Raw genomic sequence first — 115,343 nt, forward strand, 5'->3', positions numbered from 1 at the left:
GCGCCGCTCGTGCCGCTGGTCCCTCTCGTGCTGGCGCTCGCCGCCTGTACCGTCGGCCCGAATTATTCCTTGCCGAAAGCCGCCGTCGTCAACGCGCCGTTCGCCGACGCGCCGTTGCCGGACGTCGACGGCCATCACGTATCGCAGCAACCGGTGCCGCCCGACTGGTGGCATCTCTATGACGACCCGGTGCTCGAGAAACTGGTGGGCGAGGCCCTGAAATCGAACACCGACCTGCGCGTCGCCGCGGCGAATCTCGCGCGCTCGCAGGAAGCGCTCGGCGTTGCCGAAGCGCAAGGCGGATTCTCCGGCGGCGCGGACGCGGCATTCGCGCGGGCCCAGGAGTCCGGGCAGCAATACCTGATCTTCGGCAAGATTCCGGTGTCGAACGAGGGCGATGCGGGCATCCACGTCTCGTATGAATTCGATCTGTTCGGCAAGCTGCGCCGCGGCGTGGAAGCCGCGAACGCAGAGAGCGAAGCGACCCAGGCGGCCGGCGATCTCGCGCGCATCACCGTGGTGGCCGACGTCGTGCGCGCCTACATCGAGAACTGCTCGGCGGCGGAAGAACTGAAGATTGCGCAGCAGTCCCTCGCGCTGCAGAAGGAGCGCGTGGACGTATCGCGCCGCTTGCGCGATGCCGGGCGTGGCAATACGCCGGATGTGACAAGCGGCCAGACCCAGGTCGAATCGTTGACGGCCGACATCCCGCGCTATACAGCGCGACGCAAGATCGCCCAGTACCAGTTGGCTATGCTGCTGGCGCGCGCGCCGTCGGATCTGCCGCCTGCGGTGCTCTCCTGCAATACGGTGCCGCAGATCAAGCAAGCGCTGCCGGTCGGCGACGGCGCCGCCATGCTCAAACGCCGGCCCGACGTGCGCGAAGCCGAGCGCCAGCTCGCGGCGTCGACCGCGCGGATCGGCGTGGCCACCGGCGCGCTCTATCCCACCGTCAGTTTCGGCGCCTCGGCGGGGACAGTCGGCCTTGCCGAAGATCTCGGCAACGCGCAAACCAATTATTGGAGATTCGGACCCCTGATCAGTTGGACCTTCCCGGCCAACGGGGCACGCGGTCGCGTGCGCGAGGCACAGGATGCGAGCACGGCGGCGCTCGCGCACTTCGACGGCGTGGTCCTCAACGCGCTGCGCGAAACCGAGACGAGTCTCGCCACCTACGTGGCCGATTACACGCGTGCCGATGCCTTGCGTGCCGCGCTCAAATCGGCCACCGAGTCGGCCAGCGAAACGCATCGGCTCTACGTGGGCGGACGCGAGTCGTTCATCGCGGATCTGGATGCGACGCGCACGCTGACTTCGATCCGCTCGCAGGTGGCGGCGGCCGAGGGCCAGGTCGCGATCGATCAGGCGAATCTGTTCCTCGCGCTCGGCGGCGGCTGGGAAAGCAAGCCTCAGTAATTGATGAACGCCCGGGCGTGGCCGAACGTGTCTTGCACGCCCGGCCACGTGGCCTGGTTATCCTTCGTTTGCTTCGCGCTCAGCGCAGATTGGTCTTCGCCAGTTCGACGATTTCGTCGCCGCGCCCGCTCAGAATCGCACGCATCATGTAGAGGCTGAAGCCCTTGGCCTGCGCCAGTTCGATAGTGGGCGGCATGGCCAGTTCATGCCTGGACGTAACCACATCCACCAGCGCCGGCCCAGGATGCGCAAAGGCCTGCCGCAGCGCTGCCTCCACGCCCTCCGATTCCTCCACCCGGATGCTGTAGATGCCGGCGCCCTGCGCGATCGCGGCAAAGTCGGTCTTGCTGAGATCGACGTTGGTATCGAGGTAGCCGCCCGCCTTCAACTCCATCGAAACAAAGCCCAGCAGACTATTGTTAAACACCACGACCTTGATCGGCAGATCGAGTTGACGCGCGGTGAGCAGGTCGCCGAGCAGCATCGACAGGCCACCGTCGCCCGACAGCGACACCACCTGCCGCTGCGGATGGCCGGCCTGCGCGCCGAGCGCCTGCGGCATGGCGTTCGCCATCGAGCCATGATTGAACGAGCCGTGCAGTTGCCGCTTGCCGTTCATCGTCAGATAGCGCGCGGCCCAGAGCGTCGGCGTGCCGACGTCGGCGGTGAAGATCGCATCCTCGCTCGCCACCTGATCGATCATGCGGGCCAGATACTGCGGATGAATCGGCCGGCCCGGACCGGCAGGCGTGGCGAGATCGTCGAGACCCTTGCGTGCCGCAGCGTAGTGCTTGCGGGCGTTGTCGACGAAGCGGCGCTCGCTCTTGCGCGTGAGCTTCGGCAACAGCGCCGCAACCGTCTCCTTGACCGTACCCACGAGACCGAGCGCCAGCGGCGCACGCTTGCCCAACTGCGAACCCTTGTGATCGATCTGCACGATCTTCGCTTCGGGCGGATAGAACGGCCGATACGGGAAATCGCAGCCGAGCAGAAGCAGCGTCTCGCACGACATCATCGCGTGATAGCCCGAGCTGAAACCGATCAGCCCGGTCATGCCCACGTCATACGGATTGTCGTATTCGATAAACGGCTTGCCGCGCAGCGCATGCACGATCGGCGCACCCAGCGTGTCCGCGAGCGCGACCACCTCGTCGTGCGCCCCCGCTACGCCGCTGCCGCACATGATGGTCACCGCGTCGCAACCGTTCAGCATCGCGGCGAGGCGTGTCAGATCGGCGTCGGCCGGCACGATGGTATGCGGCGAGCTATGGGTCCATTGCGCGGCTTCACTCGGCCCGTCGCTCAATGCGATGTCGCCCGGCAGCACGATTACGGCCACGCCGCGCTCCTCGATGGCCGTGCGCATGGCGCGTTGCAGCACCCGTGGGAACTGCGACGCATTGGACACCAGTTCGACGAAGTGACTGCACTCCTTGAACAGTTCCTGAGGATGCGTCTCCTGAAAGTAGCCGAGGCCGATTTCCGTAGACGGAATATGCGCGGCGATCGCGAGCACCGGCTGCTGGTTGCGGTGGCAATCGTAGAGACCGTTGATCAGATGCAGGTTGCCTGGGCCGCAACTGCCGGCGCACACAGCGAGCTTGCCGGTGGAGGCCGCATCGGCGCCCGCGGCAAAGGCCGCGACCTCTTCGTGACGGGTATGCATCCAGCGTATCGAGCCGAGCTGGTCGAGACTGTAGGCCAGTCCGTTCAGACTGTCGCCGGTGACGCCCCAGATGCGCTCGACACCTGCGGCAGCGAGGGTTTTTGCCAGAAAGTCCGCGATGGTATGCCGGGCCATACATTGCTCCTTGACGACAGCGTCGACCGAACCCTGCGCATAAGCGCGCAGTTCTGGGTTCGGTGAACTTGTTAGGAAAAGGTAAATGGCGGCGCACGCTTGCGCCTAAGAACGTGGCGGCCAGGATCAGGTTCCGGCCTGGGCCGGATGTCGCCGCACGCTTGAGCTTAGTTGATGGAGATGAAACTTAAAAGCGCTGAAACGAAGTGAGCGCCTGGCAAGCGCTGCGGCATGGGTCGCCGCAGCGTCTTGAAGCGGCTTCGCAGGACGGCACGTCTTCGAGCGCTTTTTATCGTTTTAGTTCTGGCTCTGACTTTGGCTCTGGCCCTGCACCTGCGACACGCTGATCTCGACCGTCAGCGTCTCCGCGCCCTGCCCCGTGCGCACGCCGGAGATGGGCATTGCATCGCGGTAGTCGAGGCCCATCGCCGTGCGCACATAGCGGTCGTCCGGGCAGTTGTCGTTGGCCGCATCGAAGCCGACCCAACCGAGCCCGTCGACATGCGCCTCGGCCCAGGCGTGGCTCGCGCCCTGTTGTTCGACGTCGTCCATCAGCAGATAGCCCGAGATATAGCGGGCGGGTACGCCGAGCCGGCGCGCCGCGGCGATGAACGCATGAGTGTGGTCCTGGCAAACGCCGGAACCGTCGCGCAAGGCGGTCTCGGCGTCGGTGCCGACACCGGTGCTGCCGGGCTTGTAGGCGATCAGGCTGTGCACTTCGTTCATCAACCGGTGCAGCGAGTCCAGTTGGCCGCTGCCGGCGCGCACGCTCTCCGCGAGCGCCAGCACACGCTCGCCCGGCTGCGTGAGCAGGGTCTCGCGCTCGTAGATCCACGGCGGCGTCAAATCGTTGGTGAAGCCGTAGACGCCGGCCATATCCACGGTCTCCACCGTGCCGGCCGCGACGATCACGATCTCGCGCTTGTTTTTCTCATGACGCACGAGGTCGGCGCGATTGCCGAAGCCGTCGGTCCAGCTGACGTTCGGCTCGACCCCGTCGACCGTCACGCGCCAGTCGAGCACGTTCTGCCCGGGACCGGACTGGGGACGCAAGCGCAGGCGCTGCAAGGCATAAGGTACCGGTTGCTCGTACTCATAGCGGGACGTGTGGCGAATGGCGATACGCATGGCCGTACTCAATCGAAGTTGTAGGTCTCGGCGATTTCAAAACCAAGCCGGTTGTTCTGCGCGATGAAGCCGGTGAGAAACTCGTGCAGGCCATGGGAAAAAATCTGCTTGACCGTATTGTCTCTCAGCGTGGCGAGCGTCGTGTCCGCGGTCTTCTGGCAATCGTGCATCACGCCGTAATCCTGCGCCAGATAGCGCAGATTCTCGACGATGTTCAGATAGCAGAAGTGCAGCGAGCGCGGCATGCGGCCGTTGAGGATCAGGTAGTCGGCGATATTGACCGGTTTGTACTGGACGTCGTAGACCCAGCGGTAAGAACGGTGCGCGTCGACCGAACGCAGGATCGACTCCCACTGATAGTTGTCGAGCGTCGTGCCGACGTACGACAGCGCCGGCAGCAGCAGATGATATTTGACGTCGAGAATGCGCGCGGTATTGTCGGCCCGCTCGATGAAGGTACCGATGCGCGAAAAATTGAAGATCTCGTTTCTGAGCATGGTGCCGTGAAACGCGCCGCGAATCTGCGCCGCTTCGCGTTTGATCCGATCGAGCACGGCCGGCAGTTCGCTGGCCGGCACGGGGACGGCCAGCACTCGCCTGATCACCATCCACGCTTCGTTCACGCTCTCCCAGGTCTCGCGCGTGAGCGCGGTGCGCACCATGCGCGCGTTCGAGCGCGCCGCCTCGATGCTGGAGAGCACGCTCGATGGATTGTCGGTGTCGCGCAGCAGATAGTCGGAGACCGTGTCGGCCGTGCAGGCGTCGTGCTTCTGCCTGAAGCCTTCTTCCGTGCCCGAGGTCACCACCACCGACGACCATGTGGCCGGTGCGTCGCTGCTTCGTGTCAGCGCCATGCGCAGTCCCGCATCGACCACCCGGGCGATGTTTTCCGCGCGCTCGATATAGCGGTGCATCCAGTAGAGCCCGCTTGCTGTGCGTCCAAGAAGCATGTGCTGTCCTAATCCAGTTTCTGTTTTGCCCGCTTTTTTGCTGCTCTTTCGCTGCTCTTTCGTTAGTGCCGGCTGGCCGGTTGCCTCAGTCGGCCAGCACCCACGTGTCCTTGGTGCCGCCGCCCTGGCTCGAATTGACCACCAGCGAGCCTTCCTTCAGCGCCACCCGCGTCAGGCCGCCTGGCGTAATGCGAATCTGGTCCGAGACCAGCACGAAGGGCCGCAGATCCACGTGCCGCGGCGCGAGTCCCTGCTCGGTCAGGATCGGCGTGGTCGAGAGCGCGAGCGTCGGCTGCGCGATGTAGTTGTTCGGACGCGCACGCAACTTGAGCGCGAAGTCCTCGCGTTCCTGCTTCGAGGCCGCCGGTCCGACCAGCATGCCGTAGCCGCCCGAACCGTGCACTTCCTTCACCACCAGTTCCTCGAGATGGTCCAGCACGTACTTCAGGCTGCCCGGCTCGGAACAGCGCCATGTGGGCACGTTTTCCAGAATCGACTTGCGGCCCGTATAGAACTCGACGATTTCCGGCATGTACGAATAGATCGCCTTGTCGTCGGCAATCCCGGTGCCGGGCGCATTGGCGATGGTGATGTTGCCCGCGCGGTAGACGTCCATGATGCCGGGCACGCCCAGCACGGAATCGGGGCGGAACGTCAGCGGATCGAGGTAGGCGTCATCGAGACGGCGGTACAGCACGTCGATGGCGCGGAAGCCTTCGGTGGTGCGCATCGCCACGTGGCCGTCCACCACCTGCAGATCGCTGCCTTCCACCAGATGCACGCCCATCTGGTCGGCCAGAAACGCATGCTCGTAGTAGGCGGAATTGTGAATGCCGGGCGTCAGCACCGCGATGGTCGGATTGTCGTGGTTGCCGCCCGGCGGGCAGACGGCCGCGAGCGACTGGCGCAGCAACTCGGGATACGCTTCGACCGGCCGCACCTTGACCTGCTGAAACAGCTCGGGGAACAGCTTCATCATGGTCTCGCGGTTCTCCAGCATGTAGGAGACGCCGGAGGGGGTGCGCGCATTGTCTTCGAGCACGTAGAACTGGTTTTCTGCAGTCCGTACGATATCGACGCCGATGATATGCGTATAGACATTGCCCGGCGGCCGGAAGCCGATCATCTCGGGCAAAAAGGCCTCGTTCTGCGCGATCAGTTGCTTCGGGATGCGGCCCGCGCGCACGATCTCCTGACGGTGATAGATATCGTCGAGAAAGGCATTGAGCGCCATCACGCGCTGCTCGATGCCTTGCGAGAGGCGCATCCATTCCGGCCCGGAGATGATGCGCGGAATGATGTCGAAAGGAATCAGGCGCTCGGCCGCCTCCTGCTCGCCGTACACGGCGAAGGTAATGCCGGTCTTGCGGAACACGCTCTCCGCGTCCTGGGCCTTTTGCGCAAGGTTCGCAGGATGCTGGGTATCGAGCCATTGCTTGAGCTGTTCATACGGCGCGCGCACTCCATTGGCGGAGAGCATCTCATCGAATGGCGTCACTTCAGTTCTCCGTCGTCGTCACAGGTATTGCAGGTCTTGCTGTCATGGTTGTTGCCGGCTGCCCCGTGGCCCGTTGCATCCTCCCGCCACCCTCACGGGTTGTCCTCCAGCACGCTCTGCGTGAGCGCGACCGACGGGATGGTCGGCTTCATCAGCGTCTGCGCCCGGCGGCGCACGCCGTACCAGCCGGCCACCAGCAACAGGACCACCACCGGGATCGATGCAACCGTCCACGTGCCATTAGGATAGTCGAAAGCCATCAACACGAGCACGCCGATCAAAAATACCAGCGTCAGCCAGGACGTGACCGGCGCACCGGGCATCCTGAAGCTCACCTCCTCTGCCTCGCCGCGCGCCACCGCCTGGCGGAACTTCATCTGGCAGACCACGATGAAGCCCCAGGTGCTCAGAATACCGAGCGACGCCACGTTGAGAACGATTTCGAACACGCTCGACGGCACGAAATAGTTCAGCACCACGCCCACGATGTAGATCGCCACGGTCACCAGAATGCCCGCATACGGCACCGACTGCGAGCTCATGCGCGACAGGAAGTGCGGCGCGGAGCCGCCCATCGACAGCGCGCGCAGCACGCGCCCCGTCGAATACAGGCCGGAGTTCAGGCTCGACAGCGCGGCGGACAGCACCACGATATTCATCACCGATCCTACGCCCGGCACGCCGAGCGCGCCGAAGAAAGTGACGAACGGGCTCTGCCCGGCCTTGTAGGCGCTCCACGGCAGCAGGCAGACCAGCAGCACCACCGCGCCCACATAAAACAGGGCGATACGCCAGATCACGCTATTGATGGCCCGCGGCAAGACCTTGCGCGCGTCCTTGCACTCGCCGGCGGCCGTGCCCACCAGCTCGACGCCGGCAAACGCGAACACCACCCCCTGCACCAGCACCAGCGCCGGCAGCAGGCCATGCGGAAAGAAGCCGCCGTTCTCGCTGATCAGATGCACGCCGGTGGCATTGCCGGCCACGTGCACGCCGGTGCCGAGGATGATCGAGCCGATCACGAGGAACAGCGAAATCGCCGCCACCTTGATGAGGGCAAACCAGAACTCCATCTCGGCGAACCACTTCACGCCGATCAGGTTCATCGCCGCCACGATGCAGAGCGCGATCAGCGCGAACACCCACTGCGGCACCGACGTAAAGGCGCCCCAGTAATGCATGTATAGCGCGACGGCCGTAATGTCGACGATGCCGGTCATCGCCCAGTTCAGGAAATACATCCAGCCGGCGACGAACGACGCTTTCTCGCCGAGGAATTCGCGCGCATACGACACGAAGCTGCCGCTGCTCGGGCGATGCATCACCAGCTCGCCCAGCGCACGCAGGATCAGGAACGAGAACACGCCGCACACCAGATAGACGATCGCGAGCGACGGACCGGCAATCTGCAGGCGCGCCCCCGCGCCGAGAAACAGGCCCGTGCCGATGGCGCCGCCAATCGCAATCATCTGAACCTGACGATTGCCCAACGTCTTGTGATATCCCGCCTCATGCGATTCGAGCCAGCTTTGCTTATCCAGTGCGCCGGAACTCGGGGTATGCGCTTGCTTATCCAGTGTGGACATAATCGGCTCCAATTGTTAAAGCGGGTTTCCGCGCAAACTAACGCGCAGGTCAACGGTATGTAGCCCAATTTATGCCGGCAAACCTCATGCATATTTCGACTAACACCCATCGAAAAAAAACATCGGTATGCTGGGAGCGTGAGACGGTAGGCTAGAGTCGCCGGTATCCGAACCCAAGGATGGCGGTTATCGATTGACCCAATACAAGTGATAAATATGGAAGCAAAGTGGTTGGAAGACTTTCTTTCTCTCTCGGATACGAAGAGTTTCTCCCGTTCGGCACGCAGCCGGAATCTCACCCAATCGGCTTTCAGTAGAAGAATCGTGGCGCTCGAAACGTGGATGGGCACGCGCCTCGTCGACCGCAGCGTCAATCCCATCACACTCACGCCGGCGGGCCGGATGTTCCGCAGCCTCGCGGCCGACATCCTGCGCAGCATGCATGCGGCGCGCAATCTGGTGGGCGGCTACGAGCAGTTCGCCGAAAACGATCATGTGGTGCACTTCGCGGTGGCCCACACGCTGGTGTTTACCCTGTTTCCCGACTGGCTCAAGCGGCTGACCAACGAGTTCGGCAACATCATGGCGCGCGTGCAGGCGGTCAATGTGCCGGAGGGCGTGCAGCATCTGGTGGCGGGCGACTGCGACCTGCTGATCGGCTACCACCATCCGCAATTGCCGATCGCGCTCGACCCCAATCACTTCCCGTTCCTGACGCTCGGCGTGGAGCGGATCGTGCCGGTCTCGGCGGCCGGCCCGGACGGCCAGCCGCTCTTCGAGCTGCCGGGCAAGACCGGCCGGCCGCTGCCCTTGCTCGCCTATTCGTCGGGCGCCTTCCTCGGCAACGTGGTCGAGATGCTTCTGATGAACGCGACCGAGCCGTACTCGCTGTACCGCTGCTTCGAGACGCACATGTCGGAGGCCCTGAAGGGCATGGTGGTGGCCGGTCATGGCATCGGCTGGCTGCCCGAGAGCTGCATCGCCAAGGAGCTGCACGAAGGCACGCTGGTTCGCGCCGGCTCGAACGCATGGGCGACCGAGCTCGAGATCCGCCTGTACCGGCCCGTCAAGCAACGCGGCCAGGCCGCGGAGCAGCTTTGGGCCTACATCAGCAACCAGTCGGTCGAACCGGCAATCGAGGAAATGCCGGAGGTGCTGGCGCCAGGCTAGGCTGTATCATTCCGTTGCGCTAACCATCGATGCCCGCCTGCGAGTATCGATGCGGCCTGCGTAAAAGGAAAGGAAGCCCATGGTACAGAAGACACGCCGGCGCGTGCTCATGGCCGGCGTACTCGCGGCGTCGGGCCTCGCCGTTTCGAAGATTGCCGAGGCCATCCCGAATGGCAAACTGACGATCGCCCTCGTGCTGAAGTCGCTCGCCGATCCGTTCACGCTCGCCCTGTCGAGCGCCGCCGAAAACTATCAGAAGCACTTCGCCTCGCAGTTCGACCTGAACGTCGTCGGCACCTCGACCGAGCTCGACACGCCCAGCCAGATTCGTATCGTCGACGACCTGATCGCCGCGCGCACGAACGCCATCGTGCTCGCGCCGGCCGATTCCAAAGCGCTCGTGCCGGCCGTGATCCGCGCGATCAACGCGGGCGTGATCGTGGTCGCCATCGACAACCCGCTCGACGAAGCCGACCTCGCCGCCGCCCATCTCACGGTGCCGTTCGTGGGCCCGGACAATCGCAAGGGCGCGCTGATGGTGGCCAACTACCTCGCCAGCAAGCTCAGGCGCGGCGACGAAGTGGGCATCGTGGAAGGCGTCACGCGCGACCGCAATGCGCAGCAGCGCACCGAGGGATTCAGGAGCGCGATGGATGCAGCCGGCATGAAGGTCGTCGCCGTCGCGCCGGGCGACTATGCCTACGCCCAGGGCAAGGCCGCCGCCGCGACGATACTGGCGCAGCATCCGCGGCTGCGCGCCCTGCTGTGCGGCAACGACAATATGGCGACCGGCGCGGTGGATGCGGTGCGCAACGCGCATCGCACGGGCAGCGTGTACATCACCGGCTATAACAACAACCCGGCCATCAAGCCGCTGCTCGATACCGGCCGGATCCTCGCCACGGTGGATCAGTTCGCGGCGCGGCAAGCGGTGTTCGGCGTCGACGTGGCGCTCAAGGCGCTCACGGAAATGACGCGGCAAGAGGACATCTCCCCCTTCATCGAAACGCCGTTGCAACTGGTCAAGAGCGGCGATCGTTGAGGTTGGCGGGCTCCTCCACCAGCAGACGGCGCAACTGCGCGATCTGATTGACGGCATCGGCTTCGGCCAGCGACAGGTGTCCACGCGCAAACGCGGCGTAGTTCGCGTCGAGCGTCGTGCCGCGCAGATGCGCGTCGATCTCGCGGTTCACCGCGGCGATCCAGTCGATCAGCGCGCCGTCGGCTCGCGCCTGGTTCGTCGCGAAGCGCATGCGCGTCGCCGTCCCGGCCACGCGGCGCAGCAGTGCGAGCGCGGTGATCGCGGCGCGATCGGCCAGCGAGCTCTCGAGCCGCTCGAGGCGCAGGCGGTTGAAGGCCTCCTCCGCGTTGTTGCTCGCAAGGCCGGCGGCGCGGCGCAGCCGTTCCACTTCGATGTCCTCGCCGCCGGCATGCTCGAGCGCGCCCACCAGGTAGTTCAGGTTGGCCGCTACGGCATCGGCGAGCCGGGTACGAAAATCGATCGGCTCGCGGCTCGGCCACAGCACGAAGGTGGCGAGCAAGGCAATCGAACAGCCCAGCACGTTATTGCCCAGCCGGGTCAGCGCATAGATCAGCTCGCTTGCGCCCGGCGTGGCAAAGTCCGCCACCAGCACGAAGGTCGGCGTCAGAAACAGCACGAACAGGCTGTAGCTCACCGGCCGCAGCGCCATGGTCGCGCAGACCAGCGGGAACACGATCAGCGAAATGCCGATCGGCGAATGAATCGCGAAGCCAATCGCGGCCGCCAGCAGGCCACCGGCGATGCTGCCCGCCGCCCGCTCGATGCTGCGCGGCCAGGTGGCGGCGATCGACGGTTGCAGGATCAGCAGGATCGCCATGGTCGCCCAATAGCCGAACGGCAGATGCAGCGCCCGCACGATGATGAACCCCGCCGTCACCGCCACGCCGACGCGCGCCGCATGGCGCAGACCGATTGACTGAAGCGTCGCGTTGGCCTTGAGGGTCATGAAGGCGCGCGCGAGGTTGTCGGCGGCGGCCTGCCACCAGACTGCTTCGCGGCGCGGCGCCGGCTCGAATTCGAGCGCGCCCGTCGCGCGCAACTTGAGCGCGAGCGGCTCGCCGAGCGCCGTTTCCAGCGCGCCGGCCAGTTTTTGCAGACGGCGTTGCAAGGCGGCCCGCGTGGTCGCTGGATCGTCGACGACCGGCTTGTCGTTCGGCTCGCTGACGGCGCGGCCGATCCGCAGCATGACCTCGGCCAGCGCCGACAGGATGCGCGCGGCCCGGCGCGGCTCATGCAGCGTGTGATGGCCGCGCTCGCAGGCATCGGTGACGGCGATCAGGTAAGCGAACAGCCGCTCGGTATCCGCCAGCGCGAGCAGCAGGTTCTCATAGGTCTCGCGCTTGCCTGAGCGGGCGTATGGGACTTTCGCCAGCGCCTTGCGAGCGGTCTCGAGCGCCGCGCGGGCCTGGCCGCGATAGGTCGCGGCATGCCGCGCCCAATGGCCGAAGTCGGCCGTCTCCTGGCGCAGCAGACGGGCGCTGTCGAGCGCAATGTCGGCGAGACGCCCATAGACCGCGCGCAGGGCGTTGCGGCTCGGACCGAACGGGTGGATGCGCCACACGGTCAGGCTCAGCACCACCGCAAACAGACAGCCGAACAGGTAGATGGCGAGGAACGCCAGAGCCTCGCGCGCGTCGTGCAGAGGCTTGTCGACCATCACGACGCAGGCGGTGGCCGCGAGAATCCCCACCTGCGAGGCCGCCGCACCCCAGACCCGGGCGAGCGCACCCGCCGTCGAAAACAGCAGGATCGCGACGGTCGCGGCCAGCGCGCCGGCGCCGGAGGCAAACGCGGTGATGCCGCCGCACAGCGTGGACAGCAACGCGAAGCTCAGCATCGAAGCAAAGCGCATGCGATTGGACCCGGCCGCATCGGCGAGGCAGGTCCAGAACGCGCCGATCGCAGCCCACGCGAACAAGGGGTTGTGCAGCAGGTAACCCAGCAACAGCATCGCCGTGGAGGCGCACGCGGCCCGCAGCCCTTCCGACAGATTGGTCTCGTCCATCGCAAACGACACCATCCACACCGGGCGGCGGCGCGACACGTAGTCGGCCAGCGCGTGCAAGGTGTTCAGCCGGCGGTTCGCCGCGTGTTTTGCCCTGCGATGGAAATGACCGAACATTGAGCCTTGGGAATGGGAAAGCTGGGTTAAAACGCGCATCAAAGCGCGTCGGTGGTATCGATTTCTCGCGCCATCGTTACTGAATTCAAGATAATACGGGTAAACCCTAGTGAATAAACATGAGTTCGGTGCATGAGGAGGATGCCTTTTTCCCATTGGCCAATCAATCCGAATCCCGCAGCGCCATGCGCTTCAGCCGCCTCGGCTCGCACCGCCCGCTGGAATGGATTATTGACGGCGGAGTCGTGGCAAGATGGAACCGGTTCCATCTATAATCGGGCGCAAAATCCCCACGTCGGCCCCGAGTCGGCCCTGACGGCGGCCCCACATCGAAAACAAGAGAGAGGAATTGCCAATTGAACCGAGATGACTCGCACGACGCTCGTGCTGCGAGCGAAGCGCCGCCCATGGCGCCGGTGGTGTCCCCACGGCGCCGCCAATGGCTGCAGGGCGCGCTCGCACTGAGCGTGGCCGGCCTTGCCGGCTCGCTGACCTTGAGAGCGCTGGCCGACAACGGCGCGGCCCCGCCGCTCGATGCCTTCATGACGCTGTCGCAGGCGCTGACGGCCAGGTCCGGGCTCGACCGCGACGTCGGCGCACGGCTCCTCGCGGCGCTCGAAAAGTCCGCGCCCGATCTCGCACCGCGCCTGCCGCAACTGGCCGGGGCGCTGGCCGCCGGCTCGTCGAGCGCGCGCGACCAGGCGCTCGCGCTGCGCATCATGGAAGGCTGGTATCTGGGCACCGTCGATAACGTCGTGGTGACCTACGAAGAAGCGCTGATGTACCGCGTCGTCTCCGACACGCTGATCATCCGCTCGTACTGCCCCAACAAGCCCGGCTTCTGGGCCGCCAAACCTGTCGAACAACAATCCTGACATGGCCGATACCCAAACTCAAACCGGGCACGCCGACGTCGTCGTCGTAGGCTCGGGCGTGGCCGGCGCGATCGTCGCGCATCAACTGGCCCTCGCCGGCAAATCCGTGATCCTGCTCGAAGCCGGTCCGCGCATGCCGCGCTGGCAGATCGTCGAGCGCTTTCGCAACCAGCCCGACAAGTCCGATAACTCGGCGCCCTACCCGTCGAGCGCCTGGGCGCCGCATCCCGAGTACGGTCCGCCCAACAACTATCTGATCCTGAAGGGCGAGCACAAATTCAACTCGCAATACATTCGCGCGGTGGGCGGCACGACGTGGCACTGGGCCGCGTCGGCGTGGCGCTTCATGCCGAACGACTTCAAGCTGCAAAGCGTCTATGGCGTGGGCCGCGACTGGCCGATCCAGTACGACGATCTTGAGCACTACTATCAACGCGCCGAGGAAGAACTGGGCGTGTGGGGCCCGTCCGATGAAGAGCTCGGCTCGCCGCGCAGCCAGCCTTATCCGATGCAGCCGCTGCCGCTCTCGTACAACGAGCAGACCATCAAGAGCGCGCTCAACGGCTACGATCCGAAGTTCCATGTGGTGACCGAGCCGGTGGCGCGCAACAGCCGCCCTTACGACGGCCGTCCCACCTGTTGCGGCAACAACAACTGCATGCCGATCTGCCCGATCGGCGCCATGTACAACGGCATTGTGCACGTCGAGAAGGCGGAACAGGCCGGCGCGAAGCTGATCGACAACGCAGTGGTCTACAAGCTGGAAGTGGGCCCGCAGAAGAAGATCACGGCGGCCTTGTACAAGGATCCGCAAGGCAACGAGCATCGTGTCGAAGGCAAGTACTTCGTGCTCGCGGCGAACGGCATCGAAACGCCGAAGATCATGCTGATGTCGACCAGCCAAGACTTCCCGAACGGCGTGGGCAACAGCTCGGACATGGTCGGGCGCAACCTGATGGATCACCCCGGCACCGGCGTCACGTTCTACGCGAACGAGAAGCTCTGGCCGGGCCGCGGCCCGCAGGAAATGACCTCGCTGATCGGCTTTCGCGACGGTGCGTTCCGCGCCAATGAAGCGGCCAAGAAGATCCACCTGTCGAACCTGTCGCGCGTCGATCAGGAAACGCAGAAGATTTTCGCGGAAGGCAAAGTGTTGAAGCCCGCTGAGCTCGATGCGCGGATTCGCGACCAGTCGGCGCGCTTTGTCGAGTTCGACTGCTTCCACGAAATCCTGCCGGCGCCGGAAAACCGCATCGTGCCGAGCAAGACCGAGACCGACGCGATCGGCATTCCGCGCCCCGAGATCACCTACCGGATCGACGACTACGTGAAGCGCGGCGCCGCGCACACGCGCGAGGTCTATGCGACGGCGGCGAAGGTGCTGGGCGGCACGGACGTGCAGTTCCAGGACGAGTTCGCGCCGAACAATCACATCACCGGTGCGACCATCATGGGCAGCGACCCGCGCAACTCGGTGGTCGATAAGGACTGCCGGACATTCGACCATCCGAACCTGTTCATCTCCAGCAGCGCGACCATGCCGACCGTCGGCACGGTCAACGTGACGCTGACCATCGCGGCGCTCGCGCTGCGCATGTCCGATCAGTTGAAGAAGGAAGTCTGACGTGCTGAAAAAAACCTTTTTCACTTTGCTCGCCGCCGCGCTGGCCTTGCCCGCGCTCGCCCGTGCCGATGCAACCGACGCAGCCAACCAGGCCGCCCTGATCAAGCAAGGCGAGTACCTCGCTGTAGCCGGCGACTGCATGGCCTGTCACAGCACCGTCAAGGGCAAGCCGTTTGCGGGCGGCCTGCCGCTGAAGGTGCCGATGCTCGGGACGATCTATTCGAGCAACATCACGCCGGATGCGCAAACGGGCATCGGCACGTGGACCCTCGCCGATTTCGACCGGGCGGTGCGCAAGGGCGTGGCGAAGGACGGCCACAACCTGTATCCCGCGATGCCGTATGTGTCGTACGCGAAGATCGACGATGACGACGTGAAGGCGCTCTACGCGTACTTCAGGTACGGCGTGGCGCCCGTCAATCAGGCGCAGCGTCCCAGCGACATTCCGTGGCCGCTCAACATGCGCTGGCCGCTCACGGTGTGGAACTGGGTGTTCCTGAAGTCGGGCCCATACCAGAACAAGTCTGGTCAGAGCGTCGCGTGGAATCGCGGCGCGTACCTGGTGCAAGGGCTCGCGCACTGCAGCACCTGTCATACGCCGCGTGGTTTCGGCATGCAGGAGAAGGCGCTCGATGAAACCGGCAGCGGTTTCCTCGGCGGCTCGGTGCTGGCCGGCTGGGATGGCTACAACATCACGTCGGATCCGAACAGCGGCATCGGCTCGTGGACTCAGGCGCAACTGGTGCAGTATCTGCAGACCGGCAGCGTGCCCGGCCTCGCGCAAGCCGCCGGTCCGATGGGCGAAGCCGTGCAGCACAGCTTCTCGCATATGACCGACGCGGACATTGCCGCGATTGCGACGTATATCCGCACCGTGCCTGCGGTCAACGACGGCGCCTCGCACTCGCGCGCCTCATGGGGCACGCCCGCAACGGATGTGACACGGCTGCGTGGCATGGCGCTCAGCGAAGAACTGGATCCGGCGCGACTGTATCTGGGCAATTGCGCGACCTGTCACCAGGCGCACGGCCAGGGCACGCCGGATGGCTACTATCCGCCGCTGTTCCATAACTCGACGGTCGGCGCGTCCAACCCCGGCAATCTCGTGCAGGTGATTCTGCACGGCGTGCATCGCAAGGCGGGGGATAACGATGTCGGCATGCCGGCGTTCGCCACGGAGTTGTCGGATGCGCAGATCGCCGCTTTGACGAACTATGTAACGAAGCAGTTCGGCAATCCTGCGGCGACCGTCAACGCGAGCGACGTGGCGAAATTGCGCTAGTGGCAATGGCGGCGAACCGGTGGGTTCGTCGCCGTGATTGATGAGGGGCGAGCGGCGGGTTGCACGGCGCGGCCGCCTGTCGCGCTGCTCCGGTGTGACTGTCTATGCGCGGCGCCATTGCGCGAGCAAGGCCGGCAACTGCGCCATGTCCTCGAACACCCGCGCGGCGCCGACTTCGCGCAAGCCATCCGGGGTGCTGTGGCTCAGGCTGGCGGGTGCGTAGCCGAACACCGTCGCCCCCGCCGCCACGCCGGCGGTCGCCCCGGTGACCGTATCTTCCACGACCGCGCAACGCGTCGGATCCACGCCCAAGGCCTCTGCTGCCGCCAGGTACACATCGGGATGCGGCTTGCTGCGCGGCATTTCATGTCCGCTAAAGATACGGCCTTCGAAGTACTCGAGCAGGCCGGTCTTCTTCAACTGCATCTCGACCTTGTGCCGATCCGCACCCGACGCGACGGCAATGCGGCCATCCAGCGCTTCGTAGAGTGCGCGCACGGCGGCGAGCGCGCCGTCGATCCCGACGAGCTCGCGCTCCAGCGCTGCGTTGCGGCGCTCCCTGAACTGCGTCAGCCATTCGTCCGTGATGGCCACACCCGTGTTTGCCTCGATACGTGCCGCCTCGTCCCGCACCGCCTTGCCGATAAACACCCGCATCGTTTCTTCCACGCTAATCGCCCAGCCCAGTTCGCCCAGCATCTGGGAGAGCACGCGGTTGGTGATGAGTTCGGAGTCGACGAGCACGCCGTCGCAATCGAAAATGACGGCGTCGAAGGGTAAGGAAGGTTTTGTGGCGGGCGTTGTAGCAGGCATTCTGGCAATAGGCGGGAGGGTCTCGAAGGGCTTAAGGATACTGTAGGTTGCGATTGCGCGTGTGCCGGCCCGACGCCGGCACACCTGCGCATGCTTCCGCTTTAGTCTTCTTTTGCCAGGTCGATCGACAGGATGTCACGGTAGCTGCCATGCATGGACAGCAGGATCAGCGCGCTGATCAGCGGCGTCAACACCAGACCGCGCACGAGCATCGGCACGGCCTGCGCGAGCAGCGCATCGGCCGCCAGCAGCGTTGCGTACACAAGCGCAACCGGGCCGTTGTGGAACACGGCGCGCAGGCTCACGGTCATCGCATCGAGCGGCGACACCCTCCGCAAAACGATCAGCGCCGGCGCGAACCACACCGCCCCAATCGCAATGGCGTAAATGATCGCGTGCAGAACGGGTTCCAGAGAACTCACCCCGCCGTTGGGCTCACCGAAGATGATCGAAAAGCTGTGCGCGCCGCTTGGCATCATCGACGCCGCCAGTTTGACGTGCAGCAGTGCGAACGATAGCAACCGTCCCACGCCAATCAACGCGGCGCACGTCAGCACGACAATCAACAGCGCGTCGCGGTGACGGAAGATGACGCTAAATGTCCCGCTCGCATTCCATTGCCGCGCTTCGCCGCTGCCCACCGGCGCGAGTATCGCGGCACCCGCCAGCACGGACAGAAGCAGTGTCGCAAAGAGCCGGTAAGGGGACACCAGTTCGAGCGCCGTCGCGAGATCGGCACTGGCCAGAATCGCGGCGAGCCACAAACCAGGCTGCGCGCGGGCAATGCTCAAGCCCTCGACAAGCCACGCCTGGATGCGCAGGACACTCACGCTGCGGATCTCGCGATGCGCGAAGCGCTGCCCACCGCGGGCCGGTCCCACTTCCACGTCAATGCACAGGTCTTGCCGATCCATGGCCGTTTCCTTTTTCTTGCGTCAGAGCGAGGGGATGCTCGATGTGGACATCATGCAAGACAAAGAGGAAAATAAAAACGGACGAACTCAATAATTTAATTTCCTCTTTTATGCGCCTCATCGACCAGTTCCACAAGATTCATGCTTTGCTGGAAAAGCAGACGACACAGCCCGGCTTGCCGGCGCTGGCGGAGGCGCTGAATTGCAGCGAGCGTAACGCGCGGCTCCTGCTGCGCAAGATGGAGGAAAAAGGCTGGCTGCGCTGGGAGGCGACGCGCGGCCGCGGTCACTTCTCCCGCTTGACCCTGCTGGCTACGCCGCAGCAAGTGGCTCTGGATCGTCTCTCGGGCCTGCTTGCCGAGGGCGAACTGGAACAGGCGTTTGCCAGCCTTGACGGCGACCAGCGCAAGCTGCTCGCGGCCCGGCTGCCGGACTTCGTACAGGTGCCGCAGGCGGACGGTTCGCGCGACCGGCTCCGCATCCCGTTACGGCGCGCGGTAACGGAGCTTGATCCGCAAGAGATTCTGTTTGGTCTGGAAGCGCATCTGATCAACCAGATCTTCTCGCGGCTAGTCGAGTTCGATCAGACCACCCGGCAGTTGGTCCCGGCATTGGCCCATTATTGGGAATCCGAGGACAACGGCAAAGTCTGGCATTTCTGGCTCAGACCCGGCCTCACTTTCCACGATGGAAGCGAACTGGAAACGGCAGACGTGCAGCACACCTTGCTGCGGTTGCGCGATACGCCGGGTTGCTACCAATACCTGTATGCGCATCTGGACGCGGTGGAAATTGGCGGTTGCCGCAGAGTGACGTGCCGTCTGAAGACCACGGACTATCTGTGGCCGCGCTACCTCGCCGCGGTCGAAGCGTCGATCATCCCGAGAAAGCGCAACAGCGATTTTGCGCTCATGCCGATCGGCAGCGGCCCGTTCAAACTGACGCGCCGTAGCGAGTACCGTCTGACCTTGTCGGCGTTCGAGGATTACTACCGGGAACGCGCGCTGCTCGACGAAATCGACCTGTGGGTCATCGCCGCAGCCGAGGAAACCTCGGAATTCGACCTGCATTTCGGCTACTGCTGCGACCTCTCCGCCACACAGAGCAGCATTGCGCAGACGCTGCCGGGGTGCACGCATCTTATCTGCAATCCTAACCGGCCTTTCTTCGCCAATACGTCTCAACGCCTGGCGTTGGCCGACTGGCTCGCGCCAAGCGGCTTGATCGGCAAGCGGGATGCGTCGCGCCGGCCCGCTTCCGGCCTATTGCCGACATGGGACCATCGTGTCGCCGCGCCCCGTGTGCGCCGGCCGTCCGTCCCCAGGCAGAAGGAATTGAAGATGGTGACGATACTGAGCCCGGAATGCACATCGATCGCCCATTTGATCAAGCACAGGCTCGAAGCAGCGCAGATTGAGGTCACCCTTGAGGTGATGCCATACGAAGAATATCGTCGCTTCGAATGGCTGGACTCTGCCGATCTCGTGCTGACCGCCGGCTTCATGGACCCGGACGAAGACCTGGGCTGCTATGAATTTTTTGCAGGGGATAGCCCGGTGCGCCGCTGGCTGCCGGAAGCCCGTCTCTTACCCATCGACAAGAAACTGCGGGCCATCCGCGCGACGGCCGACGGCGAGACGCGCATGAACGCCTATGCGGAGATCGGCAAGAAGTTTGTCCAGGAAGGCTGGCTGATCCCGATCTCGCATGAGATCCGCCATGTCCGCGTCGAAGCGCACGTGGGCGGAGTCAAAGACCTCTCGTTCGGGCTCGTGCCGTTTGCCGATCTCTGGCTGCGTTAGTCGCCACGGGGACTTGAGGCCGAAGCCTCAACGATCCCCGTCGCGCACCGACGACGCATGGCGGCATAGCGCCCGCACTTCAAGTTGCATATACGGAAACAGCGGCAACTGGCTCAGCACATCGTGCAGGTGCGACGGGCTTTCGACGTCGAAGATGCTGATATTCGCGTAGCGGCCCGCGATACGCCATAGATGCCGCCATACGCCCTCCTCCTGCAGTTTCTGCGACATCGCCTTCTCATCGGCCTTCAGCCGCGCGGCGCGCTCGGCGTCCATGTCCAGCGGCAGGTTGACCGTCATCTCTACGTGAAACAGCATTGTGTACTCCTTGTTGTGCCTGAAGCCCCGGCTGCGCGGCAAAGCGCGCAGCGAGGCCGCTAACAGTGAACGGAATGGGCAGGCGCTTCAGGCCTCGGCGCGCACACGCTCGACTTCGGCGCCCGGCAGGTTGTCGCGCTCCTTGAACAGCGTGAAGTCGAAATCGATCAGCGCGAAATTGCCGTCGACGTTATAAGGCTTGCCTTCCGCGCCCTCGGCCTGCCTGACGGCCGGCACCAGGCCATCGCGCGTGGCGAAGGCGAAGTCGTCCCACAGATACGGATCGCCGTCGATGTTGATCTGCGTGGTCAGCTTGCGAAAACCGGGCGCCGAGATGAAGAAGTGGATATGCGCCGGACGATGTCCATGACGGCCCAGTTGATCGAGCAAGCGTTGCGTCTGACCTTGCGGCGGCACGCTATAGCCGACCGGTACGACGCTGCGGAAGCTGTAATGACCGTCGGCGTCCGTACGAATCGAGCGGCGCAGATTGAAGGCCGGTTGCGATTTGTCGAAGTACGAATAGTTGCCGAGATGGTTCGCGTGCCACACTTCGACCAGCGCATGCGCCAGCGGCTTGCCGTCTTCGCCGAGCACGCGCCCGCGCATCACCAGGGTCTGGCCGGGATCCGTGCCGTCGTCGAGGCGCGCATGGCCGTCGGACAGCGGTGCGCCGGCCACATACAGCGGGCCTTCGATCGTGCGCGGCGTGCCGCCTTCGATACCGGCCTTCGCTTCCGCTTCGTCGAGACGCAGATCGAGAAAATGCTCGAAGCCGAGGCCCGCGGCCAGCAGGCCCAACTCGCCGCTTTTGCCCGCTTCGGCGAGATAGTTCAGCGCCGTCCAGAATTCGTCCGGCTGCACGTCGAGGTCTTCGATCGTATAGAACAGATCGCGCACGACCCGGTTGACGATCTGCTTTGTACGCGGGTTGCCTTCATTGATGGCGCTGTCGTTGATCTTCTGCAGCAGCGCGTCGATGGTTTGCCTGTTCATGATGGGGTATCTCCTTCGTTAATATAGTATGGATAGCTAATGGTTAAATGGGGTTATCGGTTAGCGCGTGACGATGCTTGCGCCCTGGTGCGAATCGCGCCGCAGACGCTCGATCTTGCTCCAGTCCAGCGTGATGCCAAGACCCGGGCCCTGCGGAAGCTGCAAGGCAAAATTCTCGTAGCGCAGCGGTTCGGTGAGAATCTCTTCGGTCAGCAGCAACGGGCCGAACAGTTCCGTGCCCCACTTCAGTTCGCCGAAGGTGCTGAAGAGTTGCGCCGAAGCAATCGTACCCACCGCGCCTTCGAGCATCGTGCCGCCGTACAGGTCGAGGTTCGCCGCCGAAGCGATCGCCGCCACCTGCGCGGCGCCGGCAAGGCCACCCGACTGGGCGATCTTCACCGCGAACACATCGGCCGCCCGCGCACTGGCGAGAGCAAAGGCGTCGGCCGGACCATGCAGCGCCTCGTCGGCCATGATCGGCACCAGAGCCAGGTCCGTCAGGCGCTTCAGTCCCGCGCGATTCTCCGCTGCAATCGGCTGTTCGATCAGCGTGACGCCTGCATCGGCGAAGCGCCGCGCGGCCCAGATCGCTTCCGCTTCGCTCCAGGCCTGATTCACGTCAACCCGCACTTCGCCGCGACCTTCCAGCGCCCGCTGGATTGCGACGACGTGCGCGACATCGTCGGCAACAGCGCGCGAGCCGATCTTCAGCTTGAACACGCGATGACGTTTCGCTTCGAATACGCGCTCGGCCTCGTCGATATCGCGCTGCGTGTCGCCGCTCGCGAGGGTCCACGCCACATCCACGGAATCGCGCACGCGGCCGCCAAACAACTCGGACAGCGGCACGCCGAGACGCTGCGCCTGAGCGTCGAACAAGGCCGTTTCGACGGCGGATTTGGCGAAACGGTTGCCCTGAAACAGCGACCGCAGCATCGCCATGGCGACGCCCGGGCGGGTCGCGTCGAGCCCTTCGAGCAAGGGCGCGAAGTAGGTGTCGATGTTGACCTTGATACTTTCCGGGCTTTCTTCGCCGTACGCGAGGCCGCCAATGGTGGTGCCCTCGCCCACGCCGGTCACGCCGTCGGCGCAGCGAATGCGCACCAGCACGAGCGTCTGGCAATGCATGGTGGCGACCGAAAGCCGATGCGGACGGATCGTCGGTACGTCGACCAGGATCGTCTCCACACGCTCGATCTTCACGGGTGTTGCTATCATTCGTTGCGCTCCTCAACTGCTTTTCCGAGGCCTCCATCTTAGGAACAAAGCCGCGAAGCAGTCCAACACCCATTCCGACTACTTCCATACCTTAGAGGTATGCATGGAACTTCGCCAACTCCGCTACTTCATCGCCGTCGCGGAAGAGATGAACATCACGCGCGCCGCCGATCGCCTGCATATGACCCAGCCGCCGCTCAGCCGGCAGATCCAGCAGATCGAGGAACGCGTCGGGCTCGCGCTGTTCGAGCGCGGCTCGCGGCCGTTGCGGCTGACCGAAGCGGGCCGCATCTTCTACACGCAGGCGAAGCGCCTGATCGGCGAGGCCGACGAACTCGCGCCACTCACGCGGCGCTTGGCGCAACTGGCCGAGCGGATTGTGATCGGCTTCGTGCCGTCGACGCTGTATGGCGCGCTGCCCGCCGTCATTCGCGCATTTCGCGAAGCAGCGCCGCAGATCGAACTGTCGCTGATCGAAATGTTCACCATCGAACAGTTAGGGGCGCTTAAAGGCGGACGTATCGATGTGGGCTTCGGGCGTCTGCGTTTCGATGACGCGCAACTGGCGCGTGAGGTGCTCGTCGAAGAAAAGATGATTGCCGCGCTGCCGCAAGATCATCCGTTAGCGCGGCAGAAGAAGCCGCTGACGCTGGCTGCGCTCGCGCAGGAAACCTTGATCATTTATCCAAGCACGCCGCGGCCGAGCTATGCCGACCAGCAACTCTCGGCAATGCACGATCATGCGCTGGAGCCGAAGGCGATTCATGAAGTGCGGGAATTGCAGACCGCGTTGGGGCTCGTCGCGGCGCAAGTGGGAGTGTGTCTGGTGCCGGAGAGTGTGGAGGGGCTGCGGGCGCATGGGGTGGTGTATCGGGCGATTCCGGCGGCGAATGCGGTGTCGCCCATTATCATGAGCCGGCGCTTGCAGGACGAGTCGCCGGCTACGACGTTGATGTGTTCGTTGGCGCGCGAACTGTTCCGGGGTGGCTGAAGCCACTGCGGCGGCATGGCATCGCTGACTGCGTCGCCGTCAGCGATGCCATGAACCCCCGGCGCGCCCGCGCTCGCTTACGGGCCTAGAAGCGCTTGCGGATACCAATGCGCAGCGCCACCTGATTCGGCGAACTCGAGGGTTCGAGCACCGGCGCGAGATCGGCGACAGCACCGCCTGCGGCGTGCATGTAGGTTGCGGATGCATAGACGTCGGTGGTCTTGGAAAGCAGGTAGTCGGCGCTTGCATCGACCTCGTGGTACCGCGGTTCCTGCCCGGTCGCCGAGACACTCCCTTCGGTATAGCTGTACGCGGCGCCCAGTTGCAGCGCCGGCGTCACCATGTAACTGGCCACGACCTCGCCGATATTGAACGTCACGTGTCCGTCGATCTTCGCGCCCAGCGTAGGGTCGAGTCCGCCGAACTGCGTATGCGTCCAGTCGGCGCTGATCTTTGCCGCACCGAACGTGTACGCCGCGGCGAGACCCAGCACCTTGTAGCTGCTGGCAGCGAGACCATAGTTGCCGTCGACGGTATTGGTGGACGTCCACACGCCTTCCGTGACGGCGGTAGCCGGATGGTCGATCGAGGTATAGGCGCCCACCAGTTGCAGGCTGCCGTTCACGTATTGAAGCGCAAAGGATTTCGCGCTGTCCTGAGCAAACTCACCCGCCACGCCACCGAAGCTATAAGTGGCGACTCCCGTCAGGCCCGCGATGGTCGGGGACACGTACTTGACCGCGTTGTTGAGGTGAAAGTCGATGCCGTTGTTGTCCAGGTCGCCGGGGTGCGGAAACAGGATGCCGCCAGGCAAGACGCCATTCGCCGATAGCGCGCCGATATAGTCGCCCACTTCTTCGCCCTGCCGCCCCAGGGTGACCGTGCCATAGCGGTTGTTGGACAGGCCCACATAGGCCAGCCGGCCGAACTCCCGGCCGCCCTGGCTGAACGCACCCGTATTGACGTTGAAGCCGTTTTCGAGGCGGAAGATCGTCGTCGTACCGCCGCCAAGATCCTCCACGCCCTTCAGCCCCCAGCGATTGCCCTGCGAAATGCTGCTTTGCATCTGCAACGCACTTTTGCCGCCCTGATTGCTGGACCAGGTCAACCCATCGTCGATGATGCCGTAGATCGTCACGCTGCTCTGAGCCCGGGCCCCAGCGCTAAAGAACGAGATTCCAACCAAAGCGACGAGCAGCTTCTTCACAATGTTTCCTTATGGGGAGATTTATCCGGATTTAATTTGTATAACGAATCAATCTGCAACGGGACGACACGTCGGCATGGCGAAGCCCTGCCCCGTGAAGCGAAATTTAAGTGGGCAGATTCACGGCATCAAATCAGCCAAAAACAGCGTGTCAAATAAGCGTGGCTTATTCGTGGCGCTGTTCGCCAGGTGCCGGGGCACCGACATGAAGCCCGTTCATAGCGTTCATTTTTGTCCTGAATTTGACCGGCCTTTTCGCCGCGCCTATCGTTCGACCATGTTTTCCCGACGTGTCTTCTCTCCCTGCCGACCCCGGTCTCCGGCAAGCAGGAACTCCAACTTCGTGTGTGCCCAAAGCCATGAACCCCGACGCGACAGTGACGCTTGCTTCCCCCTCTCAGGCTCGTCCCATCAGTGCCGTACGTCGTGCCGTCACGACTGCCGTGCTGGGCCAGGTGCTCGAATGGTATGACTTCTTTTTGTACGGCACGGCCGCGGCGCTGGTGTTTGGCCACCTGTTCTTCCCGGTCGGAAACGATCCATTGACGGGCACGATTGCGGCATTCGGCGGCTTTACGGTGGGCTTCATCGCCCGTCCGATCGGCGGCGTGCTGTGCGGCCACATCGGCGACCGCTACGGACGCAAGACGGTCATGATGCTGACCTTGCTGACCATGGGAACGGCGACGGTCGGCATGGGCCTGCTGCCCACCTACCAGCAGATCGGTATTGCGGCTCCGGTGCTGCTCGTCCTGCTGCGCATCCTTCAGGGTCTCGCGGCAGGCGGCGAATGGAGCGGCAGCATCCTGCTGATTCACGAGAGCGCACCGGCGTCGAAGCGCGGTGCACTCGCCGCCTGGAGCCCTGGCGGCGCAGCGTTTGGTTTCGTCCTGTCGACGCTCGCGTTCCTGCTCGCCAAGCACTTGTCTCCCGACGACTTTCAGAGCTGGGGCTGGCGCGTGCCGTTTCTGTGCAGCGCGGTGCTCGTCGCACTCGGACTGTGGATGCGCCGCTCCGTCGAGGAAAGCGCCGAGTTCGCCGAAGTCAAGGCAGCCGGTCGACCCAGCCGTCTTCCGATTGTGGAGGTCCTGCGCCGTTGTCCGCGCCAGGTGCTGACGGTGTTCGGCCTGCGCTTCGGCGAGGGCGCGGCGTCGTATCTCTTCTTCGCCTTCTCGATTGTCTACGGCCAGTTCATCGGCCTCAAATCGTCGTGGCTCCTCGGCGGACTGACGGTCTCCATGCTGCTGATGATTCCGGTCGCACTATTCACAGGACACCTGACCGACAAGGTCGGCCGCAAGCCCGTTTATCTGGTTGGTTCCATTGCGATCGTCCTGGTCGCTTACCCCTACTTCGTGTTGCTGAGCTCAGGCGATTTCGTGAAGGTGATGGCCGCGCTCATTCTCGCCAATAGCGTCACGCTCGGCATACTCGAAGGCGCTCAACCGGCCTTTATCAGCGAACTGTTGCCGGTTCATCTGCGCTTCTCCGGACTCGGCATTGGACGCGAGATTTCATCGGTGCTCGGCGGCGGCCTGTCGCCGATGATCGCCACCGCCCTGCTCGCGCATTACCGCAGTGCGACGCCCATCGCCCTCTACCTCGGCGTGCTGGGCCTGATTACGGTTCTGGCCACCTGCCTCGCACCTGAGACGTTCCCCAAAGCGCTCAGGCTGCAAGCCCGGCAAAGTGCCCAGAACACCGGTCAATGACTTCGCGCCGGCCATCAGCAGCGCTTCAATCGTTTCGTCAATCCATCAAGGTATCGAGTATGCAAAGCCTCCAAAGCGCAAGCGCTTCAACCTATGCCTACCAGGCTCAGCCGGACGGTCCGGGCAGCGACTATCCCGAGTACTCCGGTCCGATCAGCCTGGAGATCCTGCTCGAGGAGATCGAGCGCCGCCGGGACGAATTCGATCAGTTGTCCCACATTCCGCGCGACATGGTCGCAAAGATGAAACGTGCGGGCATCTTCCGCGCGAGTACGCCGCGCCGCTTCGGCGGCGACGCGCTGCCCCCGCCGCGTTTTCTGGAAATGCTGGAACGCATTGCGATCGCCGACGGATCGACTGCATGGGTAGCGGCGTTCGGTTCGGCCAATACCTACCTCGCCTCGCTGCCGCTCGAGACGCAGGCGCACATCTATGCGGCTGGGCCGGACCAGGTCTTCGCCGGCGGCCTCTATCCGCTTCAGAAGGCCGCCCAGGTTGCGGACGGCTTCATGGTTAGCGGGCAATGGCGTTTCGCCAGCGGCTGCAAGGGCGCGGACTGGATCGGGGTGGGCATCGGCGGCGTGCCGGCCAATCCGGGCGAAGCGGGTGCCGGAAAACCGTTCACGGCGGTCTTCCCGGCAAGCGAGGTGGAGATTGTCGAAAACTGGAACGTGGTCGGCATGCAAGGCACCGGTAGCCACGATCTGCGTCTGCAGAACAAATTCGTCGACGCGCAATGGACCTTCGTGCGCGGCGGCGCGGCACTGGTCGACGAGCCGCTCTATCGCTACCCCGCCGTTGCGTATCAGGCTCAGGTGCACGCTGCGGTCAACGTCGGACTGGCACGCGCCGCGCTCGATCTGCTCGCGCAGATGTCCGGCGTCACCCATACCACCACCGGCGCGCCGCGTCTCGCGGACCGTGCGTATTACCGCTCGGGTCTCGCGAAGGCAGAAGCAAACTGGCGCAGCGCGCGGGCGTTCTTCTTCGAGTCCGCGGAAGCCGCATGGGACACGATCCTGGCCGGCGATCCCGTGACGCCGGCCCAGGCGAACATCTTGCGGCTCAGCGCGACGCATGCGGCGCAGGTTGGCGCGGATGTTGTGATGCAGGCTTATCAGATGGCCGGTGTGGCGGCGATCTACCGCGAGAACCGTCTGCAACGGCTGGTGCGCGATTCGATCGTGGTGACCCAGCACGCGTTTCTCGGCGAAGGTACTTACGATGCATCCGGCGCCCTGTTCGTCGGCATCCCGCCCGTCACGCCCTATCCGTGATGCCAACCCTAAGTACGACTGAGGAGGACGCTATGACGAACGACGACACCCGGCGGCAGTTCCGCGAGGCGATGGCGTATCTGCCGGCAGCCGTCAACATCGTCACGACGGACGGCCCACATGGACGCTGCGGGATCACGGCCAGCGCGGTCTGTTCGGTGACCGACTCGCCGCCGACCATGCTGGTGTGCATCAACCAGACCAGTTACGTGCACGATCTGCTGCATCAAAACCGCAGTGTCTGCATCAACGTGCTGGCCGCGGAATGCCAGGATCTTGCGCGCACGTTTGCCGGCATGACGGGCTGCTCGATGGACGAACGCTTCGATCATTGCGGATGGGCGACCGGTTCGTCGTCCGTGCCCGTGCTGTCGGATGCGATCGCGAGGCTCGAAGGGCTCGTTGTCGACAGCAAGACCGTGGGCTCGCACTCGGTTCTGTTCGTACGCATCGAGCACATTTCGCTGCGCGCGGACGGCGATGGTCTGATCTACTTTGGACGGCAGTTCCACCGGCTTGAGCGACCCGCTACGGCGACGCCTTCGGTCAGTGCCGGCGCGGCGAGATAAGCATGGACGTATGTCTCTTTCTGATGGGCAACGCCTGCGACGCGCCTCATACCATCCCCCCGTTCGATGCCGCGTCCCTGCATGCGGCGTCCCTGGCGGTGGAAGGTCTGCGGCGCCTCGTGATTCATTGCCCGGTACAAGCCGCGCACGGCGATCCTCTGCTGAGCGCGCCCGCACAGTATCCGCACTGCGTCCTCCAATGGTATTTCGACGACCTGGGCCAACTCGAAGCGGCGCTCGAACGCGACGGCCGCATCCAGGCCGCGCTCGACATCTCAGGCGCGGCGGGCTGCGATCAGCACCTGTTTGCCCAGCAGGTGATGGCGGTGCGAAAATTCGCTACGCCGGATGCCGGCGTCTCACAAGCAGCCATCGAGCGATGCACCTATCTCGTCAGCTACGAAGGCGAAGCCGCCGACCTCAACGCCTGGCTCACGCATTACCTCACGCACCATCCGCCGCTCATGGCCGAGCTTCCGGGCATACGCGAGCTGGAAATCTACACGCGGGTCGATTACCGCACGGGCCTCGCCTTGCCACGCGCCACCGCGATGCAGCGAAACAAGGTGGTGTTCGACGATCCGCTCGCGCTGTCGGCCGCCCTGGCCTCACCGGTTCGCGCCCGGATGAGAGGCGATTTCGAGCGCTTTCCGCCGTATAGCGGCAGTACCCCGCATTACCCGATGCGCAGCATTTACGGTAATCTGCGCAAGGAGCCAAGCGATCGAAGGTCATGACCAAGTCAACCCCGGGCGTTACCGATCTGAATCTGCTGCGTGTGTTCATGGCCATCTGGGATCTGCGCAGTTTGACCGCTGCGGGAGACCGTCTGGACCTGACGCAATCGGCGGTCAGCCATGCGCTGCGCAGACTGCGCACGCTGTTCGACGATCCGTTGTTCGTACGAACGCCCGCGGGCATGGTCCCGACCGACGCGGCAGTCCGCCTGTATCCGCCGCTCACCCAGGCGTTCGGCATCATCAACGTCGCGGTGCAGCAACTCGCCCGGTTCGACCCCGCGACGGCCGAGCGGGTCTTTCGCGTGTCGATGTCCGACATGTCCGAGTTTTATTTCCTGCCGCCGATCCTCGCCATGCTCGAGAACACGGCGCGTGGCATCCGCATCGAAGTCACCAACTTCCCGGTCGAATCGGTGACCGCTGCGATGCGCAGCGGCAAGGTCGATCTGGCGCTAGGTTATGTCCCGGGTCTCGATCCCGGCTGCGTCAGCAAGACGCTGTTCGTCGACGAGCATGTCTGCGTCGTACGGGCCGGCCACCCTCTGCGAACCCTGAAACCCACCAAAGAAGAGCTCGCCGGCCTGCGTTACGTGTACGCCAGTACCAACGCGACCGGGCACAGAATGGTGGAGCAATGGTTGGAGGAATTGAATCTCAAGCGTGACGTGGTGCTGCGCTTGCCGCATTTCGTGGTGGCGCCCGAAATTGTCCGCAACACCGATCTCGCAGTGATTTTCCCGCGCAGCATCGCGCAACGCTTCAACCAGAACGAGGCGTTCCGGATTCTGCCCTTGCCGTTCTCGCTGCCGCCCATCGAGATTCAGGTGCACTCGCATGCGCAGTTCTCCGCCGATCCGGGCATCGCATGGCTGCGCGACGCCATCTACGAGATGTTTCACCAGCCCGGTTTCTAGAAATCATTTGTGGCACTGATAGGCCGCTCCATTTTCGGCGAATTTGACGCAGCGAAACGGCGCGTCGACACTGCTTGCCATGCGGAGCCCTCTCGTCGAGGTCGCGCCGCCCGACTATTTCCTCACGAGCGAACATGGCATCCGTGCAACCATCGACCACCGCCATCGAGACTCCGGCGTTCAATAACAAAGCCCTCATCCGGATTGTCGTCGCATCCGTCGCGGGCAACGCTATGGAGTGGTACGACTTCTTCGTCTACGGAACGGCTGCGGCTCTCGTATTCGGTCAACTGTTCTTTCCCGCTCATGCCGATCCGTTGATTGGCACGCTAGGCGCGTTCGCCGCCTTTGCCATCGGCTTTGTGGCCCGACCGCTCGGCGGCGTTGTGTTCGGCCACATTGGCGACCGCTACGGCCGCAAGGCTTCGCTCGTCTGGACCCTGCTCATCATGGGCGTGGCGACCTTCGGGATCGGGCTCTTGCCGACCTATGGCCAGGCCGGACTCTGGTCGCCCGCGGCGCTCGTCGCACTGCGCCTGCTGCAAGGCGTGGCGTCCGGCGGCGAATGGGGTGGCGGCGTGCTGATGATCAGCGAGAACGCCCCGCCCGAAAAACGCGGCTATTACGCTGCGTGGAGTCAATTGGGCGTGGGCGGCGGCTTCGTTTTATCTTCCGGCGCCTTTCTCGCCGCGCAGGCGTTACCCCACGCGGCATTCCTCGCCTGGGGCTGGCGCTTGCCGTTCCTCGCAAGCGTCCTGATCTTCGCGCTCGGCGTCTACATCCGCTACAACCTGCCGGAAAGCCGTGATTTCGAAAACGCCGAACATGCGGGCAAGACATCCCACATGCCGGTGCTTGAAGCAATCAAAAGGCATCCTAAGGAGATCCTGGTGGCGATGGGTCTGCGCGTGGCGGAAAACGGCGGCGCGTACATTTTCCTCGCGTTTTCGCTGGTGTACGGCAAGTTCGCCGGCATCGCCAGTTCGACCATGCTCACGGCCGTCATGCTGGCCATGGTCGTCGAAATGGCCGCGATGCTGGCATGGGGCAGGCTCTCAGATAAGCTCGGGCGCAAACCCGTGTATATGATCGGCGCCGTGTCGCTCATGGTGATGGCGTTCCCATTTTTCTGGCTGCTGAACACGCATTCGACACCGCTGATCTACCTCGCTCTCGTACTCGGCACAGCGGTGTGCCATGGTGCGATGATCGGCACGCTCCCCGCCCTCGTCGGCGAACTGTTCAGCACGGAAGTGCGCTATTCCGGCGTTGCACTAGGGCATGAGGTGGCCTCGATATTTGCGGGCGGCATGTCGCCGCTGATTGCCGTGGCGCTGCTTTCGCATTACCACGCGTACTGGCCCATCTCGCTCTTCCTCATGCTGCTCGGCCTGGTGACGGTCGTCACGCTGCGGTTCACGCACGAGACACGCACCCCGTCTTCATCGTAACCCGTGGCGCCGCGGTTCGCTGTTTGCTTTTCGTCACACCCTATCGATCGTCAACATGGAAATCACCCGACTTAAGGTTCGCGTCGACGCGCTGCGCGACGAAGCGCAAGGCATCCGCTCATTCAGCATCTCGCGCCTCGACGGCCAGCCCTTCGACGCCTATGAGCCCGGCGCGCATATCGACGTCACGAGCCCGGCCGGCATCACGCGTCAATACTCGCTGTGCGGCGACCCCGAACGTCTCGACACGCACATCTTCGCGGTAAAAAAGGAACCGGCTTCGCGCGGCGGCTCGCGGTCACTGCACGACGAAGTAGTGGCCGGCATGGAATTGTCGGTGAGCGCGCCGCGCAATCTGTTTCAACTGGAGAGCGGCGCCAGCGAGCATATTCTGATCGCCGCGGGCATCGGCATTACGCCGCTGCTGTCCATGGCCTATCGGCTTCTCAGGCAGCACGCGCGTTTCAGGCTGCACTATTTCGCCCGCATGCCCGAGCAGGCCGCCTTTCTCGCGCAACTCCGCGCGCCGCCGTTTGCAGAGCATGTCGAAGTCCATCTGCACGTGCCGCGCGAGACGCTCGACCAGACCTTGCACGCATGCATCGCAAAGGCCGCGGACGGCGCCCATCTCTATACCTGCGGGCCCGCTCCGTTCATGGAGCGGGTGGTCCATGTGGCGGGCGACTACTTGCGTGACGAGGCGATTCACCTCGAACGGTTCGGCGCGCAACACGACGCGACTGACAGCGAAGCCGCAAACGCTGCGCTCGATCAGTTCGAAGTCCGGCTTGCAAAAACAGGGACGAGCGTCGAGGTCAAAGGCGGACAAAGCATCGTCGACGCGTTGGCCCAGATCGGTATCGAGGTGGATACCTCATGCGGCGAAGGCGTGTGCGGGACGTGCATGGTGCCTGTCGTGGAAGGTGAGCCCGAGCATCGCGACCATTGCCTGAGCAAGGCGGAACGCGCAAGCAATGCGGTCATATGCTGCTGCGTCTCGCGCTCCCGCTCGCCCGTGCTCGTTCTCGATCTGTAGCGCCCGCACGCCTTTCGTTCTCCACGTTTCACAACTGATCGAATTTGCGCACCGAATCGAGCAACAGGTTTCTCATCCACACGATGCCATCCTCGTCATGAAAATGCTCGTGCCAATGCATCGTCACCGATGCAGCCGGCAAGCGGACCGGTAAATCGTAAATCTGAAACGCCTTCGCCTTGTTCAGGATCTGCGCGAGACGCTTGGGAAGCGTTGCGTACAGATCCGTCACCATCAGGATGTTCGGCAACGCCACGAAGTGCGGTAGTTCAAGCGCGATATTGCGGCCGACACCCTGCGCCCGCAACGCGTCGTCCAGCGCATGGTGACTGTGCTCGAGAGAGCGTACCTGGATGTGCGAGGCGCCGAGAAAGTGCTCGAGGCTCAGCTTCTTGCCCGTCGGCAAGCCACGGCGCCGCCGCGTCATACAGACGTAGTCCTCTTCGAACAGCAACTGATGGCGCGTGCGCGCCATCAGGTCGGGAAGATTGCCGATCGCGAAGTCGAGCTTGCTCGAACGCAACGCGTCCTCGATGTCCTCCACGGGCATCGGCTGCACGATGAGCCGGGTACGCGGCGCCTGTTCGTGCAAGGCCTTGCAGATGACGGGCAAATAGGCCATTTCGCCCGCATCGGACAGCGACAATCGAAACGTGCGCGTGCTGAGCGCCGGATCGAACGACTCGGCGTAGCGCAGCGCCTCGCGCACGGTATCCAACGCACGGCCCACGATCGTCGCAAGTTCCAGTGCGATGGGCGTGGGTTGCATGCCTGAGCGGGTGCGGATGAACAACTGATCGTCGAACAGCGTGCGCAGACGGCCGAGCGCATAGCTCACGGCCGGTTGCGATAACGCAAGGCGTTCGCCCGCCTTGGTCAGACTGCGCTCTTCCACGATGGCCTGGAAAACCCGCAGGAGGTTGAGATCGATATGGTCAAGCGAAGTCATGGGGCAACCTATTATTTGCGTCACTTATTCGGCAACTCATTTTAGATCGATTTGACCGATATTGGCTACACGCCGACACTAGTAAAACGGTAGCGCGAACCCCACAGCGCCCAGCCTCAATGCGATTTTCAAAGCGACTCGACCGTGACAACCCAGAGACACCGATGAGCGACACCCTTTATCAAACTATCGACACCGGCGCACTGCATCGTCGCGCCCAACCCGACCGTATCGCGCCGTCCATGTACTACGACCCCGCGCTCTTCGAGGCGGAACTCGAACGCATTTTCTACAAGACGTGGATCTGGGTCGCGCACGAGAGCGAGCTGCCGAACCCTGGCGATTTCCGCACGACCACAATTGGACGTCAACCTGTGATCGTCGTGCGCGACAAGAGCGGTGCGGTTCACGTTCTGCAAAACCGCTGCCGCCATCGCGGCGCAACGGTCTGCGAAGAACATAAGGGCAACGCCAAAGGCTTCACGTGTCCCTATCACAGCTGGTCCTACGCGCTCGACGGCACGCTGCGCGCACTGCCCTATGGCGACGGCTACGAAGGCGTCTGCGAGAAAAACGATCTGCCGCTCAAAGCACTGCGCGTGGGCATTTATCAAGGGCTGATCTTCGCCAGCTTCAACGAAGACATCGAACCGCTGGAAGACTTTCTCGGCGGAGCCAAGCCGTGGATCGACCTGTTCATGAAGCAGGGCGCCGGCTACCCGATCAAGGCGAATGGCGAACATAAGTTCCGCTTCAAGGGCAACTGGAAAATCCAGTTGGAAAACACCACGGACCTGTATCACTTCCCGGTTGTGCACAAGTCCTGGATGAAATCGATCGACGACGAAACGGCCGCTGCAATCACCAGTTTCATGACGAGCGACGATGCTTTTTGCCGCTCGCTCGGCAATGGCCATAGCCTTGCGGTGCTGGTGCCGGAGCTGGTGGATCTGGACCATGACGACGGCGCTCCCTTGCCCGAGCGCTTCAACGATCTCGCCGCGAAACTGGCCGGGCGTCACTCGCCCGCAGAAGTCCGACGCATCGTGCGCTCGCTGATGGGCGTCGGCTTCAACCTGAACCTGTTTCCGAACCTGGCGCTATCGATGGCGTTCTTCCGGGTGCTGCGGCCCCTGTCGTCCGAGGAAACGGAGATCCGTCACGTCGCGCTCGCCATGGACGGCGGCCCCGACGAAGCGAACCGCGTACGCCTGCGCATTCATGAGCACTTCCAGGGTCCCTTCGGCTTTGGCAGTCCTGACGATGCGGAGGCATGGGAGCGCGTTCAGCGCGGTTCGCACGCCGGCCCCGACGTGCCGATCCTCGTGAACCGCGGACTCAACCGCGAGACCACCGCCGCCAACGGCGAAAAGACCGCGCACGCCACCGACGAGACCGGCATGCGCGAAGCGTACCGGCAATGGCGCGCCATGATGGAGCAGGCATGATGGATGATCGCAACGCACTCTTCTCACAGCAAAGCTTCGCGCGAGCTGTCGAATTCATCTGGCGCGAAGCCGAGATGCTGGACCGCCGCGACTACCGCGCGTGGCTCGACCTGTGGGATCCCACCGGCTTCTACGTCGTGCCGATCGATCCCGCCACGACCGACTACGCGGCGTCGCTGAACTACGCCTACGACGATCAGGACATGCGCGAGAAACGCGTGCAGCGGATGACGTCGGGGTACTCCGCGTCTGCCTCCGATGCGGCGCGAACCGTGCGCACCGTGTCGCGCTTCACGCTGGAGAGCGATGCGCCGGACGTGGTCGAAGTCCGGTCGGCGCAAGTGATCGTCGCCTATAAGCGCAGCGCCACCACGATCTTCGCAGCGGATCTTTCGCACACGATCAGCTTTGCGGGCGGCACGCCGCGCCTCGTCGAAAAGGTCATTCGTCTGATCGATTCAACCGAAGCGCTCAGTGCAATCGGCTTCCTGCTTTGATTCCATGCTGAAGGCGCCTCGGCCGCCCGCGGCAGCCGAGGCCCACAACCGGTCTTTCTTTCATGCCTACACTCGAAGTTTATCTGGCAGCGGGTCATAGCGAGGCCAGCAAAGCAACGTTGATTGCAGAGCTGACGCAAGCGACAGTCGATGCAATCGATGCGCCCGCCGAAGCCGTCCGCGTTCTGCTCAGCGAGTTGCCGGCCACGCATTTCGGCATCGGCGGCAAGAGCGCGGCGAACGGTGCGGCGCCGTCACTGCCGGTCATCGTCGCGATCCTGATCACCGGACGGACCGACGCGCAGAAGCAAGCGCTGATCGCCGGGCTTTCGGCGACGGGCGCCGCGGTACTGGATGCGCCAATCGCGGCGACGCGCGTCATCATCAAGGACATTCCGAACACCGATTTCGGCATTGGCGGCCAGACGGCACGCGCGCTGGGGCGTTGAGGATACATTCAATGATCGATACTTCCTCGTTACCGCTGCGCGTGCTGTTTTGTTGCGGCGTCACGCAGAATTTCTTTGATCTGCCGCGCGACAGGATCGGCGAAGTCTGGCAAGCCTATGGCCAGATGCTCGCCGCAGTCGAAGCCATGGAGAACGTGCGCATACTCGGCATCATGGACGACGACCGCCTCTGTGTCGGCCAGTCGGACGCCGCCCCCTGGACGTTCTACATCATGGCCGACGTGGCCGACCTGGATACGGCGGTCGCTGTGTGCAATCTGTTTCGCAGCACGCCCGTCGGCGACTACAACCTGTGGCGATACGGCAAGATCGAAGCACGGGTCGGCCGGGCGCTTGTCGTGCCGCCCGCGGCGAATGCGAAGGAGTGAGCCTGTATGACTCAGGACGATAACCTTGGGCACAGCGCAATGCTGGAAGCACTTCAGGCGCGCATTGTGGCGCTCGAAGCCGAACGCGCGGTGCGCAAAACGATTACTCGCTATATGGCGCTATGCGATGTGCCGTCAGCCGCCTGCGACGGTGAGTCACTCGCGGCACTGTTCGCGGATGACGCGATCTGGGAAGGTATCGGGTCGCAATACGCGCAAAAATTCGGCCGCTTGCAAGGGCGCGCAGAAATCGTTGCGATGCTGCAGCGCTATCTTCCGCCCACCCCGCACTTCACCACCAACGTGCACTTCCTGACGGCAGAAACTATCGAAGTGACAGGCGCGTCGGCCAAGGGACGCTGGGTGATGCTGCAGGCTTCCGCCTATGTCGACGCTCAGCCGCAACTGATCTCCGCGCGCCTCGAAGCGGATTTCTCGCCCGCGCGCGATGGTGGCGAGTGGCTCATCCAGCACTTTCGCACCGAGCGTCTGTTCGATGCCCCTTGGCACGTCAACCCTCGAAACGGCACGACACCATGACAGCTATTATCCGTCAGCTATCCTTATGTTCTAACGACACCAACGGCGCGCCGACCATGGCGATCAAGGATACGATCGACATAGCCGGTTATCCCACCACCGCGGCAAGCCGGGCGCTCGCCGATGCGCCACCTGCGGCACGCCATGCCGAGGTGGTGCAACACGCGCTCGATGCGGGCTGGCATATCGTCGGCAAGGCGAATATGCATGAACTCGCGTTCGGCATGACAGGTATCAACGATTTCACCGGCACGCCGCCCAATCCGCAAGACGTGACACGCATTCCAGGCGGCTCATCTAGCGGCTCGGCGTCGGCGGTGGGCCTCCATCTCGTGGACGCAGCACTCGGCACCGATACCGGAGGATCGATCCGCGGACCGGCCGCCTGTTGCGGAGTGATCGGGCTCAAGCCGACGTTCGGGCGGGTGTCGCGGACCGGCGTCGCGCCTCGCGAATCGTCGCTCGATTGCGTCGGCCCCTTTGCACGCGACATGCGGACGCTTATCGCGGCGATGGCAGGGATCGAGCCCATGTTCGATACCGATGCAGCAGGCGAATGGCGCACGCCGATCAAGGTCGCATGCGTATCGATCGAAGCCGAATCCGGCATACGCGCGGCGGTGCAGCATGCAATCAATCTGGCGGATGTCGGCGCGCGGTCCATCGAACTTGCACTTCTCTACGACGCGTTCGAAGCGGGACTCGCGGTGATCAACGCGGAAACCTCGCGTGCATTCGGGCACCTGGTGGCAACGGGTCAGCTCGGCGCCGATCTCGAAGCCCGTTTGCGCCTCGCCGCCGCGACGACGTCCGCGCAACTGGAGGCGGCCGAGCAGGTACGCCGTCGTTTCACGGCGGCAGTCGAGCACGCCCTCGCCGACGTCGACGTGCTCGTCATGCCCACTCTGCCTGCCCTGCCCATCACTGTCGAGGCGGCGCGCAACGGGACATCGGTCATCGCGATGTCGTCGCTGATTCGCCCATTCAATCTGAGCGGTCATCCGGCGCTCAGCTTGCCGATACCGGTTGCCGGTTCATCGCTGAAAGCCGGCTTGCAGATCGTCGGACGCAAAGGTGCCGACGAACGGGTGTGCGCGATCGCAGCGCGCTTCGAAGCTGCGCTCGGCACATAATTCATCTAATCTCATGCGCCGCGGGCGAGCGCATGCTTGCGCAGAGAGCGTTTGCACATGTCCACAAGAGTCGTACTCGTTACCGGAGCAGCGCGCGGGCTCGGCGCGGCTATTGCGGCGCGTTTTCATGACGCGGGCTACCGCGTCGCGCTTGCCGATCTTGCGATCGATGCAGCGGAAGCATTGTCTGCACAACTCAGCGCCGATGGCAGCAGCGCGTGCGCATTGAACCTCGATGTCACATCGAAAGCCGCTTTCGAGGCGGCGTGTGATGCGCTGGTCACGCGCTGGGGCCATGTCGACGTTCTGGTGAACAACGCAGGCGCATCTGAGGTCGTGCCCGTGATGGAGATCACTGCGGAGCAGTTCGATCGGGCCATCGACGTCAACCTGCGCAGCGTGCTGTTCGGCTGCCAGGTTTTCGGGGAATATTTCGCCGGGCGCGGCGTGGGACGTATCGTCAACTAGCATCGCTCGCGGGACAGAACGGTGGTTCGGCCACCGGCGCTCACTATGCGGCGGCGAAGGGCGGCGTCATCACGTTGACCAAGGTCTTCGCTCGCGAGTTGGCGGCCCGCGGCGTGACCGTGAATGCGATCGCGCCCGGTCCGCTAGACCTGCCTGTCGTGCATGAGAGTGTGCCTGCGCGCAAGCTCAGCGAGATCATCGAGAACATTCCCGTTGGACGTTTGGGCTCGGCTGCGTTTGTCGCCGAAGCCGCGTTGCTGCTGGCGGCGCCCGATGCCTACTTTGCCAACGGAGCGTGTTGGGATTTGAATGGTGGGTTATATATGCGCTGAACGACGTGGCCTGATGGGAATGACCGAAACCATTGGCCGGTTCAAACCGGCCTTTTTATTCGTGAGCAGGATGATCGCGCAGCCAGCGGACGGTACAAGGACTACGACTCCTGACCCGAGCGGCGTGCTTCCAGATAATAAACGGTCACAGCCGCCAGCAACGAAAGCAGACACGCGAGCAACATCATTCCAAACGGGGAATACGCGGCGTTGTGGTCGGTCACAACAAATCCCGTTGCAGACGAAAACAGGAAACCGCCCGCTATCGTCATGCACCCTGCCAGACCAGAAGCGCTTCCAACCAATCGAGGATGAACCGAAACCGCTCCGGCATTGGCACATGGACCCGACAATCCATTGCCGACGCCTACCAGCACACAAGGCGCGAGAATCCAGAAGGCTTGCGAGGCGCCAAAAAACCAGAACCCCAAACTGGTCAGTGGTCCGATGCATGCCAGAAACCGGCCGAGGACAATCGTTCTCGGAAGCGACAGTCGGCGCGAGTAACGTCCGGACAAGAAGCTCCCCACCATGAATCCCAGGGTGATGGTACCGATGTATCCGCCAAGCGCCGCCGGCGACAGATTCAGCAATACTTTTGCGGTCAGCGGAACACCAACAAGGAACGCGTAAAACGCGCCGGTTGAACATGCGAGGCAGGCAGCGTAACTCCAAAAACGCGCAGAACGCAAAAGTATTGGATACGCACTGAACTGATCTTTTGCCGACCTGGAAATGTCTACGTTCGTCTCTTCCAGATTGATCCAGCAATACACAAACAACATCGCGCCAGCCGACGTCAGCACCCAAAAAATTGCCCGCCAGCCGAACATCCCGTCGAGGGAGCCTCCCACAGCAGGACCCAACATGGGCGCAAGCGCGGCAGCCATCGACGCATAACCGATTTTGCTTGCCGCCGTTTCCTTCCCAAAAGCGTCGCGGACCGCTGCTATCGAGACCGGGTAGCTGGACGTCACGGCAGCCTGGACCAACCGGAACGCAAGGAACGACCAGATGCTGCTCGACAACGCGCAGCCAATTGAGCCGATAGTGAACAACGCGAGGCTCAGCAAAATGATCGGGCGGCGACCGTAGCGGTCGGATAGCGGCCCCATCAACAACTCGAGAATCGCCGATAGTCCAGCGTACCCTGCAAGTGAAAGGCTCATCACCCCGTAATCCACATGCAGGTCGCTACTGATGCCCGGCAACGACGGTAGAAATATGCTTAACGGAAGAACAGATAACGCGCAAAGAAGAGAGACCGTGACCACGCTCGGAGATGACGTTGACTTTGCAATCTGCATTTTTTCAGTCTTTTAATCGCTTTCAATAAAGCTCGGCCAATGAACGTGGAAGGTCGCCGCTGCCCGTTAGCGAAGCCCGCTTTCACAAAATATTCAATATGAATCGCGATCGCTTCTACCCAACTGTGATGACGCTCCGGGCCGACAAGTCGGATCTCAAGCGGATCGCGTCTTGAACATGTGCGCTGCTTGACCCTACAGCTATACATCCGTAGGATAAACCATTCCACCATCAGTGATGGTCCTTTACAAGGCGAACTTAACAAGCTTCGCCAAAGCACTGGACGCGCCGCTTGAACCCGAGCCACAAGCCCGGCAGAGAGCACCCGATCAATTTTTTGCCGAAAATTCGAAAGGTGAATGATGAATATGCCCAGCGCGGAATTCTCCACGTCGGATACGACTTCCCATCGCGAAACTGACTCTATCGGCGCCACCGTGCTCATACGCGCATTGGCAGATGAAAATGTCGCGTGCATATGGGGCTATCCGGGAGGAACGGTCCTCTACATTTATGACGAGCTCTACAAGCAGAGCGAGATAGAGCACATTCTTGTGCGCCACGAACAAGGTGCGGTTCATGCCGCGGATGCCTATGCGCGCTCAACGGGTAAGGTCGGCGTGTGTCTTGTGACCTCCGGCCCCGGTGTCACCAATGCGATAACCGGTATCGCAACAGCCTATATGGACTCTATTCCGCTAGTCATCATTAGCGGACAGGTATCTATCGCGGCAATCGGACAGGACGCATTTCAAGAGTGCGACGCCATTGGCATTACGCGTCCCTGCGTAAAGCACAACTTCCTCGTGAAAGACGTGCGCGATCTCGCCGCTACCGTCAAGAAGGCCTTCCACATCGCGCGTACTGGCCGGCCTGGTCCGGTGCTGATCGACATTCCGCGTGATGTGTCGAAGACGTCTTGCCAGTACGAGCCGTTGAAGAGCGTTTCGCTGCGTTCGTACAACCCGGTCACGAAGGGTCATTCCGGCCAGATCCGCAAGGCAGTCGATCTCATCTTGTCGGCCAGGCGTCCGTATATCTACACCGGCGGCGGCATCATCCTCGCGGATGCGGCGCGCGAGCTGAACCAGTTCGCCGATCTGCTCGGCTACCCCGTCACGAATACGCTGATGGGGCTGGGCGGCTATCGCGCGAGCGACAGGAAATTCCTCGGCATGCTCGGCATGCACGGTACGTACGAAGCCAACATGGCCATGCAGCACTGCGACGTGCTGATCGCCATCGGTGCGCGTTTTGACGACCGCGTGATCGGCGACCCGGCGCATTTCTCGTCGGTGCCGCGCAAGATCATCCACATCGACATCGATCCTTCCTCCATTTCCAAGCGCGTCAAGGTCGACATTCCGATCGTCGGCGACGTCAAGGAAGTGCTGAAGGAGCTGATCGAGCAGTTGCAGACGGCCGAGCATGGCCCGGACACCGCGGCGCTCGCCGACTGGTGGAAGGACATCGAAGCCTGGCGCGCCAAAGACTGCCTGAAGTTCGACCGCAAGAGCGACATCATCAAGCCGCAGTACGTGGTGGAAAAGGCGTACGAACTGACCGACGGCAATGCCTTCGTGTGTTCGGACGTCGGCCAGCACCAGATGTGGGCGGCGCAGTTCTATCGCTTCAACAAGCCGCGCCGCTGGATCAACTCCGGCGGTCTCGGCACGATGGGTTTCGGCCTGCCGGCGGCGATGGGCGTGAAGATGGCGCACCCGGACGACGACGTGCTCTGCATCACGGGCGAAGGCTCGATCCAGATGTGCATCCAGGAGCTCTCGACCTGCAAGCAGTACGAAACGCCGATCAAGATCATTTCGCTGAACAACCGCTATCTGGGCATGGTGCGCCAGTGGCAGCAGATCGAATACAGCAAGCGCTATTCGCATTCGTACATGGATGCGCTGCCGGATTTCGTGAAGCTCGCCGAGGCTTACGGCCACGTCGGCATGCGCATCGAGAAGACGGCGGATGTCGAGCCGGCGCTGAAAGAAGCGCTGCGCCTGAAGGATCGCACGGTGTTTCTCGACTTTCAGACCGATCCGACCGAAAACGTCTGGCCGATGGTTCAGGCCGGCAAGGGCATCACGGAGATGCTGCTCGGTTCGGAAGATCTGTAACGACGGTTTTGCGTTGGCTTCGTCATGCGCGCTTTCAAAAAAAGCGTAGGCGGACGAAGCGGCGCCAGCCGGCTCGCATACATCACACATCTGGAAGAAGCGAAACATGAGACACATTATTTCCGTCCTGCTGGAAAACGAACCGGGCGCGCTCTCGCGTGTGGTCGGTCTGTTCTCCGCTCGCGGGTACAACATTGAAACCTTGACGGTGGCCCCGACCGAAGAGGATGCGACGCTATCCGATATGACGATCACATCAATCGGCTCGGATGAAATCATCGATCAGATCACCAAGCAACTAAACCGCCTGATCGACGTCGTTCGGGTTACAACTGTTCAGGAGAGGATGCCTGGATAGACCGGATCGAGCACTTCGCAAGTGTCGTTCCGCTAACCGGGCAGATTTCCGATAACGCCACCAGTGAGGCGAACAGCACTTCTTCGCCTCACTCCCCCGCCCTTCACTCCAGAACGGACAGCTCGCCGATATCGCGCCGACAGTAGAGTCCGTTGTACTGAACTTTGCCTATGTTGCGATAGACTCGCGTCCGTGCCTCTGCGAATGAGCGACCTCGCCCTACTATCGTCAACACTCGGCCGGAGGCCACGGTCGGAAGCGGGTTAGCACCGATATTTTCGGCTAGAGGCCAAACCTCGCTTTCCACGGAACCTAGTCCAAAGATTGTTTCCCCGACCCCCTCATCGGAGAAAGGGTAACCGGGTGCGGTTGTCGTGACCGCCACGCTATAGGGCTCGTCATGCTCCCACTCCAAAACCAGCTCGCTTAATTTTTGATCGAGTACGGCTGACACCAGAACCAGCGCGTTGGATTTCAATAACGCCAGCAACGTCGGGAACTCCGGATTTCCGGGTCGTACGTTGTACTCAAGCGCCACCGGCCCAGCATCGGTCACCATGACGCCGATGTAAAGAATGTATCGGTAGTCGATTCCCTCTTGCCGGAAACCTCGCATTGTCGGCTCGATAATTCTCGACTTGATTTGATCGAGTAACGTGCTGTCCCACTCTTTCGCAACAGCCACCGACCCAATCCCCGCAGTGTTCGGCCCACGATCGCCCTTAAATATTCGCTTGTAGTCTCTCACCATCGGCAACGCCTGATAGCTTGCCCCATCCACCAGAAGGTGCAGAGAAAATTCGCGGCCCTCAAGGCGCTCTTCGATGACGACCTCATGCGGGGCACCGATCTCCTCGAGATGGTCAAAAATGGACTGAGTCGCAGCCAGTGCTTCCGGCAAAGAATCCGGTACACAGCAACTGTATTTGATGTCACTTAGATAGCAGTCTGCCTTGACAACGAATCGTCGACCGCCCCAGTTGTCGATTAAATACTGCCTTGCTTCTGACGAGTCGCGGAATGAAGCACTGGCCGCGGAAGCGACGCCGTGGCGCTTCATAAACGCCTTGGCCCTGACCTTGCTGTTCTCCAACGAGATCGTTGCCTCCGGCAACCCGAACACCCGGAACCCCGCATGCTGGAAAGCCTCGTAATTCCCCGCCTCGAGTTGCTCCAGACTGAGCAGAACGACAGTCTCGACGCCATGACGCGATGCCACCTCGATCGCGTCGGAGACGGTACGCACGCGCACCGTATGCGGTGACGATTCCAGATAGAGATTGCTCCCGGTGATGCAGCACAGCAGACCATCATCCGAACTGTGTCTCCAACACTGCTCGCAAAACGCCTGCTCTTTAGAATTCCCTTCGCCAAACAGCATATATTGAGTCATTGTTACATCCGCCTCAGATCGGGGTGAGCAAAACGCGACGATAAAATGACGTGAGCAAAGCGCGCTGTTCACAGGACCCCCGAATTCGCGGGCCCTGCTTTCGGGAGTACTCGTACGTAGTCGCAGCGGACCTGAGAGAGACCGTAACCGGCGACGGCTGTGAGTGAATGTGCCTATGCGGCTACCTCAAGCACCGCATCGGAAAAGCGCGTCAGTCCATCGTCAAGAAGTGAGGTTTCGATTGTCAGCGGAGGCATCAACTTCAATGTCTCATCATGTGGGCCGCACCGCTCCAACAGCAGTCCGTTACGGATGCAGCGCTTGCGAATCTCTTCCGCCATGAGGCCACTCGGACAGCGGAGACCTTGCATCATGCCCCGCCCGAGAGGAACCCATCCCGTAGCGGCGCCGAGCGCCCTTAAGCGGGTCTGAATGAGTTGCGCCCGCGTCGCAATCTCCGAGGCGAATTGTCCACCAGACCAGAACTTGTCTATCGCGACCCGCCCGGTGACAAACGCGTGATTGTTTCCGCGAAACGTCCCATTGTGCTCACCCGGGCGCCAAACGTCGTATTGAGGGCGCATCAAAACCAGTGAGAGGGGCAGGCCGAATCCCGAGATTGATTTCGCCAGCACAACGATGTCGGGAACAATTTCCGAGGGTTCGAAGCTAAAGAAGGCTCCTGTCCTCCCACAGCCCGCCTGTATGTCGTCCACGATCAGCAAGGCGTCCAGACTGGTGGCTAAAGCCCGGAGTCTGCGCAGCCAGTTGGACGAAGCCACATTGAGCCCTCCCTCTCCTTGAACCGTCTCTACGATAAAAGCAGCCGGGGAGTCGATTCCACCGGAGGGGTCGCGGAGCATTCGTTCCGCGAGATCTAACGTGTCGACACCGTCCAGATAGCCATCGTATGGGAGCCTCGTTACACCGTTAAGTTCAACGCCGCCACCTCGACGATTGTCTCGGTTTCCCGTGGCCGCCAACGCTCCCAGGGAAACGCCATGAAACCCATTCGTGAACGCGATCACGTTAGACCGCCCCGTAACGTTCCTTGCCAATTTCAACGCCGCCTCCACGGCGTTAGCGCCGGTAGGGCCGGTAAATTGGATCTTGTAGTCGAGCTGCCGGGGAGCAAAGATTTTGCTCACCAGGCTCTCGATGAACGACGTCTTGGCGCTCGTATGGAGGTCGAGCGAACTCGCTACGCCATTGCTTTCGATATATTGAAGAAGTGCCTTCTTCATGTCCGGGTCATTGTGACCGTAGTTCAACGACCCCGCGGCGGACAGGAAGTCTATGAATGTCTCCCCCGTCGACAGGCAAAGCGTGGCGTTTTCCGCCGAGGAGATTTCGAAAGGAAACGCCCTGCAATAGCTTCGCGCCTCTGATTCGTAACGTTCGTAGCATTCCGGATAGGCAGCAACCACGTCGTCTTCTCCTTGGATGTTCACCTTGTCAAGGTCCAGATCAATTCACCGCCTGCTAGTCTCTGGATCAACGCTTTTAAGGATTCACCATCTCTTACCATTCATTACCCGATCTTTAACAATTAAACATCTTAGTCATCCTACATATTATTTTCATTATGCAAGCTGGGTAAATGCGATTGCTTCGGTTTACTTATTGTATGTGATGACATATCGTACACGCACGCAAACAAAAATGCACACGAACATGCGACACACGAGGAGTCATATAGTGCTCAACGCATACCCTTCTCCCGTACGGTCGCAGCCCATCTGGAGACTGTCCCACCGCCTCTTTGGTTAGGTTAAGTCAGCGTCGGTGTGCATTCAGATCGCATGTATAGCTCGGTCGAGCCGGTGACCTGTATTCGTTATCCGGGCACGAACGGATCGCCCTAACTTCTTACTTTGCATGCGAAGCAAAGTGAGGGAAGCGTCGTCGTCTCTTCGTTGCGGCGACCCATCTGATGTTGTTGTTGGTAGCAACCGGCAGACCGGCTCCGGCCTAAGCGAGTCGAGTTTCGCCTCGACAGGTAGCGAAGTTCGTATTCATCGCCAATCTAACCATGGAGTTGAAATGAGTCTCGAAGCCAGGAACATGCAACCTCGTATTGCCCGCCTCGCCCCGTTCCTCGGGTCGCCGTTGTTTGAGAGCACCCTCTGGGGCCATGAGTACACCCTGGAGGGTCTCAACCCCGACCTCAGGCGGCGAATCGAAGACGGCACCTTCAAGAGGATCGTCTTCTATGGCATGGGGTGTTCGTCGGTCGTTTCAGACATCGTGAAAGGCTTCTTTCTGACGCACGAAGTCCCCATCACGGTTGACGTCGTCAACGACTACGATACCGATTGGTTCATCAGCAAAAATGTACTGAAAGATCCGGCGACGCTTATCTTCATCGTCTGCTACAGCGGGTGGTCTGTGGAGCCGTGTCTGTTTTACGATCGGATGAAAGCGCTCACGGGCAACAAGAATCTGATCGTTTTAACCGGCGGCGGCAAGATCCAGAAGCTCGCACAAGAGGACGGCGGCTCCGTCATTCAGTACAAGCTCCGGCATGCAGACCGCGAATATCCGCTCTACCATGTCCAGCAGTTTTTTTCGATTTTTCTCGACCTGTTCCACAAGCTAGGCATCACAAAGACGGCTTACGAAAGCGAGCTCAAAGAGGCCGTAAGCTATCTGCACACCACCTTCGACAGCGCGTACATCGAGAAGGCCAGGGCGATCGCCAGCAAGCTTTCGGGAAGCCGCATCGCGTTTCTTGCCACGGCGAAGTGGTATGTACAGCTTCTGAAGCAAACAACCATGTTCTTCAACGAAATTGCGATGGTGCCCTCGCATCGCAACTTGCTGCATGAGTTTTCCCATACCGAAGTCGCCGCCTATTCGAACCCCTCGGAGAAGCAAGCAATCGTCGTTTTCCTCGATAGCGAGGACGACGAATACACAAAGTCGAAAGTGGCGACACTTCATAAGCTGTTCGGCGATAAAAGCATTCCGCAAAACAAGAACATTGAGATCGTCCAGATAGATATCGATCAGGACGGCTTTTTCAAGAAATTCTATACAACGCACTTCTTCATGGTCTACGTCGCTTTCTTCCTTGGCGTGCAGAGCGACGTCGAGGGCCGCGACCTGATATCGATTGCGGCGAAGAACCCCTGGTGGAGCGCTGAGTCGATCTCCGCACATCCCAGGTGCGTTGACATTCCCGGGCAGCTCAGCGACGACATTCAAAAGAGTATCGAACTGGTTTGATATCGGTTTCCCGGGCCAGCGGATTCGTCTGGCCCGGGGTTCCCACGTCGAGCGCTTTCCAGCCTGCTTGTCGAATCCTGCGAGCGTGTGGACCCGCGACCGATCGCGGCTCATACGTGCGGACCGCGATGGTGAGATGCCACCGCGAGCATATCTCGTACCGGAGAACTGTTGATGCAAAAGACCCCTTTAGCCATTCTCACTGGTGGGAGCCGCGGCATAGGCCGGGATCTGTTGCGACTGTTGCTTGAACAAATGGATGTTCTAAACCTCTCGCGCTCTGCTATCGAGCCTGAAGTTACCAAAGGTGCTCAACACCAACTCTTCCATCTCGGTTGCGACTTTGTCGATGTTTCGCAAACCACCGACTGTCTGGACCAGTGGCTAGCGGAACATCCCTCTCATACAGTGAGAACCTTCATATCGTGCGCGGCCACCCTGGACTTGGGTTGGCTCACGAAGACCGAAGCTTTGCCGGAGAACTTCGACAGGGCCTTTCACATCAATGCGCTAGCCCCGATTGCACTCAGTTCTCTTATCGGTCGCCTCAAGCGATTTGACGAAACAGGTTCGCGCGTCATTTACGTGACGTCATCCCTGGCGCGCCCTCTCCCTGCTCTCACGTTTGCAGGTCTTGGGCTATACAGCGCGACAAAATCGGCGCTCGAGCGGCTCGCGCAGGTCCAGACACGCGAGTTCAGTCTGTCCGATCGACCCGTCAAGGTTGCCCTGGTACATCCCGGCATCGTCGCCACCGATATGCAGCGCGAGCTTCGAACCAGCGAACTCCTGGACGGCGCGTTCACGGCGAAGACCGCTGGCCTGCCGCCATACAAAGAGGGGGACTGGGACCACCAGCCCCCCGAGACCGCCATGAGAACCATCTCGCCTCGCTTTGCAGCTGAATTCCTGAACTGGATCGCACTGAGAGACCTTGCGCTTCTCGATCCGTACTACGACTTCTACACCTCTAGCGCGTTCCATAACGACGTGTTGCAGACCGCGAGGTAGCGATGTTCGTTACGGCGTTACGGCACGCGATAAAACCTACTCTCGACGGACCGCAAAGATGAAGCGTTTTGCCAATGACATTCTTGATCTGGAATACGACGGCGACCGTACGATCGTCTTCATTCCGAGCATTAGCTTTGACGGCCTGACGAAGAAGTACCTGATCGGACTAAACTGCTTCGAAGAACGAAACTTATACTACCTTGCGTGCCTCACCCACATCAAAACGCGCTTCGTTGCCGTGCTCGCCGATGCAGTTGATGACGCATTTATCGACTACTGCGTAGACCATGTCGCGTCTGCGAGAGGAATAGACCGCGCTTCGCTGCGCGAGCGGTTTGAGGTGGTCAGGGTGTCGACCCACGGTGACGAACACCTGTCGAGGGCGATTTTGAGGCAGCCCGACGTGCTCGAAAATTTGCGGGCAAAAGTTCGACGCGCCATCAATCCCATCATCGACTTTTGGCTCGTCTCGCCAGAAGAAATACAGTTGGCGGCTTTACTGGATTGTCCCTACTACGGACTTCCTGAAGGCGCGCTTCAGTTCGACAACAAGTCGAATGCCCGAGATCTGTTCAGAGAGATCGGGTTGAGAATTCCGCGTGGCGAAGAGCACGTGAGCAGCCCGCAGGAGGCATGGGCTGCCCTAAGGCGGGTAGCAGAGCAAAGTGGCGCCGATGAGTACCTCATCAAGCTAAATTGCGAAGAGGCCGGAAAAGGAATTGCCATTGTGGGTCGCGAATCGATATCTCAGCCGTTCGATGCGTTTCTGGACCTCATCAAAGTACCGAAGAGCATTCCGGTTGACGAATTCCTGCAAGCCCTTTCCTCCCAGGGCGCAACGGTCGAGGAATTCATTTCTGCGCCCATCAAGGCGTGTCCGAGCGTGAAGATGGAGATTCTGACCGACGGAAGCGTGCGGAATCTCGCCACTCACGACCAGGTGCTGAGTGGTCTGGCCTATTCCGGATCGCGTTTTCCGGCAGACGAGAGTTATCGTGTGGATTTGATCCGGATTGGATATCGCGTGTCGGAGGCCGCCAGCAAAAAGGGCGCAAGAGGTATCGTATCGGTCGACTTTCTCGCGACAAAAGACACGCCGGACGAGCCGTGGATCCTGTGGGGCATGGAGATTAACGCCCGAAAAGGCGCCACGACTCACCCCTATTACTGGACGCGGTGGCTCACCGATGCTGCCTATTCGGCGGACACGGGCAAGCTAACCTGTCCTGCTGGCGAGACCGTGTATTGCGCCTCGGAGTTCTTTTCCGACCCCCAGTTGCATCTCGTCGCTCCTTCATTCATCTTAGATGACCTAAAGAAGTCTGGGCTGGACTATCAGCACCGTTCGAGATCCGGTGTTTTCGTCCATATGCTGAGTAGCGTGCAGCGGTTCTCAAAGGTTGGCGCTACCGTCATCGCCCGGGACAGCGCGGAGACCGACAGACTGTCTCAGGCATTCAGCGAGCAGTTGAAGCGCCTCGCTGACCCGTACCGATCTTCTCTCGACAATTTTCCCGCCTAGACCATAGAGTCCCTACGTTCGGCTAATCCACCACTTTTCATTCCGATGACAACGACTATTGACGATAGATCAGACGAGTCCTATTGGCCGAACTTTATCGACGGAGCGTATTGCAATGGTGGAGCCGGACGTATTGCTGTCAAGAATCCCGCCACGGGAGATGTCCTTGCCGAACACGCGCTAGCGGACGCAGCCGATGTGGACCGGGCCGTTCAGGCCGCACACAGAGTTCACCGCTCCGGACAGCTCGCGAAGCTACACCCCATGGATCGCGGCCGCATGGTCCGGGGTATCGGCAAGTACCTCAGCGACAACATGGAATCCGTCAAGCGGTCGATCACGTTGGAGCAGGGAAAACCGCTTTTCGAATCTGAAGCCGAAATCAAACTTGCAATCCGCCTGTTTGAATACTTCGGTTCGATGGCCGAATCGCTGGAAGGACGATCCGTTCCTTGCGACGACACCCGCTTCGATTTCACCGTGTACGAACCCTTGGGCGTGTCGGCTCAATTTATGCCGTCTCACTACCCTATCTACATCCCCGCGCGCGCCCTGTCGGTCGCCCTTGCGACGGGGAATGCCTGCGTCATGAAGACCTCCGAGCTCGCGCCCATTTCGACTATCTGGCTCGCACGGGCCGCCGAGGCGGTTGGCTTTCCCCCTGGCGCAGTCAATATTTTATGTGGCCGCCGTGAAGATGCAGGCGTGGCTCTATCGACCCATCCGGACATCAATCATCTTGTGTTTATAGGCCAGCAACATTGCGCGACGGAGGTTCTTTCGCAATCGGCCAGAAACATCGTCCCAAGCATCGTGGAAGTGGGCGGGACATCCCCAACGCTCTTCTTTGAGGACGGCGATCTCGACGCCTTCATCTTCGAAGCGAGGATGGGCTCATATTGGAACGCGGGACAGTTCTGTTGCGGCGTGTACCGCGTCATCGTCCACGAGTCGCGGTACGAGGAGCTCATCGATGGAGCGGTGGCGCTTGCCGAGTCGCTCGAGGTAGGCCCGGGAATCGAGAGCGGAGACTTCCGCCCCTACATGGGCTCCATGGACAGCAACGAGCAGCTTCAGAAGGTTTTGGAAATCGTTGCCGATGCCAAGCTCAACGGCGCGAAATGTGTGGCCGGCGGCGAGCGATTGAAGCGAGCTGGCTTTTTCATGAAACCCACCGTCTTGCGTGACGTCGATCCGTCCATGAGAGCGGCGCAAGAGGAAGTGTGGGGACCCGTCATGTCCGTCCTGAAGTTTCGCGATGAAGAAGAGGCGTATCGCCTCGCGAACGGCCCGCGGCATAGCGGTCTCATGTGTGGTGTGTTCACCAAAGATCTTGGGCGGATGATGCGCGCCGCACAGCGGATACGTGCGGGACATATCGTCTCGAATCAGACCTTGATTGGAGGAGCAGAGTTACCTTTCGGAGGCTTCAATCGTGCGGGGTACGGTAGCTTGAAAGGGCGCGAAGCCCTTATGGGCTATGTCCAGCGGAAGAATGTACTTCTCAACTTATAGCGAGGATGAACATGAGCGAAACAATTGAATATCATTCCGGTCAATTGGCGCAGCAAGAGGCAGTCCCGGCGGGAGTCTGGAGTTGCAACGAGTGGGATCCGCTTGTAGAAGTCATCGTTGGAAATCCGTTTAACGCTCGATTCCCCTACCGGGACAAGAGCACTCACATAGCGGAGTACGCAGGCAAGCCGTTTGCTTCAATCCCTCAAGGTCCGTTTCCTCAGCAGATCATTGAGGAAACCGAAGAGGATCTTGGGGAGATGGTGGAGGTGTTCACCAAGCTTGGCGTGTCGGTAAAGCGTCCGCAGACCTGGGATCACGAGCGGGAATTTTCCACCACGTTCTGGAAAACCGAGGGATATTACAACTATTGTCCGCGCGACATTCTTTTGGTCGTTGGCGATCAGATCATCGAAACACCCAACGCCATCCGTGGGCGATCGCAAGAAACATATAGCTACCGGGAGATTCTTCTCGAGTATCTCAAGGACGGCTCACGCTGGTTTAGCGCGCCCAGGCCGATGCTACTTGATTCGTTATTCGAAGTAGATCACCAGAAGCCCGTGCCGCGAAACGACGAGCCGGTGTTCGATGCGGCAAATGTGATTCGATTCGGCAGAGACCTCCTGTATCTCATCAGCTCGACGGGAAACGATCTTGGCGCGCACTGGCTTCAAACAGTCCTTGGGAAGGACTTCAAGGTACACTGCTGCCGGCTCAACTACTACGGAAGTCACATCGACACGTCAGTCGTCGCGCTTCGCCCGGGTCTTTTGCTTTGCAATCCTGAACGTGTTAACCGGGACATGCTTCCTGACATTTTCCGCGATTGGGAGGTGATTTTCAGCCCGCCGATGGTCGGAGCAGACAGATTCGAGAGCGACTATTTGTCGAAGTGCATCGGCAGCAACTGGATCGATATGAATCTTTTCAGTCTGAGCCCGGATCTGGTCATGGTCGATCGCGATCAACTTCCGTTGATCAAGCTGCTGGAGAGCAAGAAGATCGAAGTGCTTCCAATGAAGTTGCGACATTCCAGGATGTTAGGGGGAGGCTTCCACTGCACGACGCTGGATACCCGAAGAAAAGGCAAGATGGAATCGTACTTCGATTGACTAGCCGCCGGGACCGCGCAATGTTTCAGATAGGCTGCTTCGCATCGCCTGCCGTAACCTAAGGCGTGGTTTCACAGCGTGTGGAGCAGCCCTCACACCGAGGCATCTCAATGACGCGGAAAACGCCTCAAACAGATCGGTACGGCAGCGTGGTACTACACATCGGGCGCGAGATGTTTTTACTCTCACAGTGGCATGAAGGCGAGTTACCCGAGTGCGGGTTCCTACTCCCCGGACATCACGTGGGCATACTCTGCGAACCGGTTGGTCGGACGCGCAATGTTCAATTGAGTTCATCCACCCTGCGAGCACTGACGATAGTGTTCCTTGCTGGAACCTTTGGCCCATCACACTCGCGATAGGAAATATGTCCAGGATCAATAGCCACAACGAATGGGACGCGTTGAAAGAAGCCGTCGTGGGTACCGCAACCGGGACCGTCGGTACGCTAACCTGGCGCAAGCCAGGACCGATCCCGGAGCGGCTCTTCGATCAAGGGATTGCGATTGCGAAGGCGGCCTCCCCTCAGTGGTACGTCGACGAAGTGGCAGAAGACCTGGATAATCTGAGTTCGATTCTCCGTCAGTTTGGCGTTGTCGTTCATCGCCCGGAGCCCTTCGATTTTTCAGCGCTATGTGCCACACCGTTTTGGTCAACAACGAGCAACAATCTGTACAACGTGCGCGACCTTAACCTGGTCGTGGGAAACACCGTTGTCGAAAGCCCCTCATATGGTCGTAGCCGATTGTACGAAACCGCGGGGCTCTATCCCATCTGGTATCGGTATCTGGAAGAAGGCTTTCGGTGGATTGCGGCGCCCAAGCCGTTGCTCAACTATGAGGCCAGGCTGCCGTACTTCAAAGATGGGGTGGATCGAACCATCACGGACGAGGACGTGAAACACCGTCGACTATCCGACGGGCGGCTCGAGACGCTTCATAGACTCGCAGAAAAAGAGATCCTGTTTGAGGCCGCAACAGTCTTGAGAATGGGGAAAGACCTGCTCTTTCTCGTATCTTCTTCGGGAAATCGCCTTGCCTTGAATTGGCTTCGCGCCGTCCTGGGTGACGAGTACACCGTACATGAAACATCGGATATCTATCGCGCCGGTCATATCGATTCGACCGTCATGTGCCTTCGCCCCGGCTTGGTACTTCTCAACAGCGCGCGCGTGAATGAGCACAATTGTCCCGGAATCTTTAAAGCGTGGGACAAGCTCTACTTTGAAGAAGTGGAGCCGATTCCTCAGGCGGAGTTGGAGTTTCACAAGCACGTCAGAGAACCGGCGGCAATGCAACTGGAGAGCCTTGGCTTCCAAAGCAACCTAAGGCAGATGTCCTCTCCCTGGATCGGCATGAACCTGCTGTCGCTCGACCCCTCTACCGTGATAGTCGACGAGCGGCAGACACGCCTGATACGCGAACTGGAACGGCACAAATTCACCGTGATTCCGACCCGGATGCGTCATGCCCATACTCAGTGCGGCGGCATTCACTGCGCGACGCTTGATACGGTTAGAGAAAGCAAGCTGGAAAGTTACTTCGACTAACAGCAGGACTCCCTACGAATACCTCATGTTCATGCACGGCGCCTCAGCACTCGTTCGGTGACAGGAAAGCCTACATCAGGGCAATTTGGGCGAGTCCGCACAACATGACGGCAGTGCCAAATAACTTGGGCCCGGAAACGCTTTCTTTAAGGAGAAGAATCCCAAACAGAGTCCCGACGGGTATGGAAAGCTGACGCAGTGCGACGATCTGGCGAACGTCTGCGCCGGTCGCCATGGCAATCAGAACTAGGCCGTACGTTAGCGTCATCGCGACACCAGCCAGGACCGCGTTCTGACGCTGCGTTGCCCAGATGGTTTCGACGGCCCGACGTTCGCGCGCGATGTAACGTAACGGCAAGATCGCCCAGATCACGATCGCATAGGCTTGAATAACCGTATAGGTCAGTCCTGCCGTCAATGCATTGAAGCCGTGCTGACGCATAAGATCGAGGGCCGCCTTGTCTGCAATCGAGTATCCGACAGTGCCTGCCACTGCCAGGAGCGCAAAGCCAAAAGCCGGCGTGAGGTACGTAGCGAGCCGCAAAGAGCGCACGTTGTTCAGCGGAAGCACAAACGTTCCCGCTACTACGAGCACTATTCCGATGAAGACGCCTGGGTGAAGCGTGGATCCACCCAACGCCGCATTGGCGACGACGGCAACCAGTGCAACCGGCAGACCTCGCACGAATGGATATAGAACGCTCATGTCGCCATTGGAATACGCCCAGGCGAGTCCGCCGAGATAGATCAACTGAAAGAATCCGGAGACGATCAGGAGCAGCCAAAAGGTGATGGGCAGATACCAAAGATTGGGTAAGCCCCAGAAGAGAACTGGTGAGAACAAAAGACCGCCGCTGCCAACGGCAAACACAAAAAAGGCCAGTGATGGTGACTGCTTCTTTCCGAGTAGATTCCAGCCTGCATGGAGAAACACTGATGTGACGGTGAGTGCCAGTGGGATTGCGTTCAATTTTCCTCCATAGACAACCGGCGCGCCGAAGATGCATGAAACGGCGCCTCGTGGAATCCCATCCCTATGATTGCAACTTGATTTGCATAGGTGCACGAAAGTGTTGTGGATTCTTTCTTTGTTCGGTAGAGCGTGCTGGATTCTCGATCTAAAATGCTCGCATGTTCAGTGCCAACATTCAAGCCATATATGCGCATACAAATTGCCTCAGACCTGCATCTTGAATCGCTAAGGCGGCGTTTCCCCGGCTTTCTACCGGTGACGCCGGCACAGGCGGATGTGCTTGTGCTTGCAGGTGACATCGCAACGGGATGTGAGGGCGTAGAAATGTTCGCCGACTGGCCGGTGCCCGTCATTTACGTGCATGGAAACCACGAGAGTTACGGGACGCCTTATGAGGATCTTCCGCGCAAAATCCGGGCAAGTGCAAAGGGGACGGCGGTAAATTATCTGGAGAACGAAGCACTTGTCATTGATAACGTGAGATTTTTGGGCTGCTGTCTGTGGACTGACTACAACTTGTACGACTCACCCGTTCAAGGCATGGAGACCGCTCTCGAATACATGCACGATTACACAGAAATCGCGACTGAGGCCGGCGGATGGTTCACGCCGGAGCATGCCCTGGTCGAGCATAAGCGGTCGGTGAGATGGTTGCGCGATCAACTCGCCATACCTTTTTCGGGTAAGACGGTGGTTGTGACTCACCACGGTGTCGCGCCGCTCTCGGTACACCCGCGCTTCAAAGGCAATCCGATCAATGCCGCCTTCGTCAGCGATCTGAGCGCACTCCTGCCTTTGGCGGACATTTTCATACACGGGCACGTTCACGACTCGGTCGACTACCGAATTGGCCGTACCCGGGTGCTGACAAATCCTAGAGGGTATGCGACGAACCTGAATCAGGCGACCTGCCCTCAATCGTTAGCATGGGAGAACAACGCATTCAAGGACGACATGGTTGTGAGGATTGACGATCGGCAGGTGTTGGCGAGCGTGTGAGGACAAACGTTGGACGCAAAATGCGCCCCAAATGAAAAAGGCCTCACAAGCATTGCTTGTAAGGCCTTGATTTCTTTGGTCGGGGCGAGAGGATTTGAACCTCCGACCACCTGCACCCCATGCAGGTACGCTACCAGGCTGCGCTACGCCCCGAACAGCTAAAAATTATAACAGACACTTCAATCGATTAGAACCGCCAGTCGCCAACAAAACCGCGAAAGGCCCTACCGGCCCAGCAGATCGATCACCTGCAGCAGTTCCTTGCGCAACTGATCGACATCGACGGTAGCCGTGGTTGCAGACGGCGCCTCCAGAACCTCGCCCTCCTCCCCCGCATCGTCCGGCGGCCCACCGTGCACCGCACCGTGCGAATCGAGCCGGTTGCGCGCACCGTTGATCGTGAAGCCCTGCTCGTACAGGAGCTCGCGAATCCGCCTGATCAGCAGCACTTCATGATGCTGGTAGTAGCGGCGATTGCCACGCCGCTTCACCGGCCGCAACTGCGTGAACTCCTGCTCCCAATACCGCAACACATGCGGCTTCACTCCGCACAGTTCGCTGACCTCACCTATGGTGAAGTAGCGCTTCGCCGGAATCGGAGGCAAGACGACTTTTTCGATCGTCGCTGTCATCGTCAGTTAGCCGTCGTGGTAGTTGCGCAGGAACGCGCCGGTCGATCAGCGCGCGAAGCTTGCCTCAGCGCCGGTTTCGACCAGCGCCTTCAGCTTTTGACTTGCATGGAACGTCACAACGCGGCGAGCCGCAATCGGAATGGCCTCGCCCGTCTTCGGATTGCGGCCTGGACGCTGGGGCTTGTCGCGCAACTGAAAGTTGCCGAAGCCAGACAGCTTCACGCTATCGCCGCTCTCCAACGCGTCGCGAATCACCTCGAAGAACGCCTCGACCATGTCCTTCGCTTCCCGCTTGTTGAGTCCGACATTGTCGAACAGCAACTCAGCGAGCTCGGCCTTGGTGAGCGTGGGCGTTTCCGCCGAAGCGTTTGCGGGTGATGTCGGAATATCGCGAATCATGGCGCTACGCTGCGCCGTAAGAAGGGCTTCGAAATCACTCGAGTTCATTTCATTCATATCTATCAAATGGCGCGCCAACCAGGAACCGGAGAATGCGAAAACTGCCGCTTAAAGAGTATCCGCGGGTTATCCGCGCAACCGTGCGCCATATACTCGAGCCAGACGATCCACCAGGGTTTGAATGGCCAGATCGACCGTCTCGTCCTGAAGGGTCCCGCCAGTATCTTGCAAGGTCACACGGAACGCAAGGCTTTTCTCATGCGCTGCCAACCCACCGGAAGTGTTTGATTTTGGACGGAATTCGTCGAAAAGCGCAACCCTTCTGACGGTCTTGCAGGCGTCTTCGGAAAGCGCCTTTTGCAGCTCGTCCAGCAATGCCTGAACCTCGATTTTCTGATCGACGACCACCGCGATATCGCGGCGCACCGGCGGAAATTTCGATACTTCCGACGGTACCGGCAATGTACGCTGAATTAATGCATCCGCCTCGATTTCAAACAGAATCGGTGCATGCGGCAAATCATATTTTTGCATCCAGCGCGGATGCAATTCGCCAATCCAGCCCACAGCGCGGCCATTCAATTCAATACGCGCGCTGCGTCCCGGATGCAGCGCGGGATGCTCCGCTTTCACAAAGCGCGCCACCGCCGGCGACAGCAAAGCTTCCAGATCGCCCTTGACGTCGAAGTAGTCGACGACGCGCGTCGCCGCACCCCATTGTTCTTCTTGCGCCGGGCCATAAGCGAGCGCGCCGAACAGCTTCGGCTGCGCGAAGCCTTCGACCTGCAGTTCCCCGGCCTTGATTGCGGCGTCGTGCAGGAACACGCGGCCCACTTCGAACACACGCACGCGATCCGCCGCGCGACGGCTCAGATTGGTACGCAGTACTTCGATCAGGCTGCCGAACAGCGTGGTGCGCATCACCGAAAGCTGGCTGGCGATCGGGTTCAGCAGACGCACCGGCGTGTCGTTGCCCGCGAAATCCTGCTCCCATTGCGCGTCGACGAAGCTGAAGTTCACCGTCTCCGCATAGTCGCGCGCGGCGAGCGCGTGACGGATATCGTGGAGGGTGCGCTGCGTTTCGTTGGTCGCACGCATCTCGCTCGTGGCGACCGGCGGACGCGCCGGAATCTTTTCGAAGCCGTAGATACGCGCAACTTCTTCGATCAGGTCTTCTTCGATTTCGATGTCGAAGCGGTACGACGGCGGCGTCACGGAGAACACTTCGCCATCCTGCGTGAACGTGAGACCGAGGCGCGTGAAGATCTGCGCGATCTCATCCGCACCGATCTCGATGCCAATGATTCGGTTCGCACGCGCGACGCGCATTTTCACCGGCGCCCGTTGCGGTATGTTGACGATCTGGTCGTCCACCGGGCCGGCTTCGCCGCCGCAGATATCGAGGATCAGTTGCGTGATGCGTTCGATATGTTCAACGGTGGTCGCATAGTCGACCCCGCGCTCGAAGCGATGCCCTGCGTCCGTCGAGAAGTTGTATTTGCGCGAGCGGCCGCGAATGCTATCCGGCCACCAGAAGGCGGCTTCCAGATAGATGTGGGTGGTGTCGAGCGTCACGGCCGTGCTGTCGCCGCCCATGATGCCCGCGAGACTTTCGATATGCTGATCGTCCGCGATCACGCCCACCGTTTCGTCGAGCTCGACGGTATTGCCGTTCAGCAGCTTGAGCGTTTCACCCTTGCGGCCCCAGCGCACGTCCATGCTGCCGTGGATCTTGTCCAGGTCGAACACGTGCGACGGCCGGCCCAGTTCGAGCATCACGTAGTTCGAGATGTCGACCAGCGCGGAAATGCTGCGCTGCCCCGAGCGCTCGAGACGCTCGACCATCCACTTCGGCGACTTCGCGCGTGCATTCACGCCACGAATCACGCGGCCCGAGAAACGGCCGCACAAATCCGGCGCCGAAATCTTCACCGGCAAGGTTTCGTTCAGCGTCACGGCGGCCGGCTTGATCTCGAGCGCATGCAAAGGTGCGCCGGTGATGGCCGACGTTTCGCGCGCCACGCCGAATACCGACAGGCAGTCGGCCTTGTTCGGCGTCAGCTTGATTTCGAAGACGGTGTCGTCGAGGTTGAGCGTCTCGCGGATGTCCTGGCCGATCGGCGTATCTTCCGGCAGGATCATCAGGCCGCTATGATCGTCCGAGAGCTTCAGTTCACGTGCCGAGCACAGCATGCCCTGGCTTTCCACGCCGCGCAGCTTCGAGAGCTTGATGGCGAACGGTGCGCCGCCCTCTTCGGACGGCGGCAGTTCTGCGCCCACCAGCGCGACCGGCACCTTGATGCCCGGCGCGACATTCGGTGCACCGCAGACGATGTTGAGCGTCGCGCCCGTGCCGGCGTCGACCTGACACACGTTGAGCTTATCCGCGTCCGGGTGCTTGACGACCTCGAGAACCCGGCCGACAACGATCTTCCTGGTCGGCGGCGCAGCGGGCCGCAGGCCCTCGACTTCGAGTCCAGCCATCGTCAGCGCGTGCGACAGCTCGTCCGTCGTCATCTGCGGGTCGACAAAGCTTCTTAGCCAGGATTCCGGGAATTGCATGGTTCTGTGTACGTTCTGATCAGGTTAGTCCACGTCCGGCGAGCCCCTGCTTGCGTTACCCGTTGCCTTGGATAACCAGGCGCCCTGCCGATGGCACTGCTTGCGGCGCGCATCTGCCTATGTTTCTGCATCCGGCAGTGTGCGCAGCCGCTCTCGTTACGCGTTGTTGCGTGCTGCTGCGACCCGTCTCGCCAGATTCCGCGCGGCGGCCTTTCGAGCTCGCCTTAGCGTCCTGGCCGGCCATCGCCCAGCTTGAAGCGTTAAGCGAATTGCCGCAGGAAGCGCAGGTCGTTTTCAAAGAACAGGCGCAGGTCCTGCACACCGTAGCGCAACATGGCCAGCCGCTCGAGGCCGCTGCCGAAGGCGAAACCGATGTACCGCTCCGGGTCGAGGCCCATGTTGCGGATCACCGTGGGGTGAACCTGGCCGGACCCCGAGATTTCGAGCCACTTGCCGGCGTTCTTGCCCGTTTCGAACAGCATGTCGATTTCGGCCGACGGTTCGGTAAACGGAAAGTACGACGGACGGAAGCGCACGAGGATGTCGTCGCGCTCGAAGAATTTTTTGAGGAAGTCGGTGTAGACGCCCTTCAGGTCGGCGAAGCTGATGTTCTCGTCGATCCACAGGCCTTCGACCTGATTGAACATCGGCGAGTGTGTCGCGTCGCTGTCCACGCGGTAGGTGCGGCCCGGCACGATCACCTTGATCGGCGGCGTGTTGGTGCGCGCGTAGCGTACCTGCATCGGGCTCGTGTGCGTGCGCAGCAGCAACTGACGGCCGTCGGCATCCTTGCCGTCGACGTAAAAGGTGTCCTGCATCGAACGCGCCGGATGGTTTTCCGGGCTGTTCAAGGCGGTGAAGTTGTACCAGTCGGTTTCGATTTCGGGGCCGTCGGCCACGTCGAACCCAATGGTACGGAAAATCTGTTCGACGCGTTCCCACGTGCGCATGACCGGATGCAGGCTGCCTGCTCCGATGCCGCGGCCGGGCAACGTGACGTCAATGGCTTCAGCGGCGAGGCGCTGGTTCAAGAGCGCGTCGGCAAGCGCCTGACGGCGGGCCGTCAAGGCGGCTTCCACCTGCTGCTTGACGACGTTGATCCGCGCGCCTTCGGTCTTGCGCGTCTCGGGATCGAGTTTGCCAAGGCCCTTCAACAGTTCGGTCAGCGCACCCGATTTGCCGAGAAAGCGGGCTTTCTCGTTCTCGAGGGTGGTGACGTCGTTGGCTTCCCCGAAGGCTTTTTGCGCGTCAGCGACAATCTGGTCCAGATCCATTGATCCCATCTTTTCAACGTCAGTGTTCAATCGATGCAAAACTGGTTCGACCAACAAAAAAGGGGCTCGGTGAGGAGCCCCGTTTTTGTTGCAGCGTCACCGAGACAACCGGATCTTCGCTGCAACGAACCACGCAGTTTAATTGCCCAAAGCGCAATCAGGCTGCAACGGCGGCTTTCACCTGCTGAACGATCGCAGCAAAAGCAGCCTTGTCGAACACAGCCATGTCGGCCAGCACCTTGCGGTCGAGTTCGATCGAAGCCTTCTTCAGGCCGTTGATGAACACGCTGTACGTCATGTCGTGCTGACGCACCGCCGCGTTGATACGCGTGATCCACAATGCACGGAACACACGCTTCTTGTTGCGGCGATCGCGGTAGGCGTATTGGCCTGCGCGCATGACCGCCTGCTTGGCGATGCGATAGACGTTATTGCGACGGCCGCGGTAACCCTTGGCCAGCTTGATGATCTTCTTGTGACGGGCCCGTGCGGTAACCCCACGTTTGACTCTAGGCATAATTAGCTCCTGTGAGTTTTAGTTAAGGGTTAAGCGAACGGCAGCATTGCGCGCACGGAGTTCATATCTGACTCATGAACTGACGTGGAACCGCGCAGATGGCGTTTGTTCTTGGTGGTCTTCTTGGTAAGAATGTGGCGCTTGAAGGCTTGACCGCGCTTGACGGTACCGCCCGGACGCACCACGAAGCGCTTCGCAGCACTCTTCTTGGTCTTCATCTTCGGCATGACAACTCCATTATTAGATGGATATGGGTGTGCGGTCGGCCTGATGGCCATTACCCGCCCTTCGAAACCCACTCCACTTGGTATGCAGTCGGCCGTTGTTGCCGGCCGCCGCTTTTCAGAAACGGCGCCCACTTGCATAGGCGCTGTTCCGAAACCTGCTTGTCTTCGCCATGCACGCGCAAACACGCACACGGCGAACAACAACTCAATCTTTTCAACACGACGGCGCGCGCCTCGCGGCGCGCTGCCACACAGCTTGCGCAGACAACCCGCGCGGGCTGCTTACTTCTTTTTCTTCGGAGCGAGCACCATGATCATCTGGCGCCCTTCCATCTTCGGCATTTGCTCGACCTGACCGACTTCGTCCAGATCTGTGCGCAGGCGTTCCAGCATGCGCATACCGATTTCCTGGTGGGCCATTTCGCGGCCACGGAAACGCAACGTGATTTTCGTCTTGTCACCGTCGTCGAGGAAGCGGATGAGGTTGCGCAGCTTGACGTTGTAATCGCCGTCATCCGTGCCCGGCCGGAATTTGACTTCCTTGACCTGGACAATCTTCTGCTTGAGCTTGGCCTCGTGTTGCTTCTTCGCTTCCGAGTACTTGAACTTGCCGTAGTCCATCAAGCGGCAAACCGGCGGCACCGCCTGAGGGGCGATTTCGACCAGATCCACATCTTGCTGTTCCGACATGCGGAACGCATCAGCGAGCTTCACGATGCCGAGCGGTTCGTTCTCGACTCCGACCAGACGCACCTCGGGTGCAGTGATTTCACCGTTGATGCGGTGCGCAGACTTATCAGTAGCGATGTTACGTTTCCTCTAAAAATTAAAAAAACGAGCCGCGCTGCCAGGTGGTTTACCTGAACGACTGCACGTCCTGGCGCAGACGCTCAATGAAGGCGCTGAGGGGCATTACACCCAGATCAACACCGCCACGGGCACGCACGGCTACCGTTTGGGCATCACGCTCTTTATCGCCGACCACAAGGAGGTACGGCACCTTTTCCAGCGTGTGCTCCCGTATTTTATAGCTAATCTTCTCGTTGCGCAAATCGGCCTCTACTCTAACCCCTTGTTTTTGCAACGATTGGGCCAGAGACTGAGCATATTCCGCCTGACTTTCCGCGATATTCATCACCACGACCTGCATCGGCGCCAGCCACGAGGGCATTGCACCAGCATGGTGCTCGATCAGAATGCCGAGGAAACGCTCCATTGATCCGACGATTGCCCGGTGCAGCATGATCGGGCGGCGGCGACTGTTGTCTTCCGCGACGTATTCGGCGCCGAGGCGCTCCGGCAGCACCATATCGAGCTGGAGCGTCCCGCATTGCCACGAGCGGCCCAGCGCGTCCTTGATGTGGTACTCGACCTTCGGGCCGTAGAACGCGCCCTCGCCCGGCAGTTCTTCCCACGTCACACCGCAGGCCGTCAGCGCGTCGCGCAAGCCCTGTTCGGCGCGATCCCACGTTTCGTCCGTGCCCGCACGGGCGTCCGGGCGCAACGACAGCTTGATTTCGACGTTATCGAAGCCGAAGTCCTTGTACACGCTCATCGCCAGCGTGTTGAAGGCGATCGATTCGCTGATGAACTGGTCTTCGGTACAGAAAATATGCGCGTCGTCCTGCACGAAACCGCGCACGCGCATGAGGCCGTGCAGCGCGCCCGACGATTCGTTGCGGTGGCACGAACCGAACTCCGCATAACGCAGCGGCAGATCCCGGTACGAACGCAGGCCGTGATTGAAGACCTGTACGTGACCCGGGCAGTTCATCGGCTTGATCGCGTAATCGCGCTTTTCCGATTCCGTCGTGAACATGTTTTCACGGTAGTTCTGCCAGTGGCCCGACGCTTCCCACAGCGAGCGGTCCATGATCATCGGCGTCTTGATCTCGAGGTAGCCGGCATCATTCACGCGGCGGCGCATGTACTGCTCGACCTGCTGCCACAGCGTCCAGCCACGCGGATGCCAGAACACCATACCCGGCGATTCGTCCTGCATATGGAACAGGTCAAGTTGCTTGCCGAGCTTGCGGTGATCGCGCTTCTCCGCCTCCTCAAGCATGTGCAGATAGGCTTCCTGGTCTTCCTTCTTGGTCCAGGCCGTGCCGTAAATGCGCTGCAATTGTTCGTTCTTCGAATCACCGCGCCAGTAGGCGCCGGCAACCTTCATCAGCTTGAAGACCTTCAGCTTGCCGGTGGACGGCACGTGCGGCCCGCGGCACAGATCCGTGAAGCCGCCATGCGAGTACAACTTGATGTCGTCCGCTGAAGGAATCGACTCGATGATCTCGGCCTTGTACTTTTCGCCGATGCTCTTGAAGTAGTCCACCGCTTCGGCACGCGACACCACGCGGCGCGAAACCGGCTCGTCTTTCTTCGCGAGTTCCTGCATGCGCTTTTCGATCTTCTCGAGATCTTCCGGCGTGAAGGGACGGTTGTACGCGAAGTCGTAGTAAAAGCCGTTGTCGATCACCGGGCCGATCGTCACCTGCGCTTCCGGGTACAGGTCTTTCACCGCGTACGCGAGCAAGTGCGCCGTGGAGTGGCGAATGATGTCGAGGCCGTCGGCGTCTTTCTCCGTCACGATCGCGAGCGACACATCGCGATCGATCAGCGCGGACGTATCGACGAGTTCGCCGTCGATCTTGCCGCCGAGTGCGGCCTTCGCGAGGCCGGGGCCGATCGACGCGGCCACTTCGGCGACCGTGACCGGATGCTCGTACTGTCGAACAGAACCGTCAGGCAGACGTATCGAAACCATTGCGTTCTCCGTGGTGCCGACCGGCGGCGGCACATACAACCATCAATAAGCCAAAAAAAAAATGCGGCCCCACTTTCGAGGGGCCGCATTCACATTTCCTGCAAACTACATTGGCGAAAGTGGTCCTCGACTAGCGTCGCTCCGAAGTAGTTTCGGTCAACGTTCGCGGTGTCATAACCGTATTCGCCTTTTGCGCCAAGGCGCTTACTGCAGCTTGCGAAACCCCGGCAAACCGGAATTTCTCTTTCGTTGGTAGGCTCGATTGGACTCGAACCAACGACCCCCACCATGTCAAGGTGGTGCTCTAACCAGCTGAGCTACGAGCCTGAAGAAACGAGATTATATGGAGCGCCACATCGCTTGGCAAGTACTTTTGTACACCGACACTGAAAATTCCCGCCGCGCTTTATCGGCACGCGGCCAACCGCAAACGTCACGTCTTGCGCCCTGCCCGCAGCACACCGGTGACCTCGCCGAGCAGCGCGCAGGCCCGCTGAATCTGCGCGGCACTCGACACCTCGACCGTGAACTGCATGAACGCCGCGTTACGACGCGTCTGAGTCTTCACGCCAATCACATTCATCTTCTCGCGCGCGAACACTTCGGAGATATCGCGCAGCAAACCCTGGCGATCCGTCGCGTCGATCGTGAGGTCGACCGGATACACCGAGCGCCCGTTGCCGCTCATCACATCCGCGGACCACGCGGTTTCCAGCACGCGTTCCGGCGCGCGTTCGGCCATGCGCAGAAACGTCGGGCAATCGCTGCGGTGGATCGACATGCCCTTACCACGCGTGACGAAACCGCTGATGCCGTCGGGCGGCGCCGGCCGGCAGCAACGCGCGAGTTGCGTCAGCAAGGCATCGACGCCGACCACCAGCACGCCCGTCGACGCACCATGCGCGACACTCGAGCCGCTGCTGCGCTTCTCGAACTGCTCCGGCGCTTCGATGACAGGCTCGGGCGGCGGCGCATCCTGCAGCGCCTGCTCGACCTGCCGCAAGCTGAACTCTTCCTTGCCGACCACCGAGAACAGATCGTCGGTGGTCTTGAAGCCCAGCTTCGCCGCGAGCTGGTCCAGATTGACCGAGGTCTTGCCTTCGCGCTGCAGCGTCTTTTCGACCATCGCCCGGCCTGTGGCGATGTTCTCCTGCAGCTCGACCGCGTTGAACCACGCGCGCACCTTTTGGCGCGCACGCGGACTATGCAGATAACCGAGCTGCGGATTGAGCCAGTCGCGCGACGGCCCACCTTCCTTCACCGAGACGATTTCGACCGTCTGGCCGTTTTGCAACTGCGTGTTGAGCGGCACCATCGCGCCATCCACACGCGCGCCACGGCAACGGTGCCCCAGTTCGCTGTGCAGGTGATACGCGAAGTCCACCGGCGTTGCGCCCTGCGGCAACGGAATCACGCGCGCCTGCGGCGTAAGCACGTAGATGTGGTCGTCGTCGAAAGTGGCCTGACGCAATTGCTCCCATGGCTGCGCGGCACGCTTCTCACCGTGCTCGCCCTCGGACACCTCGTCCTTCCACGCGAGCAACTGACGCAACCAGGCAATCTTCTCGTCGTACTTCTCGCTCGCCGTGACCTGACCGCCGTAGCCGCGCGTGCCGGCTTCCTTGTAGCGCCAGTGGGCCGCCACGCCATACTCGGCGAACTGGTGCATCTCCTGGGTACGGATCTGCACTTCGAAGGCGCGGCCGTCATCGCCGATCACGACCGTATGCAGCGACTTGTAGCCGTTCGGCTTGGGCCGCGAGATGTAGTCGTCGAACTCTTTCGGCACCGGCTGCCACAGGTTGTGCACGATGCCGAGCACCGTGTAGCAATCCTTGATGTCCGGCACGATCACGCGGAATGCGCGCACGTCGTAGAGCTCGGCGAAGTCGAGCTCCTTGCCGCGCATCTTGCGCCAGATGCTGTAAATGTGCTTCGGCCGCCCGCTGACTTCCGCGCGAATATTCGCGGCCGCGAGTTCCTGCTGCAGCCGCGCGATCGCCTGGGCCACATAGGTTTCGCGCTCGACGCGCTTCTCGTCGAGCAGCTTCGCGATGCGCTTGTACGTAGCCGGCTCTTCGAAGCGCAGCGCGAGATCTTCGAGCTCCCACTTCAGTTGCCAGATGCCGAGACGGTTCGCGAGCGGCGCGTAAATATCGAGCGTCTCGCGCGCCACGTCCGGTGAGGGCGTCAACTTCGCCGCCGCGTAATAACGCATGGATTGAAGCCGCGATGCGAGCCGGATCAACACGACGCGGATGTCTTGCGCAAACGCCAGCAGCATCTTGCGCAGCGCTTCGACCTGCGCGCGACGCGCCGCCTGGGCATCGCGCCCGGCTTCGGGAATCGCATTCTGCGCGGCCCGCAAACTGACGGTGCCAAGCCGCAGCAGCTTGCGCACGTCGCTGACGAGCTGTGCGACCTCTTCGCCGAAGTTGTCGGCAATCACCTGCTCGGGGTCCTGCAGATGCGGCGTCAGCGCAAACAAGGCCGCCGCCAGCACCGCCGGCGGGTCGACATTGAGCGTGCGCATGATCGCCGCCGTCCCCGCCGCGTGATCCGCCAGCAATTCGCCCGACGACAGCCGCACGTCGCCCGCGTGCTCCCGCACGAACGCCATCGCCTCTTCGAAGGAAGGCAAGGGAACGGGTGCGGTCGTAACGGTATCGGTATTCATGGTGCGACGGCCCGCCGGGCCAGACGGATCAACAGGGATTCAACTACGGATTCGATTGCGGAATTAGCCGCGCTGCGCGGCCACGACCACCACTTCAACCAGACACTTCGGGTTCGCGAGCTTCGCTTCGACGGTGGCGCGCGGCGGCGTGTCGCCCTGCGCAACCCACTCGTCCCACACGGCATTCATACCGGGGAAATGAATCATGTCGGCGATATAAATTTGCACCGACAACAGCAGCGACTTGTCGCTGTTCGCTTCAGCCAGCAGACGGTCGATGTGCCCGAGCACTTCACGCGTCTGGCCGGTGATGTCCTGATCTGCGTCCTCGGCGATCTGGCCGGCGAGATACACGGTGCCGTTGTGCACAGCGATTTCGGAGAGCCGTTTGCCGACGTGGTGACGAATGACTGCCATGACGATTCCTGGTGAGAGTTAAAGTTGTTCGGAGATTCGTTGCGCCTCGCACCCCACTCAGGGACGCGCCGCACAACCCCATATTATGACGCGTCGCCACCCGGTCCTATGAAGAAGCGGCGGGCAATCTCGATCTGCTCGGCGCTGACAAACGCCGGCGCGTGGCCCACACCGGGAATTTCCACGCTCGACACCGCCTTGCCCTGCGCCACCATCTGTTCGACCGTTTCGCGCGACAGCAAGTCGGATTGCGCGCCGCGCACCACCAGCACGGGCGCCTGAATCGCCTTCAGCGCGCCCCACAGCGCAGCCTCGCCGGCCGCCGCCTGTTCGTCCGTCGTTGCAGCAAACGGGACGGCGATGCGCGGGTCATAACGGAAATACCACGCGCCCTCGCGTTCATGCAGCAACGGCGTGTTGATCTCGCGCCACTCCTCCGGCGTCAAGGGGCCGAACGATTGCGCCAGCAAGGCGGCGTAATCGACGCCCTGCTGCAAGGTTTCGAACTGCACCGGCTTGCCGAGGTACTCGCCGATGCGGGCCACCGCACCTGGTTCGAGATGTGGGCCGACATCGTTCAGCAGCATCTTCTGGATGGGCGAGTCGGGCAGGCCGGCGAGTCCCAGGCCGATCAGGCCGCCCATCGAGGTACCGAACCAGTCCACTTTTTCGACGTCCAGCCGCGCGATCAGCGTGACCATATCCGCGACGTATTGCGGCACCGTGTAGTAGTTGGGGATGGTCAGCCAGGACGAAAGCCCGCGGCCGACGACATCCGGGCAGACTACCCGGTACGTATCCGCCAGCACCGCCGCCAGCCGGTCGAAGTCGCGCCCCGAACGCGTCAGGCCGTGCACGCAGAGCAGCACGCGCGGGTTTGCCGGGTCGCCCCATTCGGTGTACGCGAGACGATGCAGGCCGGCAGGACTCGCGCATTGCACGAAACGTTGACGGGGTGCAGACGCGACGGCGGTGGCTTGCGCGGCGCTCTGGGCAAGCGGTGCGGAGGACGTAGCGGTCATCGAAATTTCCTTGCGAAAGCACGGATGAAAGGGCATGCAACGTTTAGACGATTGTAAACTGCTTTGCCGCCCGGCAAGGATCAGCCAGACGGCCTAGGCAAAAAGCCAGCACCACCCACTCCACGACCGTCCACGCACAAACAAAAGCGGGCGAAGACTCACGTCTCGCCCGCTTCGAATCCGTCCTGCACCGGCCATCGCACATTGGCGAAGCGTGCAGTGGTCACCAGAAACGCCAACCACCACCGCGCTCGTGCAGCAACCGACGGCTCAGCCCACCGCGCTCACATCCAGCGGCGCCCCGGTCTTGGCCTTGATCTCCTCAACCGTCACGCCCGGCGCCAGTTCGGTCAGCTTCAGGCCGTCCGCCGTCACTTCAATCACGCCAAGGTCCGTGATGATCTGATCGACCACCCCCACGCCCGTCAGCGGCAGCGTGCATTCCTCGAGAATCTTGTGCTGGTCGCCCTTCGCGACATGCTCCATCAGCACGACGACGCGCTTGACGCCCGCCACCAGATCCATGGCGCCGCCCATGCCCTTGATCATCTTGCCCGGGATCATCCAGTTCGCCAGATCGCCCTTCTTGCTGATCTGCATGGCGCCCAGAATGGCGAGGTTGATGTGGCCGCCGCGAATCATCGCGAACGAGTCCGCGGACGAAAAAATCGACGAGCCCGGCAGCGTGGTCACCGTCTGCTTGCCGGCGTTGATCAGGTCTGCGTCCACTTCCTCTTCGGTCGGCGACGGGCCGATGCCGAGCAGGCCGTTTTCCGACTGCAGCCATACTTCGACGCCCGCCGGCACGTGGTTCGCCACCAGCGTCGGCAGCCCGATGCCCAGGTTCACGTAGAAGCCGTCCTGCAGTTCCTTCGCCGCGCGCGCGGCCATTTCGTCACGAGTCCATGCCATGATCAATCTCCTTTCGCGCGGACAATGCGTTGTTCGATGCGTTTCTCCGGATGCGCATTGAGGACGATGCGCTGCACGAAGATGCCCGGCGTATGGATGGCGTCCGGATCGAGTTCGCCCACCTCGACGATTTCCTCGACTTCCGCGACGGTGATCTTGCCCGCCATCGCGCACATCGGGTTGAAGTTGCGCGCGGTGCGGCGATAGATCAGGTTGCCCGACTTGTCGGCCTTCCACGCCTTGACGAGCGCCACGTCGGCCGTCAGCGAATGCTCCAGCACGTAATGGTTCTCGCCGAACTGGCGGGTTTCCTTGCCTTCGGCGATCAGCGTGCCGTAGCCGGTGTTGGTGAAGAAGGCCGGAATGCCCGAACCGCCCGCCCGCAGCTTCTCGGCGAGCGTGCCTTGCGGCGTGAATTCGAGTTCGAGTTCGCCGGCCAGATACTGGCGCTCGAACTCCTTGTTTTCGCCCACATACGATGAGATCATCTTCTTGACCTGCCGCGTTTCGAGCAACAGGCCGAGGCCGAAGCCGTCGACACCCGCGTTGTTGCTGATGCAGGTGATGCCCTGGACGCCGGAATCGCGCAGCGCCGCGATCAGCGCTTCCGGAATGCCGCACAGGCCAAAGCCGCCGACGGCGAATGTCTGCCCGTCCTTGACGATGTCCTTGAGCGCGTCAGCCGCGCCTGGATAGACCTTGTTCATCAGTGTGTCCCTTCCTTTATGGAAACCCGAAATCCGGTACGCCGGCCGCGGGATCGGTGCGATGCGGGGCGACGCCGTTTGTCCCAGCTTGACGCCTGCGCCGCGCGGTGCCACGTGCGCGGCCTGAGCCCAGAACGTCATTCTAGTCATCCATGACCGGCCGTGCGTCGAGATCGCACAGTCACAGCGCACCATGGAGAACCGCGGCCCGTCACCAGTCGCCTCGCAGCCTTGTGATTTGTTCGAAAGGGTACGATGCCGGGGCCATACGGCACAATACGCAAAAATACATAAGTGATTTTCCGCTTTCGCACCTTCCATGCCCGCACTGGATTACCAAACCGCCTTCCACCTCGCGCCCATCGGCCTCGTGCTGTCGCGCGAGCGCTTCATTGAAGACTGCAACGACCAGTTGGCGTCGATCTTCGGCTGTCCACGCGAAGCGCTGCTCGGCCAGTCGTTTCAGGTGCTGTATCCGTCAGCGGACGAGTTCGAGCGGATCGGCGCGCGCATTCCGCCCATCATGACCGCGCAAGGCAGCTACGCGGACGACCGGATCATGAAGCGCGCCAATGGGGAACTGTTCTGGTGCCACGTGACAGGCCGCTCGCTCGAGCGCGCCGCCCCGCATGCCGCGGGCGTGTGGACCTTCGAGGACCTGAGCGCGACGCGCCGGGTCGCGGTCGAATTGACGCCGCGCGAGCGGGAAATCGCCGCGCAACTCGTGACGGGCAAAACCAGCAAGCAGATCGGCCGGATCCTCGCGATCAGCTCGCGCACGGTGGACGTCTACCGGGCGCGGCTGATGCGCAAATACGGCACGGGCAATGCGACCGAGCTGCTGCAGCGGCTGCTCGGGCATTGATGGCAGGAGGGTGGCGCGGCCGGCTCAGGCGGTCTTGACGAGCACCGCGTTTTCGATCGTCGAGCGCAGCAGGTCCGGAATCGGCACCGACTTGCCCGCCGCGTAGTCAATCCATACGCAACGTGCCGCGCCACGGGCGTAGACGGTGGCCGGATCGTCGGCGCGCGTCAGTTCGAAAGCGGTGTCGAAGCTGCTGCGGCCAGGCGTGCCGACCGACATCCGGCCAATGATGTCGCCGGGGTAATGGAGCTGCTTGAGGAATTCCATCGACGCATTGACGATCACAGGTCCCTGCCCTTCGCCATTGCCGCCGGCGATGCCAAGTTGCTCGAACCAGGAAATCCGCACCTGCTCCATGTAACGGAAATAGACCGTGTTGTTCACATGGCCGAACGCATCCATGTCGCCCCAACGGATTGGCATGGACATCTCAAAAACTGCGTGGTATTCGCTCATCGTACTTCTTCTACGGGTTAAAACAGGGTGCGGGCCGGCTTCGATCAGGCGAGTCCGAAGCCGTCGTCGGCGGCGATGATCGCGCCGTTGATGAATTGCGATTCGTCGGCGGCAAGCAGCAGCAACAGGCCGTCCAGGTCCTCCGGCTGGCCGACGCGGTGGCGCGGCAGCATCGACACCAGCTTCTGCCCCTGATCGGTGGACCAGTGATGGTGATTGATCTCGGTATCGATATAGCCCGGGCAGATCGCGTTCACGTTGATGCCGTGGCGCCCCCATTCCTGCGCCATGGCTTTCGTCATATGAACCACGGCGGCCTTGCTCATCGAGTACAAGCCGATCTGCGGCAGCACGCGCAAGCCCGCCACGGAGGCAATGTTGATGATCCGGTACGACGGTTTCTGGCCGCCGTTGCCGCGCATGATCATGCGCTTGGCGACTTCCTGCGCCACGAAGAAGGCGCCGCGCGTGTTCGTATCGAACACATATTCGAAGTCGGCCGGTGTGACTTCCGAGAGCTTCTGCGTGGTCGATACGCCCGAGTTGTTGACGAGGATGTCGATGGTGCCCGCTTCCGTCTCGGCATGCGCCACGGCGGACTTGATGCTCTGGTAATCGGTTACGTCGAGCGAAACGACATGCGCCGCGCCGCCGGAGGCTTCGATTTCGGCCCGCAATTCCTTCAGGCGCTCGGTGCGGCGGCTCGCCAGCACCACCTTCGCGCCGGCCTGCGACAGAACCTGCGCGAAGCGTTTGCCCAGCCCGCTCGAGGCGCCCGTAATCAGCGCGACCTTGCCTTCCAGATTGATCGAACGGCCCATTGTCGTTACCTTGTTCGGTTGGGTTAGAGGCGCGGCGAGGCCGCGAAGGCTCATGACGACCCGGTGATTATCGGGTCAATACCGTATCACAGAAATAGAACGATCGTGCTAATCTTTGCTCATTGGGTTGCGGCGCTGGATTCGTTCGCCCACAATACGATCCCGAAAAAAGCATTCTAACGGTAAGAGGAGCATCAATGACCCCCACAAGTCTCATTGAGCAGTACGGCCCGCGCGAGTCGATGGAATACGACGTGGTGGTGGTCGGCGGCGGCCCGGCTGGCCTGTCCGCGGCGATCCGCCTGAAGCAGCTGGCGCAGGAGAAAGGCGTCGAAATCGGCGTCTGCGTCCTGGAAAAGGGCTCGGAGATCGGGGCGCACATCCTCTCCGGCGCGGTCATGGACCCCCGCGCGTTGAATGAACTGATCCCCGACTGGAAGGAAAAAGGCGCGCCTTTGGACGTTGAAGTGACCGAAGACCGCTTCCTGTTCCTCTCCGAAAGCGGTTCGAAGAGCGTGCCGAACTGGGCGCTGCCGGACAACTTCAAGAATCACGGCAACTACGTCATCAGCCTTGCCAACGTCACACGCTGGCTGGGCCAGCAGGCCGAAGCGCTCGGTGTGGAGATTTTCCCGGGCTTCCCGGCTGCCGAGGTTCTGTACAACGACGACGGCTCGGTGAAGGGTGTCGCCACCGGCAATCTGGGTATCGGCAAGGACGGCCAGCCGACCGAGAACTTCCAGCTCGGCATGGAGCTGCACGCCAAGTACACGCTGTTCTGCGAAGGTGCGCGTGGTCACCTCGGGCGGCAGCTCAACGACAAGTTCAGGCTGCGCGACGGCGTCGATCCGCAGGTCTACGGCATCGGCATCAAGGAACTGTGGGAAATCGATCCGGCGAAGCACAAGCCGGGTCTGGTAATCCACACGGCCGGCTGGCCGCTGGAATCCGATACCTACGGCGGCTCGTTCCTCTATCACATGGACAACAACCAGGTGATGGTCGGCTTCGTGGTGGGCCTCGGCTACTCCAACCCGTACCTCTCGCCGTTCGAGGAATTCCAGCGCTACAAGACGCATCCGTCGATCCGCGCGTTCCTCGAAGGCGGCAAGCGCGTGTCGTACGGTGCGCGCGCGATCACCGCCGGTGGGCTGATGTCGCTGCCGAAGCTGGTGTTCCCCGGCGGCGCGCTAGTGGGCGACGACGCGGGCTTCCTGAACGCCTCGCGCATCAAGGGCTCGCACGCGGCGATCAAGACCGGCATGCTGGCCGCCGAGGCCGCCTTCGATGCCGTCCAGGCTGGGCGTCAGTCGGATGAGCTGGCGGCCTACCCGGAGGCATTCAAGACCTCCTGGCTGCACAATGAGCTGTACCGCGCCCGCAACTTCAAGCAGTGGATGAGCAAGGGCCTGTATCTCGGCACGCTGATGGTGGGCCTCGAGCAGAAGGTGCTGGGCGGCAATGTGCCGTGGACGCTACATCACCAGCATTCGGACCACGAGATGCTGAAACCGGCCTCGCAGTGCAAGCCGATCGTGTATCCGAAGCCGGACGGCAAGCTCACGTTCGACCGTTTGTCCTCGGTGTTCATCTCGAACACCAATCACGAGGAGAACCAGCCGGCTCACCTGACGCTGAAAGACGCGAGCGTGCCGGTGAACGTCAACCTGCACACCTATGCGGGACCGGAATCGCGCTACTGCCCGGCGGCTGTGTATGAGTTCGTGAAGAACGACGACGGTAGCGAGCGGCTGGTGATCAACGCGCAGAACTGCGTGCACTGCAAGACCTGCGATATCAAGGACCCGACGCAGAATATCGTGTGGGTGACGCCTGAAGGTGGCGGCGGCCCGAACTATCCGAACATGTGACGCAGCGCCACCAGTCTCTCGCGCACGCTCGCCAGCACCGGCGCCCAGGCGCCGATCGCCGGCTGGCGAAACAGCTCGACCGAGTCGTACCACGGCGTGCGCTGCGTTTGATTGCCCCAGAACCACGCCGACACGTGATCGATCATCAGACAGGTCGGCACGCCAAGCGCGCCGGCCAGATGCGCCGGACCGCTGTCGATCGTCACCACCAGATCGAGGTTGACGAGCAGCCCGGCCACATCGTCGAAGCCGGCCGCGAAATGCTGGGTGGGATCGACAATCTGGATGCCGTGCGCGCGCCATTGTTCGACCGTTGCAGAACGCCCCGGCGACAACGCGAAATACGTGATGCCCGGTACAGTAAGGAGCGGTTCGAGCTGATCGACCGGCACTGAGCGCCGCACGTCGCGAATGTGCTGCGGGTTGCCGTTCCACACCAGGCCGACCTTGGGCCCGCGGGTCGCCACCGTCTGTGCGACAAGGGCTCGCCACGCCTCGGCGCGCGCCGGGTCGGCGCTCAGATACGCACGGCCCCACCCTGCCGAATCGAACACGCCAAGCCGCAGCGGCACGCTCATGAGGCCGCAGTGAAAATCCGGCCGTGTCTCAAGGCCGGTTTCGAGCGTCACGTCGGCCGGCAGCATCCGTTCGAACAGGTGCCGCAGCGGACCGTCGTGACCGAAGATCACCCGCCCGCCCTCGCGCCGCGCCCGCTCGGCGAGCAGCGGCAGAAAGCGCACTGCCCACAGGCAATCGCCGTTGCCTTGCTCGCCGTAGACGACCAGCGTTTTGCCGGCGAGCGACTCGCCCTGCCAGTACGCGCTGATCTCGCCGAGAGCCCGGTGTGCGTTGTTAAGGTCATCGCCGAAGACGATGCGCGATTCGTAATGCGCCCAGCCGTCGGCATAGCGCCCAGAGCGGATCTCGAGCTCCGACAGATCGAACATCGCATGGGCGTTGTTCGGCGACAGTTCGAGCACGCGCCGCAACAGCGCTTCGGCTTCGGCAAAACGCGCCTGTTCCTTGATGCACAGTGCGAGTTTATGCAGCGCGACCGGGTTGCCGGGCACCACACGCACGGCTTCGCGCAACAGGCGTTCGGCTGCGTCGAAATCGTCACCTTGCTGCACGGCGGCCGCGCGCCAGACGAGCGCGTTGGCGTCCTCGGCGTCGCGCGCCAGCAGCAACGCCGTGGCCGACTCGACCAGAGGCCAGTCGCGCAGCACAAAGCCGGTTTGAGCAAGGGTGTGCAGCAGCGTGGGATCGCAGGATGGATCGAGCTGATAGGCCTGCACCAGCGCGGCAAGCGCTTCGCGCTGCTGCTCGCGGTTGCGCCCGGCCGCCATCTGCAACAAGGCCTGGCCGAGCGCGAGCCAATCAGCGGCGCCAGCCTGTGGCGTGGCCACTCGCGCGCGCAATGGCGTCAGCGCGTCGCCGGTTGCCGGGGTGTTCGGGTCGATCATCGCGACGTTTCGACTGATTGCGACTAAAGCGGAAGCACGCGCGGGACGCGACTTAAGGCGCGCTCGCCGCGATCTTCGGCGTGCTGACGGTCACGTCGCCGCACTGCGCTCGATGCCGCAGCGCGTGGTCGATCAGCACCAGCGCCAGCATCGACTCGGCGATCGGCGTGGCACGAATGCCGACGCACGGATCGTGACGCCCAAACGTCTCGACGACGGCCGGCTGGCCGGCCTTGTCGATCGAACGGCGCGGCGTGCGAATGCTCGATGTCGGCTTGATGGCGATCGACACGGTGATGTCCTGCCCCGTCGAAATGCCGCCGAGTACCCCGCCCGCGTGATTGCCGACAAAACCCTCCGGGGTCAGCTCGTCGCCATGCACCGAGCCGCGTTGCGCGACGCTGGCGAAACCCGCGCCGATTTCGACGCCCTTCACCGCATTGATGCCCATCATGGCGTGCGCGATATCGGCGTCGAGCCGGTCGAACAGCGGCTCGCCAAGGCCAACCGGCACGCCCGAGGCCACCACGTTGATGCGCGCGCCAATCGAGTCGCCGTCCTTGCGCAACGCGTCCATATACGTTTCGAGCTGCGGCACCACATCCGCATTCGGCGCGAAGAACGGGTTTTCGCGCACGTGCGACCAGTCGACGAACGGCACCTCGATCTCGCCGAGCGCCGCCATATAGCCGCGAATCTCCGTGCCGAAATGCTCGCGCAGCCACTTCTTGGCCACCGCGCCCGCCGCGACCGTGGGCGCCGTCAGACGCGCCGACGAACGGCCGCCGCCACGATAGTCGCGGATGCCGTATTTCTGCCAGTAGGTGTAGTCAGCATGGCCCGGGCGGAACGTTTCCGCGATGTTGCCGTAGTCCTTGCTGCGCTGGTCCGTATTGCGGATCAGCAGCGCAATGGGCGCGCCGGTGGTGACGCCTTCGAACACGCCCGAAAGAATCTCGACCTTGTCCTCTTCCTGACGCTGCGTCACATGACGCGAGGTGCCCGGCTTGCGGCGGTCCAGTTCGATCTGGATGTCGTCTTCAACCAACGCCAAACCCGGCGGGCAACCGTCGATCACACAGCCGATAGCGGGACCGTGCGATTCGCCGAAGGTCGTGACAGTGAAAAGCGTACCAAGCGTATTGCCGGACATGAGCGTCGTCCAAAGAGATGCGGGGAAGACGCTATTATGCCAGCCCGCCCCGCGGCAAGGGCCGCGCTGCGCGGACGTTGGCCGGCCAGGCCCACCGCGTCTACTTCCGCGCCCCGCGCAACTCGGTGACGATCTGCTGCAGCCCTTCCGGCGTCACCTGAGCCGGGTCGAGCGGCTCGCCGACGGCCAGCGTCAGCCGGCTCATCACGCCCTTTTGCACCGGCCGCGGCCAGCGTACCTCGGCGGCGCGCGAAAATACGCTGCCCCACAGGCCGCGCAGCGCCATCGGCACCACCGGCGCCGGCGTGCGGCGGATGATCTCGGTCACGCCGTGACGGAACGGATTCAGCTCGCCCGTCTTCGTCAGCTTGCCTTCCGGGAAAATGCACACCAGGTCGCCCTCGGCGAGCGCCCGCGCGCAGGTTTCGTAGGCGCGCGTCAGCATCTCCGGATCTTCGTGGGACGGCGCTATCGGAATCGCCTTCGCATGACGGAACACCCAGCCGGCGAACGGCGTTTTGAAAATATGGTGGTCCATCACGAAGCGGATTGGACGCGGACTCTCGGCCATGATGACGATCGCATCCACGTAGCTCACGTGGTTGCACACCAGCACGGCCGCGCCCTCTTCGGGAATACGCTCGGCATGCACGAGGCGGATCCGGTAGAACGTGTGTACCAGCACCCACGCAACAAAGCGCAGCAGGAACTCTGGCACCAGCGAGTAGATGTACGTGGCCACCACGATATTGAGCAGCGCGGTGACGAGGAACAGGCCCGGAATGCTGACGCCTGCCGCCGTCAGCGCCATGGCCATCAGCGACGACACGATCATGAACAGCGAATTGAGAATGTTGTTCGCCGCGATGATGCGCGCACGATGGCTCGGCTGGCTGCGGCTCTGGATCAGCGCATAGAGCGGCACGCTATAGAAGCCGCCGAACATGGCGAGCAGGAACAGATCCGCGAGGACGCGCCAGTTGGCCGGCATCACGATAAATTCGCCGACGCTCAGCAGGTGTCCCGCCGTCGGCTGTGCATGACTCGCGAAAAACAGGTCGATGCCGAACACGCTCATGCCGATCGACCCGAGCGGCACCAGGCCGATCTCGATGCGCCGCTTCGAGAGGCGCTCGCACAGCAGCGACCCGAGGCCGATGCCGATCGAAAAGGTACCGAGCAGCACGGTCACCACATCGGGGTTAGCCGACAGCACATTCTTCGCGAAGCTGAAAAACGACGACAGAAAGGTGGCGCCGACGAACCACAGCCACGAGATGCCCAGCAAGCTCAGAAACACGGTGCGATTTTCGCGGGCGATCTTCAGATTGCGCCAGGTTTCGCTGACCGGGTTCCAGTTGATCTGCAGCCCAGGTTGCGGCGCCGGCGTGGACGGCACCCACATGGACACCACACGCCCCACCAGCGCAATCCCGACGCAAGCGCACGCCAGCACCACGGCGCCATGCTCGACAAAACCCGCCGCTTCCCCGCCGATGATGGTCCCCACCAGAATGGCGACAAACGTGCCCATTTCGACCATGCCGTTACCGCCCACCAGCTCGGCTTTCGCCAGATGCTGCGGCAGGTAGGAATACTTCACCGGACCGAACACGGTGGAATGGACGCCCATCAGAAACGTGCACAGATACAGCAGCGGCGCGCTATGCAGCCAGAAGCCGGCCCCGCCGATCAGCATCACGCCGATTTCAAACGTCTTCACAAAGCGCGTCAGCATCGCCTTGTCGTATTTGTCGGCGATCTGGCCGGAGGTCGCGGAGAGCAGCACGAACGGCAGGATGAAGATCGCCGAGATCAGGAACGCCGCGGTCTTCGCATCGACACCGGAAAAGCGCGCGGTTTGATACGTGACGAGCGACGTGAAGCCGATCTTGAACACGTTGTCGTTCATCGCGCCGAGGAACTGGGTCCAGAAAAACGGCGCAAAACGCCGCTCGCCGAGCAAGCGGAACTGGGACTCGTGTGCGTCGCCACTGCGGGCAGCGCGGCGGGCGGCGGATAACGGACGATCGCTCATGAAGGTCGAAGAATGGGAAAAAGGACCGCAGGACTGCAGAGAGGGTATGCGACGCCGCCTTCAGCAGCCCCGCGCCGGGTGATAGCCGCACCTCGCGCTTCCCAGCGGCGCGGACACAAAAAAGGCGCACGCTCTCGCGCACGCCCCTGGATCAATACCTCAGGCTTGTGGCAACTTGATGGCCGGCACCCGGCGCCGATACGCGCCAGCGCGAGACCGCGGAACAGCATAACAAGGGCAACCGCATGACCACCGGTGCACCACCGGTCGGACAGCACCGCGGCCAGCCCAAGGCGCCATTTAGCGAGCCTGTTGCGGTTCCTGCTCTTCCGGCCAGTCGCGGATATATGCCTTGAGCATACGATTCTCGAAGCCCTGCTCCTCGACCACCGCCTTCGCCACGTCATAAAACGAGATCACGCCCATCAGCGTGCGGCTCTCCATGACCGGCAGATAGCGCACGTGATGCTCGAGCATCATGCGCCGCACCTCGTTCACGTCCGTTTCCGGCGTGCAGGTCAGCGGGTGATCGTCCATGACCTTGCGGATGGTGGCCGTGCCGACGCTGCCGTGGTGCTTGCTGAGCGTCAGGATGATTTCACGGAACGTGAGCATGCCGACCAGATCGCCGTATTCCATGACAACCAGCGAGCCGATATCGTGCTCCGCCATGGCATTGACTGCGTCGAGCAGCGGTGTATCCGGCGTGACGGTAAACAGGGTATTGCCCTTGACCTTGAGAATGTCGCTGACTCGCATGATTGTCTCCTCTGTCGACCGCAGTTCGTGCAACGCACTGAATCCGGTCCCATGCAAAAAAAGTTGCGGAAGCCGTTAATACATGACTGACTTTTGATCCTAGCGGAAAGACCCGTAAAAGGAAAGCGGCCCGCCCACCCAGGCAAGACGGGCGCAGCAGCCCGCCACATGGGGGAAACGGCACTTGAAGCCGGCGGCCCCGGTGATACGATGCCCCCACTTTCACCCTTCGCGGAGCCGTTCGTGGCTCCGCCGCCCAGGATGTCCGCCAACCGTTTCGACACGCTTGCGCTGCATGCAGGCGCAGCCCCCGACCCGACCACCGGCGCACGCGCCACGCCGATTTACCAGACCACGTCCTTCTCGTTTCGCGACACCGACCACGCCGCCGCGCTGTTCAATATGGAACGCGCCGGCCACGTGTATTCGCGCATCTCGAACCCGACCGTCGCCGTCTTCGAAGAGCGCGTTGCCGCGCTGGAGAACGGCGCCGGCGCGATCGGCACCGCCAGCGGCCAGGCCGCGCTGCATCTGGCGATTGCCACGCTGATGGGTGCGGGTTCGCATATCGTCGCCTCAGGCGCGCTGTACGGCGGCTCGCATAACCTGCTGAACTACACGCTGCGCCGCTTCGGTATCGAAACCACCTTCGTCAGGCCCGGCGATCTGGACGCCTGGCGCGCCGCGCTGCGCCCGAACACCCGCCTGCTGTTCGGCGAGACGCTCGGCAATCCGGGCCTCGACGTGCTCGACATCGCCGCGGTTGCGCAGATCGCGCATAGCCACCGCGTGCCGCTGCTGGTCGACTCCACCTTCACCACGCCTTACCTGCTCAAGCCCTTCGAGCATGGCGCCGACTTTATTTACCACTCGGCGACCAAATTCCTCGGCGGTCATGGCACCACGATCGGCGGCGTGCTGGTCGACGGCGGCACGTTCAACTTCGAAGCATCCGGGCGCTTTCCCGAATTCACCGAACCCTATGAGGGTTTCCACGGTATGGTGTTCGCCGAGGAAAGCACCGTGGCGCCTTTCCTGCTGCGCGCCCGGCGCGAAGGCCTGCGCGATTTCGGCGCGTGCCTGCATCCGCAAGCCGCGTGGCAACTGTTGCAGGGCATCGAAACGCTGCCGCTGCGCATGGATCGCCACGTCTCGAACACGCGCAAAGTGGTCGAGTTTCTCGCCGCCCACGCCGCGGTCGAATCCGTCGCCTATCCGGAGCTGGCTTCGCATCCGGATCATGCGCTCGCGAAGCGCCTGCTGCCGCGCGGCGCCGGCGCCGTGTTCAGCTTCAACCTGCGTGGCGACCGTGCCGCCGGACGGCGCTTTATCGAGGCGCTCTCGCTGTTCTCGCATCTGGCCAATGTCGGCGACGCCCGTTCGCTCGTGATCCACCCCGCCTCCACCACGCACTTCCGCATGGACGCTGCTGCACTCGCCGCCGCCGGCATTGCGGAAGGCACGATTCGTCTGTCGATCGGCCTCGAGGACCCCGACGATCTGATCGACGACCTCAAGCGCGCGCTGAAGGCCGCGCAGAAGACGACCGGCGGCAGCGCCGGCGCGGCCAAACCGAAGGACGGCCCCAGCAGTCCCAGGCACGGCAGCGCGCCCAAGGAGTCGGCATGATCCTGGATGTCCAGAACAAAGCGGCCTACGTCTATACCGGCGGCAAGCCGTTCGACCCCAGCCTGCCGACCGCCGTCTTCATCCACGGCGCCGAGCACGACCATAGCGTCTGGGCGCTGCAAACCCGCTACTTCGCGCATCACGGCTTCGGCGTGCTGGCGCTCGACCTGCCCGGCCACCATCGCAGCGCCGGGCCAGCGCTCACCGATATCGCCGCCATGGCCGACTGGCTGGCCGCGCTGCTGGATGCCGCGGGCGTAGCGCGCGCCTGCGTGATCGGCCATAGCATGGGCTCGCTCGCCGCACTCGATTTCGCCGCGCGTTACCCGGAGCGCGCCAGCGCGCTGGCGTTGGTCGCCACCGCCGTGCCGATGACCGTCTCCGACGCGTTACTGGACGCCGCGCTCAACCGCGAGCCCGAAGCCATCGCGATGGTCAACCAGTGGTCGCATTCGACGCTCGCCGCCAAACCGTCTTGCCCGGGCCCCGGGTTCTGGCTGCACGGCATGAACCAGCGGCTGATGGAACGCGTCTCCGCTACCGGTGAAGCGGGCCTGTTCCACACCGACTTCACGGCCTGCAACGCCTACTCGGAGGGCCTCGCACGCGCGGCCCAGGTGCGCTGCCCCGTGCGGCTGATCGTAGGACGGCGCGACGCCATGACACCGCCGCGTGCCGCACAGACGCTCGCCCAGGCACTCGCGCAAGCCAGCCCGCGGGTGGATACCGTCACACTCGACGCCGGCCATGCGCTGATGACCGAGCAGCCGGACGCGACGCTCGATGCGCTGTTCGGCTTCGCTTCGAGCGTTGCGTGAGCCCAGTAAGCTCAACGATAGCGATGTATGCGAACGCGCACCATCGGCCGAATGGCCAGGTTGCGTGCCGTGGCCGATAGCAGCACAATGGCTCAAGCCTGCCCGGTTTCAGGCGCACATTGCGTTGCCGGGCTCGCTGTGCCAGTTGAACCGGCATGGCGGGGGAAAGGGCTACAAAGAGTAGCGAAACGGAGGCCGTGATGGCTCAAACCGCTCATACCGATCACTTCGCGAGTTTCGCGGAGTTTTATCCGTTTTACCTCGAAGAGCATCGCAATGTGGTGTCGCGGCGGCTGCACTTTGTGGGCTCGCTGGGCGTGATCGGCTGTCTGGCCATGGCGCTCGCCACCGGCGACTGGCTATGGCTGCCTGCCGCGCTCGTCAGCGGCTATGGGTGTGCATGGATTGGGCATTTCTTCTTCGAGAAGAACCGCCCCGCCACCTTCCGGCACCCCATCTACAGCCTGATGGGCGACTGGGTGATGTTCAAGGACATCTGCGTCGGGAAGATTTCGCTCTAGCAGGTCTCTGGCCGGCAATTCACGGCGTGCGGTGGAATGCCACCGCCCACACCGCCCGATGCACCAAGAGGTGCAGCGCCGCCGCTCACGCCGTCTGATGCGGCATCGCCGAGCCCCGCGCCTCGGCCTGTGCCGCCGCCCGCTCGGCACGCGCCGAAGCCCGCACCGCGAGCAGCGAGGCGAGCGAGACGCTCAGCTTGTCGTTGTGGAGCGCCGCAAGCAAGGTCGCACCGTCTACCCGCGTGGACTCCAGATTAAGCTGGTATTCGAGTTCCGCGCGATCGATCACGAACAGGTCGAAGAGCCGCTCCACCGTCACCTGGGCCGGATTCGCCAGCAGCAGGAAGTGCGGACGCGAACCGTCTTCGCTCAGACGCGCAATCCATTCGATCTCCTCGAGCTTGTCCAGCAGATAGGTGGTCGTATCCATATCGCGGCGGAGCATGCGCGCCAGATCCTGCAGCGTGTAGCCGCGCTTGCCCGCTTCGCGCGCTTCGGAAAGCCGTGCAAGCAATTCAAGCGCGTCGAACAGATCGCTGCCCGCAAAGCGTGGCCGGTGAAACTGGCCAATGCGGATCGCCGGCAGCGCCGAGGCCACCATCGCTCCAGCCAGCGCGATGAACCAGCTCAGATACATCCAGAGCAGGAACATCGGCACCGTCGCGAACGCGCCGTAGACCGCGGTGTAAGTGGGCACGCGCCGGATGTAATAGCCGAACCCGCGCTTGGCCAGCTCGAACGCAATCGCGGCGCCGACACCGCCCACCACCGCGTCGCGCCACTCCACCCGGCAATTGGGCAGATATACGTAAAGCATCGTGAACGCGAGCGCCGTGAGCGGCAGCGCGGCACCCGTTAGCGCCCAGTCGATCACCGGCGTCATGTGCTGCGCGGCGCTAAACGCCATGGAGCGCGTGAAGAGATAGGAGGAAATCGACAGGCTGACGCCGATCAGGATCGGCCCGAGCGTGATGATCGCCCAGTAGACCAGCACGCGCTGCGCCAGCGGACGCGGCTTGCGCACCCGCCAGATCACATTGAACGCGGATTCGACGGTCATCATGGTCATCACCGAGGTGACGAACAGCACGATCATGCCCATCGTCGTCAGGCCTTTGGCCTTCGAGGCGAACTGGTTCAGGTACTTGAAGATCTGGTCGTTGATCTGTGAGGGCATCAGATGGTCGGCAAGAAAACCCTGCAGCGACATCTGGAACGAACCGAAGATCGGGAACGCGGTAAACAGCGCAAACGCCACCGTTGCCAGCGGCACAAGCGACAGCATGGTGGTGAACGTCAGACTGCCGGCCACCTGCGGAATCCGGTCTTCGCTGCTGCGCTTCGCGGCGAATTGCGCGAGGCGTTTGAGCGTATCGAGGTCGAAACGCACCCTGGACAACAAACCCCACCTCCTTCGCCTTCGTGAACCATCCGCGGCAGGCGCCGGCATGCCGGCGAGCCGCCTGTGCCGTGGACCCAGCCCCTATAATACCCGTTCACTCGATCAGGCCTATGAAAGACATCCTCGTCCTCTACTACAGCCGTTACGGCGCCACGCGCGAACTCGCGCTGGCCATCGCGCACGGCGTCGACAGCGTCCCCGGCATGCAGGCGCGGGTGCGCACCGTGCCCGCCGTCTCGACCGTCTGCGAGGCGACCCAGCCCGACATTCCCGCTGAAGGTCCGCCGTACGTCGAGCTGCGCGATCTGGAAGAATGCGCCGGCCTCGCGCTCGGCTCGCCGACCCGCTTCGGCAACATGGCGGCCGCGCTGAAATACTTTCTCGACGGCACCACGCCGCAATGGCTGTCCGGCGCGCTGGCGGGCAAGCCGGCCTGCGTGTTCACGTCCACCGGCAGCCTGCATGGCGGCCAGGAATCGACCCTGCTGTCGATGATGCTGCCGCTGTTGCACCACGGCATGCTGATCGTCGGCATCCCGTACACCGAAAGCACGCTGACCACTACGCTGACCGGCGGCACCCCGTATGGCGCATCGCATTTCGCGCGGGCCGACTCCGCGGAACACGGCATTTCCGCCGACGAGAAGACGCTTGCCATCGCGCTCGGCGCACGCATCGCACGCACGGCCGCCGTCATGAGCGAACGGCCGTGAGCGTGCCGGATCGGGGGGCGGGAAAGTTCGAGTCGGGGGAGGCGGCTGATGGCGCATCTGCGCCTGCTGATGCGACGCCTACGCTTGCGTCCAACCTTGCCCCACCCACCCGCCACCGCAGCGCCGCACTTGGCGCGGCCGCCGCGCTAATCGCGCTGATCGCCCTCTCGATTACCTGGGAATGGTGGCTCGCGCCGCTGCGGCCGGGCGGCACCGCGCTCGTCATCAAAGCGGTGCCGCTGCTGCTCGCCCTGCCCGGCGTGCTGCGCCGACGGCTCTATACGCTGCAATGGGCGTCGATGCTGATCCTGCTGTATTTTGCCGAAGGCATCGTGCGCGGCATGAGCGACCGCGGCTTGTCTGCTCAGCTCGGCTGGCTCGAGACCCTGCTTGCGCTGGTGTTCTTCGTCTGCGCGCTGGTTTACGTGGCCCCGTTCAAGCGGGCTGCGCGGCGTGCGAAACGGGCTGCGTGAAAACATGCGCGGCCGCCTCACTTCACTGACCGACCATCATGACCCAACACGCTTCCCAACCGGCATCCCAAAGCCCTTCGAACGCAGAGTCAGACGCGGGCTCGAGTGCGGGCTCAAGTGCGGGCTCAAACGCAAGCACCGCCTTCCTCGCCGCCTGCCGTGACGCCATCGGCGCGGCGCACGTCCTCACCGATTCCCACGACACCGCCCCCTACCTCACCGACTGGCGTCGTCGCTACACCGGCGCGGCCCGCGCGGTGTTGTGTCCGTCGACGCCCGCCGAAGTCGCCGCGCTCGTGAAGCTGGCGGTCGAATACCGCGTCGCGCTGGTGCCGCAGGGCGGCAATACCGGGCTCGCCGGCGGCGCCACGCCGGATGCGAGCGGCGCGCAAGCCGTCCTGAGTCTGCGGCGCCTGAACCGGGTGCGCGACATCGACCCGCACAACAACACCATCACCGTCGAAGCCGGCGTCATCCTCGCCGAGGTGCAGGCCCGCGCCGAAGACGCCGGCCGCCTGTTCCCGCTGAGTCTGGCCGCAGAAGGCAGTTGCACGATCGGCGGCAATCTCGCCACCAACGCGGGCGGCACCGGCGTGCTGCGCTACGGCAACACGCGCGAACTGTGCCTCGGCCTCGAAGTGGTCACCGCGCAAGGCGAGGTGTGGGACGGACTGCGCGGACTGCGCAAGGACAACACCGGCTACGATCTGCGCGATCTGTTCATCGGCGCGGAAGGCACGCTCGGCATCATCACCGCGGCCGTGCTGAAACTCCATCCGCAGCCCGCTGCGCGCGTCACGGCGCTCGCCGCCCTCGCCTCGCCGCATGCCGCGCTCGATTTTCTGGCGCTCACGCAACGCTTCGCCGGGCCGCTCCTGACCGGTTTCGAGTTGATGTCGGATTTCTGTCTGCGGCTCGTCGGCCGGCATTTTCCGCAGATGCGCTATCCGTTCGCCGAGGCGCATGGGCAAGTCGTGCTGCTGGAGCTGTCGGATAGCGAAAGCGAAGAACATGGACGCGCCCTGTTCGAGCGGCTGATGGAAACCGCGCTCGAAGACGGTCTGGTACAAGACGCGGTGGTCGCGGAAAACCTCGGGCAATCGCAGGCGTTCTGGAATCTGCGCGAACACATTCCGCTCGCGCAAGCCGAAGAGGGTCTCAACATCAAGCACGACATCGCGGTGCCGATCTCGCGCATCGGCCACTTCATCGAAGCCACCGATGCCGCCATCGCCGAAGCCGTTCCAGGCGCGCGGATGGTGACCTTCGGGCACCTCGGCGACGGCAATCTGCACTACAACGTGCAGGCGCCCGAAGGCGTCGATGCGAAGGCGTTTCTCGCCGAATATCAAAGCCCGATCAACCAGATCGTCTACGACAGCGTGCACCGCCATCGCGGCAGCATCAGCGCGGAACATGGACTCGGCCAGTTGAAGATCGACGAAGCGATGCACTACAAAAGCGACGTCGAAGTGCAGTTGATGCGTGCCGTCAAACGCGCACTGGATCCGCTGAATCTGATGAACCCTGGCAAGGTGCTACGCTAAGGGCATGAGCCGATAAGGCGAGCGCAGGAGTACCGTCCGTGAAGATTCGTGTGCTGTCCGACCTGCATCTGGAGTGCGACGAGCCGGAGGTGATTCCGCATGCTCAGGCGGATCTGATCGTGCTCGCCGGCGACATCCACAATCACGCAGCCGGTCCGCGCTGGGCCGCGGAGACCTTCGACGGCGCCGCGCCCGTCGTCTACGTGCCGGGCAATCACGAATACTACGACGGCGAGTTCGGTGCGCTGGAAGCGGCCATGCACGACGCGGCGGCATCGGTCGACAACGTCCATCTGCTGAACAACACGGCGCTGGTCGATCCGGCCGGCGCGTGGCGGGTGCTCGGCACCACCTTGTGGACCGACTTCACGCTCTATGGCGCCGACGATGAAGCGCTCTCGGCATCGATCGCCGCGGCCCAGCGGGCGATGCTCGATTTCCGCGGCCTGATCCAGGTGATGTGGCCGCATGGCGGCACAGGGACCCACCACACCATCCGCGCCGAAGACGCCACGGCAGCGCGCAATTTCACGCCCGCCGACACGCTGGCCCTGCACGCGCGGGCGCGCGCGTGGCTCGAGAGCGAACTGGCCAAACCGTTTGGGGGTAAGACGATTGTCGTCACGCATCATGCGCCGCATCGGCTGAGTCTTGCCGAGCGTTATGCGGACGACCGGGTGTCGGCGGGCTTCGTCAACCACCTGCCGACGCTGGTGCGCTCGCCCGTCGCACTGTGGATTCACGGCCATACGCACACGTCGTTCGACTATACGGTCGACGCCACACGCGTGGTGTGCAACCCGCGCGGCTATCTCGACCGTCGCACGGGGCTACCTGAAAATCCGCGGTTTGCGTGGGACAAGGTGGTCGAACTCTAGCCGTCAGGACGACGAAGACTGCATGCGCCGCGTTGGGCGCACCGCTCATACGACCCGGCGCTTAACGGCGGCGCGTATAGCCGGCTGCGTCGCGGCGTTCGGCCCGAATGGGGATCAGTTGCGGTTGCGCCCGCAGATTGCGCAGCAGGTCGCGCGACGCGGCAATTCCAATCAGTCCCAGCATGACGGCCACGCCGATCAACAGATGCGTATCCATGAGTCCCTCTTCATTCCAGTAAAGTCCGGTTCCTGACAGCCGGCCAACAGTGGCTGCCAGTGCGTTGACCTCACGTTACCAAATCAAATCGGCGCGAGAAGTAAGGAAATGTTGCGACGCGGCGCTTGTGTAACAGGGCGCCAGTCAGGCCTCACGTCCGCGCGAACTTGCGCAGCTCGGCCTGATCCGCCGCCAGCGTGGCCGGCAACTCGTCGCGCAGGAACTCGACCCAGGTGCGGATCTTCGCGTCGAGATACTGGCGCGACGCATACAGCGCGTACAGATTCATTTCCTGCGACGTGTACTCCGGCATCACCCACACCAGTTGACCGCTGCGCAGGCCGCTGATGGCCGAGTAAATCGGCAGCAGACCGAGCCCCATCCCCTCGCGTACAGCCACCGCCAGCGCTTCGGCCACATTCACCTGGAAGGTCGCCGCCCCGAGTGCAAAGGTTTCCTGACCGTTCGGGCCGTCGAAGGTCCATTCGTCGGTCGGGAACACCGGCGTCACCATTTGCAGGCAGGTGTGGCGGCTCAGGTCCGAGGGCGACTGCGGCACGCCGTTGCGCTCCAGGTAGGCCGGCGAGGCACAGGCAATACTGAATGCACTGCCCAGACGCTGCGACACCAGACCCGAATCCGGCAGATCCTGCGCCAGCACGAGTGCGACGTCGTAGCCCTCGTCGAGCAGGTCGGGCACGCGCTGCGCCAGCGTCAATTCAATATGCACTTCCGGATAGCGCTGCTGATAGCGCCCGACGGCCGGCACCACATAGTGCTGGCCGAAACTCGTCATGGCGTGGACCTTGAGCTTGCCGGACGGCCTCGCGTGAGCGTCGCTCGCCTCGGCTTCCGCCTGATCGACGTACGCCAGAATCTGCTCGCAACGCTGCAGATACCGCTCGCCGGCCTCGGTGAGCGCGATACGGCGCGTGGTGCGATTGAGCAGCCGCGTGCGCAGATGCGCTTCGAGATCCGAAACGGCGCGCGAGGCATACGCGGTGGTCGTGTTCAGGTGCTGCGCGGCACCCGTGAAACTGCCCGCTTCGACGACCCGGACAAATACGCGCATGTTTTGAAGCGTATCCATACATATCCTTGGTAAGACAAGGGGATTGTTACATGCTTCGTAAGAGCGATTGTCTCAGATACCGTAAAAATGCCTTGCATCTTTACGGGTTATTCAGGAATAGATCGAAAAATATAATAACGCACAGGGTTCTTTAGTCAATTAAGGGGGAAATCGTGCAGTCTCCGGTACAAAAAGGGATCGCGGCGCTCGTCGTTCTTACGATCTCACTAACAATCGCCGGCTGCGCCAGTACCGGAGGCATCGCCCCGCAAGCCAGCGGAATCGCGCCGTCCGCGCTCGATGCCGGCGCCGCGATCCGGGCCGCCAATGCCGATGCGCAATGGCCGGCGGCCGACTGGTGGCGCGCCTATCGCGATCCGCAGCTCAACGCGTGGATCGACGCCGCCCAGGCCAACAATCCGACGCTCGCGGTTGCACAGGCGCGAGTGCGCGAAGCGCGATCGCTGGCCGGCGTGGCGCACGCGGCGCTGTCGCCGCAGGTCAACGGCAATCTGTCGCTCGAGCGTCAACACTGGCCGGACAATATCTATTACGGCCCGGGCTCCCTCGCCGACTCGAACACCTACGACAACACCGGCACGATCGGCCTGTCCTATCACCTCGACCTGTGGGGCAAGGACAAGAACGCCGCCGAACGCGCGCTCGACGCCGCTCATGCCAGCGCCGCCGACGAACGCGCCGCCCAGCTCGAGCTCGAAGCGAACGTGGTGCGGTCGTATATCGGCCTGTCGATGAATTACGCGCTGCTCGATATCGCCCAGGCCACGCTCGCGCAGCAGCAGCAGATCGTCGAGCTCGCCACGCGGCGCCTGAAAGGTGGCATCGGCACCCAGCTCGAGGTGAGCCAGGCCGAAACGCCGGTGCCCGAATACGAACGCCAGATCGACGCGCTCGAAGAACAGATCGCCCTCGGCCGCAATCAGCTTGCGGCGCTGGCCGGCAAAGGTCCGGGCGCGGGCGACTCGATCACGCGGCCGACGCTCGCGCTGGACGCGCCGGCCGGCCTGCCGTCCGCGTTGCCTGCCGAGCTGCTGGGCCACCGGCCCGACATCGTCGCGGCGCGCTGGACGGTGGCGGCACAGGCGCGCGGCATCGACGTCGCCAAGGCCAACTTCTATCCGGACGTCAACCTGCTCGCGTCGATTGGCGGTTATGCCGCGGCGGGCCCGCTGTTCCAGTTCCTGCGCTCGGCGAACGGCGGCTGGACGGCGGGCCCGGCGCTGTCGCTGCCGATCTTCGACGGCGGCCGGCTACGCTCGGAACTGGGCGCCGCGGATGCGGGCTACGACACGGCGGTCGAACAGTACAACCAGACCATCGTCAGCGCGTTGAAGGACGTGGCCGACCAGGTCGTGCGCATTCGCTCGCTGGAAACCCAGGCCGACGATGCGCAGCGCTCGGTGGCCGCCGCGCGCAAGAACTATGACCTGTCGAAGGAAGGCTACCGGCGCGGTCTGACGGATTACCTGAACGTGCTGGTCGCGCAGAACCAGTTGCTGCGTGCCCAGGAAGGGGTTGCTCGCATTCAGGCGCAGCGTCTGGGCGCGCATGCCTCGCTGATGACCGCGCTCGGCGGCGGCCTCGCCGATCCGGCGGACGGTCCGAAGCAGGATGAGACCTTGCCTGCGCATGGCAAGGGCAAGGGAGCGGCGGCAAGCGCGACGCCGGCTTCCGGTGGCGACGCAGCGACGCACACGGTCAACAACGCGAACGCATCGGCCAGCAGCCAAGCCTCCGCTCACGCAACCGCTGCGCAGTAAAAGGCCGCGCTCACCATGTCCGCCTCCCCCTCTTCCGCCCCGCGCCAGCCGCTGACGTTCGCGACGCTCTATGCGGCCACCGCCGACTGGGCGCGCACCGACGGGCTCACGTGGATCTATGTCTTCAAGGCGCTGACCGCTGCGTTTCTCGCGCTCGGCATCGCCATGAAGCTGGACCTGCCACAGCCGCGTACGGCGATGACCACGGTGTTCATCCTGATGACGCAGCAAAGCGGCCGCGTGCTCGCCAAAAGCTTCTACCGGATCTGCGGCACGCTGGTCGGTCTCGTGGTGATGCTGGTGTTCATCAGCCTGTTTTCTCAGCAGCCCGAACTGTTTATCGGCGCAACGGCGATCTGGGTCGGCATCTGCACCGCGGGCTCCGCGCGCAACCGCAACTTCCGCTCGTATGGTTTCGTGCTGGCCGGCTATACGGCTGCGCTGATCGGCATTCCGGCTTCGCAGAATCCCGACGGCGCCTATATGTCGGCGCTCACGCGAGTGGCCGAGATCACGCTCGGTATCGTCTGTTCGGGCGCGGTCAGCGCGCTGATTTTCCCGCAGCACGTGGGCGAACAGATGCGCACCACCGTGCGGGCCCGCTTCAGCGCATTCGTGGAATACGTGTCGGCGTCGCTCTCGGGACGGTTCGACCGGGCGCAGATCGAAGCCACTAACGCGCGCTTCGTGGCGGACATCGTCGGCTTCGAGACGACCCGCAGCGTCGCCGTGTTCGAAAGCCCCGACTCGCGGATGAGAAGCGGGCGCCTCTCGCGGCTCAACAGCGAGTTCATGACCGCTTCGACGCGTTTTCATGCGCTGCACCAGTTGATGAACCGGCTGCACGATGCGCAGGCGACGACCGTCATCGACGCGTTCGAGCCGTATTTCAGGGAAATCGCCCCGCTGCTCGACAAGTCGGGCGAGCCTGTCCTCACCGCCGCCGACGCCGTGCATGCCGCCGCCCAGCTCGAAGCGTACAAGGCTGAATTGCCGCAGCGGGTGCGCGCGACGCGCGCCGCACTGGAGACGCGAGCCGACGCCGACGTGCCGATGCTCGACTTCGACACGGCCGCGGAACTGCTCTACCGCTTCGTCGACGATCTGCACGCCTACGCAGCCACTTACGCGTCGCTGGCGGTCGATACGCACGAACGCGAGCGCTGGGTCGAGCGCTACACGCCGAAGACCAATGCGCTTGCGGCGGGCATCGGCGGTTTGCGCGCCGCGTTCGTGGTGGCATTGCTGGGCGCCGTGTGGATCGCCACCGCCTGGCCGAGCGGCGTTTCCCTGGTGCTGACGGGGGCGGCCACCTGCGCGCTGGCGTCGTCGTCACCGTATCCGGCCCGCATGGCGTTCCAGATGGCAATGGGCACGACCCTGGCGGCGCTCGTTGGACTAGTGCTGACCTTCGGCGTGTATCCGCACATCGACGGTTTCCCGTTGCTGTGTGTCGTGCTGACGCCGTGCCTCGGACTCGGCGTGTTCATGACGACGCGCCCGAAGCTGCTCGGCTACGGCTTTGGCTACTGCGTGTTCTTCTGCACGCTGGCGGGTCCGGACAACCTGTTCCACTACGACCCGACCGCGTTCATGAACGATGCGATGGCGATCGTGCTGTCGATGCTGGTGACGTCTGTTGTATGCGCAACCGTGTTGCCGCCGACGACACCGTGGATGCGTAACCGTCTGCTGATCGACCTGCGCCGCGCGGTGGTGGCGACCTGTCATGCACGCCTGACGCGGCTGCGTTCCCGCTTCGAAAGCGGCGCACGCGATCTGGTGTTCCAGATCAACGGCCTCGCCGAAGGCGAACCGGAATTCAGGCACGACACGTTCCGCTGGCTCTTCGCGGTGCTGGAAGTGGGCAACGCGATGCTCGATTTGCGCCGCGAGATTGCGACGCTGCCGGCTAACCCGCGTTACGCGGCGAAGACCGCGTGGCGCGAAGCCGAACGCAAGACACGCGATGCGGTGGCCGCGCTGTTCGACCGGCCGAGCGCGCAGCGGATGGACGCGGCGCTGGCGGCGACGGCCGCGGCGACTGCCGCCGTGCAAGATTTGCTGACGACGTTCGCGCCGCCGCGTGAAGAGCGTCATCAACTGCAACGCATTTTGAGTCATCTGCATTTCATTCGTACTGCGCTGCTCGATCCGCAATCGCCGCTGGAAGCGCTGGTGGGCGAGCGGAGCGAGGGGCAAGAAGGAGTTCGCCATGCCACGTGAAGTTGCTGTCCTCGATGCGTACGTACCGGCCATTGTGCTGCTGTTCATTGCCGGCGCGGCGCTGACCTGGGTGCTGGACCGTGCGATTGCCTATACGGGTCTTTATCGCGTGGTGTGGCATCCCAACCTGTTCCGGGCCAGCTTGCTCGTGTGTGTGTGCGGCGTGCTGGGTCTCGCCGTTTATCGTTGATCAGAGTCGAATCATGACCATCCGAAATATTGTGGGTTTTGTCGCGACAGCCGTCGTATTCGTTATCGCGCTCCTGATTGGCCGCGCCTTGTGGGTTCATTACATGGATGAGCCCTGGACGCGCGACGGACGGGTGCGTGCCGACGTCGTCAATATTGCGCCGGACGTGTCGGGCGCGGTGGTGGCGCTGCCGGTGCACGACAACCAGTTGGTGAAGAAAGGCGACCTGCTGATGCAGATCGACCCGTCGCATTACCAGATTGCGGTGGAGCAGGCGCAGGCGGCGGTTGCCGCGCGCAAGGCCGAACTGCAGATGCGCCGCGACGATGCGCAACGACGCGCGGACATGGACAGTCAGGTGGTATCGAAGGAGAGCCAGGACAACGCGACGCATACGGCATCGGCGGCGGAGGCGGCGTATGAGCAGGCGCAGGCCGCGCTGGATGCGGCGAAGTTGAATCTGGAGCGCACGCGGGTGGTGTCACCGGTGGATGGATACGTGACGAATCTGAGCGTGTTTCAGGGGGACTATGCGACGGCAGGCTCGGCGAAGCTGGCAATTGTGGATAGCCATTCGTTCTGGGTGTATGGGTATTTTGAAGAGACGAAGTTGCCGCACGTCAATGTTGGCGACAAGGCTGAGATGCGGCTGATGAGCGGGGGCGTCTTGCAGGGGCACGTGGAGAGTATTTCGCGGGGGATTTATGACCGGGATAATCCGCAGAGCCGCGAGTTGCTGGCTGATGTGAATCCGACTTTTAACTGGGTCAGGTTGGCACAGCGGGTGCCTGTGAGGATTCAGATTGATCATGTGCCCCAAGGGCTTGTGCTTTCTGCTGGGACTACTTGTACTGTGGTTGTTAAGCCTAGTTGATTGTTTTTTGCCTCCGGCGGCTTGGTTGTGGCTGTGTTCTTGCGGTGTTGGCCTTTTCTTGCTTTCTTAGTGGTCTATTAGCGTTGCCCCTGTGCGGGGCGGCACCTACTTTCTTTGCCGCCGCAAAGAAAGTAGGCAAAGAAAGCGGGCTGCCACCGCTAGCTTGTAGTGCGCCATCTAGGTCTGCTACTGGAAACGGCACAAGACGAGATGCGCCCTCGTAACATAACCGTTAGTGACAAGGCCGTCATCCGTTCCAGCGTTGCGCTGCGCGCCCCGCCGTCGGGCATAACGCCTTCTGCGCGTTCTGTAGGAAACCTATGTTATTGCCTTGGCGTTTCTTCCTGAACGGAGTTAGTCAACGTTCGTGTACGTATCCTAACTGCGATAGCTCCGTCTTCCCATGCAAACCCGTCCGCGACGCACGCAGTGCGGAGTGGGTGGATGAGCGCTGTGTCACGAGCGGTGGAAGTGCGAGGGCGGGTCTTGTGTTGGGCCGTTTCCGGTTGCAGACCGAGATGGCACAGTCTCGCGCGTTTGGATTTCCTCGAACCACGACCAGTCGCGATGCACTATTTCCCTTGTCCACCGTCAAGGGTTTCTCCTTCCGGAATCAGCTCGGGATGGCGTCTGCAGATCGGTACGACGCCCTTCTCGAAGAGCGTGTAGATCACGTCAGCCATTCCTCGCCTGAATGCGACAAACTCGTCCGGTGGACACTTCTCCTGTGCAATCCGAATCGCCTCGTTGACGGCCCCATCCGCCTGATACAACAAGGCGATTAACTCTGTTGCCACATTCTTGTTCTCGATCATTTATTCAAACTCCAAAATTAGCGGCATTCTTCGCTGATTAGATGCGGGAACAGCCGTGCAGCTCTGCACAGTCGTTCACACAGTTCCAGTAAGGGAAACCTCTGCGGGAACCGGTCGGCAATACCGCGTCGCACTTTTCGCGGCACATGGTCCGAACCTGTGCACAGTCTTCCGTGTCCTTGCACTTCACCATGCCACCGGGCTGTGCCGTGTCACTCCCAAACAGTTTCGCATAAAGCATTGTCCGATGCGAAAGATCAGGCGTCAGGATCGAAAAAGGTACCTTGTTTTGCGCAGCAACCTGCAATTCAACCGGACTATCCGTCATGGGCTGAGAGGACTGCGCACTAAAGTAGAGATCATGCAGGAAGTACGGCCATGCGAGACGCGCCTGGATAAAAGCACAATCCACACACACGGCCCGTGTTTGCCTAACAGGATCAGAGACGAGGGACCGCAACCAGCCAGGCACACCCGGCGCAGGACCAACGGGATCGGCACCCGACTCATAGTTATCAAGCCACTTGTCCGTATCACCACTACTGAGGATCTGCGACGCCTGGCCATAGAGCGTAAGCGTACCGTTACGCAACGCCAGAGTACCGTTAAGTGAATAGGCATAATCTACGGTCAGGATCCGACCGGTACGCCCTGTTTTTATTATCGGCTGTTCGTCGTATCTGAATTGCGTTACACGTCCTCTCGTGTCGTACGTTATCCGCGCTTCCCGGTAGTTGCCGGTCTGCCACGTGACCCGATGGGCAGCATCCCTGTCCTGGTTTCCGAAGAGCCATCCGGAAACCAGGTCCTGCGCAGTATTGAGGTTGCCAGTGGCATCATAAAAATATATCCAGTCAGCGGTCTTGACCTTGTTGACATTGACGGTTGCAGCGACCAGTCTGTTTGCAGCGTCGTAACGGGCACCTATCGTTTCCTGTTGCCCCGAAGCTGTCGCATCGAATCCGCTTTCACCCGTCAGATCGTTCGTAGAGAACTCACTGAAACCAGTGACGTTCCCGTTCTGGTCGTATACGTACGCCTGAACTTTCCCCGGCATCGCGATAGTGGAAGGATGCAGACTGTTCGCGTCAGCGTAGCGGACGGATGTAACAGCCACGCCGGTCGCAGTACGGACTATCGCCTTCACTGGACGCCCGGTTGCGTCGTAACTGTAAACGGCGTTGCGCGCCGGTCGTGTAGTCTCCTGTAGCCTGCCCGAGGCATCCCACCTGAACGCGCTCGACATTGAGCCGTTGCTGCCAGTTGGGAAAACCTTGTCGACTATCGTCGAAAAAGAAAGCGTCCTCGCACCATTGCTATCCGTTACCGTGGTCGCTCCCAATCCGTAGGATAACTGGACGTTCTTTGTGGTGTCAGGATGATTGACAGCAATTGCTCTACCTTGGCTGTCATATTTCCACGTTGCGATACGGGAGCCAGCTTCGTCGATGATGCCGGTCAGCGCGCGTTTAGAATTGATATCGTCATAGACGTGCTGGCGCACGCTCCCATCAGGCCACGTGACGGAGGACAGATTGCCCCAGTAATCGTACTTGTATTGTGTGATACCGCCCGCAGGGTCTGTCAGGCGCTGAATGTGACCATTCTGGTTGTATTCGAGCCGAATGGTCAAATCGTTGACAGCGTTGGTTCCGGGACCATGCTGGGTGATCGCGGTAAGGCGTCCCGATCCATCATAGATTAACGTCCTGACGAACCCGGTCCTGGTTGTCTCCGATAACAAGACACCCTGCGCGGAATACGTTTCCACTGCTTCCGTCACGAGGTCGGTGAGCGACCAGCCAGCGTCACTGCGAGCCAATGCCAGGCCGCTGAAGATGGCGGTTCGCCATGTCCCGCTCGTCAGCGTAAAGGTAATGGGCTCGCCGTTTGGCCTGTACGCATTTACCTTTTGAACGCTATCTCCGTCACCAACGATAGCCAGTTTCCGCTGCCAGTTGTGAAACCAGTTTGCGCCGACGTCCTTGGTGTTTAGCGGGTAAGGAACCGAGCGGTACGTACGCGTAAATGCGAACGGTATCTCATCACCGCTGACAAAGTCATTTTCCGTTGTCGTCACAACGCCACTGGCTGCGAGCACAGGATCGGCCACCGGGCAGGTGTCGTCGGACGGTACACCACCCGTCGAACCGGCACAGTAATCCGCTATATAGCTTCCACAGTTGTAGTAGTTCAGCCAGTTGTAGGGGTCTTCGGATCCATCGTCACCGGGCATGGTGCCGCCGGTCTGCACTGCGCAGTTTGGGGTACCTGGGACACCTTGTGACTTGAAGAACAGGCGCATGCACTGGTCTTCCGTCGCCGCATTGGCATAAGCAACAGAAACCAGCAAGCCTGTTGCCAGGATCAACCGGTCAATCCGGCCCGAGAATCTCATGAAGGGTTTTCGCGCTTTCATTTTTCTCCCTAAATGTTTTATTTAGCTAACGCGCGCAGCAACTCTTAATGAGATCGGGATGACTGGATATCAGACCACTCCTAAAGCTCCTACCTCCCTGCGTTCAAACAAACCTCGCTCTGCACTTCCACAAGACGAAAAAAGGGGTGCCGGAAATGGGCACCCCGAGGAGAATGTTGCGTAAGGACGAGCCACGAATTGCATGGCAGTACGAATTGCTATCCAGAAAGACCGACTTGCTGCTTGGTTCGCCAGCTATTCGCACTGATACGCGTGCGCGGCAGTGCGCAGGCAACACCCGCGAGTGCTAAAAACCCCCAAGCCCCCTGCAAGACAAAAAATTACCCCCTTAACCGAAACTTCCCCACCATCCCCTTCAAAGCCTGAGCCTGATCATCCAGAGACCGGGCAGCAGCGGTAGCCTGCTCGACAAGCGCCGCATTCTGCTGAGTCCCAGCATCCATCTGCGTAACCGCGAGGTTAATCTCCTCGATCCCAGAACTCTGCTCGGCAGAGGCAGCCGAAATCTCCCCCATGATGTCCGTGACGCGCTTCACTGCCTTCACGACCTCATCCATGGTGTTCCCGGCATCCTGCGCCAACGCAGACCCGTTCCCCACCCGCTCGACCGACGCGCTGATCAACGCCTTGATCTCCTTGGCCGCCCCCGCGCTGCGCTGCGCCAGATTGCGCACCTCGCCCGCCACCACCGAGAAACCACGCCCCTCCTCGCCCGCGCGCGCCGCCTCGACCGCCGCGTTCAGCGCCAGAATGTTGGTCTGGAAAGCAATCCCCTCAATCACGCCAATGATGTCGCCAATGCTCTTCGCGCTGTCATTGATCTCGCTCATCGTCGCCACCACGCGGCTCACCACCGCGCCACCTTTCTCCGCAATCTCCGAGGCGTTGTTGGCCAGTGTGCTCGCCTGCTTCGCGTTGTCGGCGTTCTGCCGCACCGTCGATGTCAACTGCTCCATGCTGCTCGCCGTACGCTCCAGCGCCATCGCCTGCTGCTCAGTCCGCTGCGACAGGTCCAGGTTGCCCATCGAAATCTCGCCCGACGCCGTCGCAATCGCATCCGCACTCGCGGCAATGTCCGATACCGTCGTCGACAGCCCACTCTGCATGTCATGCAGCGCCGACAACATGCTCGACCGGTCGTTGCGCGCCAGCGCAATCCGGTTCGACAGATCGCCCGCCGCAATCCGGCTCGCAATCTCCTTGGCATACACCGGCTCGCCGCCCAGTTGCCGCGCGAGGCGCCGCACCACCCATTCGCTGACGGCAAACGCCAGCACGATCAGGCCGATCGTCATCGCGGCCATCATCACAAACGACGAGTGGTAAATGAAGGCCGACGCCTCGATGGTCGCCTTCGCCGCCACGCTACGTTGCTCGACCAGCGTGTCGACCATCTTCTCGAGCTTTTCCGTCTCCACCAGCAACGACACGTCCTGCATGCCGACCTGCCAGTTCATCTGCGACAGATCCAGCGGCTGCGCCTTCACCAACGTCACGAAATCGCGCAGGTGACCGCTCCAGGTCGCCACCGCGGCGGCGAATTTCTTCTGCTGCTCGACCTGGGCTGCGTCCGAGCTGTCCACGTACTGTTGCAGCGTGCTCATCTGGGTGGAGATGCCCGAGAGACCCTTGTCGATGTCCGCGCCCAGTTCGTCGCGCTCCTTGGCCGTCGTCGCGGTCAGCAACATCTTTTGCGCCCGGCTTGCCCGCAGCACGTAGCCGCGCGCTTCCTCAGCCGCCCGGCTCGCCACATGGCCCTGGTCATAGATGGATTGCGCCGACGCGTTGAGCCGGCTGATCTGGGTCAACGAAAACACCCCGATCACGAGCGTGCCGATCAGCAGCACGGCAAACGCCAGTCGCAGCATCGCCTTGACGGACAAGCCCTTGAGCCGCCCAGCCGGCTGATGCGAAGGCGACGCGCCACCCGCCGGCTCGCCGCCCGCCACGAACCCCACGCCCGGCTGGCTGCCTAGCGAAACTGCTTTCATATTTTGGTCCCCACGTATCGCCTGCCGAAACGGTCGGTTCCGGCATTCCTTGTTATCTCACCGGGTCTACGGCATTTCCGGCTGCAATCTTTAATGCCGCCGGCGCGCAGCGCTCCGTCCCCGTAGGCGCATCGCCTGGTAAGCCATGCCCCCGCGACCGCTTTATACACGGCCAAAATTCGCCTCGGCGGCGTCCCCGGCAACTTGCGCACGCAGCTCGCGCGTGGCAGCCACGCGCCGGCTTGCCCCATCGCGGTGCCGTCTTCGACCCGATTGTTGTCCGGTTCGCGACAAAAGTTGTCCGAACATTTCACGCGAGCCACATTACACTTTGTGAAACATCCTAAAGCGCCGGTCGCTGCGTCGAAATGCCGCTGCAAGCGACTCCGGCCCTCGCTCACCTTTCTCACCTTCTCTCAAGCGTATGGAAACGAGCCTCGACAAAACCGCCCTGGCCGGCGCCGCCTCCGGTCCTGCTGCGTCCCCTCTCGCCACCAAAGCCCAGCGCACGGTCTACTCGGTGCTCGGCGCAATCAGCTTCTCGCACCTGATCAACGACATGATCCAGTCGCTGATCCTCGCGATCTATCCGATGCTGAAGGCCAATTTTTCGCTGTCGTTCGGGCAGATCGGCCTGATCACGCTGACCTACCAGATCACCGCATCGCTGCTGCAGCCACTCATCGGCATCTACACCGACAAGCACCCGAAGCCCTATTCCCTACCCGTCGGCATGGGTTTTACGCTGGCCGGTTTGCTGCTGATGTCGGTTGCGCCGAGCTTCGGCATTCTGCTGGTCGCGGCGGCCCTGGTCGGCTGCGGCTCGTCGGTGTTCCATCCTGAGTCGTCGCGGGTGGCGCGCATGGCCTCGGGCGGCCAGCACGGCCTCGCCCAGTCGCTGTTCCAGGTCGGCGGCAACGCCGGCTCGTCGCTGGGGCCGTTGCTCGCCGCGCTGATCATCATCCCGCACGGCCAGCGCAGCATTGCGTGGGTGTCGGTGGCGGCGCTGGTGGCGATCTTCGTGCTCACGCAGATCGGCCGCTGGTACAAGCGCCATCCGGCCACCAAGAAGGCGCGCGGGGCGCAGGCCGGCCACGCCACGCTGTCGCGCAGCAAGGTGCTGTTCGCGATGGGCGTGCTGGTGCTGCTGGTGTTCTCGAAGTACTTCTATCTCGCCAGCATCAACAGCTACTTCACCTTCTATCTGATCGCCAAGTTCCATCTGCCGGTGCAAGCCGCGCAGGTCCATCTGTTCGTGTTCCTTGCGGCCGTCGCAGCGGGCACCATCATCGGCGGTCCGATCGGCGACCGCATCGGCCGCAAGTATGTGATCTGGGTGTCGATCCTCGGCGTCGCGCCGTTCACGTTACTGCTGCCGTACGCCAACCTGTTCTGGACCGGCGTGCTGACCGTGGTGATCGGCGTGGTGCTGGCATCGGCCTTCTCGGCGATCCTCGTGTATGCGCAGGAGCTGATTCCGGGCAAGGTTGGGATGGTCGCGGGGCTCTTCTTCGGCTTCGCGTTCGGGCTGGGCGGGATCGGCGCGGCGGTGCTCGGTCAACTGGCGGATGCCACCAGCATCGCCTACGTCTATAAGGTCTGCTCGTTCCTGCCGCTGATCGGGGTGCTGACGGTGTTCCTGCCGAACATTGAGGGTAAGCGCGCGAAGGCCTGAAGGGGTGCTTCATGCAAATCGGATAAGGAAAGGCGCTTCGGCGCCTTTTCCTTTTAACATGCTCAATGGAGCGCCTCAACTAGGCAACCGGACTTCTTCAATGAATCTCATTGGAATGCTCGTAAAAAACGACACTTCCCTGAGGTCCTCGCTCCCCCCATGATTCATCGCAATGAATGGATTTTCCTTCGTGCCGCCCACTAGAATCTGCTGATTCACTTGAGTCCGAGGTTTTCCCGGATCAAATGGAATCCATTTTCCCCCGCTGCGTTGATACTCACGAAGCTCCATCGTTATCTTATACATGTAGCCCCTTTCTCTACCTCCCCCGCCCTCCTTTACAGCGGTGGAAATCCACGTGGTATCAGTCCTATTTACTGTATTTTTAACATGAAAACTCAGATCGAGTAGCTTCCCACCTTTTCTCCCGTTCGGGAATTTTTTCCTGAGCGCATTTCGAGCGGTGGGATGCACAGCAGACAAATCGTCGTCTCCAAGGAAAAAATCCATATATTGTTGCGCGCCCTCTGAGTCCAGTTCAGCAAATGCCTGAAATCCCCCCGCCTCGTTTAATTCTTCCATGCTACGACCGTCTTGCCGATAAAACGTAAACGTTCGAGACTCCGCGACAGCGTCCGCTCCGATTTCGGCGCCCGCGTCTGCGGCAGCTTCACCCGCTGCCGCACCTGCGTCAGCCACACCTGCGCGCCGTGCATTTCGCCCGACAGCCAACCCAAGCGAGACCAAAAGATTAAGAACCGGCCCGTGCCCTGACGGATCCGTCTGGTTCGCCGGATCCCCCGAGCAGTAACCATAGCCGTGCACCCCTCCACTGCCAAACGGACTCGCCGTATCCCATGCGCAAAATCGCCTGATAATCGGGTTAAAACCGCGATACCCATTACCCAGTAAATACATTCCGCTCACTGCAGAGCGACGTTGACCGGCGTACGCCAGTGAGACGGTATTAAGCGTGCTTTTCACTATTCACTCCTATTCTACATACACATATCACCGGAAAAATCCAGATCAGATCGACAATCAGGGGAGACCGTCGATTAATTCTTCGGATGACCGCTGCCCTTTCACAGATTAGTTCTAGCGCACCGAACAAGGAATTCCCAGTGAATCATTAAATTTTTTAGATATTATGAAAAATTAAATACAATTGCTTCAAAAACATAAACCATTAGTTATAGCTCAAGGCTCGAATATTCACCACATTACTTTTAATTAATATAAATTGGTATCGCATACATAGCGCTTCTACGGCGCCGGTACACCGCTAAACCGCCGTTACCAACACGATGGCAAAGGCGCATGCGCCAACAGCGCGGCGCGCGTGACGGCCAGCCCCTGAGGGTCTGTAAGGCTGACGGGAACGCGAACAATACCCACACGCGCCTGCGGCACAGTACCGACGAGCAAGCGTGTCGCAGGGTCTGGAGCGCGCACAGCAATTGACGAAGCGGCATACGAAGCTGCGCCACTTTGCGCTTTCGTTCTCGCTGCGTCGCTCAATCGCAGCAACGTCGTCAACCTGATGGCGTGACGTTGCCGCCGTGACTATGGGGAACCCGCGTTGTCCGCACGGGCGAGTGTCCTTTATGCTTAGGTAAATACACGTCCTGCAATCTCAGCGCGGATGCGCGGCGCTTCGCCGAACACTCGCTCACCCCATGCAGCAGGACAAGGATCAAGGATCGCCGCCGATGACCCGTTACCGCGAGTTCCACCGCCGTTCCATCGAAGCCCCCGAAGACTTCTGGCGCGACGAAGCGCGACGCATCCATTGGGAGACGCCGTTCGAGACCGTCCTCGACCGTTCGAACCCGCCGTTCGCGCGCTGGTTCGTCGGCGGCCGGACCAATCTGTGCCACAACGCCGTGGACCGCCATCTCGCGGAACGGGCGCAGCAAAACGCGCTGGTGTATGTATCGACGGAAACCGGCATCGAACGACGCTACACCTACGCGGAGCTGTACGCGGAAATCAACCGCATGGCCGCGGTGATGCGCTCGCTCGGCGTCAAGCGCGGCGACCGCGTGCTGGTCTACCTGCCGATGATCCCCGAAGCCGTGTTCACGATGCTCGCCTGCGCGCGGCTCGGTGCGATTCACTCGGTGGTGTTCGGCGGCTTCGCGGCGCCGAGTCTCGCCGCACGCATCGACGATGCGAAGCCGGCGCTGATCGTCACCGCCGACGCCGGCGCGCGCGGCGGCAAGGTGATCGACTACACGCCGCTCGTCGACGAAGCGCTCGCCCGCGCCCAACACAAGCCGCCGCACGTGCTGCGGATCGACCGGCAGCTCGCGCCCGAGCGCCTGAACGCCAGCTACCTCGTCGACTACGAGCCGCTGCGCGAACAGTTTTTCGACGCCCATGTGCCGTGCGAGTGGCTGGAGTCCAACGAGCCGTCGTATGTGCTCTACACCTCAGGCACGACCGGGCGGCCCAAAGGCGTGGTGCGCGACGTGGGCGGCTATGCGGTGGCGCTGGCGGCATCCATGGAGTACATCTTCGAGGGCCGCGCGGGGGACACCATGTTCACCGCGTCGGACATCGGCTGGGTGGTCGGCCATAGCTACATCATCTATGCGCCGTTGATCGCGGGCCTGACCACGGTGATGTACGAAGGCACCCCGATCCGCCCGGACGGCGGCATCTGGTGGCGGCTCGTCGAGCAGCATCGGATCAACCTGATGTTCACCGCGCCGACCGCCTTGCGCGTCCTCAAGAAACAGGACCCGGCGCTGCTGAAGAAATCCAATCTGTCGAGCTTGCGCACCCTGTTCCTCGCCGGTGAGCCTCTTGACGAACCGACCGCCTCATGGATCGCCGACGCGCTCGGCAAACCGGTGGTCGACAACTACTGGCAGACCGAGACCGGCTGGCCGATGCTGGCGATCCAGCGCGGCGTCGAAGCGCTGCCGCCGAAGCTGGGCTCGCCGGGCGTGCCGGTCTACGGCTACAACCTGACGCTGCGCAACGAGCAGACCGGCGAAGTCTGTGCGCCGGGCGAGAAAGGCGTGATCACGCTGGGCTATCCGCTGCCGCCGGGCTGCATGTCGACCGTGTGGGGCGACGACCGGCGCTTCGTCAGCACCTACTGGTCGAGCGTGCCGGACCAGCAGCTCTATTCGACCTTCGACTGGGGTATCCAGGATGCCAACGGCTACGTGACGATCCTCGGCCGCACCGACGATGTGATCAACGTGGCGGGCCATCGTCTCGGCACGCGGGAGATCGAGGAAGCGTTGTCGAGCCATACGGCGGTGGCTGAAGTCGCGGTGGTGGGCGTGGCCGATCCGCTGAAGGGCCAGGTGGCGTTGGCGTTCGTCGTGCTGCGCGACGCGGACCGTTATGCGGCTGACGAGGCACGCGCGAAACTGGAGGCCGATCTCATCACCACGGTGGACCGGCAGCTCGGCGCGATTGCGCGGCCGGCGCGGGTGCATATGGTGTCGATGCTGCCGAAGACGCGCTCCGGCAAGCTGCTGCGCCGCGCGATTGCGGCGCTGGCGGAAGGCCGCGATCCAGGCGATCTGCCGACCATCGAAGATGCCGGCGCGTTGCAGCAGGTGCGCGATGCGCTGGCCGCCGGTGGGAAAGCTTAGCCGGCGACAGCGCGGGCCTGCAAAAAGCGCTTCAGAATGCCGTTCGAATACGTCCCGGCGATCTCGGTCAGAAACGACGCGAACGACGTAGGCGCGTGCGCGTCAGCCGTGTCCGAGATCGTGCGCACGATCGCGCACGGCACACCGTATTCATGACACACCTGGGCAATCGCGGCGCCTTCCATTTCGACGGCGAGCGCATCGGGCAAGGCCTCGCGCAGCGCTTCGACGGCCGCCGCACTGGCGACGAACTGATCGCCGCTGATGATGAGCCCCCGATGCACCTGCGGCAGTTGCGTGCCGAAGCGCGCCGCCAGCGCGGGCCCCTCTTCCGCGACAAACTTCCCGGTTGCCGCCGCGAGTTGATCCGCCAGTCCCTGATCCGCGGCGAAGCGTGCGACGCCGAGCAGCGGCACTTCAAAACGCGGAAATAGCGGCGAGGCGTCGAGATCGTGCTGCGTCAGGGAATCGGCCACGACGACGTCGCCAATCCGCACCTCACGTCCCACCCCGCCGGCGACACCCGTGAACACCACCGCCTCGACATCGAACGCATGGATCAGCGCGCTGACCGTCGCGGCCGCCGCCACCTTGCCGATACGCGCGAGCGTCACGACGCACGGCGCGCCGTGCACGGTGCCGAGGTGATAATCGCGGCGGCCGTGCGTGACCGTGCGCACGCCGGATTCGGCGCGCATGGCCTCGACCAGATCGCCGAGTTCCTGCGGCAAGGCCGCCATGACGCCGAGCGGACGCCCCCCGCCCGCGGCCCCGGTTTGCGCTGTGCTCATTCGACCGCCTGCAGTTTGGCGACGGCGAGCGCCAGCCACTTCTCGCCATGCCGCTTGAACTTGACCTGTGCCTTGGCATCCGTGCCGCCACCTTCGAGCGCGGTGATCGTGCCTTCGCCGAACTTGGTGTGGAACACTTGCTGACCGACGCGGAAGCCGCTTTCGGCGGCGCGCTGTTCATTGGCGAACGCCGGCAGCGACACCGGGGTCGACGACGACGGACCGGTGTAACCCGGCCGGGCGAACCAGTCGCGGCCATAGCCGGCGTTGTCGGAACGGCCGCCCCAACGGGCGCCCGCTTCGACCTTGGGCGTGAGCCACTTGAGCGTTTCCTGCGGCAGTTCGTCGAAGAAACGCGAACGGATGTTGTAGCGCGTCTGGCCGTGCAGCATCCGGCTCTGCGCGAAGGAAAGATACAGCCGCTCCTTGGCGCGCGTGATCGCCACATACATCAGACGGCGCTCTTCTTCGAGGCCGTCGGTTTCCATCGCGCTGTTCTCGTGCGGGAAAAGACCTTCTTCGAGACCGGTGATAAACACGGCGGTGAATTCGAGGCCCTTGGCCGCGTGGACCGTCATCAGTTGCACGGCTTCCTGGCCGGCCTGCGCCTGGTTGTCGCCAGCTTCGAGCGAAGCGTGCGAGAGGAAGCCGGCGAGCGGCGTCATCGTATCGGGGTTCTGCGCGGGGTCGGTGAAGTTCGGTGCGTCGAGGACGACGGTGTTGGGGTCGTCGGTCGCGCTCACCAGTTCCGGCGCGGTGGTCGCACCCGGACGCAGCGGGATGGAACGCGCGGGCGTGTCGAGTCCGTAGCCTTCTTCGCTGACGAAAGCGGCCGCCGCGTTGACCAGTTCCTGCAAGTTCTCGAGGCGGTCCTGACCTTCGCGTTCGGTCTGATAAAACTCCGACAGACCGCTGGCGCGCACCACGTACTCGACCGTCTCGGGCAAGCTCATCTGCTGGGTTTCCGCGCGCATCTTGCCGATCAGATTTGCGAAGCCGGCGAGGCTCGAACCCGCCTTGCCGGCGACGTACGGAATCGCCGCCGCCATCGAGCAGTTGTAAAGCCGTGCCGCGTCCGCGAGCTGCTCGATCGAGCGCGCGCCGATTCCTCGAGTCGGGAAATTGACGACGCGCGAAAACGCGGTGTCGTCGTTCGGGTTGTCGATCAGGCGCAGATAGGCGAGCGCGTGCTTGATTTCCTGACGCTCGAAGAAGCGTAGGCCGCCGTACACGCGATAGGCGATACCGGCGTTGACAAGCGTGTGTTCGATGGTGCGCGACTGCGCGTTGCTCCGGTACAGCACGGCGACTTCGCTGCGCGAGGTGCCGGTGCTGATGAGCGCCTTGATTTCCTCGACGATCCAGCCGGCTTCCTGGGTATCGGTGGTGGCTTCGTAGACGCGCACGGGTTCGCCGTGACCGGCGTCGGTGCGCAGGTTCTTGCCGAGCCGCCGCGAGTTATTGGCGATCAACTGATTGGCCGCATCGAGGATGTGGCCGTGCGAGCGATAGTTCTGCTCGAGCTTGATCAGATGGCGGACATTGAACTCCTGTTCGAAGTCGCGCATGTTGCCGACGTTGGCGCCGCGGAATGCGTAGATGGACTGGTCGTCGTCGCCGACGGCGAAGATCGAGTTGGTCTGCCCGGCGAGCATCTTGAGCCAGGCGTACTGAAGCTTGTTGGTGTCCTGGAACTCGTCGACGAGGATGTGGCGGAAGCGCGCCTGATAGTGGGCACGCAGCGGCGGATTATGGGCGAGCAGTTCGAAGCAGCGCAGCAGCAGTTCGGGGAAATCGACGACGCCTTCGCGCTGGCACTGCTGGTCGTAGGCTTCGTAGAGTTCGACGAACTTGCGGTTGAAGTTGTCGGTGGCGTCGACGTCTTTGGGGCGCAGGCCCTGCTCTTTGGCGTTGTTGATGAAGTACTGGAGATTTTTCGCCGGGTACTTTTCGTCGTCGATATTCAGGCCCTTCATCAGACGTTTGATCGCGGAGAGCTGGTCGGCGGTATCGAGGATCTGGAAGGTGGCGGGCAGGCCGGCGTCGCGGTGATGGGCGCGCAGCATGCGGTTACAGAGGCCGTGGAAGGTGCCGATCCACATGCCTCGTGTGTCGATGGGGAGGAGAGCTTGCAGGCGCGCCATCATTTCGCGGGCGGCTTTGTTGGTGAAGGTGACCGCGAGGATGGTGGCTGGCGATGCCAGACCTTGCTGGATGAGCCACGCGATGCGGGTGATCAGGACGCGGGTTTTGCCGCTGCCCGCGCCGGCCAGAATCAGCGCCGGTTCGTTCGGGAGCGTTACCGCGGCGTGTTGTTCGGGGTTCAGGTTGTTGAGGAGTTCGGGCATTTTCCAGAGGGTCGGCGGCGGTTCGTTCGTCATTATAAGGTTCGGGGGTGGGTTTGGTTTTTTGGGGTTTTGCCTGCGCGGCGCTTTTGGTGGGTTGCTTACGGGGTTGGCCTTTTTTTGCGTTCCCTCTGGGTCTGCTTGCCTGCGGCGCCTTGGTTTTGGTTGTTTTATCTATGGTGTTGGCCTTTCCTTGCATTCGTATCGGTCTATTTGCGTCGCCCCTGTGCGGGGCGGCACTGTAGTGGTCAAGCCCCTTTGGACACCCACAAAGGGGTTTTCAGTAAATAGAAGCCTCATAACGCGCCGGTGGCGAATCATTGGCCGCCGAATGGATGCGCCGGTAGTTGTAAAAGTCAGCCACGTAACCCGCGATATCGCGCTGGGCCTGTTCGTGACTGCAGTACTCCTGTTCTCCGATCCATTCACTCTTCAGGCTTCTGAAGAAGCGCTCGACCACCGCGTTGTCCCAGCAGTTTCCCTTTCGGCTCATGCTCTGCACCATCCCGTTTGCCTTCAGATCACTCACGAAGCGTTCGCTGGTGTACTGGCAGCCCTGGTCGGAGTGGAACATCAGTCCGGGGGCTGGGCGCCGGCTGCTGCGGGCCTGCTGTAGCGCCTGGATCACCAGCTCGGTATCCGCCTGCAAGGCAAACGCCCAGCCCACGATGCGACGCGAATGCAGATCCATCACGATCGCCAGATAGGACCAGCCCTGCCGCGTTCTCACATACGTAATGTCACCGGCCCATACCCGGTTGATCGCACCCGGCTCGAACTTGCGCTCCAGCAGGTTGGGCGCCACCAGTGCTTCACCTTCGGCCTTGCGATAGCGGTGCGTTCGCCGTCGCGCCACCGCCAGTTGCGCCTCGCGCATCAGCGAACGGGCCCGGTAGCGTCCGATCGCGTGACCTTGCTGCTGCAGCGCCCGCGCCATCCTGCGACTGCCGTAACTGCTGCGGCTCTCGCTGTGGATCTGGCGCACAGTTCTGAGTAGCGCGGGTGAAGCTGCCGGCTTGCAAACCCGTCCCGCGAACGCGTAGTAGCTGCTTCGCGGCACCTTCAGCAACCTGCACATCAGACTCACCGGCCAGGCCTTCTTCAGCGAACGGATCACTTCGAGGAGCGATCCAGTTCCTTGACGAAGAAGGCCGTGGACTTTTTTAGTATGTCGCGCTCACGTTCAAGCTCGACCACCCGCGCCTCAAGCTCCCGGATACGCCGCTGGTCAGCTTTGACCTGCACCTGCGTGCGCGGCGGCTGGACCTGCTCGGCGCGCCACTGCGCCACCCACCGCCGCAACGCCGTATCGCCAACACCTAGCGCTTCGCTGGCCTTCGCGAACGAGTAGCCCTGCGCAACCACCAGCTGCACCGCTTCTGCCTTGAATTCGTCAGTTATGTTCCGTCTGCTCATTTCTCACCTCGGTTGGAGAATTATCCCCTTTAGAGGTGTCCAGAGTCATTGGACCACTACAGTGCCGCCCCGCACAGGGGCGACGCCAATAGACCACTAAGAATGCAAGAAAAGGCCAACACCCCAAGAACACAGCCAAAAGCGCCGCGCAAGCCCCCCCCTCCAACCCTTTATAATGAAAGATTCCACCGCATCCCAGACCACGCACAATGAGCGACACCACGCTTGCCAAGAGTTTCGAACCCCACAACATCGAAGCCCAATGGGGCCCGGAGTGGGAAAAACGCGCCTACGCCGCGCCGGCGTTCGCGGAAAACACCAAAAACTTCTCCATCCAGCTCCCGCCGCCCAACGTCACAGGCACCCTCCACATGGGCCACGCCTTCAACCAGACAATCATGGACGGCCTCACCCGCTACCATCGGATGCTCGGCGAAAACACCCTCTGGGTCCCCGGCACCGACCACGCCGGCATCGCCACCCAGATCGTCGTCGAGCGCCAACTGGACGCCCAGAAAGTCTCGCGCCATGACCTCGGCCGCGAAAAGTTCGTCGAACGCGTCTGGGAATGGAAACAGCAGTCCGGCTCCACCATCACCAGCCAGGTCCGCCGTCTCGGCGCCTCCATCGACTGGTCCCGCGAATACTTCACCATGGACGACAAAATGTCCGCCGCCGTGCGCGACGTCTTCGTCCGTCTCTATGAACAGGGCCTGATCTACCGCGGCAAGCGCCTCGTCAACTGGGATCCGGTCCTCATGACCGCCGTCTCCGACCTCGAAGTCGCCAGCGAAGAAGAAAACGGCCATCTCTGGCACATCCAGTACCCCCTCGCCGACGGCTCAGGGCATCTGACAGTCGCCACCACCCGCCCCGAAACCATGCTCGGCGACGTCGCCGTCATGGTTCATCCGGAAGACGAACGCTACGCGCATCTGATCGGCAAGTCCGTCAAGCTGCCGCTCGCCGATCGCGATATCCCCATCATCGCCGACGACTACGTCGACCGCGAATTCGGCACCGGCGTCGTCAAGGTCACCCCCGCGCACGATTTCAACGACTATCAGGTCGGCCAGCGCCACAAGCTGCCGCAAATCGAAATCCTCACGCTCGAAGCGAAGATCAACGACAACGCGCCCGAAAAGTACCGCGGTCTCGATCGCTTCGAAGCACGCAAGCAGGTCGTCGCCGATCTCGAAGCCATCGGTCTGCTCGAATCCGTCAAGCCGCACAAGCTGATGGTGCCGCGCGGCGACCGCACCGGCGTCGTCCTCGAACCGATGCTCACCGACCAATGGTTCGTCGGCATGAGCCGGCCCGCGCCGGAAGGCACCTTCAATCCCGGCAAGTCGATCGCCGAAGCCGCGCTCGACGTCGTACGCAACGGCCAGATCAAGTTCGTGCCGGAAAACTGGACCGCCACGTACTATCAATGGCTCGAAAACATCCAGGACTGGTGTATCTCGCGCCAGCTCTGGTGGGGCCATCAGATTCCCGCCTGGTATGGCGATAACGGCGAAATCTTCGTCGCCAAAACCGAAGAAGAGGCTCACGCGCAAGCCGCCGCCAAGGGTTATACCGGCGCCCTGAAGCGCGACGAAGACGTGCTCGACACGTGGTTCTCGTCGGCGCTGGTGCCGTTCTCATCGCTCGGCTGGCCGAACCAGACGAAGGAACTGGAAGCCTTCCTGCCGTCGTCGGTGCTCGTCACCGGCTTCGACATCATCTTCTTCTGGGTCGCGCGGATGGTCATGATGACCACCCACTTCACCGGCAAGGTGCCTTTCGACACCGTCTACGTGCATGGCCTCGTGCGCGACGCGGAAGGCCAGAAGATGTCGAAGAGCAAGGGCAACACGCTCGACCCGATCGATATCGTCGACGGCATCGGTCTCGACGCCCTCGTCGCCAAGCGCACCACCGGTCTGATGAACCCGAAGCAGGCCGCGTCGATCGAGAAAAAGACCCGCAAGGAATTCCCCGAAGGCATTCCCGCGTTCGGCACCGACGCGCTGCGCTTCACCATGGCGTCGATGGCCACGCTCGGCCGCAACGTCAATTTCGACCTCGCGCGCTGCGAGGGCTACCGCAACTTCTGCAACAAGCTGTGGAACGCCACCCGCTTCGTGCTGATGAACTGCGAAGGCCACGACTGCGGCTTCGGCAAGCCCGCCGACGCGTGCGGCCCGAATGGCGAAGGCAATTGCGGCCCCGGCGCATATCTCGACTTCTCGCAGGCCGATCGCTGGATCGTCTCGCATCTGCAGCGCGTCGAAGCCGAAGTGGCCAAGGGCTTCGCCGACTACCGTTTCGACAATGTGGCCAATGCCCTGTACAAGTTCGTATGGGACGAATACTGTGACTGGTATCTCGAACTCGCCAAGGTGCAGATCCAGAACGGCGCGCCGGAACAGCAGCGCGCCACCCGCCGCACCCTGCTGCGCGTGCTCGAAACCGTGTTGCGCCTGGCACATCCGGTGATTCCATTCATCACCGAGGCGCTCTGGCAGAAGGTGGCGCCCCTTGCCGACCGTTACCCGCAAGGCAAGGCCGGGGGCGAAGCCTCTATCATGGTGCAGGCTTATCCGCGCCCGGATGCGAGCAAGCTGGACGAAGCCGCCGAGCAATGGGTAGCCGACCTGAAAGCCGTCATCGACGCCTGCCGTAACCTGCGCGGAGAAATGAACCTGTCGCCGGCCACCAAGGTGCCGCTGCTCGCCACCGGCAACGCCGAGCGCCTGCGCACCTTCGCACCGTACGCCCAGGCGCTGGCCCGGTTGTCGGAAGTGCAGATCATCGCCGACGAGGCCACGCTCGACGCTCAGGCACATGGCGCGCCAATTGCTATCGTAGGCAATGACAAGCTGGTGCTGAAGGTCGAAATCGACGTCGCAGCCGAACGCGAACGCTTGTCGAAAGAGATTGCGCGACTGGGCGCCGAAGTGACGAAATGCAATGCCAAGCTGCAAAATGAGAGCTTCGTCGCCAAGGCCCCGCCCGCAGTCGTTGAGCAAGAGCAGAAAAGGCTGGCAGAATACGAAACGACTATCGGCAAGCTGACCGCGCAACTCGCGCGCCTGCCGGCCTGATTGATGCTCCATGCCTGTGCCTCGGCACAGGCGTAGCCACCAGAGGATTCAGGGGTAAATAACATGCTAAAAGTTACAAAAGCGGTATTTCCGGTAGCAGGTCTTGGCACCCGGTTCCTCCCCGCCACCAAGGCGAGCCCGAAGGAAATGCTGCCCATCGTCGACAAGCCGCTGATCCAGTACGCGGTCGAAGAGGCGATGGCCGCCGGCATCACCGAAATGATCTTCGTCACGGGCCGCAGCAAGCGCGCCATTGAGGACCACTTCGACAAGTCCTACGAAATCGAAGCCGAGCTCGAAGCGCGCGGCAAGGACAAGCTGCTGGAACTGGTGCGCAGCATCAAGCCGAGCCATGTGGACTGCTTCTACGTGCGTCAGCCGGAAGCCCTCGGCCTCGGCCACGCGGTGATGTGCGCCGAAAAGCTGGTGGGCGACAACCCGTTCGCCGTGATCCTCGCGGACGACCTGCTGTACGGCAAGCCCCCCGTGATGGCGCAAATGATCGAGGTGTTCGACCACTATCACAGCTCGGTGATCGGCGTCGAAGAAATCCCGCATTCGGAAACGAAGTCCTACGGTATCGTGGACGGCAAGGAGTGGGAAGACTCGATCATCAAGATGTCGGGCATCGTCGAAAAGCCGGCGCCGGAAGTGGCGCCGTCGAACCTCGGCGTGGTGGGCCGTTACGTGCTCAAGCCGCGGATCTTCGAACATCTGCGCGCGCTGAAGCCGGGTGCCGGCGGCGAACTGCAGTTGACGGATGCGATCCAGTCGCTGCTCGCCGACGAACAGGTTCTCGCCTACAAGTACCACGGCACGCGTTTCGACTGCGGCAGCAAGCTCGGCTATCTGAAGGCGACGGTCGAGTTCGCGCTGCGCCACCCGGAAGTGGCTGCGGACTTCGAAGAGTATCTGCGCACGCGTTCGCCGGTGCTGGAAGGCTGAGCGATCAGTTTGAAGGTTTGCGGTAGACCCGCGGCGAAGGTGCCGGAAGGCGCACCGTAGCACCGAGAAAGGCGCTGTTGTCCTGCATGCCGGGCAACAGCGCCTTTTGTTTTGGGTAAGCACGCAGCGCGGCATGACCATCCCGGCACACGCCTGCGGGATGAGAAAAACGCAGACGATACGTTGTCCAGCACCCGGTACGGGCAGTTCCTCCACTTTCCCACCCGCCAACGTAGCGCAAAATAGTATATTGACCGGCCGCCTCCGCTTCAAAGACAGTCAAAACGGGAGTCCGACATGCCGCATGAACGGCACTCAAACAATACGATCCAGCACTGGACCGACAAGTGGGTTGCCTCTGTCTCTGACTATTCGATTTTCGCCATTTCGGCGGAGGGCCGGATTCTGAGCTGGAATTCAGGCGCAAGGACGATCCACGGATACGAGGCGGACGAAATCGTCGGCCAGCCGCTAGACCTCCTGTACACCGCCGGAGACCGGCAACGAGGGGTACCTGCAGCCGGCCTCGAGATCGCCCGGCGTAAAGGCCGTCACGACACCGAAGGCTGGCGGATCCGCAAGGACGGCACGACGTTTTGGGCCAGTGTCGTCATTAACGCCCTGCACGCGGACGATGGGCAACTGGCCGGTTTCGTCAAGATCGTGCGCGACATGACGGATAAAAAGGCCGCCCACGACGCCGTGCTCGAAAGCGAGCGGCGCTTTCGCATTATGGTTCACGGCGTCACCGACTACGCCATCTTCATGCTCTCGCCGGAGGGCCTCGTTACCAACTGGAACTCGGGCGCCCGGCGCATCAAGGGCTACACGGCCGACGAAATCATCGGTTCGCATTTCTCGCGCTTTTACCTGCCCGAGGACGCGGCGGCGGGACTGCCGCAGCGCGGGCTCGATGCTGCCGCAAAGGACGGGCGCTTCGAAGCGGAAGGCTGGCGGGTCCGGAAAGACGGTACGCGCTTCTGGGCGCACGTCGTAATAGACGCGATCCGCGAAGACGACGGCACGCTGGCAGGCTTCGCCAAGATCACCCGCGACATTACCGAGCGGATGGAGTCGAACCGGCTGCTCGAAGACGCACGGAAGGCGCTGTTCCAGTCGCAAAAGATGGAGGCGATCGGCAAGCTGACGGGCGGCGTGGCGCACGACTTCAACAATGTCCTGCAGGTCTTGCGCGGCAACCTCGAACTGCTGGACAAGCGTCATGCCGGCGACGTCTGGACGCGCGAACGGTTGGACAAGGCCCTCGACGCCGTCGAGCGCGGCGCGAAGCTCGCCTCGCAACTGCTCGCGTTCGGTCGCCAGCAACCTTTGCAACCGGTGGTGATCAACCTCGCACCCGCGATCCGCGGCATGGACGACCTGCTGCGGCGCGCCCTCGGCGAGACCATCGAAATGGAAACGGTGGTGGCCGGCGGTCTGTGGAACACGCTGGTGGACATCCATCAGCTCGAAAACGTCATCCTGAATCTGGCGATCAACGCGCGCGACGCGATGCCCGACGGCGGCAAGCTGACCATGGAACTCGCCAACGCGATGCTTGACGACCAGTACGTGACGGGAGTCCCCGACGTGCCTGCCGGTCAATACGTCATGCTGGCCGTGACCGACACCGGCACGGGCATGCCGCCCGAGGTGGTCGAACAGGCCTTCGAGCCGTTTTTCACCACCAAGGCGGAGGGCCAGGGAACCGGCCTGGGCTTGAGCACGGCCTATGGCTTCGTGCGACAAAGCGGCGGACACGCCCGGATCTACAGCGAGGTGGGGTACGGTACGACCATCAGGATCTACCTGCCGCGTTCGACCGAAACTGCCGTCGAACCGCCGCCGCGACCGAGCGTCAAGCTGCAGGGCGGCACTGAAACGATCCTCGTCGTGGAAGACGACCTGAAGGTGCAATCCACGGTGGTCGACACGCTATCCGGCCTCGGCTACCGCGTACTGAAGGCGGACAGCACGGAGGAGGCGCTGACGGTCATTCGCAGCGGCGTTCACCTCGACCTGCTGTTCACCGATGTCGTCATGCCGGGCTTGCCGCGCAGTCCCGAGATGGTGGCCCAGGCGGTAAGGCTCCTGCCGGGCCTGAAGGTGCTGTTTACGTCCGGCTATACGCAGAACGCGATTGTGCACGGCGGACGGCTGGACCCCGGCGTCGAGCTGTTGAGCAAGCCCTACAGCCGCGAACAACTCGCCGCCAAGATTCGCCAGATGCTGCGCGCCACCGGCGCGACCGAACCCGACCGGCCGGCAACCCTAGCCGCAGCCCACGCGGGCACGCCAGGTCTGCGCGTGCTGCTGGTCGACGACGATGTTGCCTTGCTGGAGGCCACGAGCGAATTGATCAGGATGCTCGGTCACGAGCCGGTGATAACCGGTTCGCCGGACGAGGCGCTGCGCTGGCTCGGCGAGCGGACCTTCGACGTGCTGCTCGCCGATCTCGCCATTCCGGGCAAGTCGGGTATCGAACTGGCGGCAAAAGCGGTGCAATTGCGGCCGGCGTTGCGCGTCATCTTCGCCTCGGGCAACGAAATGCCCGACGCGCCGGCGCTGACATTCAACTGGAAGGC

At 62.2% G+C, this 115,343-nt stretch carries 94 protein-coding genes, 2 tRNA genes and 2 pseudogenes (2 of these 98 only partly in view); 49 read left to right on the forward strand and 49 right to left on the reverse strand.

Annotated elements, in window-relative coordinates; genetic code table 11:
- Positions 1–1,416 carry the 3' portion of an efflux transporter outer membrane subunit gene (locus BUS12_RS24895; RefSeq protein WP_083640612.1) on the forward strand. Its footprint begins 54 nt before the window's first position, so only the last 1,416 of its 1,470 coding nucleotides appear in the window; its start codon lies off the left edge, out of view; the stop codon is at positions 1,414–1,416.
- A gap of 79 nt (positions 1,417–1,495) precedes the next feature.
- Here BUS12_RS24895 and poxB read toward each other — a convergent pair whose 3' ends face one another.
- From poxB to ansP, 5 genes are all read right to left on the reverse strand, one after another.
- Positions 1,496–3,217: a ubiquinone-dependent pyruvate dehydrogenase gene (poxB, locus tag BUS12_RS24900; RefSeq protein WP_074300103.1), complete on the reverse strand. Its 1,722-nt coding sequence runs from the start codon at positions 3,215–3,217 to the stop codon at positions 1,496–1,498.
- Positions 3,218–3,514: 297 nt separating this feature from the next.
- Positions 3,515–4,345 (reverse strand): transglutaminase family protein, encoded by an 831-nt coding sequence (locus tag BUS12_RS24905; RefSeq protein ID WP_074300104.1) that lies wholly within the window; start codon positions 4,343–4,345, stop codon positions 3,515–3,517.
- An 8-nt stretch (positions 4,346–4,353) separates the two neighbouring features.
- Positions 4,354–5,295, reverse strand: a complete 942-nt coding sequence (locus BUS12_RS24910; RefSeq protein WP_074300105.1) for an alpha-E domain-containing protein — start codon at positions 5,293–5,295, stop codon at positions 4,354–4,356.
- An 85-nt stretch (positions 5,296–5,380) separates the two neighbouring features.
- Positions 5,381–6,793, reverse strand: a complete 1,413-nt coding sequence (locus BUS12_RS24915; RefSeq protein WP_074300106.1) for a circularly permuted type 2 ATP-grasp protein — start codon at positions 6,791–6,793, stop codon at positions 5,381–5,383.
- Positions 6,794–6,885: 92 nt separating this feature from the next.
- Positions 6,886–8,379: an L-asparagine permease gene (gene ansP, locus BUS12_RS24920; protein ID WP_074300107.1), complete on the reverse strand. Its 1,494-nt coding sequence runs from the start codon at positions 8,377–8,379 to the stop codon at positions 6,886–6,888.
- A gap of 216 nt (positions 8,380–8,595) precedes the next feature.
- On the opposite strand from ansP, the gene BUS12_RS24925 reads away from it, so the two are divergent.
- Both BUS12_RS24925 and BUS12_RS24930 read left to right on the forward strand, forming a co-directional pair.
- Positions 8,596–9,549, forward strand: coding sequence for a LysR substrate-binding domain-containing protein (locus BUS12_RS24925; RefSeq protein WP_074300108.1), 954 nt, complete (start codon positions 8,596–8,598; stop codon positions 9,547–9,549).
- Positions 9,550–9,628: 79 nt separating this feature from the next.
- On the forward strand, positions 9,629–10,591 hold the full coding sequence (locus BUS12_RS24930) for a substrate-binding domain-containing protein (protein ID WP_074300109.1): 963 nt from the start codon (positions 9,629–9,631) through the stop codon (positions 10,589–10,591).
- On the opposite strand, the gene BUS12_RS24935 is transcribed toward BUS12_RS24930, so the two are convergent.
- The gene (locus tag BUS12_RS24935; RefSeq protein ID WP_074300110.1) at positions 10,572–12,713 is read right to left on the reverse strand and encodes an FUSC family protein; all 2,142 of its coding nucleotides are present in this window, start codon (positions 12,711–12,713) and stop codon (positions 10,572–10,574) included. The genes BUS12_RS24930 and BUS12_RS24935 overlap by 20 nt on opposite strands.
- A gap of 38 nt (positions 12,714–12,751) precedes the next feature.
- Positions 12,752–12,982 carry a hypothetical protein gene (locus BUS12_RS38385; protein WP_143788451.1) on the reverse strand — a complete coding sequence of 77 codons (231 nt, stop codon included), beginning with the start codon at positions 12,980–12,982 and terminating at the stop codon, positions 12,752–12,754.
- An 87-nt stretch (positions 12,983–13,069) separates the two neighbouring features.
- On the opposite strand from BUS12_RS38385, the gene BUS12_RS24940 reads away from it, so the two are divergent.
- Genes BUS12_RS24940 through BUS12_RS24950 form a run of 3 tightly spaced genes read left to right on the forward strand, consistent with a single transcriptional unit; the run spans position 13,070 to position 16,494 of the window.
- Positions 13,070–13,588, forward strand: a complete 519-nt coding sequence (locus tag BUS12_RS24940; RefSeq protein ID WP_074300111.1) for a sugar dehydrogenase complex small subunit — start codon at positions 13,070–13,072, stop codon at positions 13,586–13,588.
- A 1-nt stretch (position 13,589) separates the two neighbouring features.
- Positions 13,590–15,212 (forward strand): GMC family oxidoreductase, encoded by a 1,623-nt coding sequence (locus BUS12_RS24945; protein WP_074300112.1) that lies wholly within the window; start codon positions 13,590–13,592, stop codon positions 15,210–15,212.
- Position 15,213: 1 nt separating this feature from the next.
- The gene (locus tag BUS12_RS24950; protein ID WP_074300113.1) at positions 15,214–16,494 is read left to right on the forward strand and encodes a cytochrome c; all 1,281 of its coding nucleotides are present in this window, start codon (positions 15,214–15,216) and stop codon (positions 16,492–16,494) included.
- 102 nt (positions 16,495–16,596) lie between these two features.
- Here BUS12_RS24950 and BUS12_RS24955 read toward each other — a convergent pair whose 3' ends face one another.
- Together BUS12_RS24955 and BUS12_RS38925 are read right to left on the reverse strand one after the other, a co-directional pair.
- Positions 16,597–17,307 (reverse strand): HAD family hydrolase, encoded by a 711-nt coding sequence (locus tag BUS12_RS24955; protein ID WP_074300114.1) that lies wholly within the window; start codon positions 17,305–17,307, stop codon positions 16,597–16,599.
- 101 nt (positions 17,308–17,408) lie between these two features.
- Positions 17,409–18,221 carry a hypothetical protein gene (locus tag BUS12_RS38925; RefSeq protein ID WP_074300115.1) on the reverse strand — a complete coding sequence of 271 codons (813 nt, stop codon included), beginning with the start codon at positions 18,219–18,221 and terminating at the stop codon, positions 17,409–17,411.
- Positions 18,222–18,331: 110 nt separating this feature from the next.
- Here BUS12_RS38925 and BUS12_RS24965 point away from each other — a divergent pair, with 110 nt between their 5' ends.
- Positions 18,332–20,023: an ABC transporter substrate-binding protein gene (locus BUS12_RS24965; RefSeq protein ID WP_074300116.1), complete on the forward strand. Its 1,692-nt coding sequence runs from the start codon at positions 18,332–18,334 to the stop codon at positions 20,021–20,023.
- A gap of 27 nt (positions 20,024–20,050) precedes the next feature.
- On the opposite strand, the gene catC is transcribed toward BUS12_RS24965, so the two are convergent.
- From catC to BUS12_RS24980, 3 genes are all read right to left on the reverse strand, one after another.
- Complete coding sequence (gene catC / locus BUS12_RS24970; protein WP_074300117.1) at positions 20,051–20,341, reverse strand: muconolactone Delta-isomerase; 291 nt, start codon at positions 20,339–20,341, stop codon at positions 20,051–20,053.
- A gap of 87 nt (positions 20,342–20,428) precedes the next feature.
- Complete coding sequence (gene catA / locus BUS12_RS24975) at positions 20,429–21,337, reverse strand: catechol 1,2-dioxygenase (protein WP_074300118.1); 909 nt, start codon at positions 21,335–21,337, stop codon at positions 20,429–20,431.
- A 60-nt stretch (positions 21,338–21,397) separates the two neighbouring features.
- Entirely contained in the window at positions 21,398–22,555 is a 1,158-nt protein-coding gene (locus BUS12_RS24980; RefSeq protein WP_074300119.1) for a muconate/chloromuconate family cycloisomerase, read from the reverse strand.
- A 103-nt stretch (positions 22,556–22,658) separates the two neighbouring features.
- Between BUS12_RS24980 and BUS12_RS24985 the strand changes: the two genes are divergently transcribed.
- On the forward strand, positions 22,659–23,546 hold the full coding sequence (locus tag BUS12_RS24985) for a LysR family transcriptional regulator (protein WP_074300120.1): 888 nt from the start codon (positions 22,659–22,661) through the stop codon (positions 23,544–23,546).
- 85 nt (positions 23,547–23,631) lie between these two features.
- Here the strand turns inward: BUS12_RS24985 and BUS12_RS24990 are convergent, their stop codons facing one another.
- Positions 23,632–24,753 (reverse strand): porin, encoded by a 1,122-nt coding sequence (locus BUS12_RS24990; RefSeq protein ID WP_074300121.1) that lies wholly within the window; start codon positions 24,751–24,753, stop codon positions 23,632–23,634.
- A gap of 359 nt (positions 24,754–25,112) precedes the next feature.
- On the opposite strand from BUS12_RS24990, the gene BUS12_RS24995 reads away from it, so the two are divergent.
- From BUS12_RS24995 to BUS12_RS25025, 7 genes are all read left to right on the forward strand, one after another.
- On the forward strand, positions 25,113–26,465 hold the full coding sequence (locus tag BUS12_RS24995) for an MFS transporter (protein ID WP_074300122.1): 1,353 nt from the start codon (positions 25,113–25,115) through the stop codon (positions 26,463–26,465).
- Between the two features lie 59 nt (positions 26,466–26,524).
- A complete protein-coding gene (locus tag BUS12_RS25000; protein ID WP_074300123.1) occupies positions 26,525–27,742 on the forward strand; it encodes an acyl-CoA dehydrogenase family protein in 1,218 nt (405 codons plus the stop codon).
- A gap of 32 nt (positions 27,743–27,774) precedes the next feature.
- The gene (hpaC, locus tag BUS12_RS25005; protein WP_074300124.1) at positions 27,775–28,311 is read left to right on the forward strand and encodes a 4-hydroxyphenylacetate 3-monooxygenase, reductase component; all 537 of its coding nucleotides are present in this window, start codon (positions 27,775–27,777) and stop codon (positions 28,309–28,311) included.
- A 2-nt stretch (positions 28,312–28,313) separates the two neighbouring features.
- Entirely contained in the window at positions 28,314–29,048 is a 735-nt protein-coding gene (locus tag BUS12_RS25010) for an ethyl tert-butyl ether degradation protein EthD (RefSeq protein ID WP_074300125.1), read from the forward strand.
- Positions 29,045–29,965 carry a LysR family transcriptional regulator gene (locus tag BUS12_RS25015; RefSeq protein WP_074300126.1) on the forward strand — a complete coding sequence of 307 codons (921 nt, stop codon included), beginning with the start codon at positions 29,045–29,047 and terminating at the stop codon, positions 29,963–29,965. The genes BUS12_RS25010 and BUS12_RS25015 overlap by 4 nt, the downstream gene beginning before the upstream one ends.
- A 134-nt stretch (positions 29,966–30,099) precedes the next feature.
- Positions 30,100–31,416 (forward strand): MFS transporter, encoded by a 1,317-nt coding sequence (locus BUS12_RS25020; RefSeq protein WP_074300127.1) that lies wholly within the window; start codon positions 30,100–30,102, stop codon positions 31,414–31,416.
- A 55-nt stretch (positions 31,417–31,471) separates the two neighbouring features.
- A complete protein-coding gene (locus BUS12_RS25025; RefSeq protein WP_074300128.1) occupies positions 31,472–32,452 on the forward strand; it encodes a PDR/VanB family oxidoreductase in 981 nt (326 codons plus the stop codon).
- Between the two features lie 28 nt (positions 32,453–32,480).
- Here BUS12_RS25025 and BUS12_RS25030 read toward each other — a convergent pair whose 3' ends face one another.
- Positions 32,481–33,401: a LysR family transcriptional regulator gene (locus BUS12_RS25030; protein WP_074300129.1), complete on the reverse strand. Its 921-nt coding sequence runs from the start codon at positions 33,399–33,401 to the stop codon at positions 32,481–32,483.
- A 164-nt stretch (positions 33,402–33,565) separates the two neighbouring features.
- Here BUS12_RS25030 and BUS12_RS25035 point away from each other — a divergent pair, with 164 nt between their 5' ends.
- The 7 genes and pseudogenes from BUS12_RS25035 (at position 33,566) to BUS12_RS25065 (ending at position 38,657) form a co-directional block, all read left to right on the forward strand.
- Complete coding sequence (locus BUS12_RS25035) at positions 33,566–34,849, forward strand: aromatic ring-hydroxylating oxygenase subunit alpha (protein ID WP_074300130.1); 1,284 nt, start codon at positions 33,566–33,568, stop codon at positions 34,847–34,849.
- Positions 34,846–35,346, forward strand: coding sequence for an aromatic-ring-hydroxylating dioxygenase subunit beta (locus BUS12_RS25040; RefSeq protein WP_074300131.1), 501 nt, complete (start codon positions 34,846–34,848; stop codon positions 35,344–35,346). The genes BUS12_RS25035 and BUS12_RS25040 overlap by 4 nt, the downstream gene beginning before the upstream one ends.
- Before the next feature lie 62 nt (positions 35,347–35,408).
- Positions 35,409–35,795, forward strand: coding sequence for a tautomerase family protein (locus tag BUS12_RS25045; RefSeq protein ID WP_074300132.1), 387 nt, complete (start codon positions 35,409–35,411; stop codon positions 35,793–35,795).
- Between the two features lie 11 nt (positions 35,796–35,806).
- On the forward strand, positions 35,807–36,184 hold the full coding sequence (locus BUS12_RS25050; protein ID WP_074300133.1) for a hypothetical protein: 378 nt from the start codon (positions 35,807–35,809) through the stop codon (positions 36,182–36,184).
- Positions 36,185–36,190: 6 nt separating this feature from the next.
- The gene (locus BUS12_RS25055) at positions 36,191–36,724 is read left to right on the forward strand and encodes a nuclear transport factor 2 family protein (RefSeq protein ID WP_074300134.1); all 534 of its coding nucleotides are present in this window, start codon (positions 36,191–36,193) and stop codon (positions 36,722–36,724) included.
- Positions 36,721–37,857, forward strand: coding sequence for an amidase (locus tag BUS12_RS25060; protein WP_074300135.1), 1,137 nt, complete (start codon positions 36,721–36,723; stop codon positions 37,855–37,857). The genes BUS12_RS25055 and BUS12_RS25060 overlap by 4 nt, the downstream gene beginning before the upstream one ends.
- 57 nt (positions 37,858–37,914) lie before the next feature.
- Positions 37,915–38,657: pseudogene (locus tag BUS12_RS25065) on the forward strand (SDR family NAD(P)-dependent oxidoreductase).
- Positions 38,658–38,758: 101 nt separating this feature from the next.
- Here the strand turns inward: BUS12_RS25065 and BUS12_RS25070 are convergent.
- A complete protein-coding gene (locus tag BUS12_RS25070) occupies positions 38,759–39,964 on the reverse strand; it encodes a multidrug effflux MFS transporter (RefSeq protein WP_074300136.1) in 1,206 nt (401 codons plus the stop codon).
- A 363-nt stretch (positions 39,965–40,327) separates the two neighbouring features.
- Between BUS12_RS25070 and BUS12_RS25075 the strand changes: the two genes are divergently transcribed.
- Together BUS12_RS25075 and ilvN are read left to right on the forward strand one after the other, a co-directional pair.
- On the forward strand, positions 40,328–42,091 hold the full coding sequence (locus BUS12_RS25075) for an acetolactate synthase 3 catalytic subunit (RefSeq protein WP_074301694.1): 1,764 nt from the start codon (positions 40,328–40,330) through the stop codon (positions 42,089–42,091).
- A 106-nt stretch (positions 42,092–42,197) separates the two neighbouring features.
- Positions 42,198–42,434 (forward strand): annotated as a pseudogene (ilvN, locus tag BUS12_RS25080) (acetolactate synthase small subunit); the annotation flags it as partial.
- Between the two features lie 118 nt (positions 42,435–42,552).
- Here ilvN and BUS12_RS25085 read toward each other — a convergent pair.
- Positions 42,553–43,842, reverse strand: a complete 1,290-nt coding sequence (locus BUS12_RS25085) for a phosphoribosylamine--glycine ligase (RefSeq protein WP_074300137.1) — start codon at positions 43,840–43,842, stop codon at positions 42,553–42,555.
- Positions 43,843–44,015: 173 nt separating this feature from the next.
- The gene (gene ectB, locus BUS12_RS25090) at positions 44,016–45,293 is read right to left on the reverse strand and encodes a diaminobutyrate--2-oxoglutarate transaminase (RefSeq protein ID WP_253190207.1); all 1,278 of its coding nucleotides are present in this window, start codon (positions 45,291–45,293) and stop codon (positions 44,016–44,018) included.
- Positions 45,294–45,885: 592 nt separating this feature from the next.
- On the opposite strand from ectB, the gene BUS12_RS25095 reads away from it, so the two are divergent.
- The 6 genes from BUS12_RS25095 to BUS12_RS25120 all read left to right on the forward strand — a co-directional run bounded on the left by BUS12_RS25095 (position 45,886) and on the right by BUS12_RS25120 (position 53,785).
- Entirely contained in the window at positions 45,886–47,070 is a 1,185-nt protein-coding gene (locus BUS12_RS25095) for an SIS domain-containing protein (RefSeq protein ID WP_074300139.1), read from the forward strand.
- Positions 47,071–47,244: 174 nt separating this feature from the next.
- A complete protein-coding gene (locus tag BUS12_RS25100) occupies positions 47,245–48,081 on the forward strand; it encodes an SDR family oxidoreductase (RefSeq protein ID WP_074300140.1) in 837 nt (278 codons plus the stop codon).
- Positions 48,082–48,139: 58 nt separating this feature from the next.
- Positions 48,140–49,606, forward strand: coding sequence for a peptide ligase PGM1-related protein (locus tag BUS12_RS25105; protein ID WP_074300141.1), 1,467 nt, complete (start codon positions 48,140–48,142; stop codon positions 49,604–49,606).
- A 45-nt stretch (positions 49,607–49,651) separates the two neighbouring features.
- A complete protein-coding gene (locus BUS12_RS25110; protein WP_074300142.1) occupies positions 49,652–51,121 on the forward strand; it encodes an aldehyde dehydrogenase family protein in 1,470 nt (489 codons plus the stop codon).
- An 11-nt stretch (positions 51,122–51,132) separates the two neighbouring features.
- Entirely contained in the window at positions 51,133–52,236 is a 1,104-nt protein-coding gene (locus BUS12_RS25115; RefSeq protein WP_074301695.1) for an inosamine-phosphate amidinotransferase 1, read from the forward strand.
- A 367-nt stretch (positions 52,237–52,603) separates the two neighbouring features.
- Complete coding sequence (locus BUS12_RS25120) at positions 52,604–53,785, forward strand: hypothetical protein (protein WP_074300143.1); 1,182 nt, start codon at positions 52,604–52,606, stop codon at positions 53,783–53,785.
- A gap of 70 nt (positions 53,786–53,855) precedes the next feature.
- Here the strand turns inward: BUS12_RS25120 and BUS12_RS25125 are convergent, their stop codons facing one another.
- Complete coding sequence (locus BUS12_RS25125; protein ID WP_074300144.1) at positions 53,856–54,755, reverse strand: EamA family transporter; 900 nt, start codon at positions 54,753–54,755, stop codon at positions 53,856–53,858.
- Positions 54,756–54,908: 153 nt separating this feature from the next.
- Here BUS12_RS25125 and BUS12_RS25130 point away from each other — a divergent pair, with 153 nt between their 5' ends.
- Positions 54,909–55,757 carry a metallophosphoesterase gene (locus tag BUS12_RS25130; RefSeq protein ID WP_253190208.1) on the forward strand — a complete coding sequence of 283 codons (849 nt, stop codon included), beginning with the start codon at positions 54,909–54,911 and terminating at the stop codon, positions 55,755–55,757.
- Positions 55,758–55,833: 76 nt separating this feature from the next.
- Here the strand turns inward: BUS12_RS25130 and BUS12_RS25135 are convergent.
- From BUS12_RS25135 to BUS12_RS25205, 15 genes are all read right to left on the reverse strand, one after another.
- Positions 55,834–55,910: transfer RNA gene (locus tag BUS12_RS25135), tRNA-Pro, on the reverse strand.
- A gap of 71 nt (positions 55,911–55,981) precedes the next feature.
- Entirely contained in the window at positions 55,982–56,389 is a 408-nt protein-coding gene (locus BUS12_RS25140) for a MerR family transcriptional regulator (RefSeq protein ID WP_074300146.1), read from the reverse strand.
- 45 nt (positions 56,390–56,434) lie between these two features.
- Complete coding sequence (locus BUS12_RS25145) at positions 56,435–56,845, reverse strand: integration host factor subunit alpha (protein ID WP_074300147.1); 411 nt, start codon at positions 56,843–56,845, stop codon at positions 56,435–56,437.
- A 69-nt stretch (positions 56,846–56,914) separates the two neighbouring features.
- Positions 56,915–59,350 (reverse strand): phenylalanine--tRNA ligase subunit beta, encoded by a 2,436-nt coding sequence (gene pheT, locus BUS12_RS25150; protein WP_074300148.1) that lies wholly within the window; start codon positions 59,348–59,350, stop codon positions 56,915–56,917.
- Positions 59,351–59,610: 260 nt separating this feature from the next.
- Positions 59,611–60,624, reverse strand: a complete 1,014-nt coding sequence (gene pheS, locus BUS12_RS25155) for a phenylalanine--tRNA ligase subunit alpha (RefSeq protein ID WP_074300149.1) — start codon at positions 60,622–60,624, stop codon at positions 59,611–59,613.
- Between the two features lie 157 nt (positions 60,625–60,781).
- Complete coding sequence (gene rplT / locus BUS12_RS25160) at positions 60,782–61,141, reverse strand: 50S ribosomal protein L20 (RefSeq protein ID WP_006052502.1); 360 nt, start codon at positions 61,139–61,141, stop codon at positions 60,782–60,784.
- 29 nt (positions 61,142–61,170) lie between these two features.
- Positions 61,171–61,368 (reverse strand): 50S ribosomal protein L35, encoded by a 198-nt coding sequence (gene rpmI / locus BUS12_RS25165; RefSeq protein WP_074282768.1) that lies wholly within the window; start codon positions 61,366–61,368, stop codon positions 61,171–61,173.
- 282 nt (positions 61,369–61,650) lie between these two features.
- On the reverse strand, positions 61,651–62,175 hold the full coding sequence (gene infC / locus BUS12_RS25170; protein ID WP_074263967.1) for a translation initiation factor IF-3: 525 nt from the start codon (positions 62,173–62,175) through the stop codon (positions 61,651–61,653).
- Positions 62,176–62,224: 49 nt separating this feature from the next.
- Complete coding sequence (thrS, locus tag BUS12_RS25175) at positions 62,225–64,132, reverse strand: threonine--tRNA ligase (protein WP_074301696.1); 1,908 nt, start codon at positions 64,130–64,132, stop codon at positions 62,225–62,227.
- Positions 64,133–64,382: 250 nt separating this feature from the next.
- Positions 64,383–64,459: transfer RNA gene (locus tag BUS12_RS25180), tRNA-Val, on the reverse strand.
- 106 nt (positions 64,460–64,565) lie between these two features.
- Positions 64,566–66,809 carry a RelA/SpoT family protein gene (locus BUS12_RS25185; protein ID WP_074300150.1) on the reverse strand — a complete coding sequence of 748 codons (2,244 nt, stop codon included), beginning with the start codon at positions 66,807–66,809 and terminating at the stop codon, positions 64,566–64,568.
- Positions 66,810–66,872: 63 nt separating this feature from the next.
- Positions 66,873–67,226, reverse strand: a complete 354-nt coding sequence (locus BUS12_RS25190; RefSeq protein WP_074300151.1) for a RidA family protein — start codon at positions 67,224–67,226, stop codon at positions 66,873–66,875.
- Positions 67,227–67,309: 83 nt separating this feature from the next.
- On the reverse strand, positions 67,310–68,248 hold the full coding sequence (locus tag BUS12_RS25195) for an alpha/beta fold hydrolase (protein ID WP_074300152.1): 939 nt from the start codon (positions 68,246–68,248) through the stop codon (positions 67,310–67,312).
- Positions 68,249–68,518: 270 nt separating this feature from the next.
- A complete protein-coding gene (locus BUS12_RS25200; protein ID WP_074300153.1) occupies positions 68,519–69,160 on the reverse strand; it encodes a CoA transferase subunit B in 642 nt (213 codons plus the stop codon).
- A 2-nt stretch (positions 69,161–69,162) separates the two neighbouring features.
- Positions 69,163–69,867 (reverse strand): CoA transferase subunit A, encoded by a 705-nt coding sequence (locus BUS12_RS25205; protein ID WP_074301697.1) that lies wholly within the window; start codon positions 69,865–69,867, stop codon positions 69,163–69,165.
- Positions 69,868–70,186: 319 nt separating this feature from the next.
- On the opposite strand from BUS12_RS25205, the gene BUS12_RS25210 reads away from it, so the two are divergent.
- Positions 70,187–70,732, forward strand: coding sequence for a PAS and helix-turn-helix domain-containing protein (locus BUS12_RS25210; RefSeq protein ID WP_074300154.1), 546 nt, complete (start codon positions 70,187–70,189; stop codon positions 70,730–70,732).
- Between the two features lie 24 nt (positions 70,733–70,756).
- Here the strand turns inward: BUS12_RS25210 and BUS12_RS25215 are convergent, their stop codons facing one another.
- Positions 70,757–71,188: an acyl-CoA thioesterase gene (locus BUS12_RS25215; protein ID WP_074300155.1), complete on the reverse strand. Its 432-nt coding sequence runs from the start codon at positions 71,186–71,188 to the stop codon at positions 70,757–70,759.
- A gap of 44 nt (positions 71,189–71,232) precedes the next feature.
- Positions 71,233–72,009: an SDR family oxidoreductase gene (locus BUS12_RS25220; RefSeq protein ID WP_074300156.1), complete on the reverse strand. Its 777-nt coding sequence runs from the start codon at positions 72,007–72,009 to the stop codon at positions 71,233–71,235.
- A 197-nt stretch (positions 72,010–72,206) separates the two neighbouring features.
- On the opposite strand from BUS12_RS25220, the gene BUS12_RS25225 reads away from it, so the two are divergent.
- Positions 72,207–73,880: an electron transfer flavoprotein-ubiquinone oxidoreductase gene (locus BUS12_RS25225; RefSeq protein WP_074300157.1), complete on the forward strand. Its 1,674-nt coding sequence runs from the start codon at positions 72,207–72,209 to the stop codon at positions 73,878–73,880.
- Here the strand turns inward: BUS12_RS25225 and BUS12_RS25230 are convergent.
- The 4 genes from BUS12_RS25230 to BUS12_RS25245 form a co-directional block, all read right to left on the reverse strand.
- The gene (locus tag BUS12_RS25230; RefSeq protein ID WP_074300158.1) at positions 73,865–75,343 is read right to left on the reverse strand and encodes a tetratricopeptide repeat protein; all 1,479 of its coding nucleotides are present in this window, start codon (positions 75,341–75,343) and stop codon (positions 73,865–73,867) included. The genes BUS12_RS25225 and BUS12_RS25230 overlap by 16 nt on opposite strands.
- Positions 75,344–75,395: 52 nt before the next feature.
- Entirely contained in the window at positions 75,396–76,496 is a 1,101-nt protein-coding gene (gene aroC, locus BUS12_RS25235; RefSeq protein ID WP_074300159.1) for a chorismate synthase, read from the reverse strand.
- A gap of 100 nt (positions 76,497–76,596) precedes the next feature.
- Entirely contained in the window at positions 76,597–78,534 is a 1,938-nt protein-coding gene (locus tag BUS12_RS25240; protein WP_074300160.1) for an MFS transporter, read from the reverse strand.
- Positions 78,535–78,834: 300 nt separating this feature from the next.
- The gene (locus BUS12_RS25245; protein ID WP_074300161.1) at positions 78,835–79,293 is read right to left on the reverse strand and encodes a CBS domain-containing protein; all 459 of its coding nucleotides are present in this window, start codon (positions 79,291–79,293) and stop codon (positions 78,835–78,837) included.
- Between the two features lie 261 nt (positions 79,294–79,554).
- On the opposite strand from BUS12_RS25245, the gene BUS12_RS25250 reads away from it, so the two are divergent.
- From BUS12_RS25250 to BUS12_RS25260, 3 genes are all read left to right on the forward strand, one after another.
- Positions 79,555–80,922 carry an O-acetylhomoserine aminocarboxypropyltransferase gene (locus BUS12_RS25250; protein ID WP_074300162.1) on the forward strand — a complete coding sequence of 456 codons (1,368 nt, stop codon included), beginning with the start codon at positions 79,555–79,557 and terminating at the stop codon, positions 80,920–80,922.
- Positions 80,919–81,740 carry an alpha/beta fold hydrolase gene (locus BUS12_RS25255; protein ID WP_074300163.1) on the forward strand — a complete coding sequence of 274 codons (822 nt, stop codon included), beginning with the start codon at positions 80,919–80,921 and terminating at the stop codon, positions 81,738–81,740. The genes BUS12_RS25250 and BUS12_RS25255 overlap by 4 nt, the downstream gene beginning before the upstream one ends.
- Before the next feature lie 200 nt (positions 81,741–81,940).
- Positions 81,941–82,261: an Mpo1-like protein gene (locus tag BUS12_RS25260; RefSeq protein ID WP_074300164.1), complete on the forward strand. Its 321-nt coding sequence runs from the start codon at positions 81,941–81,943 to the stop codon at positions 82,259–82,261.
- Positions 82,262–82,346: 85 nt separating this feature from the next.
- Here the strand turns inward: BUS12_RS25260 and BUS12_RS25265 are convergent, their stop codons facing one another.
- A complete protein-coding gene (locus tag BUS12_RS25265) occupies positions 82,347–83,663 on the reverse strand; it encodes a YihY family inner membrane protein (RefSeq protein ID WP_074300165.1) in 1,317 nt (438 codons plus the stop codon).
- 110 nt (positions 83,664–83,773) lie between these two features.
- On the opposite strand from BUS12_RS25265, the gene wrbA reads away from it, so the two are divergent.
- Genes wrbA through BUS12_RS25285 form a run of 4 tightly spaced genes read left to right on the forward strand, consistent with a single transcriptional unit; the run spans position 83,774 to position 87,274 of the window.
- A complete protein-coding gene (gene wrbA / locus BUS12_RS25270; RefSeq protein ID WP_074300166.1) occupies positions 83,774–84,376 on the forward strand; it encodes an NAD(P)H:quinone oxidoreductase in 603 nt (200 codons plus the stop codon).
- A complete protein-coding gene (locus tag BUS12_RS25275) occupies positions 84,373–84,849 on the forward strand; it encodes a DUF2069 domain-containing protein (RefSeq protein ID WP_367117661.1) in 477 nt (158 codons plus the stop codon). Before wrbA ends, BUS12_RS25275 begins: the two co-directional genes overlap by 4 nt.
- 38 nt (positions 84,850–84,887) lie before the next feature.
- Positions 84,888–86,396, forward strand: coding sequence for an FAD-binding oxidoreductase (locus BUS12_RS25280; RefSeq protein ID WP_253190209.1), 1,509 nt, complete (start codon positions 84,888–84,890; stop codon positions 86,394–86,396).
- Between the two features lie 38 nt (positions 86,397–86,434).
- Positions 86,435–87,274, forward strand: coding sequence for a metallophosphoesterase (locus tag BUS12_RS25285; RefSeq protein ID WP_074300167.1), 840 nt, complete (start codon positions 86,435–86,437; stop codon positions 87,272–87,274).
- Positions 87,275–87,335: 61 nt separating this feature from the next.
- Here the strand turns inward: BUS12_RS25285 and BUS12_RS38930 are convergent, their stop codons facing one another.
- On the reverse strand, positions 87,336–87,491 hold the full coding sequence (locus BUS12_RS38930) for a hypothetical protein (protein WP_171991713.1): 156 nt from the start codon (positions 87,489–87,491) through the stop codon (positions 87,336–87,338).
- Between the two features lie 151 nt (positions 87,492–87,642).
- On the reverse strand, positions 87,643–88,581 hold the full coding sequence (locus BUS12_RS25290) for a LysR family transcriptional regulator (RefSeq protein ID WP_074300168.1): 939 nt from the start codon (positions 88,579–88,581) through the stop codon (positions 87,643–87,645).
- A 155-nt stretch (positions 88,582–88,736) separates the two neighbouring features.
- Here BUS12_RS25290 and BUS12_RS25295 point away from each other — a divergent pair, with 155 nt between their 5' ends.
- From BUS12_RS25295 to BUS12_RS25310, 4 genes are read left to right on the forward strand one after another with little or no spacing between them, the layout of a single operon-like run.
- Positions 88,737–90,344, forward strand: a complete 1,608-nt coding sequence (locus tag BUS12_RS25295; protein ID WP_074300169.1) for an efflux transporter outer membrane subunit — start codon at positions 88,737–88,739, stop codon at positions 90,342–90,344.
- A gap of 15 nt (positions 90,345–90,359) precedes the next feature.
- Positions 90,360–92,570 (forward strand): FUSC family protein, encoded by a 2,211-nt coding sequence (locus tag BUS12_RS25300; RefSeq protein WP_074300170.1) that lies wholly within the window; start codon positions 90,360–90,362, stop codon positions 92,568–92,570.
- A complete protein-coding gene (locus BUS12_RS25305; protein ID WP_074300171.1) occupies positions 92,560–92,760 on the forward strand; it encodes a DUF1656 domain-containing protein in 201 nt (66 codons plus the stop codon). The genes BUS12_RS25300 and BUS12_RS25305 overlap by 11 nt, the downstream gene beginning before the upstream one ends.
- 13 nt (positions 92,761–92,773) lie before the next feature.
- A complete protein-coding gene (locus BUS12_RS25310) occupies positions 92,774–93,634 on the forward strand; it encodes an efflux RND transporter periplasmic adaptor subunit (RefSeq protein WP_074300172.1) in 861 nt (286 codons plus the stop codon).
- 572 nt (positions 93,635–94,206) lie between these two features.
- Here BUS12_RS25310 and BUS12_RS25315 read toward each other — a convergent pair.
- From BUS12_RS25315 to BUS12_RS25325, 3 genes are all read right to left on the reverse strand, one after another.
- The gene (locus BUS12_RS25315) at positions 94,207–94,449 is read right to left on the reverse strand and encodes a hypothetical protein (RefSeq protein WP_074300173.1); all 243 of its coding nucleotides are present in this window, start codon (positions 94,447–94,449) and stop codon (positions 94,207–94,209) included.
- Positions 94,450–94,486: 37 nt separating this feature from the next.
- Entirely contained in the window at positions 94,487–96,868 is a 2,382-nt protein-coding gene (locus tag BUS12_RS25320; RefSeq protein ID WP_083640620.1) for a DUF6531 domain-containing protein, read from the reverse strand.
- A gap of 341 nt (positions 96,869–97,209) precedes the next feature.
- A complete protein-coding gene (locus tag BUS12_RS25325; RefSeq protein ID WP_074300175.1) occupies positions 97,210–98,880 on the reverse strand; it encodes a methyl-accepting chemotaxis protein in 1,671 nt (556 codons plus the stop codon).
- 424 nt (positions 98,881–99,304) lie between these two features.
- Here BUS12_RS25325 and BUS12_RS25330 point away from each other — a divergent pair, with 424 nt between their 5' ends.
- Positions 99,305–100,555, forward strand: a complete 1,251-nt coding sequence (locus tag BUS12_RS25330; protein ID WP_074300176.1) for an MFS transporter — start codon at positions 99,305–99,307, stop codon at positions 100,553–100,555.
- Between the two features lie 75 nt (positions 100,556–100,630).
- Here the strand turns inward: BUS12_RS25330 and BUS12_RS25335 are convergent, their stop codons facing one another.
- A complete protein-coding gene (locus tag BUS12_RS25335) occupies positions 100,631–101,539 on the reverse strand; it encodes an RHS repeat-associated core domain-containing protein (protein WP_074300177.1) in 909 nt (302 codons plus the stop codon).
- Between the two features lie 728 nt (positions 101,540–102,267).
- On the opposite strand from BUS12_RS25335, the gene BUS12_RS25340 reads away from it, so the two are divergent.
- Positions 102,268–104,172: a propionate--CoA ligase gene (locus tag BUS12_RS25340; protein ID WP_253190210.1), complete on the forward strand. Its 1,905-nt coding sequence runs from the start codon at positions 102,268–102,270 to the stop codon at positions 104,170–104,172.
- Here the strand turns inward: BUS12_RS25340 and BUS12_RS25345 are convergent.
- The 3 genes from BUS12_RS25345 to BUS12_RS25355 form a co-directional block, all read right to left on the reverse strand.
- On the reverse strand, positions 104,169–104,963 hold the full coding sequence (locus BUS12_RS25345; protein ID WP_074300179.1) for a 5'-methylthioadenosine/adenosylhomocysteine nucleosidase: 795 nt from the start codon (positions 104,961–104,963) through the stop codon (positions 104,169–104,171). The two genes, BUS12_RS25340 and BUS12_RS25345, sit on opposite strands and share 4 nt — an antisense overlap.
- A complete protein-coding gene (locus tag BUS12_RS25350; RefSeq protein ID WP_074301700.1) occupies positions 104,960–107,311 on the reverse strand; it encodes a UvrD-helicase domain-containing protein in 2,352 nt (783 codons plus the stop codon). Before BUS12_RS25350 ends, BUS12_RS25345 begins: the two co-directional genes overlap by 4 nt.
- A gap of 277 nt (positions 107,312–107,588) precedes the next feature.
- Positions 107,589–108,724 (reverse strand): IS3 family transposase gene (locus BUS12_RS25355; RefSeq protein WP_253190019.1). Its coding sequence is split into 2 segments (ribosomal slippage): positions 107,589–108,466 and positions 108,466–108,724, totalling 1,137 coding nucleotides; the frame shifts between segments, so codons are not numbered across the junction.
- A 209-nt stretch (positions 108,725–108,933) separates the two neighbouring features.
- On the opposite strand from BUS12_RS25355, the gene BUS12_RS25365 reads away from it, so the two are divergent.
- From BUS12_RS25365 to BUS12_RS25375, 3 genes are all read left to right on the forward strand, one after another.
- Positions 108,934–111,813 carry a valine--tRNA ligase gene (locus tag BUS12_RS25365; RefSeq protein ID WP_074300180.1) on the forward strand — a complete coding sequence of 960 codons (2,880 nt, stop codon included), beginning with the start codon at positions 108,934–108,936 and terminating at the stop codon, positions 111,811–111,813.
- A gap of 63 nt (positions 111,814–111,876) precedes the next feature.
- Positions 111,877–112,758 (forward strand): UTP--glucose-1-phosphate uridylyltransferase GalU, encoded by an 882-nt coding sequence (gene galU, locus BUS12_RS25370; RefSeq protein WP_074263933.1) that lies wholly within the window; start codon positions 111,877–111,879, stop codon positions 112,756–112,758.
- A gap of 297 nt (positions 112,759–113,055) precedes the next feature.
- On the forward strand, positions 113,056–115,343 hold the 5' portion of the coding sequence (locus BUS12_RS25375; protein ID WP_074300181.1) for a hybrid sensor histidine kinase/response regulator. The gene runs 61 nt beyond the window's last position; 2,288 of the gene's 2,349 nt are visible here — the first part of the coding sequence; it begins with the start codon at positions 113,056–113,058; the stop codon falls past the right edge of the window.

This window comes from Paraburkholderia phenazinium, assembly GCF_900142845.1.
Taxonomy (GTDB): Bacteria; Pseudomonadota; Gammaproteobacteria; order Burkholderiales; family Burkholderiaceae; genus Paraburkholderia; species Paraburkholderia phenazinium_A.

Excerpts from the sequence above, each read along its gene's own strand:
- poxB (WP_074300103.1), bottom strand. The coding sequence starts at position 3,217 with ATGGCCCGGCATACCATCGCGGACTTTCTGGCAAAAACCCTCGCTGCC.
- BUS12_RS24905 (WP_074300104.1), bottom strand. The coding sequence starts at position 4,345 with ATGCGTATCGCCATTCGCCACACGTCCCGCTATGAGTACGAGCAACCG.
- BUS12_RS24910 (WP_074300105.1), bottom strand. The coding sequence starts at position 5,295 with ATGCTTCTTGGACGCACAGCAAGCGGGCTCTACTGGATGCACCGCTAT.
- ansP (WP_074300107.1), bottom strand. The coding sequence starts at position 8,379 with ATGTCCACACTGGATAAGCAAGCGCATACCCCGAGTTCCGGCGCACTG.
- BUS12_RS24925 (WP_074300108.1), top strand. The coding sequence starts at position 8,596 with ATGGAAGCAAAGTGGTTGGAAGACTTTCTTTCTCTCTCGGATACGAAG.
- BUS12_RS24930 (WP_074300109.1), top strand. The coding sequence starts at position 9,629 with ATGGTACAGAAGACACGCCGGCGCGTGCTCATGGCCGGCGTACTCGCG.
- BUS12_RS24935 (WP_074300110.1), bottom strand. The coding sequence starts at position 12,713 with ATGTTCGGTCATTTCCATCGCAGGGCAAAACACGCGGCGAACCGCCGG.
- BUS12_RS38385 (WP_143788451.1), bottom strand. The coding sequence starts at position 12,982 with ATGGAACCGGTTCCATCTTGCCACGACTCCGCCGTCAATAATCCATTC.
- BUS12_RS24945 (WP_074300112.1), top strand. The coding sequence starts at position 13,590 with ATGGCCGATACCCAAACTCAAACCGGGCACGCCGACGTCGTCGTCGTA.
- BUS12_RS24955 (WP_074300114.1), bottom strand. The coding sequence starts at position 17,307 with ATGCCTGCTACAACGCCCGCCACAAAACCTTCCTTACCCTTCGACGCC.
- BUS12_RS38925 (WP_074300115.1), bottom strand. The coding sequence starts at position 18,221 with ATGGATCGGCAAGACCTGTGCATTGACGTGGAAGTGGGACCGGCCCGC.
- BUS12_RS24965 (WP_074300116.1), top strand. The coding sequence starts at position 18,332 with ATGCGCCTCATCGACCAGTTCCACAAGATTCATGCTTTGCTGGAAAAG.
- catC (WP_074300117.1), bottom strand. The coding sequence starts at position 20,341 with ATGCTGTTTCACGTAGAGATGACGGTCAACCTGCCGCTGGACATGGAC.
- catA (WP_074300118.1), bottom strand. The coding sequence starts at position 21,337 with ATGAACAGGCAAACCATCGACGCGCTGCTGCAGAAGATCAACGACAGC.
- BUS12_RS24980 (WP_074300119.1), bottom strand. The coding sequence starts at position 22,555 with ATGATAGCAACACCCGTGAAGATCGAGCGTGTGGAGACGATCCTGGTC.
- BUS12_RS24985 (WP_074300120.1), top strand. The coding sequence starts at position 22,659 with ATGGAACTTCGCCAACTCCGCTACTTCATCGCCGTCGCGGAAGAGATG.
- BUS12_RS24995 (WP_074300122.1), top strand. The coding sequence starts at position 25,113 with ATGAACCCCGACGCGACAGTGACGCTTGCTTCCCCCTCTCAGGCTCGT.
- BUS12_RS25000 (WP_074300123.1), top strand. The coding sequence starts at position 26,525 with ATGCAAAGCCTCCAAAGCGCAAGCGCTTCAACCTATGCCTACCAGGCT.
- hpaC (WP_074300124.1), top strand. The coding sequence starts at position 27,775 with ATGACGAACGACGACACCCGGCGGCAGTTCCGCGAGGCGATGGCGTAT.
- BUS12_RS25010 (WP_074300125.1), top strand. The coding sequence starts at position 28,314 with ATGGACGTATGTCTCTTTCTGATGGGCAACGCCTGCGACGCGCCTCAT.
- BUS12_RS25015 (WP_074300126.1), top strand. The coding sequence starts at position 29,045 with ATGACCAAGTCAACCCCGGGCGTTACCGATCTGAATCTGCTGCGTGTG.
- BUS12_RS25020 (WP_074300127.1), top strand. The coding sequence starts at position 30,100 with ATGGCATCCGTGCAACCATCGACCACCGCCATCGAGACTCCGGCGTTC.
- BUS12_RS25025 (WP_074300128.1), top strand. The coding sequence starts at position 31,472 with ATGGAAATCACCCGACTTAAGGTTCGCGTCGACGCGCTGCGCGACGAA.
- BUS12_RS25030 (WP_074300129.1), bottom strand. The coding sequence starts at position 33,401 with ATGACTTCGCTTGACCATATCGATCTCAACCTCCTGCGGGTTTTCCAG.
- BUS12_RS25035 (WP_074300130.1), top strand. The coding sequence starts at position 33,566 with ATGAGCGACACCCTTTATCAAACTATCGACACCGGCGCACTGCATCGT.
- BUS12_RS25040 (WP_074300131.1), top strand. The coding sequence starts at position 34,846 with ATGATGGATGATCGCAACGCACTCTTCTCACAGCAAAGCTTCGCGCGA.
- BUS12_RS25045 (WP_074300132.1), top strand. The coding sequence starts at position 35,409 with ATGCCTACACTCGAAGTTTATCTGGCAGCGGGTCATAGCGAGGCCAGC.
- BUS12_RS25050 (WP_074300133.1), top strand. The coding sequence starts at position 35,807 with ATGATCGATACTTCCTCGTTACCGCTGCGCGTGCTGTTTTGTTGCGGC.
- BUS12_RS25055 (WP_074300134.1), top strand. The coding sequence starts at position 36,191 with ATGACTCAGGACGATAACCTTGGGCACAGCGCAATGCTGGAAGCACTT.
- BUS12_RS25060 (WP_074300135.1), top strand. The coding sequence starts at position 36,721 with ATGACAGCTATTATCCGTCAGCTATCCTTATGTTCTAACGACACCAAC.
- BUS12_RS25070 (WP_074300136.1), bottom strand. The coding sequence starts at position 39,964 with ATGCAGATTGCAAAGTCAACGTCATCTCCGAGCGTGGTCACGGTCTCT.
- BUS12_RS25075 (WP_074301694.1), top strand. The coding sequence starts at position 40,328 with ATGAATATGCCCAGCGCGGAATTCTCCACGTCGGATACGACTTCCCAT.
- BUS12_RS25085 (WP_074300137.1), bottom strand. The coding sequence starts at position 43,842 with ATGACTCAATATATGCTGTTTGGCGAAGGGAATTCTAAAGAGCAGGCG.
- BUS12_RS25095 (WP_074300139.1), top strand. The coding sequence starts at position 45,886 with ATGAGTCTCGAAGCCAGGAACATGCAACCTCGTATTGCCCGCCTCGCC.
- BUS12_RS25100 (WP_074300140.1), top strand. The coding sequence starts at position 47,245 with ATGCAAAAGACCCCTTTAGCCATTCTCACTGGTGGGAGCCGCGGCATA.
- BUS12_RS25105 (WP_074300141.1), top strand. The coding sequence starts at position 48,140 with ATGAAGCGTTTTGCCAATGACATTCTTGATCTGGAATACGACGGCGAC.
- BUS12_RS25110 (WP_074300142.1), top strand. The coding sequence starts at position 49,652 with ATGACAACGACTATTGACGATAGATCAGACGAGTCCTATTGGCCGAAC.
- BUS12_RS25115 (WP_074301695.1), top strand. The coding sequence starts at position 51,133 with ATGAGCGAAACAATTGAATATCATTCCGGTCAATTGGCGCAGCAAGAG.
- BUS12_RS25120 (WP_074300143.1), top strand. The coding sequence starts at position 52,604 with ATGTCCAGGATCAATAGCCACAACGAATGGGACGCGTTGAAAGAAGCC.
- BUS12_RS25130 (WP_253190208.1), top strand. The coding sequence starts at position 54,909 with ATGCTCGCATGTTCAGTGCCAACATTCAAGCCATATATGCGCATACAA.
- BUS12_RS25140 (WP_074300146.1), bottom strand. The coding sequence starts at position 56,389 with ATGACAGCGACGATCGAAAAAGTCGTCTTGCCTCCGATTCCGGCGAAG.
- BUS12_RS25145 (WP_074300147.1), bottom strand. The coding sequence starts at position 56,845 with ATGAATGAAATGAACTCGAGTGATTTCGAAGCCCTTCTTACGGCGCAG.
- pheT (WP_074300148.1), bottom strand. The coding sequence starts at position 59,350 with ATGCAATTCCCGGAATCCTGGCTAAGAAGCTTTGTCGACCCGCAGATG.
- pheS (WP_074300149.1), bottom strand. The coding sequence starts at position 60,624 with ATGGATCTGGACCAGATTGTCGCTGACGCGCAAAAAGCCTTCGGGGAA.
- rplT (WP_006052502.1), bottom strand. The coding sequence starts at position 61,141 with ATGCCTAGAGTCAAACGTGGGGTTACCGCACGGGCCCGTCACAAGAAG.
- rpmI (WP_074282768.1), bottom strand. The coding sequence starts at position 61,368 with ATGCCGAAGATGAAGACCAAGAAGAGTGCTGCGAAGCGCTTCGTGGTG.
- thrS (WP_074301696.1), bottom strand. The coding sequence starts at position 64,132 with ATGGTTTCGATACGTCTGCCTGACGGTTCTGTTCGACAGTACGAGCAT.
- BUS12_RS25185 (WP_074300150.1), bottom strand. The coding sequence starts at position 66,809 with ATGAATACCGATACCGTTACGACCGCACCCGTTCCCTTGCCTTCCTTC.
- BUS12_RS25190 (WP_074300151.1), bottom strand. The coding sequence starts at position 67,226 with ATGGCAGTCATTCGTCACCACGTCGGCAAACGGCTCTCCGAAATCGCT.
- BUS12_RS25195 (WP_074300152.1), bottom strand. The coding sequence starts at position 68,248 with ATGACCGCTACGTCCTCCGCACCGCTTGCCCAGAGCGCCGCGCAAGCC.
- BUS12_RS25200 (WP_074300153.1), bottom strand. The coding sequence starts at position 69,160 with ATGGCATGGACTCGTGACGAAATGGCCGCGCGCGCGGCGAAGGAACTG.
- BUS12_RS25205 (WP_074301697.1), bottom strand. The coding sequence starts at position 69,867 with ATGAACAAGGTCTATCCAGGCGCGGCTGACGCGCTCAAGGACATCGTC.
- BUS12_RS25210 (WP_074300154.1), top strand. The coding sequence starts at position 70,187 with ATGCCCGCACTGGATTACCAAACCGCCTTCCACCTCGCGCCCATCGGC.
- BUS12_RS25215 (WP_074300155.1), bottom strand. The coding sequence starts at position 71,188 with ATGAGCGAATACCACGCAGTTTTTGAGATGTCCATGCCAATCCGTTGG.
- BUS12_RS25220 (WP_074300156.1), bottom strand. The coding sequence starts at position 72,009 with ATGGGCCGTTCGATCAATCTGGAAGGCAAGGTCGCGCTGATTACGGGC.
- BUS12_RS25225 (WP_074300157.1), top strand. The coding sequence starts at position 72,207 with ATGACCCCCACAAGTCTCATTGAGCAGTACGGCCCGCGCGAGTCGATG.
- BUS12_RS25230 (WP_074300158.1), bottom strand. The coding sequence starts at position 75,343 with ATGATCGACCCGAACACCCCGGCAACCGGCGACGCGCTGACGCCATTG.
- aroC (WP_074300159.1), bottom strand. The coding sequence starts at position 76,496 with ATGTCCGGCAATACGCTTGGTACGCTTTTCACTGTCACGACCTTCGGC.
- BUS12_RS25240 (WP_074300160.1), bottom strand. The coding sequence starts at position 78,534 with ATGAGCGATCGTCCGTTATCCGCCGCCCGCCGCGCTGCCCGCAGTGGC.
- BUS12_RS25245 (WP_074300161.1), bottom strand. The coding sequence starts at position 79,293 with ATGCGAGTCAGCGACATTCTCAAGGTCAAGGGCAATACCCTGTTTACC.
- BUS12_RS25250 (WP_074300162.1), top strand. The coding sequence starts at position 79,555 with ATGTCCGCCAACCGTTTCGACACGCTTGCGCTGCATGCAGGCGCAGCC.
- BUS12_RS25255 (WP_074300163.1), top strand. The coding sequence starts at position 80,919 with ATGATCCTGGATGTCCAGAACAAAGCGGCCTACGTCTATACCGGCGGC.
- BUS12_RS25260 (WP_074300164.1), top strand. The coding sequence starts at position 81,941 with ATGGCTCAAACCGCTCATACCGATCACTTCGCGAGTTTCGCGGAGTTT.
- wrbA (WP_074300166.1), top strand. The coding sequence starts at position 83,774 with ATGAAAGACATCCTCGTCCTCTACTACAGCCGTTACGGCGCCACGCGC.
- BUS12_RS25280 (WP_253190209.1), top strand. The coding sequence starts at position 84,888 with ATGACCCAACACGCTTCCCAACCGGCATCCCAAAGCCCTTCGAACGCA.
- BUS12_RS38930 (WP_171991713.1), bottom strand. The coding sequence starts at position 87,491 with ATGGATACGCATCTGTTGATCGGCGTGGCCGTCATGCTGGGACTGATT.
- BUS12_RS25290 (WP_074300168.1), bottom strand. The coding sequence starts at position 88,581 with ATGGATACGCTTCAAAACATGCGCGTATTTGTCCGGGTCGTCGAAGCG.
- BUS12_RS25300 (WP_074300170.1), top strand. The coding sequence starts at position 90,360 with ATGTCCGCCTCCCCCTCTTCCGCCCCGCGCCAGCCGCTGACGTTCGCG.
- BUS12_RS25305 (WP_074300171.1), top strand. The coding sequence starts at position 92,560 with ATGCCACGTGAAGTTGCTGTCCTCGATGCGTACGTACCGGCCATTGTG.
- BUS12_RS25310 (WP_074300172.1), top strand. The coding sequence starts at position 92,774 with ATGACCATCCGAAATATTGTGGGTTTTGTCGCGACAGCCGTCGTATTC.
- BUS12_RS25315 (WP_074300173.1), bottom strand. The coding sequence starts at position 94,449 with ATGATCGAGAACAAGAATGTGGCAACAGAGTTAATCGCCTTGTTGTAT.
- BUS12_RS25320 (WP_083640620.1), bottom strand. The coding sequence starts at position 96,868 with ATGAAAGCGCGAAAACCCTTCATGAGATTCTCGGGCCGGATTGACCGG.
- BUS12_RS25325 (WP_074300175.1), bottom strand. The coding sequence starts at position 98,880 with ATGAAAGCAGTTTCGCTAGGCAGCCAGCCGGGCGTGGGGTTCGTGGCG.
- BUS12_RS25330 (WP_074300176.1), top strand. The coding sequence starts at position 99,305 with ATGGAAACGAGCCTCGACAAAACCGCCCTGGCCGGCGCCGCCTCCGGT.
- BUS12_RS25340 (WP_253190210.1), top strand. The coding sequence starts at position 102,268 with ATGACCCGTTACCGCGAGTTCCACCGCCGTTCCATCGAAGCCCCCGAA.
- BUS12_RS25345 (WP_074300179.1), bottom strand. The coding sequence starts at position 104,963 with ATGAGCACAGCGCAAACCGGGGCCGCGGGCGGGGGGCGTCCGCTCGGC.
- BUS12_RS25350 (WP_074301700.1), bottom strand. The coding sequence starts at position 107,311 with ATGCCCGAACTCCTCAACAACCTGAACCCCGAACAACACGCCGCGGTA.
- BUS12_RS25365 (WP_074300180.1), top strand. The coding sequence starts at position 108,934 with ATGAGCGACACCACGCTTGCCAAGAGTTTCGAACCCCACAACATCGAA.
- galU (WP_074263933.1), top strand. The coding sequence starts at position 111,877 with ATGCTAAAAGTTACAAAAGCGGTATTTCCGGTAGCAGGTCTTGGCACC.